At 65.9% G+C, this 114,907-nt stretch carries 98 protein-coding genes, 1 tRNA gene and 3 pseudogenes (2 of these 102 cut by a window edge); 52 read left to right on the top strand and 50 right to left on the bottom strand.

Annotation, left to right across the window (positions count from 1 at the left end):
- A protein-coding gene (locus ACVIJ6_RS13050; protein WP_456773054.1) for a nucleoside-diphosphate sugar epimerase crosses the window boundary here: on the bottom strand, nt 1-415 show its 5' portion. The gene continues 230 nt to the left of window position 1, outside the view; the window shows 415 of its 645 coding nt (coding positions 1-415); the start codon lies at nt 413-415; its stop codon lies beyond the left edge, outside the window.
- 142 nt (nt 416-557) lie between these two features.
- Nucleotides 558-2,873, bottom strand: a complete 2,316-nt coding sequence (locus tag ACVIJ6_RS13045) for a Tex family protein (RefSeq protein WP_456773053.1) — start codon at nt 2,871-2,873, stop codon at nt 558-560.
- 196 nt (nt 2,874-3,069) lie between these two features.
- Between ACVIJ6_RS13045 and ACVIJ6_RS13040 the strand changes: the two genes are divergently transcribed.
- Complete coding sequence (locus tag ACVIJ6_RS13040; RefSeq protein ID WP_456773052.1) at nt 3,070-5,130, top strand: ATP-dependent helicase; 2,061 nt, start codon at nt 3,070-3,072, stop codon at nt 5,128-5,130.
- Between the two features lie 168 nt (nt 5,131-5,298).
- Here the strand turns inward: ACVIJ6_RS13040 and ACVIJ6_RS13035 are convergent, their stop codons facing one another.
- Together ACVIJ6_RS13035 and ACVIJ6_RS13030 are read right to left on the bottom strand one after the other, a co-directional pair.
- A complete protein-coding gene (locus ACVIJ6_RS13035; protein WP_456773051.1) occupies nt 5,299-6,243 on the bottom strand; it encodes a fatty acid desaturase family protein in 945 nt (314 codons plus the stop codon).
- Between the two features lie 14 nt (nt 6,244-6,257).
- Entirely contained in the window at nt 6,258-7,283 is a 1,026-nt protein-coding gene (locus tag ACVIJ6_RS13030; protein ID WP_456773050.1) for an alpha/beta fold hydrolase, read from the bottom strand.
- A 545-nt stretch (nt 7,284-7,828) separates the two neighbouring features.
- Here ACVIJ6_RS13030 and ACVIJ6_RS13025 point away from each other — a divergent pair.
- From ACVIJ6_RS13025 to ACVIJ6_RS13015, 3 genes are all read left to right on the top strand, one after another.
- Complete coding sequence (locus tag ACVIJ6_RS13025; protein WP_456773049.1) at nt 7,829-8,206, top strand: hypothetical protein; 378 nt, start codon at nt 7,829-7,831, stop codon at nt 8,204-8,206.
- Nucleotides 8,203-9,243, top strand: a complete 1,041-nt coding sequence (locus ACVIJ6_RS13020; protein ID WP_456773048.1) for an LLM class flavin-dependent oxidoreductase — start codon at nt 8,203-8,205, stop codon at nt 9,241-9,243. The genes ACVIJ6_RS13025 and ACVIJ6_RS13020 overlap by 4 nt, the downstream gene beginning before the upstream one ends.
- Nucleotides 9,244-9,401: 158 nt before the next feature.
- Nucleotides 9,402-9,752, top strand: coding sequence for a DUF805 domain-containing protein (locus ACVIJ6_RS13015; protein WP_456773047.1), 351 nt, complete (start codon nt 9,402-9,404; stop codon nt 9,750-9,752).
- 90 nt (nt 9,753-9,842) lie between these two features.
- Here the strand turns inward: ACVIJ6_RS13015 and ACVIJ6_RS13010 are convergent, their stop codons facing one another.
- Nucleotides 9,843-11,957 (bottom strand): tetratricopeptide repeat protein, encoded by a 2,115-nt coding sequence (locus ACVIJ6_RS13010; RefSeq protein ID WP_456773046.1) that lies wholly within the window; start codon nt 11,955-11,957, stop codon nt 9,843-9,845.
- A gap of 407 nt (nt 11,958-12,364) precedes the next feature.
- Between ACVIJ6_RS13010 and ACVIJ6_RS13005 the strand changes: the two genes are divergently transcribed.
- Together ACVIJ6_RS13005 and ACVIJ6_RS13000 are read left to right on the top strand one after the other, a co-directional pair.
- Nucleotides 12,365-14,227 carry a phosphatase PAP2 family protein gene (locus ACVIJ6_RS13005; RefSeq protein WP_456773045.1) on the top strand — a complete coding sequence of 621 codons (1,863 nt, stop codon included), beginning with the start codon at nt 12,365-12,367 and terminating at the stop codon, nt 14,225-14,227.
- Complete coding sequence (locus ACVIJ6_RS13000) at nt 14,202-15,905, top strand: autotransporter outer membrane beta-barrel domain-containing protein (RefSeq protein ID WP_456776973.1); 1,704 nt, start codon at nt 14,202-14,204, stop codon at nt 15,903-15,905. Before ACVIJ6_RS13005 ends, ACVIJ6_RS13000 begins: the two co-directional genes overlap by 26 nt.
- A gap of 80 nt (nt 15,906-15,985) precedes the next feature.
- Here ACVIJ6_RS13000 and ACVIJ6_RS12995 read toward each other — a convergent pair whose 3' ends face one another.
- From ACVIJ6_RS12995 to ACVIJ6_RS12985, 3 genes are all read right to left on the bottom strand, one after another.
- Nucleotides 15,986-16,678 (bottom strand): flavin reductase family protein, encoded by a 693-nt coding sequence (locus ACVIJ6_RS12995; protein ID WP_456773044.1) that lies wholly within the window; start codon nt 16,676-16,678, stop codon nt 15,986-15,988.
- A gap of 189 nt (nt 16,679-16,867) precedes the next feature.
- Nucleotides 16,868-16,944 (bottom strand) — tRNA-Arg (locus ACVIJ6_RS12990).
- Between the two features lie 123 nt (nt 16,945-17,067).
- Nucleotides 17,068-18,093, bottom strand: a complete 1,026-nt coding sequence (locus ACVIJ6_RS12985; RefSeq protein WP_456776972.1) for an alpha/beta hydrolase — start codon at nt 18,091-18,093, stop codon at nt 17,068-17,070.
- 377 nt (nt 18,094-18,470) lie between these two features.
- Here ACVIJ6_RS12985 and ACVIJ6_RS12980 point away from each other — a divergent pair, with 377 nt between their 5' ends.
- From ACVIJ6_RS12980 to ACVIJ6_RS12970, 3 genes are read left to right on the top strand one after another with little or no spacing between them, the layout of a single operon-like run.
- On the top strand, nt 18,471-19,394 hold the full coding sequence (locus ACVIJ6_RS12980; RefSeq protein WP_456773043.1) for a spermidine synthase: 924 nt from the start codon (nt 18,471-18,473) through the stop codon (nt 19,392-19,394).
- Nucleotides 19,391-20,008, top strand: coding sequence for a fused MFS/spermidine synthase (locus tag ACVIJ6_RS12975; protein ID WP_456773042.1), 618 nt, complete (start codon nt 19,391-19,393; stop codon nt 20,006-20,008). The genes ACVIJ6_RS12980 and ACVIJ6_RS12975 overlap by 4 nt, the downstream gene beginning before the upstream one ends.
- Nucleotides 20,009-20,042: 34 nt before the next feature.
- Nucleotides 20,043-20,987, top strand: a complete 945-nt coding sequence (locus ACVIJ6_RS12970; protein WP_456773041.1) for a M28 family peptidase — start codon at nt 20,043-20,045, stop codon at nt 20,985-20,987.
- Here ACVIJ6_RS12970 and ACVIJ6_RS12965 read toward each other — a convergent pair.
- Both ACVIJ6_RS12965 and ACVIJ6_RS12960 read right to left on the bottom strand, forming a co-directional pair.
- Nucleotides 20,975-21,436 carry a hypothetical protein gene (locus ACVIJ6_RS12965; protein WP_456773040.1) on the bottom strand — a complete coding sequence of 154 codons (462 nt, stop codon included), beginning with the start codon at nt 21,434-21,436 and terminating at the stop codon, nt 20,975-20,977. The two genes, ACVIJ6_RS12970 and ACVIJ6_RS12965, sit on opposite strands and share 13 nt — an antisense overlap.
- 107 nt (nt 21,437-21,543) lie before the next feature.
- Nucleotides 21,544-23,670, bottom strand: coding sequence for a phytoene desaturase family protein (locus ACVIJ6_RS12960; protein WP_456773039.1), 2,127 nt, complete (start codon nt 23,668-23,670; stop codon nt 21,544-21,546).
- A 349-nt stretch (nt 23,671-24,019) separates the two neighbouring features.
- Between ACVIJ6_RS12960 and ACVIJ6_RS12955 the strand changes: the two genes are divergently transcribed.
- The gene (locus ACVIJ6_RS12955) at nt 24,020-24,700 is read left to right on the top strand and encodes a hypothetical protein (RefSeq protein ID WP_456773038.1); all 681 of its coding nucleotides are present in this window, start codon (nt 24,020-24,022) and stop codon (nt 24,698-24,700) included.
- A gap of 118 nt (nt 24,701-24,818) precedes the next feature.
- On the opposite strand, the gene ACVIJ6_RS12950 is transcribed toward ACVIJ6_RS12955, so the two are convergent.
- Complete coding sequence (locus ACVIJ6_RS12950; RefSeq protein WP_456773037.1) at nt 24,819-25,373, bottom strand: hypothetical protein; 555 nt, start codon at nt 25,371-25,373, stop codon at nt 24,819-24,821.
- 193 nt (nt 25,374-25,566) lie between these two features.
- Here ACVIJ6_RS12950 and ACVIJ6_RS12945 point away from each other — a divergent pair, with 193 nt between their 5' ends.
- The gene (locus ACVIJ6_RS12945; RefSeq protein WP_456773036.1) at nt 25,567-26,163 is read left to right on the top strand and encodes a YidB family protein; all 597 of its coding nucleotides are present in this window, start codon (nt 25,567-25,569) and stop codon (nt 26,161-26,163) included.
- 35 nt (nt 26,164-26,198) lie between these two features.
- On the top strand, nt 26,199-26,465 hold the full coding sequence (locus tag ACVIJ6_RS12940) for a GlsB/YeaQ/YmgE family stress response membrane protein (protein WP_456773035.1): 267 nt from the start codon (nt 26,199-26,201) through the stop codon (nt 26,463-26,465).
- 114 nt (nt 26,466-26,579) lie between these two features.
- Here the strand turns inward: ACVIJ6_RS12940 and ACVIJ6_RS12935 are convergent, their stop codons facing one another.
- Nucleotides 26,580-27,362, bottom strand: a complete 783-nt coding sequence (locus tag ACVIJ6_RS12935) for an SDR family NAD(P)-dependent oxidoreductase (RefSeq protein WP_456773034.1) — start codon at nt 27,360-27,362, stop codon at nt 26,580-26,582.
- 36 nt (nt 27,363-27,398) lie between these two features.
- Nucleotides 27,399-27,623: a hypothetical protein gene (locus tag ACVIJ6_RS12930; RefSeq protein ID WP_456773033.1), complete on the bottom strand. Its 225-nt coding sequence runs from the start codon at nt 27,621-27,623 to the stop codon at nt 27,399-27,401.
- Between ACVIJ6_RS12930 and ACVIJ6_RS12925 the strand changes: the two genes are divergently transcribed.
- The 3 genes from ACVIJ6_RS12925 (at nt 27,604) to ACVIJ6_RS12915 (ending at nt 30,817) form a co-directional block, all read left to right on the top strand.
- Nucleotides 27,604-28,668, top strand: a complete 1,065-nt coding sequence (locus ACVIJ6_RS12925; protein WP_456773032.1) for an acyl-CoA dehydrogenase family protein — start codon at nt 27,604-27,606, stop codon at nt 28,666-28,668. The two genes, ACVIJ6_RS12930 and ACVIJ6_RS12925, sit on opposite strands and share 20 nt — an antisense overlap.
- Before the next feature lie 27 nt (nt 28,669-28,695).
- Nucleotides 28,696-29,853, top strand: coding sequence for an acyl-CoA dehydrogenase family protein (locus ACVIJ6_RS12920; protein ID WP_456773031.1), 1,158 nt, complete (start codon nt 28,696-28,698; stop codon nt 29,851-29,853).
- Nucleotides 29,854-30,010: 157 nt separating this feature from the next.
- On the top strand, nt 30,011-30,817 hold the full coding sequence (locus tag ACVIJ6_RS12915; RefSeq protein WP_456773030.1) for an enoyl-CoA hydratase/isomerase family protein: 807 nt from the start codon (nt 30,011-30,013) through the stop codon (nt 30,815-30,817).
- 34 nt (nt 30,818-30,851) lie between these two features.
- On the opposite strand, the gene ACVIJ6_RS12910 is transcribed toward ACVIJ6_RS12915, so the two are convergent.
- From ACVIJ6_RS12910 to ACVIJ6_RS12900, 3 genes and pseudogenes are all read right to left on the bottom strand, one after another.
- On the bottom strand, nt 30,852-31,613 hold the full coding sequence (locus ACVIJ6_RS12910; RefSeq protein ID WP_456773029.1) for a hypothetical protein: 762 nt from the start codon (nt 31,611-31,613) through the stop codon (nt 30,852-30,854).
- 14 nt (nt 31,614-31,627) lie between these two features.
- Nucleotides 31,628-32,422, bottom strand: a complete 795-nt coding sequence (locus ACVIJ6_RS12905; RefSeq protein WP_456773028.1) for an enoyl-CoA hydratase — start codon at nt 32,420-32,422, stop codon at nt 31,628-31,630.
- A gap of 87 nt (nt 32,423-32,509) precedes the next feature.
- Nucleotides 32,510-33,695: pseudogene (locus ACVIJ6_RS12900) on the bottom strand (ABC transporter substrate-binding protein).
- A 308-nt stretch (nt 33,696-34,003) separates the two neighbouring features.
- Between ACVIJ6_RS12900 and ACVIJ6_RS12895 the strand changes: the two are divergent.
- Nucleotides 34,004-34,693 carry a thermonuclease family protein gene (locus tag ACVIJ6_RS12895; protein WP_456776971.1) on the top strand — a complete coding sequence of 230 codons (690 nt, stop codon included), beginning with the start codon at nt 34,004-34,006 and terminating at the stop codon, nt 34,691-34,693.
- A gap of 49 nt (nt 34,694-34,742) precedes the next feature.
- Entirely contained in the window at nt 34,743-36,209 is a 1,467-nt protein-coding gene (locus ACVIJ6_RS12890; protein ID WP_012047282.1) for a M48 family metalloprotease, read from the top strand.
- A 539-nt stretch (nt 36,210-36,748) separates the two neighbouring features.
- Here ACVIJ6_RS12890 and ACVIJ6_RS12885 read toward each other — a convergent pair.
- The 5 genes from ACVIJ6_RS12885 to ACVIJ6_RS12865 form a co-directional block, all read right to left on the bottom strand.
- On the bottom strand, nt 36,749-37,585 hold the full coding sequence (locus ACVIJ6_RS12885; protein ID WP_012047283.1) for a CarD family transcriptional regulator: 837 nt from the start codon (nt 37,583-37,585) through the stop codon (nt 36,749-36,751).
- A gap of 495 nt (nt 37,586-38,080) precedes the next feature.
- The gene (fdxA, locus tag ACVIJ6_RS12880) at nt 38,081-38,419 is read right to left on the bottom strand and encodes a ferredoxin FdxA (protein WP_012047284.1); all 339 of its coding nucleotides are present in this window, start codon (nt 38,417-38,419) and stop codon (nt 38,081-38,083) included.
- 114 nt (nt 38,420-38,533) lie between these two features.
- Nucleotides 38,534-38,830, bottom strand: coding sequence for an RNA-binding S4 domain-containing protein (locus ACVIJ6_RS12875; RefSeq protein ID WP_456773027.1), 297 nt, complete (start codon nt 38,828-38,830; stop codon nt 38,534-38,536).
- Between the two features lie 29 nt (nt 38,831-38,859).
- Nucleotides 38,860-42,384 carry a helicase-related protein gene (locus tag ACVIJ6_RS12870; protein WP_456773026.1) on the bottom strand — a complete coding sequence of 1,175 codons (3,525 nt, stop codon included), beginning with the start codon at nt 42,382-42,384 and terminating at the stop codon, nt 38,860-38,862.
- A gap of 440 nt (nt 42,385-42,824) precedes the next feature.
- Nucleotides 42,825-43,673: a DUF3108 domain-containing protein gene (locus ACVIJ6_RS12865; protein WP_456773025.1), complete on the bottom strand. Its 849-nt coding sequence runs from the start codon at nt 43,671-43,673 to the stop codon at nt 42,825-42,827.
- A 550-nt stretch (nt 43,674-44,223) separates the two neighbouring features.
- Here ACVIJ6_RS12865 and rpmB point away from each other — a divergent pair.
- On the top strand, nt 44,224-44,532 hold the full coding sequence (gene rpmB, locus ACVIJ6_RS12860) for a 50S ribosomal protein L28 (RefSeq protein WP_456773024.1): 309 nt from the start codon (nt 44,224-44,226) through the stop codon (nt 44,530-44,532).
- A gap of 345 nt (nt 44,533-44,877) precedes the next feature.
- Nucleotides 44,878-46,140 carry a T6SS phospholipase effector Tle1-like catalytic domain-containing protein gene (locus ACVIJ6_RS12855; RefSeq protein WP_456773023.1) on the top strand — a complete coding sequence of 421 codons (1,263 nt, stop codon included), beginning with the start codon at nt 44,878-44,880 and terminating at the stop codon, nt 46,138-46,140.
- A 122-nt stretch (nt 46,141-46,262) separates the two neighbouring features.
- Here the strand turns inward: ACVIJ6_RS12855 and ACVIJ6_RS12850 are convergent, their stop codons facing one another.
- From ACVIJ6_RS12850 to ACVIJ6_RS12840, 3 genes are all read right to left on the bottom strand, one after another.
- A complete protein-coding gene (locus ACVIJ6_RS12850; RefSeq protein ID WP_012047290.1) occupies nt 46,263-46,511 on the bottom strand; it encodes a hypothetical protein in 249 nt (82 codons plus the stop codon).
- 92 nt (nt 46,512-46,603) lie between these two features.
- Entirely contained in the window at nt 46,604-46,843 is a 240-nt protein-coding gene (locus ACVIJ6_RS12845) for a transcriptional regulator (RefSeq protein ID WP_456773022.1), read from the bottom strand.
- A gap of 117 nt (nt 46,844-46,960) precedes the next feature.
- Complete coding sequence (locus tag ACVIJ6_RS12840; RefSeq protein ID WP_012047292.1) at nt 46,961-47,170, bottom strand: cold-shock protein; 210 nt, start codon at nt 47,168-47,170, stop codon at nt 46,961-46,963.
- Between the two features lie 443 nt (nt 47,171-47,613).
- Here ACVIJ6_RS12840 and rpsU point away from each other — a divergent pair.
- Nucleotides 47,614-47,914: pseudogene (rpsU, locus tag ACVIJ6_RS12835) on the top strand (30S ribosomal protein S21).
- A gap of 54 nt (nt 47,915-47,968) precedes the next feature.
- On the opposite strand, the gene ACVIJ6_RS12830 reads toward rpsU, so the two are convergent.
- From ACVIJ6_RS12830 to cobS, 10 genes are all read right to left on the bottom strand, one after another.
- Entirely contained in the window at nt 47,969-49,588 is a 1,620-nt protein-coding gene (locus ACVIJ6_RS12830; RefSeq protein ID WP_456773021.1) for an ABC transporter ATP-binding protein, read from the bottom strand.
- Between the two features lie 3 nt (nt 49,589-49,591).
- Complete coding sequence (locus ACVIJ6_RS12825; RefSeq protein ID WP_456773020.1) at nt 49,592-50,431, bottom strand: ABC transporter permease; 840 nt, start codon at nt 50,429-50,431, stop codon at nt 49,592-49,594.
- Nucleotides 50,428-51,399 (bottom strand): ABC transporter permease, encoded by a 972-nt coding sequence (locus ACVIJ6_RS12820; RefSeq protein WP_456773019.1) that lies wholly within the window; start codon nt 51,397-51,399, stop codon nt 50,428-50,430. The genes ACVIJ6_RS12825 and ACVIJ6_RS12820 overlap by 4 nt, the downstream gene beginning before the upstream one ends.
- Nucleotides 51,400-51,480: 81 nt before the next feature.
- Nucleotides 51,481-53,028 carry an ABC transporter substrate-binding protein gene (locus ACVIJ6_RS12815; RefSeq protein ID WP_456773018.1) on the bottom strand — a complete coding sequence of 516 codons (1,548 nt, stop codon included), beginning with the start codon at nt 53,026-53,028 and terminating at the stop codon, nt 51,481-51,483.
- Nucleotides 53,029-53,394: 366 nt separating this feature from the next.
- On the bottom strand, nt 53,395-53,820 hold the full coding sequence (locus ACVIJ6_RS12810; protein WP_012047298.1) for a hypothetical protein: 426 nt from the start codon (nt 53,818-53,820) through the stop codon (nt 53,395-53,397).
- 78 nt (nt 53,821-53,898) lie between these two features.
- Nucleotides 53,899-54,999 carry an LLM class flavin-dependent oxidoreductase gene (locus ACVIJ6_RS12805; protein WP_456773017.1) on the bottom strand — a complete coding sequence of 367 codons (1,101 nt, stop codon included), beginning with the start codon at nt 54,997-54,999 and terminating at the stop codon, nt 53,899-53,901.
- A gap of 234 nt (nt 55,000-55,233) precedes the next feature.
- Nucleotides 55,234-56,346 carry an NADH:flavin oxidoreductase/NADH oxidase gene (locus ACVIJ6_RS12800; RefSeq protein WP_456773016.1) on the bottom strand — a complete coding sequence of 371 codons (1,113 nt, stop codon included), beginning with the start codon at nt 56,344-56,346 and terminating at the stop codon, nt 55,234-55,236.
- 109 nt (nt 56,347-56,455) lie between these two features.
- Nucleotides 56,456-57,532: an esterase-like activity of phytase family protein gene (locus tag ACVIJ6_RS12795; RefSeq protein ID WP_456773015.1), complete on the bottom strand. Its 1,077-nt coding sequence runs from the start codon at nt 57,530-57,532 to the stop codon at nt 56,456-56,458.
- A gap of 60 nt (nt 57,533-57,592) precedes the next feature.
- Nucleotides 57,593-59,494, bottom strand: a complete 1,902-nt coding sequence (gene cobT / locus ACVIJ6_RS12790) for a cobaltochelatase subunit CobT (protein WP_456773014.1) — start codon at nt 59,492-59,494, stop codon at nt 57,593-57,595.
- Between the two features lie 137 nt (nt 59,495-59,631).
- Nucleotides 59,632-60,630, bottom strand: a complete 999-nt coding sequence (gene cobS, locus ACVIJ6_RS12785) for a cobaltochelatase subunit CobS (protein ID WP_456773013.1) — start codon at nt 60,628-60,630, stop codon at nt 59,632-59,634.
- Between the two features lie 293 nt (nt 60,631-60,923).
- Between cobS and ACVIJ6_RS12780 the strand changes: the two genes are divergently transcribed.
- Nucleotides 60,924-61,580, top strand: coding sequence for a DedA family protein (locus ACVIJ6_RS12780; RefSeq protein ID WP_456773012.1), 657 nt, complete (start codon nt 60,924-60,926; stop codon nt 61,578-61,580).
- Between the two features lie 15 nt (nt 61,581-61,595).
- Here ACVIJ6_RS12780 and ACVIJ6_RS12775 read toward each other — a convergent pair whose 3' ends face one another.
- The gene (locus ACVIJ6_RS12775; RefSeq protein WP_456773011.1) at nt 61,596-62,819 is read right to left on the bottom strand and encodes a citrate/2-methylcitrate synthase; all 1,224 of its coding nucleotides are present in this window, start codon (nt 62,817-62,819) and stop codon (nt 61,596-61,598) included.
- 83 nt (nt 62,820-62,902) lie between these two features.
- Here ACVIJ6_RS12775 and ACVIJ6_RS12770 point away from each other — a divergent pair, with 83 nt between their 5' ends.
- On the top strand, nt 62,903-63,991 hold the full coding sequence (locus tag ACVIJ6_RS12770) for a citrate synthase/methylcitrate synthase (RefSeq protein WP_456773010.1): 1,089 nt from the start codon (nt 62,903-62,905) through the stop codon (nt 63,989-63,991).
- Nucleotides 63,992-64,035: 44 nt separating this feature from the next.
- Here ACVIJ6_RS12770 and ACVIJ6_RS12765 read toward each other — a convergent pair whose 3' ends face one another.
- Nucleotides 64,036-64,677 carry a J domain-containing protein gene (locus ACVIJ6_RS12765; RefSeq protein ID WP_456773009.1) on the bottom strand — a complete coding sequence of 214 codons (642 nt, stop codon included), beginning with the start codon at nt 64,675-64,677 and terminating at the stop codon, nt 64,036-64,038.
- Nucleotides 64,678-64,787: 110 nt separating this feature from the next.
- On the opposite strand from ACVIJ6_RS12765, the gene ACVIJ6_RS12760 reads away from it, so the two are divergent.
- Nucleotides 64,788-65,057 (top strand): BolA family protein, encoded by a 270-nt coding sequence (locus ACVIJ6_RS12760; protein WP_041751115.1) that lies wholly within the window; start codon nt 64,788-64,790, stop codon nt 65,055-65,057.
- A 63-nt stretch (nt 65,058-65,120) separates the two neighbouring features.
- Here ACVIJ6_RS12760 and ACVIJ6_RS12755 read toward each other — a convergent pair whose 3' ends face one another.
- From ACVIJ6_RS12755 to ACVIJ6_RS12745, 3 genes are all read right to left on the bottom strand, one after another.
- Nucleotides 65,121-66,425, bottom strand: coding sequence for an HlyC/CorC family transporter (locus ACVIJ6_RS12755; RefSeq protein ID WP_012047309.1), 1,305 nt, complete (start codon nt 66,423-66,425; stop codon nt 65,121-65,123).
- A 75-nt stretch (nt 66,426-66,500) separates the two neighbouring features.
- Nucleotides 66,501-67,649, bottom strand: coding sequence for a 3-dehydroquinate synthase (aroB, locus tag ACVIJ6_RS12750; protein ID WP_456773008.1), 1,149 nt, complete (start codon nt 67,647-67,649; stop codon nt 66,501-66,503).
- A complete protein-coding gene (locus ACVIJ6_RS12745) occupies nt 67,646-68,359 on the bottom strand; it encodes a shikimate kinase (RefSeq protein WP_456773007.1) in 714 nt (237 codons plus the stop codon). Before ACVIJ6_RS12745 ends, aroB begins: the two co-directional genes overlap by 4 nt.
- A gap of 231 nt (nt 68,360-68,590) precedes the next feature.
- On the opposite strand from ACVIJ6_RS12745, the gene ACVIJ6_RS12740 reads away from it, so the two are divergent.
- From ACVIJ6_RS12740 to ACVIJ6_RS12705, 8 genes are all read left to right on the top strand, one after another.
- The gene (locus tag ACVIJ6_RS12740; protein WP_012047312.1) at nt 68,591-68,737 is read left to right on the top strand and encodes a hypothetical protein; all 147 of its coding nucleotides are present in this window, start codon (nt 68,591-68,593) and stop codon (nt 68,735-68,737) included.
- 171 nt (nt 68,738-68,908) lie between these two features.
- Complete coding sequence (gene xerD, locus ACVIJ6_RS12735) at nt 68,909-69,865, top strand: site-specific tyrosine recombinase XerD (RefSeq protein WP_456773006.1); 957 nt, start codon at nt 68,909-68,911, stop codon at nt 69,863-69,865.
- Nucleotides 69,866-70,083: 218 nt separating this feature from the next.
- A complete protein-coding gene (locus ACVIJ6_RS12730) occupies nt 70,084-71,046 on the top strand; it encodes an acetyl-CoA carboxylase carboxyltransferase subunit alpha (protein ID WP_012047314.1) in 963 nt (320 codons plus the stop codon).
- A gap of 316 nt (nt 71,047-71,362) precedes the next feature.
- Entirely contained in the window at nt 71,363-72,829 is a 1,467-nt protein-coding gene (locus tag ACVIJ6_RS12725; protein ID WP_456773005.1) for a L,D-transpeptidase family protein, read from the top strand.
- A 1,037-nt stretch (nt 72,830-73,866) separates the two neighbouring features.
- Entirely contained in the window at nt 73,867-74,325 is a 459-nt protein-coding gene (locus ACVIJ6_RS12720; RefSeq protein ID WP_456773004.1) for a hypothetical protein, read from the top strand.
- Between the two features lie 94 nt (nt 74,326-74,419).
- The gene (locus tag ACVIJ6_RS12715; protein ID WP_456773003.1) at nt 74,420-74,884 is read left to right on the top strand and encodes an Rrf2 family transcriptional regulator; all 465 of its coding nucleotides are present in this window, start codon (nt 74,420-74,422) and stop codon (nt 74,882-74,884) included.
- Complete coding sequence (locus ACVIJ6_RS12710) at nt 74,874-75,581, top strand: class I SAM-dependent methyltransferase (protein WP_456773002.1); 708 nt, start codon at nt 74,874-74,876, stop codon at nt 75,579-75,581. Before ACVIJ6_RS12715 ends, ACVIJ6_RS12710 begins: the two co-directional genes overlap by 11 nt.
- Nucleotides 75,582-75,870: 289 nt before the next feature.
- Nucleotides 75,871-77,322, top strand: a complete 1,452-nt coding sequence (locus ACVIJ6_RS12705; protein ID WP_456773001.1) for a hypothetical protein — start codon at nt 75,871-75,873, stop codon at nt 77,320-77,322.
- Nucleotides 77,323-77,393: 71 nt separating this feature from the next.
- On the opposite strand, the gene ACVIJ6_RS12700 is transcribed toward ACVIJ6_RS12705, so the two are convergent.
- Complete coding sequence (locus tag ACVIJ6_RS12700) at nt 77,394-78,284, bottom strand: hypothetical protein (RefSeq protein WP_456773000.1); 891 nt, start codon at nt 78,282-78,284, stop codon at nt 77,394-77,396.
- A 420-nt stretch (nt 78,285-78,704) separates the two neighbouring features.
- Between ACVIJ6_RS12700 and ACVIJ6_RS12695 the strand changes: the two genes are divergently transcribed.
- Together ACVIJ6_RS12695 and ACVIJ6_RS12690 are read left to right on the top strand one after the other, a co-directional pair.
- The gene (locus tag ACVIJ6_RS12695; protein ID WP_456772999.1) at nt 78,705-81,104 is read left to right on the top strand and encodes a membrane-bound PQQ-dependent dehydrogenase, glucose/quinate/shikimate family; all 2,400 of its coding nucleotides are present in this window, start codon (nt 78,705-78,707) and stop codon (nt 81,102-81,104) included.
- A gap of 228 nt (nt 81,105-81,332) precedes the next feature.
- Nucleotides 81,333-83,402 carry a putative bifunctional diguanylate cyclase/phosphodiesterase gene (locus ACVIJ6_RS12690; protein WP_456776970.1) on the top strand — a complete coding sequence of 690 codons (2,070 nt, stop codon included), beginning with the start codon at nt 81,333-81,335 and terminating at the stop codon, nt 83,400-83,402.
- Nucleotides 83,403-83,524: 122 nt separating this feature from the next.
- Here the strand turns inward: ACVIJ6_RS12690 and ACVIJ6_RS12685 are convergent.
- Nucleotides 83,525-84,707 (bottom strand): annotated as a pseudogene (locus ACVIJ6_RS12685) (substrate-binding domain-containing protein).
- Nucleotides 84,708-84,894: 187 nt separating this feature from the next.
- On the opposite strand from ACVIJ6_RS12685, the gene ACVIJ6_RS12680 reads away from it, so the two are divergent.
- Complete coding sequence (locus tag ACVIJ6_RS12680) at nt 84,895-85,338, top strand: MarR family winged helix-turn-helix transcriptional regulator (RefSeq protein WP_012047322.1); 444 nt, start codon at nt 84,895-84,897, stop codon at nt 85,336-85,338.
- A 46-nt stretch (nt 85,339-85,384) separates the two neighbouring features.
- Here the strand turns inward: ACVIJ6_RS12680 and ACVIJ6_RS12675 are convergent, their stop codons facing one another.
- Nucleotides 85,385-85,696 carry a hypothetical protein gene (locus ACVIJ6_RS12675; protein ID WP_456772998.1) on the bottom strand — a complete coding sequence of 104 codons (312 nt, stop codon included), beginning with the start codon at nt 85,694-85,696 and terminating at the stop codon, nt 85,385-85,387.
- On the opposite strand from ACVIJ6_RS12675, the gene ACVIJ6_RS12670 reads away from it, so the two are divergent.
- Nucleotides 85,682-87,592, top strand: coding sequence for an acyl-CoA synthetase (locus ACVIJ6_RS12670; RefSeq protein WP_456772997.1), 1,911 nt, complete (start codon nt 85,682-85,684; stop codon nt 87,590-87,592). The two genes, ACVIJ6_RS12675 and ACVIJ6_RS12670, sit on opposite strands and share 15 nt — an antisense overlap.
- Nucleotides 87,593-87,714: 122 nt before the next feature.
- Here ACVIJ6_RS12670 and ACVIJ6_RS12665 read toward each other — a convergent pair whose 3' ends face one another.
- Entirely contained in the window at nt 87,715-88,722 is a 1,008-nt protein-coding gene (locus ACVIJ6_RS12665; protein WP_456772996.1) for a glycerophosphodiester phosphodiesterase, read from the bottom strand.
- A 213-nt stretch (nt 88,723-88,935) separates the two neighbouring features.
- On the opposite strand from ACVIJ6_RS12665, the gene ACVIJ6_RS12660 reads away from it, so the two are divergent.
- Entirely contained in the window at nt 88,936-90,234 is a 1,299-nt protein-coding gene (locus tag ACVIJ6_RS12660; protein ID WP_456772995.1) for a flavin-dependent oxidoreductase, read from the top strand.
- A 293-nt stretch (nt 90,235-90,527) separates the two neighbouring features.
- Here the strand turns inward: ACVIJ6_RS12660 and secA are convergent, their stop codons facing one another.
- Entirely contained in the window at nt 90,528-93,380 is a 2,853-nt protein-coding gene (secA, locus tag ACVIJ6_RS12655) for a preprotein translocase subunit SecA (RefSeq protein ID WP_456772994.1), read from the bottom strand.
- A gap of 394 nt (nt 93,381-93,774) precedes the next feature.
- On the opposite strand from secA, the gene ACVIJ6_RS12650 reads away from it, so the two are divergent.
- Complete coding sequence (locus ACVIJ6_RS12650; RefSeq protein ID WP_172235825.1) at nt 93,775-94,674, top strand: peptidylprolyl isomerase; 900 nt, start codon at nt 93,775-93,777, stop codon at nt 94,672-94,674.
- 284 nt (nt 94,675-94,958) lie between these two features.
- Nucleotides 94,959-96,200 (top strand): bifunctional glutamate N-acetyltransferase/amino-acid acetyltransferase ArgJ, encoded by a 1,242-nt coding sequence (gene argJ, locus ACVIJ6_RS12645; RefSeq protein WP_456772993.1) that lies wholly within the window; start codon nt 94,959-94,961, stop codon nt 96,198-96,200.
- A gap of 60 nt (nt 96,201-96,260) precedes the next feature.
- Here argJ and ACVIJ6_RS12640 read toward each other — a convergent pair whose 3' ends face one another.
- Entirely contained in the window at nt 96,261-97,610 is a 1,350-nt protein-coding gene (locus ACVIJ6_RS12640) for a TadE/TadG family type IV pilus assembly protein (protein ID WP_456772992.1), read from the bottom strand.
- A 189-nt stretch (nt 97,611-97,799) separates the two neighbouring features.
- Between ACVIJ6_RS12640 and ACVIJ6_RS12635 the strand changes: the two genes are divergently transcribed.
- On the top strand, nt 97,800-98,210 hold the full coding sequence (locus ACVIJ6_RS12635) for a (deoxy)nucleoside triphosphate pyrophosphohydrolase (protein ID WP_456772991.1): 411 nt from the start codon (nt 97,800-97,802) through the stop codon (nt 98,208-98,210).
- 64 nt (nt 98,211-98,274) lie between these two features.
- On the opposite strand, the gene ACVIJ6_RS12630 is transcribed toward ACVIJ6_RS12635, so the two are convergent.
- Nucleotides 98,275-99,132: a methyltransferase domain-containing protein gene (locus ACVIJ6_RS12630; RefSeq protein ID WP_456772990.1), complete on the bottom strand. Its 858-nt coding sequence runs from the start codon at nt 99,130-99,132 to the stop codon at nt 98,275-98,277.
- A 78-nt stretch (nt 99,133-99,210) separates the two neighbouring features.
- Between ACVIJ6_RS12630 and ACVIJ6_RS12625 the strand changes: the two genes are divergently transcribed.
- The 5 genes from ACVIJ6_RS12625 to ACVIJ6_RS12605 all read left to right on the top strand — a co-directional run bounded on the left by ACVIJ6_RS12625 (nt 99,211) and on the right by ACVIJ6_RS12605 (nt 102,300).
- The gene (locus ACVIJ6_RS12625; RefSeq protein ID WP_456772989.1) at nt 99,211-100,014 is read left to right on the top strand and encodes a ComF family protein; all 804 of its coding nucleotides are present in this window, start codon (nt 99,211-99,213) and stop codon (nt 100,012-100,014) included.
- Between the two features lie 29 nt (nt 100,015-100,043).
- Complete coding sequence (gene grxC / locus ACVIJ6_RS12620) at nt 100,044-100,316, top strand: glutaredoxin 3 (protein ID WP_012047333.1); 273 nt, start codon at nt 100,044-100,046, stop codon at nt 100,314-100,316.
- The gene (locus ACVIJ6_RS12615) at nt 100,313-101,191 is read left to right on the top strand and encodes a carbon-nitrogen hydrolase family protein (protein WP_456772988.1); all 879 of its coding nucleotides are present in this window, start codon (nt 100,313-100,315) and stop codon (nt 101,189-101,191) included. The genes grxC and ACVIJ6_RS12615 overlap by 4 nt, the downstream gene beginning before the upstream one ends.
- Nucleotides 101,188-101,670, top strand: a complete 483-nt coding sequence (locus ACVIJ6_RS12610; RefSeq protein ID WP_456772987.1) for a DUF1178 family protein — start codon at nt 101,188-101,190, stop codon at nt 101,668-101,670. Before ACVIJ6_RS12615 ends, ACVIJ6_RS12610 begins: the two co-directional genes overlap by 4 nt.
- A 192-nt stretch (nt 101,671-101,862) precedes the next feature.
- Nucleotides 101,863-102,300 (top strand): EamA family transporter, encoded by a 438-nt coding sequence (locus ACVIJ6_RS12605; RefSeq protein ID WP_456772986.1) that lies wholly within the window; start codon nt 101,863-101,865, stop codon nt 102,298-102,300.
- Here the strand turns inward: ACVIJ6_RS12605 and ACVIJ6_RS12600 are convergent, their stop codons facing one another.
- The gene (locus tag ACVIJ6_RS12600; RefSeq protein WP_456772985.1) at nt 102,301-103,200 is read right to left on the bottom strand and encodes an EamA family transporter; all 900 of its coding nucleotides are present in this window, start codon (nt 103,198-103,200) and stop codon (nt 102,301-102,303) included.
- Nucleotides 103,201-103,437: 237 nt separating this feature from the next.
- Between ACVIJ6_RS12600 and ACVIJ6_RS12595 the strand changes: the two genes are divergently transcribed.
- A complete protein-coding gene (locus ACVIJ6_RS12595; protein ID WP_456772984.1) occupies nt 103,438-103,719 on the top strand; it encodes a GIY-YIG nuclease family protein in 282 nt (93 codons plus the stop codon).
- A 541-nt stretch (nt 103,720-104,260) separates the two neighbouring features.
- Here the strand turns inward: ACVIJ6_RS12595 and ubiG are convergent.
- Both ubiG and ACVIJ6_RS12585 read right to left on the bottom strand, forming a co-directional pair.
- Nucleotides 104,261-105,025: a bifunctional 2-polyprenyl-6-hydroxyphenol methylase/3-demethylubiquinol 3-O-methyltransferase UbiG gene (gene ubiG, locus ACVIJ6_RS12590; RefSeq protein WP_456776969.1), complete on the bottom strand. Its 765-nt coding sequence runs from the start codon at nt 105,023-105,025 to the stop codon at nt 104,261-104,263.
- Nucleotides 105,026-105,072: 47 nt separating this feature from the next.
- Nucleotides 105,073-105,540 (bottom strand): PH domain-containing protein, encoded by a 468-nt coding sequence (locus ACVIJ6_RS12585; RefSeq protein ID WP_012047339.1) that lies wholly within the window; start codon nt 105,538-105,540, stop codon nt 105,073-105,075.
- A gap of 146 nt (nt 105,541-105,686) precedes the next feature.
- Between ACVIJ6_RS12585 and ACVIJ6_RS12580 the strand changes: the two genes are divergently transcribed.
- From ACVIJ6_RS12580 to ACVIJ6_RS12560, 5 genes are all read left to right on the top strand, one after another.
- Complete coding sequence (locus ACVIJ6_RS12580; RefSeq protein WP_456772983.1) at nt 105,687-106,943, top strand: aspartate kinase; 1,257 nt, start codon at nt 105,687-105,689, stop codon at nt 106,941-106,943.
- A gap of 302 nt (nt 106,944-107,245) precedes the next feature.
- Complete coding sequence (gene ptsP / locus ACVIJ6_RS12575; protein WP_456772982.1) at nt 107,246-109,513, top strand: phosphoenolpyruvate--protein phosphotransferase; 2,268 nt, start codon at nt 107,246-107,248, stop codon at nt 109,511-109,513.
- A gap of 66 nt (nt 109,514-109,579) precedes the next feature.
- Nucleotides 109,580-110,665, top strand: a complete 1,086-nt coding sequence (prfA, locus tag ACVIJ6_RS12570; RefSeq protein WP_456772981.1) for a peptide chain release factor 1 — start codon at nt 109,580-109,582, stop codon at nt 110,663-110,665.
- Nucleotides 110,666-110,744: 79 nt separating this feature from the next.
- A complete protein-coding gene (gene prmC / locus ACVIJ6_RS12565) occupies nt 110,745-111,632 on the top strand; it encodes a peptide chain release factor N(5)-glutamine methyltransferase (RefSeq protein WP_456772980.1) in 888 nt (295 codons plus the stop codon).
- A gap of 521 nt (nt 111,633-112,153) precedes the next feature.
- The gene (locus ACVIJ6_RS12560) at nt 112,154-112,972 is read left to right on the top strand and encodes a DUF4167 domain-containing protein (RefSeq protein WP_456772979.1); all 819 of its coding nucleotides are present in this window, start codon (nt 112,154-112,156) and stop codon (nt 112,970-112,972) included.
- A gap of 76 nt (nt 112,973-113,048) precedes the next feature.
- Here ACVIJ6_RS12560 and ACVIJ6_RS12555 read toward each other — a convergent pair whose 3' ends face one another.
- Nucleotides 113,049-113,816, bottom strand: coding sequence for a class I SAM-dependent methyltransferase (locus ACVIJ6_RS12555; RefSeq protein ID WP_456772978.1), 768 nt, complete (start codon nt 113,814-113,816; stop codon nt 113,049-113,051).
- A gap of 196 nt (nt 113,817-114,012) precedes the next feature.
- Here ACVIJ6_RS12555 and gloB point away from each other — a divergent pair, with 196 nt between their 5' ends.
- Both gloB and ACVIJ6_RS12545 read left to right on the top strand, forming a co-directional pair.
- Nucleotides 114,013-114,780 (top strand): hydroxyacylglutathione hydrolase, encoded by a 768-nt coding sequence (gene gloB, locus ACVIJ6_RS12550; RefSeq protein WP_456772977.1) that lies wholly within the window; start codon nt 114,013-114,015, stop codon nt 114,778-114,780.
- Between the two features lie 15 nt (nt 114,781-114,795).
- Nucleotides 114,796-114,907, top strand: partial view of a cupin domain-containing protein gene (locus ACVIJ6_RS12545; RefSeq protein WP_456772976.1) — the beginning only. Its footprint extends 323 nt past the window's final position; 112 of the gene's 435 nt are visible here — the first part of the coding sequence; it begins with the start codon at nt 114,796-114,798; the stop codon falls past the right edge of the window.

Genomic DNA, 114,907 nt, shown 5'->3' with positions numbered 1-114,907 from the left:
TGAAGGGCAGCGCGGTCAGATCGTTCTCGAGCTCACCTTTCACGCGGCTGTAGAAGATGCGCGACGTCGCATCGGCGCCCATCGCGCTGACGAGGCCGACGCGCCTGGTGCCGCTCGCGAGAGCAGCCTTGGCGACCGCAAGATTCGCGTCATGATCGATGGCGCGGAAGGCCGCCTGGCTGCCGGCGATTTTGATCGTGGTGCCAAGCGCCAGATAGAGCTCGTCAGCGGATGGCAGCGGCGGCAATGCGGCGAAGTCGACGACATGGGCCGTCAGCTTGGGCGACACGACCGGAGGCGCTCGGCGGCCGAGGACGTGCACATGGTCAATGACGGGATCGGCCAGCAAGCCGTCAAGAATCTCCCGGCCGACGAGGCCGGTTGCGCCGGCAATGATCACGGTGCGGTTTGCCATACCCGGTCCCCTGTCGACCTGGCGATGAAGGTAGGCATCGCGACGACGACAGGGAAGGCAGCGCCCCGTTCTTTTTAGGCAAGGCCGCGGAAGGAAGGTCAATTCCGCGGCCCGTGTTGACGGGAAAGATCAAGCGCAGCGCTTACGCGCCCTTGCGCCGCTCCACCGCCTTGGCCATCGCCGCGGCGAACGCGCCGCCGCCCGCCGGCTTCTCCTCGCGCGTGGTCATGCGCGCCGCCGCCGGCGGCCGCGCGCTGGTGCGCTTCTCACCCTTCGGCGGCAGCGGATCGGATAGCCGCAAGGTCAGCGAGATGCGGTTGCGCGGCACGTCGACGTCGAGCACCTTGACCTTCACGACCTGGCCCGGCTTCACCACCTCGCGCGGATCGTTGATGCGCTTCTCGGACATCGCCGAGATGTGGATGAGGCCGTCCTGATGCACGCCGATATCGGCGAAAGCGCCGAACGCCGCCACGTTGGTGACGGTCGCTTCCAGGATCATGCCGGGCTTGAGATCAGTGATCTTCTCGACGCCCTCCTGGAAGGTCGCGGTCTTGAACTCGGGACGCGGGTCGCGGCCGGGCTTCTCCAGCTCCTTGATGATATCGGTGACGGTCGGCACACCGAAGCGCTCGTCGGCGAACTTCGACGGATTGAGCGTCTTCAGGGTCTTGCTGTCACCGATTAGCACCTTGATGTCGCTCTTGGTGGTCTCGAGTATCTTCTTCACGACCGGATAGGATTCCGGATGCACGCCGGAGGCATCGAGCGGATTGTCGCCGTCGCGGATGCGCAGGAAGCCGGCGCATTGCTCGAACGCCTTCGGTCCGAGCCGCGGCACCTCCTTGAGCTTGTCGCGGGTCGGGAACGGCCCATTGGCATCGCGATGCGCCACGATGTTCTGCGCCAGGCTCTCGCCGATGCCCGACACGCGCGCCAGCAGCGGTGCGGACGCGGTGTTGAGATCGACGCCGACCGCGTTCACGCAGTCCTCGACGGTGGCATCGAGCGCCCGCGCCAGCTCATACTGGTTGAGGTCATGCTGATATTGCCCGACGCCGATCGAGGCCGGCGGCACCTTGACGAGCTCGCCGAGCGGATCCTGCAGGCGGCGGGCGATCGAGACCGCGCCGCGGATCGAGACGTCGAGATTCGGAAACTCCTTGGCCGCGAATTCGGAGGCCGAATAGACCGACGCGCCGGCTTCCGAGACGATCGCCTTGGTCAGCTTGAGATCCGGCTTCAGCTTCATCAGATCGTTGACCAGCTTCTCGGTCTCGCGCGATGCCGTGCCGTTGCCGATCGCGACCAGCTCGATGCGATGCTTGATGCAGAGCTGCGCGAGCGTCAGCATGCTCTCGTTCCACTGCCGCTGCGGCTCATGCGGATAGATCGTGGCGTGATCGACGAACTTGCCGGTGCGATCGATCACCGCGACCTTGACGCCGGTGCGGAACCCAGGATCGAGCCCGAGCGTGGCGCGGCCGCCGGCGGGCGCGGCGAGCAGGAGATCGCGCAGGTTCGCGGCGAACACGCGCACCGCCTCCTTCTCGGCCTCCTGCCACAGCCGCATGCGGATATCGAGCGCCAGCGAGGTCTTGATGCGGGTCCGCCAGGCCCAGCGCACGGAGTCCGACAGGAACTGATCGGCCGGGCGGCCCTGGCGCGAGATGCCGAAGGTCACCGCGATGCGGTTCTCATACAGCGAAGGGTCCTTCGAATCCTCCGGCTCACCATCACCGAAGTCGAGCTGCAGCACATCCTCCTTCTCGCCGCGCAGCATCGCCAGGATGCGGTGCGACGGCAGTTTGGTGAACGGCTCGGAGAAGTCGAAATAGTCGGCGAACTTGGCGCCCTCGGTCTTCTTGCCGTGGCGCACCGTCGATTTGACGGCGCCGCGGGTCCACATCTCCTCGCGCAGCGAGCCAACGAGGTCGGCGTGCTCGGCGAAGCGCTCGACCAGGATCGCGCGGGCGCCATCGAGCGCCGCCTTGACGTCCTTGACCGGATTGTCGCCGTCCTTCTTGATGAAGGCCTTCGCCTCGTCTTCCGGATTCTTCATCGGATCGCCGATGAGCATGTCGGCGAGCGGCTCGAGCCCGGCCTCCTTGGCGATCTGCGCCTTGGTGCGGCGCTTCTCCTTGAACGGCAGATAGATATCTTCGAGACGCGCCTTGGTGTCGGCGGTCGCCAGCGCCAGCTCGATCTCGGGCGTCATCTTGCCCTGCGATTTGATGCTCTCGATGATCGCGGTGCGCCGCGCATCCATCTCACGCAGATAACGCAGCCGCTCCTCGAGCGTGCGCAGCTGCGTGTCGTCCAGCATGCCCGTCGCTTCCTTGCGGTAGCGCGCGATGAACGGAACGGTCGCGCCGCCGTCGAGCAGGTCGATCGCGGCCTGGACCTGGGCATCCCTGACGGAGAGCTCAGCAGCGATGATGGAGGCAAAATTCGACACGGTGTTCTTCCGAGATTCGTGACGGGGCTGATTGGATAGGAGTCCGCGCGCGCCGGCGCAAGCGGGTGGCTGACGCTCTGTGGGCAACCGTGGCAAAAAAGACCGGTTGCGAATCATGTAAAACGCTGCAGCGACGGCGCCATGTCGTTGCGTCGGCGCGGCAAATCGCGGATTCTCGCAGATTGAGGGACGATTCGTGCAGGCCGTTGCGGCGACATATCTCGACGATCTCAATCCGGAGCAGCGCCGTGCCGTCGAGCATGGCGGCGCGGGTGCCGCACCGGGCCCGCCGCTGCTGATCATCGCCGGCGCGGGCTCCGGCAAGACCAACACGCTGGCGCATCGCGTCGCGCACCTGCTCGTCAACGGCGCCGATCCGCGCCGCATCCTGCTGATGACATTCTCGCGCCGCGCCGCCGCCGAGATGAGCCGCCGCGTCGAGCGCATCGCCCGCAAGGTGCTCGGCGGCCAGGCCGAGGCGATCACCGCGGGACTGACCTGGGCCGGCACGTTTCACGGGCTCGGCGCGCGGATGCTGCGCGACTACGCCGAGCGCATCGGCCTCGATCCGGTCTTCACCATCCATGATCGCGAAGATTCCGCCGACCTGATGAATTTGGTGCGGCATGAGCGCGGCCTGTCCAACACGCAGCGGCGCTTCCCGACCAAAGGCACCTGCCTCGCGATCTACTCGCGCTGCGTCAATGCCGACATGACGCTGGACGAGGCGCTGGTGCGGCATTTTCCGTGGTGCGCGGAATGGGCCAGCGAATTGAAGGGGCTGTTCGCGGCCTATGTCGAGGCCAAGCAGGCGAACGCCGTGCTCGATTATGACGACCTGCTGCTCTATTGGGCGCAGATGATGGCTGACGACAGCATCGCCCGCGAGATCGGCGAGCGCTTCGACCACGTGCTGGTCGACGAATACCAGGACACCAACCGGCTGCAGTCGCAGATCCTGCTCGGCTTGAAGCCTGACGGGGTGGGGCTCACGGTCGTCGGCGACGACGCGCAGTCGATCTACGCGTTCCGCGCCGCCACCGTGCGCAACATCCTGGAATTTCCCGATCAGTTCAGCCCGCGCGCCGACATCGTCACGCTCGACCGCAACTATCGCTCGACCCAGCCGATCCTGTCCGCCGCCAATGCCGTGATCGGGCTGGCGCGCGAGCGCTTCACCAAGAATTTGTGGACCGACCGCACCGCTTCCCGCAAGCCGCAACTGGTGACCGTGCGCGACGAGGCCGACCAGGCGCGCTACATCGTGGAACAGGTGCTGGCCAAGCGCGAAGAAGGCATCGTGCTGAAGCAGCAGGCGGTGCTGTTCCGGACGTCGTCGCATAGCGGACCGCTGGAGGTCGAGCTGACACGCCGCAACATCCCGTTCGTGAAGTTCGGCGGGCTGAAGTTCCTCGATGCGGCGCATGTCAAGGATATGCTGGCCTGCCTGCGCTTCATCGAGAACCCACGCGACCGCATCGCCGGTTTCCGCGTGCTGCATCTGATCCCCGGCATCGGCCCCGCCTCGGCACAGCGGCTGCTCGATGCCGCCGGCGACAGCGCCGATCCGATCGGTGCGCTGTGCGCACAGCCGGCGCCGGCGCGCGCCGGTGAGGATTGGACGGCGTTCGTGCGCACCCTGGAACAGTTGCGGGTCTCGGACTGGCCTGCCGATATCGCGCGCGTCAGGCAATGGTATCAGCCGCATCTCGAGCGCGTGCATGAGGATGCCGAGATGCGCAGCGCCGATCTGCTGCAGCTGGAGCAGATCGCGAGCGGCTACCCCTCGCGCGAGCGCTTCCTCACCGAGCTGACGCTCGACCCGCCCGACGCGACCTCCGACCAGGCCGGGGTGCCGCTGCTGGACGAGGACTATCTGATCCTGTCCACCATCCATTCCGCCAAGGGCATGGAGTGGAATTCGGTGCACGTGCTCAACGTCGTCGATGGCTGCATGCCGTCCGATCTCGGCGCCGGCTCCAGCGCCGAACTGGAGGAGGAGCGCCGGCTGCTCTACGTCGCGATGACCCGCGCCAAGGACGATCTGCATCTCCTGGTGCCGCAGCGCTTCTTCGTTCATGGCCAGCCGGTGCGCGGCGATCGTCATGTCTACGCCTCGCGCACACGGTTCATTCCGGAGGCCCTGGTGGCGCTGTTCGACCGCGCCAGCTGGCCACGCGTGCAGGCTGGCGTGGCAATGGCGAGCCAGGGTCCGCGGATCGATCTCGGCGCCCGCATGCGCGAGCGCTGGCGGTGAGCGGATCTTCTGCTGTCCTTGACCCAGGCTGTTGGTGCCTTACCCCCCATCTGACCATTTGACCCGATCTCTGGCTGCGACGGCGGTCCGCTCCCTCGCCCCGCTTGCGGGGAGAGGTGAGGTGAGCCTTAAGTTTCTCGCGAGAGCTGATCTCATCATGTCTCGGCTTCACCTCACCCACTGCGCGCAAAACCACGCCCAGGTCTGGCGCGTCACGGCGAGATAGCCCTGCCCGCGATATTTGATCTCGCCGTCGACGATCGCATGCAGCTTCGGCAGGGCGTGGAACGGCACGGCCGGATAGGCGTGGTGCTCGACGTGATAGGGCATGTTCCAGGTCAGCCAGTGCACGGCGCGCGTGGTGAAGGTGGTGCGGGTGTTTTGGAAGGCGCTCCTGGTGTGATCGCAGCCGGTGTGCTCGGCGTAGAGATAGGGCCGCAAGATCAGTTGTCCGAGCAGCAGCGGCAGCACCCAGACCCACAGCAGCAGCGCGCTGTGCAGCACGAGCGAGCCGACCAGCAGCAGCGCGTAGCCGGCGACGTAAGCGCGCGCCTCGCGCACGATGGCGGCACGGCGGCCGGCGGGCACCCAGGGCACCGTCACCTCGCCGGTCACGGCATGCGTCAGCACCAGCCTGAGCCGGCCGGCGACTTGAACCAGGCCGGAATAGGCGATCGCGAGCTGCGTCTCCGAGCGCGGCTTGGGGCCGACGATCAGCTCTGGATCGCGCTGGGGATCCTGGGTGTGGCGATGATGCTCCCAGTGGAACAGGCAGTAATAGTCGTAGGGCAGCCCGATCAGGAAGCCGGACAGGTTGCCGATCACGACATTCAGCCTGCGGCTGTCGAACGCCGTCTTGTGCGCCGTCTCGTGCACGGCCATGAACAGGAACGCGACCAGCACGCCCTGCACCGGCAGCAAGGGCAGCGCCCACAGCACGCCATACGCCGATGCGATCCACGCGACCAGGATGCCAACCAGGATGATTGCGCCGTAGTGACCGAGCGTGCGCAGCGCACCTTGCAGGTTGGAGCGCCTGCAGAGCTCCTGCAGCACCGGCGGGGTCAACAGCTTCGGGCGGGGCGCGAACTCGTCAGTGGGCACATCGGTCATGTCGGACTCAGCTGTCAGCTCTGCAGAAGGGTCGAGATAGTGGCTTTGATGAAGTCGCGATCGGCGGCGATGCGGATCGGATTGCCGGCGCGATGGCCGTGGATCGAGGGGATCGGCCGCAGCACGGCGGAGCGGGCGTTGACCAGCTTCGGCAGCTCGCGCTCATTGTCGCGCCAGTCGAAATAGCGATCGGTCTGTCCCGGCATCAGCAGCATATGCGCGGTGATGGCCGACAGCGCGCGATCGAGATCGCCGCCGAAGGCGGAGCAATGGCTGATATCGCCGTTCTGCCAGATCGCGATCTGCGCCAGCAGGTTGTTCGCGTCGCGATGCACGAAGGCGGTGTCCCAGGTCGCAGCGAGATAGTCCTCCTGCGCGGCGAAGCCCTGCTCGCGCCAGACCTCGTCGCGGTAGAACTCATAGGACATCGCCCAGCCGGCATAGATGCGGCCCATCGCGCGCAGGCCAGCCACGGGCTTGGCGACGAAGTAGCGATCCTTGTAGGCGGGATCGGCGATCAGCGCCGCCTTCACCGCATCGAGGAACAGATGATTGTAAGGCGAGCAGCGCGCGCTGCCGCACACGACGGCGGCGCGCTCGACCATGTCGGGATGACAGGCGGCCCAATGATAGGCCTGCATGCCGCCCATCGACCAGCCATAGACCAGCGCGATCCTGGTGATGCCGAACTGCTCCTCCAGCAGCCGTCGCTGCATCGCGACGGCGTCGTGATAGCTGATCGCAGGAAACGGCGCATCGCCGGGTGGAATGTTCGAGGGCGAGGTCGACAGGCCGTTACCGAACAGGTTCGGGATGATGACGAAGTATCTGTCGGGATCGAGAATGTTGCCGGGTCCGATCAGCCAATCGGTGTCGACATGCTGGGCGGCGAACGACGTCGGATAGAGGATGACGTTATCCTTGGCCGCGTTCAGCGTGCCATAGGTCTTGTAGGCGAGCCGCAGCGACGGAACCGTTGCGCCCGATTGCAGCACGACGTCGCCGGCTTCGAAGATCTGATAGTCCGCAACTGACGTCATGCGCGCCGTCCCATGGAGAAGCTGCAGCAAGCCTAGGTGATGCGCAGCCGGTTCACACGCCCATTTTTTGGCATGGCATGACCGCATGGTCAGCACAGCGGCCGTGGCCGGGCAGAATGGCTTCGCATCGGCATGCGCTCGCGTTCCCGCGGCCGGTTGCGCCCGAGTCTTGCAGGACGGAACACCCTCGACAATGTGAGGGTGCAGGGAATGCCGGGCGAAGGCCTCGCCCATGGCCCGCCTGCGGAAAAAAAAGCAGGCGGCAGGAACCACAGGTTCAGCCGATCAACCGGCATTCCCTGCGCGATGGGCTTACGGCTGCTCCGTGCTCTCCCCGGGGACCGGCTGTCTTGCCCCCGTTTGCGACAATGCGCGACGCGCATTGCGCAGGCCTCAGCATCGGGAGGCCAGGACCACACGGCTTGACCGTCCGCAGCGGATCGTTCGTCGGCGCGGCCAAGCCACGCTGCGACCCGCTCCGGCCACCGCATCCCCGCCTCGCGTCTCGTGACGACCGCGCGCACGCCCCTCATCGATGAGGCAGGATGGACGCAGCAAAGCATGTTTTCTGGAAAAACGAAAGTGAAATTTTGGTCCGCACTGGCTGCGGAGACGGCATGAGGGCTCATCCTCTCTACACCGTCATGGCCGGGCTTGTCCCGGCCATCCACGTCGACCTGCGGACGTGGATCGACGTGGATGCCCGGGCCTTCGCCGCGCCGAAGCGGCTTCGGCCGCGCAGGCGGGACAAGCCCGGGCATGACGTGCCACAAGACGCAGGCAGACAAGTCACGCGCATTTTGGCTGTCGCCGCAACAGCGAAACCCTGTGTTTCGCCACAGCCGGCTTGCAATCCGGCTCCGCCCCTTCCAGCTGACAGCGAGACGCCGTATGACGGCGCGACGCAATGGAATGGCACATGACCACAGCACTCGAATTCGGCCTGGACACCTTTGGCGACGTCACGCACGGCGCTGATGGCGCGCTGGCCACGCATGCCCAGGTGATCCGCGACGTGGTCGAGGAGGCGGTGCTGGCCGACCAGCTCGGGCTCGACTTCATCGGGCTCGGCGAGCATCATCGCGGCGACTTCGCGATCTCGGCACCTGAGGTGGCGCTGGCGGCGATCGCGGCGCGCACCACGAAGATCAAGCTCGGCTCGGCGGTGACGGTGCTGAGCTCCGACGATCCGATCCGCGTGTTCCAACGCTTCTCCACGCTCGACGCGGTGTCCAACGGACGCGCCGAGGTCATCCTCGGCCGCGGCTCCTTCACGGAGTCCTTTCCGCTGTTCGGCTTCGACCTGAAGGACTACGAAGCGCTGTTCGAGGAGAAGCTCGATCTGTTCGTCAGCCTGCTGCCGCAGCAGCCGCTCTCCTGGCAAGGCAATCTGCGCCCGCCGCTGCGCGAGCAGCTGGTCTATCCGCCGGTCGAGCATGGACGGCTGAAGGCCTGGATCGGCGTCGGCGGCAGCCCGGAGTCGGTGGTGCGCGCCGCGCATTACGAGCTGCCGCTGATGCTCGCGATCATCGGCGGCGACCCGAAGCGGTTCGCGCCCTATGTCGAGCTGTATCACCGCGCAATCAAGCAGTTCGGCCGCGACTTGAAGCCGATCGGCGTGCATTCGCCGGGCTATGTCGCCGACACCGACGAACAGGCGCGCGCGGAGCTGTGGCCTGATTACAAGACCATGCGCGACCGCATCGGCCGCGAGCGCGGCTGGCCGCCGATGGGCCGCGACGAGTTCGTTCAGGAGGCCGATCACGGCTCGCTATATGTCGGGTCGCCCGAAACGGTGGCGCAGAAGATCGCCGCGACGATCAAGGCGCTCGGCCTGTCGCGCTTTCAGCTGAAATATTCCGCCGGCCCGCTGCCGCATGCGAAGCTGATGCGGAGCATCGAGCTGTATGGACGGGAGGTGGTGCCGCGGGTGCGGGAGTTAGTGGCCGAGCAGCGTTAGGCTCGTGGGGGCCGCCTTCCGCGCGACGGCCTCTCCGACTTGAAAATCTCGGATTCACATGGCAACGGCTATGCGCGACGCGGCGCGTGCCCAAGCCGTCAGGCCATCATGGCGCTGGCGTCGACCGTGATCGGCATCCCAATAACCATGAGCGCATCGTGAACTATCTGCGTGGCGTCTTCAGTTTCTCCGGCCGGATCAACCGATTGCAATACACAATGGTGATGCTGGTTGGATATGCGGGATCAATCCTCGTATTCTGGCTGACCTGGCCTCATCTTCGCATGATGGGAGAGCTTGGAGTAGCCGTGGGTATGGCGAACCTGGCCCTCATCACCTGGGTCCTGTTTGCAGCCATGGCGAAGAGATTTCACGACTTCAATCGATCCGGCCTTTCCGGCCTGCGCATTTTCGTCCCTTTGATTGGCCTGTACACGCCGCTCTCGTTGTTCTTCATCCCGGGTGACGCGGCGAACAACGAGTTCGGTCGCCCGCCGATCTGGTTTTGAGTCGTCGTTCCTGCGCTCGCGCAGAGCATTGGCGCCTGGTCGGCGGCGGCGCACACTCGCATTGTCCGCTGCCCGCTTCGCGCGCCTCGCTTACGTCGCCTCGACATCTCGCGGCAGAAGCCGCTCGCGCTTCCCCGCGGCCACCCGCGCCAGCTCGGCCGCCGCCCGCGCCAGCACGCCGTCCCAGGCCATCGGCTGCTCCTGGCGGAACAGCCGCATGGTCGGATACCAGGGCGTATCGGCGCGGTCGCGCAGCCAGCGCCAGTCGAGCGCATAGGGCAGTAGCACCCACACCGGGCGGCCAAGCGCGCCGGCGAGATGCGCGACCGACGTATCGACGGAAATGACGAGGTCGAGCGCCGTGACGGCGGCAGCCGTCTCGGCGAAATCCTTCAGCAGCGGCGCGAGGTCGATGATTTCGCTGCCGAGATCCAGCAGCGCGGGCGCATCGTCGGGCCGCGGCTCCTTCTGCAGGGAATAGAGCTGGACGCCGGGCATCAGCAGCCGCGGCAGCACATCGCGCGCAGCGAGCGAACGCTGGCGATCGCCCTTGTGCCGGGGATTGCCGGCCCAGACCACGCCGACCTTCAAGGCCCGCGTGCGGCCGAGCACGTTGCGCCAAGCGGCGACCTTGATCGGATCTGCGGCGAGATAAGGCACATCGGCCGGGATGGTCTTCAGCGTCGTGCCGAAGATGCGCGGCAGGTCCATCAGCGGCAGCTGCAGGTCGAATGGCGGCAGCTTATCGCCGCGCGCCAGCACGGTGACGCCCTCCAGGCAGCGCAGCAGCGCCGCGATCGCCGGCTGCACCTGCAGCGCGACCGAACCGCCCATCCGCTTGACGCAATCGATGTAGCGGACGAACTGCAGCGCATCGCCAATGCCGTATTCGGCGAACAGCAGCAGCGTTCGCCCCTCAAGCGGCTCTCCCTGCCATTCCGGCGCATCGAAGCGCGGCATGCCCGCAGAGAGGTCCGGACAGTCGCGGCCCCAGCGATGCTCGGCAAAGCCGTTCGGGAGATCGCCGCACATCAGCAGGAAATGCGCGTGGTTGTAGCGGGCGAGCGCATTGTCGGGCGCCAGCGCGACGGCGCGATGCGAGGCGGCCAGCGCGGCGTCGATGTCGCCGGCATTGCGCAGCGCCACCGCCAGATTGGCATGGCCCTTGGCATAGGCCGGATCGGCGGCAACGGCGCGGCGATGCGCCGACACCGCCGCGTCGATCTCGCCGCGCATCTCATGGATGATGCCGAGATTGGTGTGCGCCGGAGCGTGGTCGGGCTGCAGCGCCAGCGCGTGCTCGCAGGCCACGGCGGCGGCCTCGAACTGGCCGACACCGCACAGGCAGGCGGCGAGATTGGAGAGCACGACCACATCGGTCGGGTCGAGGGCCTGCGCGCGGCGATAGGCATCGATCGCCTCGGTCGCGCGTCCGGCCTCGTGCAGTGCATGCCCGAGCAGCCGCGCGGCGTTGGCGTCGTTGGGGGCGAGCTCGGCGGCAACGCGATAATGGCGAGCGGCATCGGCGAAGGCCCGCTGCTTGTAGAGCACGTCGCCAAGACTGACATGAAGGGCGGCATCAGCGGGCTGCGCGGAAAGCGCCTGCCGATAGGCGGGTACGGCCTCATCGTAGCGGCGCTGGTCGGCCAGCACATGCGCCAGCGCCCGCCAGCCATCGGGATGGGCCGGATCGTGGTCGAGCAGCGCGCGATAGGCGGCTTCGGCTTCCGCGATCCGTCCCTGACGGGTCAAAGCGAGCGCGAGATTCCAGCGCGTATGCGACAGCGCGGGATCGAGCGCCAGCGCGCGGCGATAGGCAGCCTCGGCCTCGGCGAAGCGCGACAGCGCGAGCAGCGCGGTGCCGAGCTTGCTGTGGATGCTGGCATCGTGCGGCCGCAAGGCGACGGCGCGCGCAAACGCATCGGCCGCGCCGTCGCGCTCGCCCTTGACCGCGAGCGCATCGCCGAGCGTCACATAGGCCGGCGCGTGGCCCGGATCGCGCGCAAACAAACGGCCCAGCAGCGCCGCGCCCTCGGCCATGCGTCCATCGGCGAAAGCGAGGACCGCCGAGAGATGCAACGCCGGCAGATGATCCGACTGACGATCGAGAATGTCGCGGCAGAGCGCCTGCGCGGGCTCAGACCGCCCTGCATTGTAGTGATCAGCCGCCTCGATCAGCAGCCGGTCGACAGCCACGCTCGCCATGATGTCCCCACGTCTCGCACTCGGATGCAGGGTTCAACGGGCGGCGCGCCGATTTCAGGCGAGCCATCGGACTGCCGGCGCGCGGCGACGGGCGCCATTTCACGCGCGAACGGCGCCGCTCCGACCGTATGCAGCAGATACAACCGAGATGGCAGAACCGATCGGCGCCACACCAATTTGTTAGTAAGAATCGCGCGGCACGAAGCCGCAGGGCGCGCGATCACCTTGGATTGTGTATCTTTCCGACGACAGACACCAAGGAATGGACGTCGCTAACAATCCGTTAAGAATCTGAAACAAACGGTAAATAGTGACGGCGGCGGGACAAAACGTCGCAGAATTTACGGCTGGTCCCCGCCGGGCGCCGCGCGTCCGGCATCTATCTCGTTTGTCTGGGGACCGTTGCAATGTCGTCGTCTGCGTATCTGAAGTTCTGGAAATATGCCGCGCTGGGCTCGGCGCTGCTGCCCATCGCCGCGAAGGCCGGCGACATCCCGACCACGCCGCCGGTGAACTTCACCAATTCCAGCACCGCGACGGTCGGATCGACCATGGTCAACGTGGTCGATGCCTATACCAACCTGATGCTGAACGATCCGAAGCTGACCAACGGCACGGGCGTCATGGAGCAGAACCTTGCGACCGTGATCCGCATGACCAATGCACGCACGGCGGCGCAGACCCTGGAGGCGATCCATGACGACCGCACCAGCCAGCAATACAGCGTGCTGAACGGCCTCGGCGCTCTCACCAGGTATTTCATGACCGGCACCGGCGCATCGGCCAGCGGCACCACGCCGACCAGCCTGACACCGACCACCTACGCGCCGTACACGCTGCAGAACTTCCAGTCCAACATCAACTATCTGAACAGCGCGAGCTGGGGCGCCACCAGCTTCGGCAACGGCACCGCGACGCCGCTCGCCTCCGCCGTCAATTTCGTCAACAATGTCGTCCGCGCCAACTCGTCGACCGAGCCTTCCAAGCGCACCTTCGAGCGCTACATGGGCTCGACCGCGCCGGTGACCAACCCGTCCGCCTTCGGCGCATCGGTCACCCAGACCACGGTGAGCCCGCTCGCGGCGGCGTTCGGCAACTATAACGCCACCGCCAAGACCGGGCTCTCCACCGCCGACACCGCCAACATCGTCGTTCCGTCCTATTACGGCAATCTCACGGTGCCTGCGGTCTATGGCAACGTGACCAATTGGGTGCGCGGATTCACCGTGACCCAGGCAATGATCGACGCGCAGAACGCGGCGAACGGCACCAGCCTCGGCTATCTCACCGTGCCGAATGTCGGTACCATCGTGAACGGCGTGCTGCAGCCGACCCAGTTCAATGTCGGCGACTACGTGCCCGGCATCGGCGCGTCGGCGCGGCCCTACCGGCTGTCGACCGACGTCAACGTGCCCTCGCCGTTGATGCAGATCATCAACAGCACCAACCCCTATGCCGATGGCGGCTTCATCAGCGGCCACACCAATTCCGGCTACACGCAGGCGCTCGGGCTCGCCTTCCTGGTGCCGCAGGAATATCAGAGCCTGCTGGCCCGCGCGGCCGATCTCGGCAACAACCGCATTCTCGCCGGCATGCACTCGCCGCTCGACGTGATCGGCGGCCGCATGTTCGCGACCGCGATCGCCGCGACCAACATCTATAATTCGCTGTATGATTCCAGCGGCAACCCGGCTGGATTGGACCAATCCCGCCAATGCCAGCGCCTATGCCGTGTACCAGGCCTATACCCAGACGCAGTCGTATCTGTCGCAATCCTGCGGCACGGTCAGCGTGCAGGCCTGCATCCTTCAGAGTCAGGGCGGCGCGGCCGCGATCACGGCATCCTCGAAGGACGTGAATCTGAGCAACACCGATCCGTCGAGCTACACCTATCGCATGACCTATGGGATGCAGCTCGCTGGCGCCAGCACGACCCTGCCGGAGAGCGTGCCGGTGCAGGCGCAGGTGTTGCTGCTGACGCGCTTTCCCTATCTGAGCGACGCACAGCGCACCGAAATCCTGCGCACGACGGCGCTGCCGTCCGGCTACGCGCTGCTCGACGGCAACACCTGGGACGGCTGGGGCCGCATCAACCTCTACAAGGCGGCCTACGGCTATGGCGCGTTCGACAGCGCCGTCACCGTCAGCATGGACGCGGCGCAGGGTGGCTACAACGCCTTCGACATTTGGAGCAACGATATCTCGGGGGCGGGATCTCTGACCAAGAGCGGCTCCGGCACGCTCGTGCTCGCCGGCACCAACAGCTATAGCGGCCGCACCACCGTCACTGGCGGCGCGCTGGTCGTCGCGGCCGGCGCCACGGTGACGGGGCCGATCACGGTCAATGCGGGCGGCACGCTGAGCGGCCTCGGCACGCTCGGCGACGTCAGCGTCGCCGGCACCCTGGCGCCGGGCTACCAGGCGGTCACCGGCCTCACCGGCCAGGCCGGCAAGCTCGCCGTGCTCGGCAGCCTCGCCTTCACCAGCGGCGCGACCTACGCGCTGCAGTTCGCGCCAGGCAGCTTCAGTACCACCAGCGTCTCCGGCACGGCGACGTTGGCGGGCCAGGTCACGGCGACATTCGCCGGCGGCATGTACGCGGCCGGCAGCCGAATCGCGATCGTCTCGACCGGCGGCGGCGTGAGCGGCAGCTTCGCTGGCTTGAGCACCACGATGACCGGCACCACCAATGTCGCGCCGAGCCTGAGCTATGACGGCCAGAACGCCTATCTCACGCTGAACCAGGCGGCGCTGCCTTCGCTGCCGGCGACCGGCGTGAATGGCAATGGGCAGCAGATCTATGCTGTGCTGAATAATGCGGTCAACAAAGGCGGCACGCTGCCAGCGTCGCTGCAGTCGATCTACTTCCAGAACGCCGCGGGCGTCAGCGCCATCTTCAACCAGCTCGCAAGCCAGAGCGCGCCGGCCGCGACCCAGAGCCTCGGCCAGAGCATGACAAGTTTCATGACCACCGTGCTCGACTTCGGCAGCGGCGGCCGCGCCGGTGGTTTCGCATCGCCCGGCGGCAGCTCGGCGATGATGGCCTATGCGGACGCGAGCGGCGGCCCGAGCGCGAAAGCGGCGAAGATGTTCGCCAAGGCGATGCCGGCGGAGCCGGGCTGGGCGGTGTGGGGCTCGGCATTCGGCGGCGGCGGCCGCATCGGCGGCGATGCCGCCGTCGGCAGCCAGGACGTCTCGTCGCGGATCTACGGCCTCGCCACCGGCGCCGATTATCGGCTGGCGCCGGACATGACGGTCGGCTTCGCGCTCTCAGGCGGCCAGACCAGCTTCAACTCCGCGCAGGGCGGCGGCTATGGCAGCTCGGATTTCATCCAGGCGGCGGCCTATGCGACCAGGCGCTTCGGCCAGGCCTACCTCTCCGGCAGCCTCGCCGCCGGCGCGCATTGGATGTCGACGACCCGCAACCTTGCGACCGGCGCCGCCGAGACGCTGCGGGCGAGCTACACGGCTCCGACGCTCGCCGCACGGGCCGAGGCCGGATACCGCTTCGATCTCGGCCCGAGCAGCCTGACGCCCTACGCCGCGCTGCAGCTGCAGCAGGTCTGGAGCCCGTCCTATACCGAGACCAGCTCGCTCGGCACCAACGGAGCGGCGCTCAGCTTCGCCGCCCGGGACGCGACCTTGCCGCGCACCGAGCTCGGCGTCTGGGCCGATCGCCGGATTTCCGAGACCTTCCTGCTGCGTGGTCGGGCGGCCTGGGCCCACGACTACAATCGCGATGCGACGGTGACGGCGACATTCCAGACCTTGCCGGGCGCGAGCTTCGTGACCACCGGCGCGCGGATCGCAGCGGATTCGGCGCTGCTGTCCGGGGTCGCCGAGGTGTCGCTGACCTCGCACCTCACGCTGTCGGGCCAGATCGACGGTCAGTTCGCGCCGTCGGCCACGTCCTGGGCCGGCACGGGCCGGCTGCGCTATCAATGGTGAGCTGACGCCCCTTCCGTCATCCGGAGCCGCGCCCGCAAGGACGCGGCTCTTTTTTCATCTGCCTCAGACTGCACGTGTCGTCAGCTCGCCACCGCCTGATCCGCCGTCGGCACCTTGCGCGCGCGGTCGATATCGGGCGTGCGGTAGGCCGCTTCCGGAATGGTTCCCAGCCGCGAATCGTGAAGACGCGGGCCGAGGCCATAGAACTGCTGGAAGCTCATGATCAGCGGCCGCCATTTGTCGGGATCGATGCGGTCGCCCGCGCCGTCCATCAGGAGGGCCCCGTCGACATGAACGCGCTGGACGCGGACCTCGAAACACTGGATGTGCCCCTTCAGCAGCGCGTCGTCATCGGCGATGCCGTGCACCGCTTCGACACGCGCTTCGAGCTGCACCGGACATTCGGCGACGCGCGGCGCGGCGACGGTTTCGGACCTGACCGCAGAGAGACCAGCCGCAGCGAATTTGTCCGGCTCATGGCGGTAGCCCTTGCGCTGCTTCATCGCCGGCACCGGGTTCGAGCCCGTGGTCAGCGCGAGGCGATCGACCGCGGCGACGAGATCGACGGACGGCAGATTCAAGACACATTCGCCCGTGCGCCGCATGTTCTGCGGCGTCTTCGATCCCGCCGCGAGGCCGAGCATGCAGCGCCAGCCGAGCCAGAACGCCGACGACATCGGCGCAAGATTGAAACTGCCGTCCGCATTGACGGTACTGACGAGGACCACAGGCGTCCCGAAATAGAGGATGCCGGGCTCGATGGTCGCGTGCATGGGAAGATTCTCCAGGTGATGCATGTCGGCGGCGCCGTCGCGCACCGCGCGGACGGGGCCCGAGCCGCCGTCTCACCCTGGAAGGTTCATCGATCGGGACGCCATGCTCCACCCGATTCCCGAGCGCGGGCATGAGCAGAAGACGCTTCGATCTGGACGAGGTCTGCGCGCGCGTGACGCTGCGGCAGATGGCGATCCCGGCATGACTCGAACATGCGACCTACGGTTTAGGAAACCGCCGCTCTATCCAGCTGAGCTACGGGACCGGAGCCTGCACCGACGTGCACCTGCTTCGGCAGCCTGCATAGCAGACCCGGAAACCGACCGGAAGCCTTTAAGTCCAACCGGGATTGCTCCACTCGGCACAGCCCTGCCAAAGGGCGGCTGGATCATTGGCTCTCCGCACAGCCCGGCAGGTCGAACAGCGCCTGCAATCCGCAGGCCGACGTGAACATCCTGTCGCCGCTGTGGCCGACGCCGCTGACCTCCCACAGCCGATGATGCGGGGTCCCGCCGGGTCGCGCGGCCATCGTCGCGGCATAGGCATGGCCGCGCGCGTAGCGGGTCGGCCCCTGCGCCTCGGCCATGCAGCTCTTGTCGAGGGCGGGATGGTGCGGATCGATGTCGCGGGTCCCGAGCAGATAGATCAAGTTGCGGGCGACATAGGCCTGCTCAAGCTCGGCGGGGGTGGCGCCTGCCAGATAGGACGGACGGTCGACCATGCCAAACTTCCAGCTGTCATAGCCGGGGCAGGCCGCGGCGATCGCCGGCTCCGGCCGCTCCGCCGAGAAATAGGCGTAAGATGAGGGGTTGGCGACCACATAGCGCACCGCGATGTGCTGCTGCGCCAGCGCCGCCCCGCCGCGGGCGCCAATGGCGTAGCGCTGCACCACCTGCGCGCCGCCGGAATGGCCCGCGATCACGACATCGGTCAAGGCCGGGAACTGCGCGCGATTCGCCAGCTGCGCAAGGATCGCATCCAGCGCCTCGAACGAGCTCACCGGCTGCGGCCCGAGCGCGGCGTCGCCGCCCTGCCAGCCGGTCAGGGTCCAGCGCAGGGTGTCGGCGGGCAAATGATGAAACTCGACATCGGCCTCGGCCAGAAATTGCGGCACGATCAACAGCGTCGTCGCGCCCGCGGCGCCAGCCGCGGCCTGCGCCTTCTTGGCCGTTTCGAAATACACGTCGGCGTTGCGCAGCCGGCCATGCAGCACCACGACGGCGCGCGTGATGTCGGGCAGCTTCTCGGTCCATGGCCTGGACACATAGAGTGGCAGAACGCCGCGGTCGCCCACAGCGAAGCGCTGATCGGCGACGATCGCGACCGGCCGGCGGTTCGGTGCCGTCTCATCCTGCGCGACGGCCAGGCGGCCGAGCGCCACGGCGGCGAACAGCAGGACCCCCAAGAAGCCCATCAGCGCCCATTTCGACGACGTCATACGGCCTCCTTCGACCTGACGAGGGGGCAGAACGGTCTCCCCCGAGCGACCATACGCTCCCGACTGGAACCTGACATCAGTTGCGACCGGTCTTGGGCTGCGACCGTCTTGCGGATCGATCACAGCCCCGTTGGCAAGGGCGGTTTGACTATCCGGGAGACAGCCAATGGTCTAAGAGAGCGGCGCCAGCATGGAACCGGCCTCGGGATCGCCGTATTGGTCGTGCCTGAGCGCAGCCATGGCCTCAAGGGACGGCTGTCTCGCGACGCCATGTTGGCAGTCGTTATGTTGGCAGCCGTTCGTGCCCGTTCCATTGATGCCGTTCCATTCAGCTGAGGGAAACAGTCAAGTCGATGCTCATCCGGTCGGTCATCTCAGGCGCACTCGCAGGTCTCGTCTCCATCGCCGCCGCAAGCGCGCAGGACACCCGTAATCTCCTGGAGTCCAAGGAGTCGCTCTACAACAACATCTATGTCTACGAGCAGGCGCCTTACCGCAGCATGACCTTCGGTCACAACCGGCGCATCTATACCGAGAGCGTCTACAATACCCGCGACGAGCTCGATCTGCCGGTCGACTATACCCGCTTCATGACCGCGAGCGCGATGTACGCCAAGGACGTCCGCTCGATCCTGGAAATCGGCTTCGGCGGCGGCCGCACCGCCTGGTATCTCCACCGCTTCCTGCCCAAGGTGCAGGTGACGTCGGTGGAGCTCGACCCGACCGTGCTGGAGCTGGCCAAGAAATATTTCGGCATCAAGGAAGAGCCGAACTTCCATGTCGTCAACCGCGACGGCCGGCTCTACGTGCAGGAGTCCAAGGAGCGCTACGACATCATCCTGATCGACGCCTATCGCGGGCCGTTCGTGCCGTTCCACCTGCTGACCAAGGAATTCTATCAGCTGGTCAAGGACCATCTCGCCGAGGGCGGCGTGGTGGCGCAGAACGTCGAACCCTCGACCATGCTGTTCGACGCCGCGGTCAAGACCATTCACAGCGTGTTCCCGCAGGTCGACTTCTACGAAGCCGGCGGCAACATCGTCATGGTCGCCTATCCGGGTGACGAGCGGAAGCCCGAGGATCTGGCGGCCATCGCCCAGGAGCGCGACAAGGAGTTCGGCTTCCGCTACAAGCTCGCCGACATGCTGGCACAGCGCAAGCGCGTCGACATCGACAGCGGCCAGGTGATCGACGCCAAGGCCAAGGTGCTGACCGACGACTTCGCGCCCGTCGAAGCCCTCAAGAGCATCGAGCGCCACAACAGGAAGCTGCCGTGAGCGAACCGGTCTCCCGCGCGGGCGTGCTGGCGATCTATATCTGCTCGTTCCTGGTCGGCTGCGTGCTGATGGGCTTCGAGATGCTCGGCAGCCGCTATCTCAATCCCTATTTCGGCAGCGGCATCGGCGCCTGGGCCAGCCTGATCTCGACCGTGCTGTGCGCGCTGGCGATCGGCTATTTCGCCGGCAGCGCCATCGTCGACCGCCAGCCCACGACGCGCACCATCGGCACCATGATCCTGATCGCCGCGGCCTATATGGCACTGGTGCCGGCGACCGCCGACACCGTCATGGCCGACATTCTCGACACGATCGGCGATGGCCCTTCCGCGACCTTGATGGCCGCGACAGCGCTGCTGCTGGTGCCGCTGACGCTGCTCGGCACGTTTTCGCCGATCGCGGTCAGTCTGCTGACCCGCTCGGCCGGCGAAGCCGGCCGCGTCGCCGGCCTCGTCTACGGCGTCTCCACCATCGGCAATGTCGTCGGCACGCTGGTCACCACCTTCGCGCTGATCCCCACCATCGGCTCGCGCGCGATCACCTATTATTTCGCTGTCATGCTGGCAGGCTGCGCCGCCATCCTGTTCATTCCGTTCGGCAGAAAGTCGTCCTGACATACATCCTGAGAGCTTTGCGATGACTGAGTCGATGACTGAGTCCTGGCCTCGCCTCGCCGCCCTGGCGACCGCGGCGGTGGTGCTGCTGACCCCGCTTGCCGCGCGCGCGGCCGAGCCGCAGATCGAGCTGTGGGACGGCCAGCGTGCGATGGCGCATATTGCCGATCTGCTGCAATTCACGCCGCGTTCGATGGGCGAGCCGGGCCACCAGAAGACGATCGACTACATCAAGGCGGCGATGGCCAAGAGCGCGGCCGATGCAGTGCTGACGCAAAGCTTCACCGCCAAGGGCGATGACGGCAAGGCGATCCCGCTCACCAACATCATCGCCCGCTTCCAGATCCAGAATCCGCGCCGCGTGATCGTCGCGACCCATTACGACAGCATCATCAAGGCCTATCGCGATCCGAAATCGCCGGACGCGCCGATGCCCGGCGCCAACAACTCCGCTTCGGCGGTGGCGCTCCTTCTGGAGACGGCGCGCGTGCTGTCGCTGTCGCCCAAGCTGGATATCGGCGTCGACATGATCTTCTTCGACGGCGAGGAAGGTCCGAAATCGCTGGGTGCCGGCGATCCGGCCTGGCGTGCTTTGGGGTCGCCACATTTCGCCGCGCACCTGAAGGACTATTATCCGTTGCGCAAGCCGGAGAAGGCGGTCGATTTCGATATGGTCTGCGACAGGGACCTCAAGCTGCAGCCCGAGCCGTCCTCACTGGCCTCGGCCCTGCCCGAGGTCAAGAAGTTCTGGAGCATCGGCAGCCGCATCGCGCCATCGGCCTTCTCGCCCGAGCCGACGACCTTCCCGATCAGCGACGACCACACCGCCCTGCAGGCGGCCGGCATTCCGAGCTTCCTGGTCATCGACTTCGACTACGAGCCCTATTTCAACACCACGCAGGACACAATCGAGCAATGCTCGGCTCAGAGCCTGGAGAGTGTCGGCCGCACCTTGCTGCGCTATCTCTACGCCCCCTGAGCGGCGCGCCGCTGCGTCGACCGCGCGCCACGAATCGCCGCGGCGAGACCGTGCGGATCATCGGTGCCGATGCGACGCACATGGCCGTGCGCGAGACGTAGCTCGACCGCGTCGAGTCCGGACACGGTGTAGAAGCGGACTCCTGAGACGATGCCGACCCCGAGCCCATGCCACCATTTGTTGCGCACGACCGCGATCTCGGTGATGGCATCGAGCGGCACACGGTAGCGCCACAGCCCGGGGCCGAAGAACCAGCACAGCTCGCCGTCGCCGATCTCCACCGTCAGCGACGAGAACAACAGCGCGATCACCAGCTCGGTCGCGAGCAACCCGACGGCGACGATGCCATGGCCCGCATTCCACAGCAGCACCGCGCCAAGCGCGCCCGATCCGAGACATGTCGCGATGGCGACCAGGCCCCATTGTCTATGACGGTATCGCACGGCCATCCCCCCGCAAGCTGGCCGAGCTTAGTATAGCGTGCGATCGACGACAGTCTCGCTCATGGCGCGAGACAGCGGCGGAGATCTGTGCTCCACAGCCATCCCAAATACGTTCAGGCGATCGCCAGCACGGGCGTTGGCCTTTGAGCCGGCATGGCCTGCTTGCGCGCCAACAGGCCGGGCACGAGTGCCTCGGCCGCCTCGGCGCCGGAAATCGCCACCGCCTCGACACCCGCCCCCGCATTGCCGCCTCCGGCAATGACGAGATTGTGCACCGGCGCCTTGGCGCCCTTGAGCCTGCCCGCACGGGCCACACCGTAGATCGAGCCGGTTTTGGCGAGATCGTAGCGCGCATAGGTCACCGGACTGGCGTCCGTCCGGTAGACGATATGTTGCGAGAGGCCGGGAATGATGGTCTCGGCGGCCGCGACCATGGCATCACCGAGCTTCTGCTTGCGCGAATCATAGGACTGCGAGCGCCGCCAGTCCTTCCACTCGTCGCCGCCCTCGTCCGGAAACCACGTCTTGGCTTCCTCATGCGTCAGCAGGCTGATGATCGTCATCGTCGCATGCCCCTCCGGCGCCGCGGAGGGATCGAGCTTGGACATCACCGCCAGGCCCACGCCCAACGGCGCATCGAGATGCGTGGCTGGCGCGATATTCGGCACGACATCCAGGCCGAGATGCACCGAGAAGCACGAGTTCGCCGGCAGGATCGCGGCGGCCCGCTCGCGGAAGGCGGCCGGCAGATCATCCGGCTTCAGGAGCTCCGTGAAGGTGCACCCGAGATCGGCATTCGAGACCACGGCCTGCGCACGGATGGTGCGGCCATCACCGAGCGCCACGCCGACGGCACGGCCCTGTTCGATCAGGATGCGTGTCACCTTGGACTTCAGCAGCACCTCGCCGCCGCGCGCGGTGATCGCTTCAGTCAGCACGTCGGCCAACTGACCGGAGCCGCCGACCGGGTAGAAGCCGCCCTTGAAATAATAGCCGAAGATCGGGACCATCTGCGCGCAGCTCAGTCGCTCGCTGCCGTCGCCGAGATAGCCCGACAACGCGTTGAGATAGGCAATCAGCTCCGGATCGGAGACATGCGCGGCGACCAGGTCGTCGAACGGCCGGCTCATCCAGCGAAAGGCCTGCGGATGCTTGCGCGGAAAGGCCAGCAGCTCCTCCAGCGTTTCCGGCATTCCGGGAATGCCGCTGCGGCCGCGCCCGGTCGCGTACATGCTCTCGAAGATCGCATGGATCGTATCGAAGAGTTTGACGAGCCCGTCTGCGCTGGCCGGAAACATCTCGCACAGCAACCGGACATAAGCGCGCCAATCCGCGGGGACGTCGATGCGGCGACCGCGCAGGCGGTAGGAATGGGTGACGCGCTTCCATTGGATCCGGTCGGCAACACCAAGCCGGCGCAACACGCTGTCGACCGGCCCGCCGGGCCAGACCCCGGAGAAGTCATGCGGCCCGGCATCGAAGCGGTAGAGCACCGGCTTGTTGTCGTGATGAGCCTTGCGCAGATAGGTATGGCAGAAGCCGCCGGGCACGACGTGATGATCGAACACCTTCACCTTCAGCCCGGCATCGGCGAGCAGCGCTGCCGCGGTGAGCCCGCCGATGCCGGCCCCGATCACCGCGACATCGCAATCGATCGTCGAGGATGCGGAGAAGCTCGGAGCCGGCCAATGGCACTCCTCACGTGAGGCCCGCATCCGCATCAAGGCTTGGCGGATCGCAAAGTGCGGACCGAAAATCGAGATCAGCGCACCGACGACCACGATCGCGGTCGTGATCCAAGACGACACGCCGGCCCACCGGCACAGGCCGAGCACGAGGAACAGCATGCCCCAGAGTCCCGTCATCAGCATGTTGATGAGCTGGAACTGCGGCGTCGACGCGCTGTCCGCGTAGCTCGCCCGCGCGTAATCCGCGGTCCAGGGACGGCCAACCGTGAGCGAAGCGAAGCTGATCCCACCGAGACCCGCGAAGGACAGCCATAATGCATTGGCCGCCGTCCAGCTCGGCGCCACGTCGTTGGCGATTCCCAGCAGCACGAACAGCGCAAGGCCGCCGAGTTCCAGCAGGGCAAGCTCGGCGCGAGAGGCGCGCCAGAGATTGCCGGCCAGGGACAGGCCCAGGCCCGACCAGACCGCCCAGGCGGGCTGTTGCCAGGCGAGCACAGCCCAGAACACGACGAATGGCAGCAGCGCGAGCTTGATGGTGAGGAATACCTTCATACCAGCCTCTCCTCGGCGCGACGGCGCGACACATCTTTCCATCGTCAAGATAACCTAGAACGAGTTCCAGCTGCGGGTCAATGCAAATCTTTCCACCGTCAAGATTCGTCCATCAACCGAGACGTGATAAAAATGGTAGAAGGGTGCTCCCTATCGTACCGGCGCCACAGCAAGGAACGATTCAGGCGCTTCGTGCCGCTCCGCCGCCGCTCAACTGTGGCAACAAGATCACGGGAATCGAGTCCGCCACGAAGAAAGCCGGAAATTGCGCAACATCAGAGAGACACCCCGCCGCAAATTGGCGACAATCTCCCGTCATCTGAGGCGGGACACGCTGAGGAAGCCGTTCGTGTATCCACCCCGCCTGCCAGTTCTGGTCTTTGCTGCATTGAGTTGCCTGTCCGCGATTCAACCGGAACGCGCGCATGCGCAATGGTGGAGCCATGCTCCGTCGGACTTCGAGGAATGCGCCGACGCGGCCGAGAAGTCCGCGACCAAAGAAGAGAAGACGGCTGCGCTCGCACAATGCAACGCGAAATTTGCCGGGAGGCGGAAGCCCGGCGGCGGCTATGCGTATTATGATTTCATGCAGGACCGCAGCTTCGATATCGCCGGTCCCAATCCGACTCCTGAAGAGCAGAAATTCATCGATCAGCAGTACACGCAATATCTCGAGCGGCAGCGCCATGCCAATATGAGCTCGGCGATGATGACGCGACCGCAGCCGCAGGACCTGCAGGCGACATCCCTCAAGGACATGACGCCGCGCGCCGCCATCGAGCCGCCGAAGCCAGCGATGCCTGCAACGCCCGCACCGCGCCCGACCCGGCCGCCACAGGCCGGGACGGTTGAGGCACGAGCGCGCGTCAAAGCGGCGCAATGCGCCAAGGGCGTCATCAGGGATTCCTTCTCCTGCAACTTCCCGGTCCTGTCGGAGAAGCTCGGCGAGTTGAAGAAGATTTTCAGCGGGCCCGGCCAGGGACAAGTCGCGGCCGGTAAGGCCCCCAAGCGCGCCGACGCCAAGTACTGAAACCAAGTACTAAAGCTACCAAGTACTAGCCACCCGCCTCCGTCCGGAACAACTGCGGTGGCCCCGCGTCGAAGCCGCAGCGACGTGACGCGAGCGCCGCGCTGACCGCTCCCTTCACTCAATTGGTGATGTGAGCCGTCACCAGCGCGTGGTCGAACATCGCGTTCAGCGCCGCCGTGATATCCGCCGGCGAATTCGCGGTATGGAAATAGCCGGGCGACGCACAGGCCTGCAGGCTCGGCGGTATCTTGGGAATGTTGGCGTTGGCGTCAAAGTCCGCGGAATTGGCGCAACTCGTCGGATTCCGGATCGGCTGATACGGAATGGAGAGCACGGCAACGATGATGCCACGGCTCCTCAGCCGTGGTGCATTCCGACGTACCCATGGTCGTCGCTGAATGGCTAGCTGACTTGCGAGATTGGCGGCGGCGTCATTGATCGTATCCGACTGATCGTCCTCGGCGCCGCTGGCAAGCCGTTGATGTTCGCGGTCAGCGGCGTAGGCAAGGAGATCGCGAACGAACGGATAGAGGCCGATGCGGAACTGATCGGGCGTCTTCTGCGTCGCGTTCGCCATCATCTGGAGCTGCTGCAGATGACGGATGTTCGGCACGCCCGTCATCACCAAGGCGCGGGCGCCTGTCGTAAGCGACCGCCGAAGCTTTGCTGACATCGTTGGGTCGTCGAGGGCTGTTCGCGGGCACAGATGGCGCGGCATCTGCTCAGGACGTGAAGCTGATCACCAACATGGCGGGCCTTGCGCGGCCTTCCGGTATAATCGCGCCCATGCAATCGAGTTGCCGTAAGCGCCTTGTAACCGTCATCTCCAATCAGTATTTTTACGTGCGGGGCGCAGGAGGCGGATCATGGGTCTACTCGATATCCTGAACGGCATGCAGAACGGCCCGCATGGGCCGAGTCACCCCACCACGCAGCAGAACGGCGGCATGTCGCCGATGACGATGGCCATCCTCGCGCTGCTGGCGTGGAAGGCGGTGAAGCACTTCTCGCAGGGCAATCAGCAGCCGAATGCGGCGCCTGCGCCGGTTCCGCCGCCGCAGCCGACCGGCCATCAGGGCGGGCCGCTGGGTGGCGGGCTCAGCGGGGGACTTGGCGGCGGACTTGGCAACATTCTCGCCGGAGGACTTGGCGGCCTGCTGGCCGGTGGCGCAGCGGGCAGCGTGCTGTCCGGCGGCCTCGGCGATCTGCTGCGGCAATTCCAGGAGAACGGCCACGGCGACACCGCCAAGTCCTGGGTTTCGCCTGGTCAGAACAAGCCGATCTCGCCTGGCGACCTCGCCAACGCACTCGGCGCCGACCAGCTCGATCAGCTCACCGCACAGAGTGGTCTGTCGCGGGACGAATTGCTGAACGGGCTGAGCCAGTATCTGCCGAAGGTGATCGATCAGCTGACGCCGGACGGACGGCTGCCGACCGAGCATGAGCTGGCGGGCCGGATCTGACGATCCTGGATGACGTGACGGGAAGGACAGGACTCGTGTTGCACATTCTCATCGTCGGGCTGGTTGCAGGCTTCCTCGCGCGGCTTCTCTCGCCAGGGCCGAACAATCCCTCCGGCTTCATTCTGACCGTTGTGCTCGGCATCGTCGGCGCGTTCGTCGCCACCGCCATCGGGCAGACGATCGGCCATTACGGCCCAGACCAGGGCGCCGGCTACGTCACGGCGACCATCGGCGCCATCGTCGTCCTGTTCGTGTGGAACCGGCTGGTCGCCAGCGGCAAGATCCGCGATTTCAACCGGTAGCGCCGACGTCGCCCGTCATTGCGGACGAAAGCGACGTTTGCGCTGGCGCGCGAACGGCATCGGCCGAAGCAATCCAGCATCGAAAAGCCGGACCGCCTCGGCTGCTCGCAACGACTACCCGACCAGATGCATCCCGGCATCCATGCGCACGACCTCGCCGGTCATGTGCCCCGATGCCGGGGTGGCCAGGAACGCGACCAGCTGCGCGATGTCCTCTGCCGTCGACGCGACGCGCAGCGGCACGCGCGCGACCACGGCATCGCGCACCTGCTTGGCGCCGGCCTCGCCACGGCCCTTGGTGAACCAGGGCGTGTCGATATAGCCAGGACAGACGGTGTTGACGCGGATCGACGGCGCCAGCGCGCGCGCCAGCGACAAGGTCATGGTGTTGAGCGCACCCTTGCTGGCAGCATAGGCCACCGAGGAGCCGATGCCGCTGATGCCGGCGACCGAGGAGACGTTGACGACGGCGGAGGCGCGGACGGTCGCCTTGGCAGCGGCTTCGAGCAGCGGACGCGCCGCGCGGATCATCTGGAACGGACCGATCGTGTTCACCGCGTAGATGCGCTGAAAATCCTCGGCCGACAGGCCGTCCAGCTGATCGTGCGGGACATGCTTGGTGGTGCCGGCATTGTTGACGAGCGCATCGAGCCGTCCCCAGGGCGCGGCCGCCGCAACGATGGTCTTGCAGTCCTCGTCGCGCGACACGTCGCCCTGCACCACGATGACGTCGGCGCCCGCCGTGCGGCAGAGATCCGCCGTCTGCTCGGCTTCGGTCTTGCTGTTCGAATAATTGACGACGATGCGCATGCCGGCCTTCGCCAGCAAGAGCGCGGTCGCGGCTCCGAGACCCGATGCCGAACCCGTCACGATCGCGCAAAGACCCTTGGTCGGCATGCCGGCCTCTCCCTCTCATCTAACCCGGCTGCCTTCTTAGCCAAGTTCTGGTGCCGTGCAAATCGCTGCAATCTCCGCAACGCGGAAATCAAGGCAGCCCATGCGGCGCGCGGGCATGGCGTTGCGGCGCCAGCGCTTGTCATCATCGCCGCTTGCGCTCATCATGCCGCGCAAACGACCGACGCGGATCTCGTGCTGCAGCGAGGTCGAACAAGGTCGAATAATCAGGACGAGGAACGCCGTGGCGGAAGCTGAGAACATCGTGGTCGCGACCGCGGAGAAGATCTTCGCCGATCTCGCTGATCCGCAGACGATCAATCACGACAAGAGCGGCGGCTGGCGGCTACCGCTGTGGCAGGCGCTGAGCGAGGCCGGCCTGCCGCTCGCATGGGTCGCCGAGGAGCTCGGCGGGGCCGGCGCCGATCTCGCCGACGGCTTCGCGGTCATCAATACCGCCGGCCGTTTCGCCGTCGCGGTGCCGCTGGCGGAGACGCTGCTGGCCGGCTGGCTGCTGCAACAAGGCGGCATCGCTGCGCCTGAGGGCAGCATGACGATCGCGCCCGCGCGCCCGAACGACAGGATCGCGCTCGGCGCCGACGGCACGCTGTCCGGCCGCGCCCGCAGCGTCGCGTTCGCCAAAGCGGCACGCCATGTCGCGGTGGTCGCCCATGGCGATGACGGCGTCTCGATTGCGCTGGTCGCGGCGGACCAGCTACGCATCGAGCCCGGCCTGTCGCTCGCCAACGATCCCAGCGACACCGTCATCTTCGACAGGGTGGCTCCGGTGGCCATCCGTTCGGCGCCCGCCGGCTTCGATCAAGACAATATGATGCTGATGGGCGGCGTCGTGCGCGGCCTGCAGATCGCCGGCGCGCTCGACCGGCTGCTCGAAATCAGCGTCACCTATGCCGGCGAGCGTGTCGCGTTCGAAAAGCCGATCGGCAAATTCCAGGCGGTGCAACATAACCTTGCACGGCTGGCCGGCGAGGCTGCGGCCGCCAGCGCCGCCGCGACGTCGGCAGCCGATGCGATCGCCCGCGGCGGCGCCTTCGACGACGCCGTATTTCTCGAGGCGGCATCGGCGAAGATTCGCTGTGCCGAGGCAGCCGAGAAAGGCGCCGCGATTGCCCACCAGGTGCACGGCGCGATCGGCTTCACCACCGAACACATCCTGCACCGGTTCTCGCTGCGCGCGCTGGCCTGGCGCGACGATTTCGGCTCCGAGAGCCACTGGGCCGTCGCGCTCGGCCGGCGCATCGCTGCCCGCGGCGCCGACGAGCTGTGGCCGCTGGTCGCATCACGCTGAAGCGAAACGAAACGAGAAGGATAGCCGATGACCGCGCTCCGTTTCGATCCGATCCGTCTGCCGCCCGAATGCGAGGAGCTGCGCAAGGAGGTCCGCGCCTTTCTCGCCGAGGAGATCGCAGCCGGCACGTTCAACCCGTTCCAGCCATTGCGCGAGGATGCCGATGCCCGCGAGTTCTCGCGGCGGGTCGGCGAGCGTGGCTGGATCGGTATGACCTGGCCGAAAAAATACGGCGGTCACGAGCGCTCGTTCCTGGAGCGCTACGTGGTGACCGAGGAGATGCGGGTCGCCAACGCGCCGGTGCGCCGCTTCTTCGTCGCCGACCGCCAGAGCGGGCCGATCCTGCTGCGCTATGCGCCCGAACATATCAAGATGGACATTCTGCCGCGGATCTGCCGCGGCGAGTTGTGCTTCGCCATCGGCATGAGCGAGCCCAATTCCGGCTCGGACCTGTTCGCCGCCAAGACCCGCGCGACCAGGACCGAGGGCGGCTGGCTGATCAACGGTTCGAAGATCTGGACCACGTCGGCGCACATGGCCGACTATATGATCGCGATCTTCCGGACCTCCCCGGCGACCAAGGAAAACCGGCGTCACGGGCTGACGCAGTTCCTCGTCGACATGAAATCGCCGGGCATCAAGGTGAATCCGATTCCACAAATCACGGGCCAGAAGGAGTTCAACGAGGTCGTCTTCACCGACGCGTTCGTGCCCGATGATCATCAACTCGGCGAGATCGACAGCGCCTGGAAGCAGGCGACCTCGGAGCTCGCCTATGAACGGTCGGGACCCGAACGCTTCCTGGAAACCTATTATGTGCTGACCGAGCTGGTGCGCGCCGTGGGTCCTGATCCTGACACCCGTGGCGCCGAGGGCATCGGCCGCCTGGTGGCGCAGTTGCACACGATGCGGCGGATGTCGGTCTCGGTCGCCGGCATGCTGCAGGCCGGCAAGGAGCCGGTGGTGGAGGCCTCGATCGTCAAGGATGTCGGCACGATCTGGGAGCAGCAGCTGCCGCACCGGGTGCGCGACCTCGCGGCCTTTGTCGAGGAGGACGCCGGCAATCGCGAGACCTTGGAGAATCAGCTGAGCTTTGCGATCCGCACCGCGCCGAAGCTCACCATTCAGGGTGGCACCACCGAGGTGCTGCGAGGCATCATCGCGCGCGGGCTGGGTCTGCGGTGACGCCACTGGGCATCCGCGTCATCGCGGGCTGACGGCCGTCGTCATTTGCACACCGTCATTGCGAGCGAAGCGAAGCAATCCAGGACCGAGCAAAGACTCTGGATTGCTTCGCTTCGCTCGCAATGACGCCCGGACAATCAGAGTTGGAGACCACACCATGACCCACTTTCCGGACATCGGCGTCGAGATCCACGGCCATGTCGGCCTGATCGAGATCCGCCGGCCGCCGCTCAACTTCTTCGACATTTCGCTGATCAACCAGATCGCGGATGCGCTCGAGGGCTTCGACCGCGACATCGAGATCCGCGCGTCGGTACTGGCGGCGCAAGGCAAGGCATTCTGCGCCGGTGCCAACTTCACCGACCCGGCGCGGCAGGCGCAGGAGGCGGCCGAGGCGAAAGGCGATCTGGCCGACAGTCTCGGACCGATCAACCATCTCTATATGCAGGCGGTGCGCATCTTCCGCTGCAAGAAGCCGATCGTGGCCGCCGTCCATGGCGCGGCGATCGGCGGCGGACTGGGCCTCGCGGTATCGGCCGATTTCCGCGTCACCTGCCCGGAAGCACGCTTCTCGGCCAACTTCACCAAGCTCGGCTTCCATCCGGGCTTCGGACTGACGGTGACCTTGCCGGAGCTGATCGGCAAGAACAACGCCGAGCTGATGTTCTACACCAGCCGCCGCGTCACCGGCGAGGACGCCTATAAAATGGGGCTCGCCAATGAATGCGTGCCGCAGGACCAGGTGCGGACAGCCGCGATGAAGCTCGCCGCCGAGATCGCCGAATGTGCCCCGCTGGGCCTGCTCTCGACCCGGGCCACGATGCGCGCCGGCCTCGCCGACCGCGTGATGGCCGCCACCGAGCACGAGCTTGCCGAGCAGACACGGCTACGTGCGACGGAGGATTTCAAGGAAGGCGTCAAGGCCACCGAGGAGCGGCGCTTCGCGAATTTCAAGGGGCGGTGACAGAGGCACTGGTGCGACGACTGAGCCGACGCGCTCACGCGGTGAGCAGAAAGGTCACACCAGCAATCTCGAAACCATCACCTGACATCCGATAGCCGCGCGCCCGCGCGGCGTCGGTGACACGCGCTGCATCCGCGACGCGGAACGTCAGGCCGCTCATGAGCTCGCGCTCACCCGGCTCGACGCGGATGCGGGCATTCGGCAGCGTCAGCTGCAGGACGCCGTCGGCACGCATTGCAGGGGCCAGGTCCAGAATGCGGCCCCAATGCGCCGCCAGCGACCCCGGTTCGGGGCTCTGCAGCGCGATCTCCGTCAGCGCGCGCGTCACGTCGCTGCGGATGGCCCGCGTCCAATCCGGCCCCGCGGGTGGATACGGGCCTAACAGGTCGTCGCTTCCCGCGGTGTGATTGAGCTCGATGAAGGCGGCGCGGCAGTCGCGTGGATGCAACTGCACGCCATGGTACGGCGGATGATCGATGACGTTGGCGGTCCGCACGCCCATGGCATTGGCGCGAGCGGCTCGGCCGTCCGTATCCTTGCAGGTCAAGATCGCCATATAGCCGCCGCGTCCCCCGCTCTTCTCCAGGAAGCGGCCCGCCGCGGTGCCGTCGCGGATCGGCGCCACCACTTCGAGCAGGATCGGCCCGACGGGCAGCAGCGCATTTTCCAGCCCGTATTTCCCGACATGCGGATCGCGATAGCAGACGTCGAGGCCCATGATCGCCGCGATGTCCGACACCACGGGCTCGAGCCGCGGAGCGACGAGACAGACCTGGCGAAGATGCAGATCGGTCATGGCGCGGGCCCGGTCTATCGGCCGCGATAAACGGGCGCCCGTTTCTCGACGAAGGCTTTTGCGGCTTCCTTGTGATCCTCCGTGTCGCTGCAGCGCGAGTGATGCACCGCCTCGGCATCGAAGCAGGCCTCCAAGGGCATCGTCTCGGCATTGTTGATGTTGCGCTTGATGTAGCCGAGGGTCACGCTCGGCCCCTCCGCCAGCGACAGCGCAAGCGCGTGCGCGGCGGCGGCGACCTCGGCGTCTGGCACCACCTTCGTCACCATGCCCAGGGCCAGCGCCTCCTGCGCGGAGAGGATCGGGGAGGTCAGATAGAGCTCGCGGGCCTTGGCGCTGCCAAGCAACTGCGTGAGGAAATAAGTGCCGCCAAAATCACCCGACAGGCCGACCTTGGCAAAGGCGGTCGTGATCTTGGCGGAGGCGCCGGCGACGCGGAGATCGCAGGCGAGCGCTATCGACAGGCCGGCGCCCGCAGCGGCACCATCGATCTGCGCGACGACCGGCTTCTGCATCTGGTGCAGCAGGCGCGACACCTCCATGCGCTCGCGCAACGTCGACACCTTGGTCTCGAACGACGGCGTCCCCTTCGCCTCGGCCATCGCCTTGACGTCACCACCGACGCAGAACGTGCCGCCGGCGCCTTTCAGAAGCACCGCGCGCACCTCCGGGTCATCAGCCGCGCGATGCGCCGCCTCCACGAGCCCCTTGGTCAGGTCGCTGTTGAGCGCGTTGCGCCGCTCAGGACGGTTCATCGTGATCGTGAGCAGGCCGGCGTCCAGATGCTGCAGCACGGTAGTGTTGGTGGTCATGACGGAACCTCTCCGGATCTGGCCTCGATGCGCGGCGCCGCGGGTCCCGCCTGTGGCGAGCCCGACGGCTCTGCGCAATGTTGATAGCTACTTCTTCACCAGCGGACAGCGCGACAATTCCAAAGACTGGAACGCCTCGTTGCCGGGCACCGTCGCAAGCAGCTTGTAGTCGTCGGACTTCGCCCTCGACTCCGAGGGCTTCTTGACCTCGAACAGATACATATCATGCACCATGCGGCCGTCCTCGCGAATCCGACCGCCCTTGGCGAACATGTCATTGATCGGGGTTGCCCGCATGACCTTCATCACGGCGTCGGGATCCGTGGTGCCTGCCGCCTTCACCGCTTTCAAATAGTGCGTCACCGACGAATAGACGCCGGCCTGGGCCGAGGTCGGAACCCGCTTGGTGCGCTCCATGAAGCGCTTCGTGAAGGCGCGGGTCTCGTCGTTGAGGTCCCAGTAGAACGCCTCCGCGACCAGCAGGCCCTGCGCGGTCTCCAGCCCGACGCTGTCGATGTCCGAGACGAAAGCGAGCAGCGGCGACAGCTTCTGGCCACCCTTGGTGAGGCCGAATTCCGCGGCCTGCTTGATCGCGTTGATGGTATCGCCGCCCGCATTGGCGAGCCCGATCACCTTGGCCTTGGAGGCCTGGGCCTGCAGCAGGAAGGACGAGAAGTCGGACGTGTTGAGCGGATGCCGCACGCTGCCCAGCACCTTGCCGCCGCGACTTCACCACGACGGCCGTCGTGTCCTTCTCCAGATCCTGGCCGAAGGCGTAGTCGGCGGTGAGGAAGAACCAGCTGTCGAGGCCGGACTTCACCGCTGCAAGGCCGGTGACGTTGGCCTGCGCGAAAGTATCGAACACGTAGTGCACGGTGTAGGGGCCGCAGGCTTCGTTGGAAAGCCGGACCGAACCGGGGCCATTGAAGATGATGATCTTGTTGCGCGCCTTGGCGATCTCGCCCGCGGCGAGCGCGGTGGCGGAGGCCGCGACGTCATAGATCATCTCGACGCCCTGATTGTCGAGCATGTCGCGGGCAATGTTGGCGGCGAGATCGGCCTTGTTGAGATGATCGGCAGCGAGCACCTCGATCTTGCGTCCCAGCACCTCGCCGCCGAAATCCTCGACTGCCATCTTCGCCGCGGTCTCGCTGCCGGGACCGGTGATGTCGGCGTAGAGACTCGACATGTCGAGAATGCCGCCGATCTTCAGCGGCGGCTTGCTCTGCGCGTGCGCCGCGCCGGCCGACAGCGTCAGCGCTGACGCCAGCATGAACAACGACGCAGCTGCGCCGCCAATGGACCTGTTCATCGATTCCTCCCTGCCGGGCACGCCGCTACATGGCGGCAGCCTCGTTGATAGTTCGCATCATGACGCAGGCGCATCTCAGCGGCAAGCATTCACAATGCCATCGCGCGACGCCGTTTTCCGCTCAATGGAATGGACCAAACGTGCCATCATGCAGCATGGAAAAGGCGTCGATGATCCGCTGCGGGATTCGCAACAGAGACTGGCTCGGGGCCGTCCTGATATTCGCTGCGCAGTCCGCGGCCGTCACGACGAGCGGCGCGGCGCCATGCATGTTCGCGGCCTTGGGCGAGGGGCGCGTCACCGAGATCGTCGATGCGCGCAGCTTCCGATTAGCTGATGGCCGCGAGGTCAGGCTCGCCGGCATCGAGCCGCCGCCGGACAATGTCGCGGTCGCCGTCGCGACCCTCGGTACGCTGCTGCGCGACCGTGACGTCGTGCTCCGCGGCGAGGACGACGCGCCGGACCGCTATGGCCGCCAGCGGGCCTTCGCGTTCCTGACGGGGGAGGAGCGCACGGTCCAGGGCGAGCTGCTGGCGCGCGGCAGCGTCCTGCGCGGCACCGATGTTCAGGACCGGGATTGCACTCTCACCCTGGTTGCAGCGGAGGCTGACGCGCGCATGGCTTCGCGCGGGCTCTGGACGTCCCCGACCGTCATAAAAAACGCGGAAAGTCCAGACGATATTTTGGCTCGCGTCGGGCTATTTACGGTTGTCGAAGGGAAGGTGTTGTCCGTACGACAGACAGGGACAACAACTTATCTGAACTTCGCGCGTAACTGGACACGGGGCTTCGCGGTGATTATTCCAAAGCGTATGATGCCGGTAATGGAAGGTGCCGGCATCGACACAAAATCACTTGCGAATCGGCGGGTTCGGGTGCGCGGTTGGATCGAGGCGCATCAAGGCCCGAGACTGGAACTGACGCAGATCGCACAGATCGAGATGTTGAGCGGCAACTGATCCGCGAAGGTACGTGAGTAGCGACGTGAACCTGTCTGTTCGTGCACGCATGACGATGGTGAACTGCGGTTCGCGGATCGCACCGGCTTTGCTGTGCGTCGGCTTGATGCTGGCCGGCTGCAGCGACATGGGCAAACTGCAGCAGGCGACTGCGCCGATGCCGACGCCGCGGCCGAAGCCGGCGATGGTTCAGAGCACGCCCGCCAGCGATCGCGAGCACGAGCGCATTTTGGCAACCTATGGCGGTGCCTATGAGGATCCCCAGCTCGAGGGCCTGATCAGCCGCATCGTCGACCGGCTGGTTGCCGCGTCGGACCGGCCCGACCAGGGCTACAAGGTCACGATCCTGAACTCGGGTGCGGTCAACGCCTTCGCGTTGCCGACCGGACAGCTTTACGTCACCCGCGGCTTGATCGCGCTTGCCAACGACACCTCGGAACTGTCCTCGGTGCTGAGCCACGAAATGGCGCATGTGCTGGCGCGTCACGCCGCGATCCGCGAGGATCAGGCGCGTCAGGCGGCGGTCGTCACCCGCGTCGTATCCGACATGAGCAATGATCCGGATCTGACGGCGCTGGCGCTCGCCAAGACCAAGCTGACGATGGCGAGCTTCTCGCGCACCCAGGAATTCGAGGCCGACGGCATCGGTGTCGGCATCTCGGCCAAGGCCAAGTTTGATCCTTATGGCGCGGCCCGGTTCCTGACCTCGATGGAGCGCAATGCCGAGCTCAAGGCCGGCAAGGTTGCAATCGATCCCCGCGCGCAGGATTTCCTCTCCTCGCATCCGGCGACGCCGGAGCGGGTGCAGAACGCAGCGGCGATTGCGAAACAATACGTCTCGCCGGAGGCCAGGGAGCACGACCGCGAGACCTATCTGGCCGCGGTGGACAATATCGTCTTCGGCGAGGACCCCAGCGAAGGCTTCGTGCGCGGACGGCGGTTCCTGCATCCCAAGCTCGGCTTCACCTTCCAGGCCCCCGAAAACTTCACCCTCGACAACACCGCGCAGGCTGTGATCGGCGTGCGCGAAGGTGGCGCCCAGGCGATGCGGTTCGACGTGGTGCGGGTGCCCGCGCAGCAGACGCTCGGCGACTATCTCAACTCCGGCTGGATGGAGAATGTCGACAAATCCGCCACCGAGGAACTGACCATCAACGGCTTCCCGGCGGCGTCGACCACAGCCAGCGGCGACCCCTGGCAGTTCAAGGTCTATGCGCTCCGTGTCGGCAGCGACGTCTACCGTTTCATCTTCGCGTCCCGCCAGAAGAGCACCGAGAGCGAGCGCAACGCGCGCGAGACGGTGAATTCCTTCCGCCGCCTCAGCCTCGAGGAATCGCAGTCGGCGCGTCCGCTGCGCATCAAGGTCATCACGGTCCAGCCGGGCGACACCGTCGAGTCGCTGGCGCACCGCATGTCTGGCGTCGACCGCCCGATCGAGCGCTTCCGCGTCCTCAACGGCCTCGACGCCCGCGCCCAGGTCAAGGTCCGCGACCGCGTCAAGATCGTGGTGGAGTGACGCGCCCCCCGGGTGGGCGCGTTTCTGACGGCTTGCGCATGCTGCTGGATCGGGCGGCGGCCTTTCGTCGCCTCAGCCTGCCCGCGGACGTCGGCGAGGCTGTGAATGAACAAGTGCCGTGACTGACCAAATGCCGGCTCGCATCGGCGGATGTCGCCGATCATTCACCTGAGGCGAGCCAGAGCGCGGCTGGCGTCACATTACCAGGCGCGACGCATGACCAATTCCTCAAATCGCCGCACAACCGCAGGCTCCTCGGCCCGCCCGCGGCCTCGGGACAGGCATCCGTAAGAACGTCCGTCCGCATCCACCCCGACGCAGAGGAGCCCGCAACAAGGGCGCCTGCCGCCCCATCTGAGTAAGCCTGGCTTTCGACATGACTGGCCACGATGTTCAGAAGCGAGAGGCGACACACGGTGCCGCGCCCGATGCTGAAGGGGCAGCGATGGGCCGCCGTCGCGCTCGCGCCCCAAACAAAAAGCCCGACCTTGCGGCCGGGCCTTCGTAAGCAACAAATTCGAAAACGCGCTAACGATTGATCAGGCGGCCTCGTCGGCCACGGCATTGTCGTCGCCGTCGATATCATCGATATCGCCCTCGGCGTCGGCATCACCCTCGGCCACCGCATCGGCTTCAGTCTTGGCGCCGCGGCGCGGGCTCTTGGCGAGCTGCGTCTCGATCTCCTTGACGGCCTCGGTTTCGGTCGAGTGCTGCACGACCGCGATCTCGCGGGAGAGACGGTCGAGCGCGGCTTCGTACAGCTGGCGCTCGCTGTAGGACTGCTCCGGCTGCGACTCCGAACGATACAGATCGCGCACAACTTCGGCGATCGCGACAATGTCGCCCGAATTGATCTTCGCTTCGTATTCCTGGGCACGGCGCGACCACATCGTGCGCTTGACGCGGGCACGGCCCTTCAGCGTCTCCAGCGCCTTCTTGACCAGCGCCGGATCGGACAGCTTGCGCATGCCGACATTGGCGACCTTGGCGGTCGGCACGCGCAGCGTCATCTTGTCCTTGATGAAGTTGATGACGAACAGCTCGAGCTTCGCGCCTGCGATTTCCTGCTCCTCGATGGCCAGGATCTGGCCGACGCCGTGAGCAGGATAGACGACGAACTCGTTGGTCTTGAAGCCCTGACGCTGGGTCGGCAACTTCTTCTCCTCGACCCGGGGGGCAGCAGCGGCAGCCGCGGGCGCCGGAGCCGGCTTGGCGGCGGCAGGAGCCTTGGCAGCGGCGGCAGCCGCAGGAATAGCCGTCTTGGTAGCCTTGGGCGCAGCTGCCGGCTTCGCTGCGGTCTTCGCAACAGAGTCCTTTGCAAGAGTGGTCTTCGCGGCGGATGCTTTCGCGGCAGTCTTGGCAGTCTTTTCAGGCATTGCGCTTCTTTTGTTCTTGGTGGACTTGGCAGCCGAGGCCTTTGCGGCAGCCCGAATCTCCTTTACAGGAGCTCGTGCACGGCCCTTGGAAACGCTGCGGCTGGCCGCGGCGGCTTTTTTGGTACTCTTGGAAGCACTCTTTTTACGCGTTTTCTGTGACACAGCCTGCGCGCGGAACTGCCACGCCCCTGTTTGATGTTGCGGGAACCTAAAAGGGCGGCCAAAAAATTATACGCATGGCCGGGTTCGGCTCTGAGAATGTGCCATATATAGCACATTTCCCGCAAAAATCAATGATTTAGAGGGCGCAGGGGCGGTATTGTGACGGATCCGCAAAGTTAGGGTTAAACGAGGCGCGCTTGTTTCGAAGAATTTTGCGGCCGTCCCGCCGGCTGCAAAATCGTCCTACCCCTTTGTTTGCGCGCCGGGATTCCTCTCGGCTGTGATGTCTCGGCGAGGCCTCGATGACGGCTTGGCCGCGCCGCCTCGGGTTGCTCAGTCGCCGGCGCCAGGCTTGGGCGAAAAATATTTCTCGAACTTGCCGGCCTCACCGTCATGCTCCTTGGCATCGCCCGGCGGATCCTTCTTCTGGGTGATGTTCGGCCAGGCCTTGGCGTATTCGGCGTTCACCCCGAGCCATTTCTCGAGCCCCGGCTCGGTATCCGGCTTGATGGCGTCGGCCGGGCACTCCGGCTCGCAGACGCCGCAATCAATGCATTCGTCCGGATGGATCACGAGCATGTTGTCGCCTTCGTAGAAGCAGTCTACCGGGCAGACCTCAACGCAATCGGTGTATTTGCATTTGATGCAGTTTTCGGTGACGACGTAAGTCATCCAGGGCTCCGGAACGGATCGACAAATCACGCCTGCACTAGCGCAGGACGTGATGTGCCGCAAGTGAAGCAGAACGAAGAACTGAACCGCTGTCGGATTGAACACAGCAGATCGTCACCGTACGCCGCCATCGAGCTCATCATAGAGCGCACGAGCCGATATCGCATCGCCGCGGCGCTCGGCGAAGGCGGTCACCCTGAGCACGCGCACATTGCGGTCGAGCGCGATCGTCAGCACGTCTCCCGCCTTCACGCCATGGCCCGGCGAGGTCTCGCGGACGCCGTTGATGCGGACATGGCCGGAGGTCACCAGAGCCGCGGCGCTGGTGCGGGCCTTCACCACCCTCGCGTGCCACAGCCATTTATCGAGGCGCTGGCGCTCTGAGGGGACGTCGGACGTCGGCGTTGTCATCTCGACTCGGCGCGCTCAAGCGACGCGGATCAGTCCTTGCGGTTGTTCGCCGCGAGTTGCTCCTTGAGCGCGGCGAGCTTGGCAAACGGAGAGTTCGGATCGACCGGCCGGTCGCGATCCCGTCCGCCGCCGCCGCTGGAGGCGTAGGGCCGGAGCGCCGGGCCGCCGTCGCGCTTGTCGCGACCGCCTTTGCCGAACTCCCGGCCACCACGGTCGCCGCCGAACTTGCCGCCTTTGTTGCGATCGCGGTTCTGGTCGCGCCCCTTGGCGTCCTGGTCGCGACGGGGACCACGGTCCTCACGCGCCGGCGCGCCCTCGGCCGGCGCCGCAGCCGCCTCGCGGGGGCCCTTGCGGAAGTCCTTGCCGAACTCCTTCATCCGGTCGCGACGACCATGGCCGCGATGGCGGTCGCGCGCCTCGCCCTCGGCGGGCGCCGCGCCAGCGGCCTGCTCGCCACCGGCCTGCTGTCCGCCAGCGGCGGGCTGTCCGCGGTCGTGCTGCGGGCGCTGGTGCCGGTTGCGCTGATGGTGCTCGTGGCGCGGCCGACGCTCCTCCGAACGCCCGCCAGGCCGCCAGACCTCGATGAGAACCGGCTCGGCCGCGGCCGCCGGCTCCGCCTCGGCGGGCACAGCCTCGGCAGATGCTGCCTCGGCCGGCGTCGCCTCGCCGGTTGCCGGCTGCGCGGCCTCAGCGGCGTCGGACGCAGCGTCCACCGCGACCGCATCTGGAGCCGCCGCATCGGGCGCGGCGGTTTCAGGCTCACCGGCCGGAGCCGGGGCAACGAAATCGACAAGCGGCAACGACGTCAGCGCGGAGACCGGCGCGGGCGCCTCATCGGCCGGCGCGGTCTGCACGGGAGCCTCCGCGAGCGCTTCGGGCGCGGCCATCAGCTGCTCGGTCACCGGCGCAACGGCGGCTTCCGCCAGGGTCGGAGCCTGCTCGGGGGAACTCGCCTCGATGGCATCGGCCGATGGCGTCTCGGCCACCACGGCCTCGCCGGTCGCCACCTCCGCAGCCGGAGAAACCTCTGCCGCCAGCGACTCTGAGGGTTGCTCGACCACCTTCGGCGGCAGCGGCGGGCGCTTTTCCATGCGGTAGCCGAGCGCACGCAGAATCGAGGCGAAATCCTCGCCGGCCGATCCGGTGAGCGAGGTCATCGCCTGGGTCACGACGAAGCTGCGGCCGTCGAAGGCCCCCGCCGGCTTCTCGCCCGGCGCATTCTCACGCCAAGCCAGCGCGGGACGAATCAGATCGGCGAGGCGCTCGAGAATGTCGACACGGACGGCACGCTCGCCGGCCTGCTTGTAGCCGAGCACCCGATAGGCATCGCGCGGCAACGCCTTGTCGACCGGGAACGACGTGCGGCCCGAGCTCGCCAGATGCTGCGCGCCGGTCAGCGCCGACATGTCGACATTGCCCTGCTTCTCGGCCCACAACAATGCGGCCAGCGCCCGCGCGGCGGGCTTGAGCAGAGCTGGGACGTAGATGTGATAGGCCCCGAAGCGAACGCCATATTTGCGCAAGGTCGCCCGCGAGGGCTGGTCGAGATCCTTCATCTCGTTGGCGATCTTTGCGCGTTCGATGACACCCAGCGCTTCCACCAGCTGGAAGGCGATGCCGCGCGCGATCCCCGTGATGTCCTCGGCCTTGGACAGCTCGAACAGCGGCCCGAGCAGCTTCTCGATATGGGTCTTGAGCCACAGATCGAGCCGCGCCTGCACCTTGTCGCGCGCCGCGCCCGTCAGGCGCTCATCGGCGATGATCCGCAGCCGCGGATGCAGCGCGTCGTCCGCGGCGACGAGCTTGGCGACCGCGTCGCCGGTCCAGCGGATGGTGCCGTCGGCGGTCAGCACGAGATGCTCGTCCGGCGCATTGGACAGCTTCTCGGCCCGGGCCTCGATCTCGCCAGCCAACGCCTTCTGGGCGGCAGCCTGCAGGGCCTTGGCTTCAGAGCCAGCCTCAGCGGCGTCGGGCGCGAAGGTGAATCCATCGAGGCGGCCGATCGTGTGCCCTTCAACGATCACTTCGCCGGTCTTGCCGATTTCCGTATTCAAAACACTGTTCTCCCGCAGGCGCCGCATCAATACACTGGTACGACGATCAACGAAACGCTCCGTGAGCCGTTCATGAAGGGCGTCTGACAATTTATTTTCAAGTTCGCGGGTAATCCCCTGCCAATAGTCGGGATCACGCAGCCAATCCGGTCGGTTCGCGACGAAGGTCCAGGTGCGAATTTGTGCAATCCGGCCCGACAAGGTGTCGATGTCGCCGTCGACACGGTCGGCCTGATCAACCTGCGCGGCATACCAAGCATCGGGAATCCGCCCTTTCTGCATCAGAAACCCGTAAAGCGTGGTCACGAGCTCGGCATGAGCCGCCGGCGACAGCCGGCGATAATCCGGGATCTGGCAGGCCTCCCACAGACGCTCGACGGCCGCCGCGCCATGGGCCATATCGCGCACCTCGGCGTCGCGCGCGGCGTGATCGAGCACGCGCAGATCCTCCGCGATCGGCGCCCGTGTCAGCGCCTCATGCGCAGGCGCCAGTGCCAGCGACACCTGCAGCGCGCTCAGGGACGCGAAATCGAGCCTCGAATTGCGCCATTGCAGGACCTTCACGGAATCGAAAGTATGGTTCTGCAGCGCGTTGACCAGCTCCGGCTCAAACGGCGCACAACGCCCAGTGGTGCCGAAGGTGCCGTTACGCGTTGCGCGGCCCGCACGCCCCGCGATCTGAGCAAACTCCGACGGGTTGAGCCGACGGAACTGATAGCCGTCATATTTGCGGTCGGAGGCAAAAGCGACGTGGTCGACATCGAGATTGAGACCCATGCCGATGGCGTCGGTGGCGACGAGATAGTCGACGTCGCCGTTCTGGAACATCTCCACCTGCGCGTTGCGCGTTCGCGGCGATAGCGAGCCCAGCACAACCGCGGCGCCGCCATGCTGGCGCCGGATCAGTTCGGCGATCGCGTAGACCTCGTCGGCGGAAAAGGCCACGATCGCGGTCCGGCGCGGCTGCCGCGTGATCTTGCGGTCGCCGGCGAATTCGAGCTGCGACAAGCGCGGCCGCGTCACCATCGAGGCCCCGGGCAGCAGCCGCTCGATGATCGGACGCATCGTCGCAGCGCCGAGCAGCAGTGTTTCGTCGCGACCCCGGCGGTTGAGAATGCGATCGGTGAAGACGTGGCCGCGCTCGAGATCGGCGGCGATCTGGATCTCGTCGACCGCGAGAAACGAGACATCGAGATCGCGCGGCATCGCCTCGACCGTCGAGACCCAATAGCGCGGAGTCTTCGGCTTGATCTTCTCCTCGCCGGTGATCAGCGCCACCGCCTCACTGCCGACCCGGGCGGCAACCTTGTTGTAGACCTCGCGCGCAAGCAGCCGCAGCGGAAGGCCGATGATCCCTGAGGAATGCGCGAGCATGCGCTCGATCGCCAGATGCGTCTTGCCGGTGTTGGTCGGGCCGAGCACGGCGGTGACGCCGTTGCCGGCAACGCGATCGGGCGTGCGCTCGAAAGGCGAGGCAGCCGAAGAAGACGAAAAAGCCATTCGTTAAATTTGGGTCTCGGGCCGGCGTTGCAGGCGCGCGGGTCAGGCGCGATGGGTGCTGAATTTGTCGGGGTTCTGAAGCGGCTGCGATCCTCGCCCTTGTCTCACATTGTGACGCATATAGTGACGCCGCTTAAGCTTCGGAACGCCTTGAGAACGAATCACGAAGGAATCGCTGACTCCATCGTCTTTCCGGCTTCGTTCACCGCAACATCTCGCGCTCTGCGTTGACCACTCCACTAGATCAAGCTTTTGGCCGGTCCACAAGCAACGCTTTCGCCATGGAACCGCCACGCATGGCCACGGAGTCTGAGTCGAATCAGGATCAGGGAAGAGTCAAACGGATTCGCGCAAGAAGACGATGACGCGACACTGTACGCCAAGCGCTTGGCCGCGCATGGCAGCTCACAGCACCGCCGTCGGCGCGGAGGCTTCTGCTGCTACTGCGTCTTGGCGACGTGCGGTGTGGCCTGGGTGATGAAGGACGTGGCCTCCAGCATCGCGGTTCCCAGCGGCGTCGGGATCACCATCTTGAACGGCACCAGGACGCGGGTGCCCGCGATCGGCACGAAGAAGATCTCCATGTTGCGGGCCTGGGCCAGATATTTGATCACGGGACGATCAGGGATGTAGCCTGCCACCGGCGTGAAATAGATCGCGCAGACCAGCGCCGGACCGCGATAGCCCTTGTCGGCCTTCACGTTCTCCATGCGCTTGTAATCGAGCTTGAGCTCGTAGCGCATGCGTCCATCGAACACCGGCGCCGCCCCGCGGCAGGAATCCGGCGACAGCAGCTCGCCATTGCCGGGCACGCGCACCAGCGAGGCCGTCATGGGATCGAGCACGCCGCGCTTATGCGCATCCGTCACCGGAATACGGTCGGGATCGACCGGCGGCGTCGGCTCGATGGCGAAATCCTTTACATTCCCGTTCTGCAGATTGATGTGGATCTGCTCGGACTTCTTCCCCGTGGTGGTCGAGGCCTGGTAGCTCTGGCCGACCAGCGCACCATTGACCACACGTCCCTGGACCGCGCCGGTGCCGGCGCCTTGCGAGAAGCTTTTGAGCAGCCCGGCGGTGCCGCCCTGGGCCGAAGCTCCATATTGCTCGTCGCCGATCTCGACCGCCCAGGTGCCCTTGCCGACAGGGATACCGGCGAGCGAAGCCTCATATTGCGCATCGAGCCGGGCCTGCGCCTGGGCGTTCTGCGCCAGCAGCAGCAGGCCGAGGGCGGAACCGGCCGCGACCAGCCGACAGGAGAGGAATGAGGAAGCCGAAATGATGCTCACGTGAGGGATGATCCTGCCGATCCACCTGCCTGTGCGCCGGATCACCCCGGCACGTCGTCCTTGCTACTTAAGCCAAAAACGCCTTCAAACAACGCGAACCATTCGACAATTGCGGCTTGTCCAGCGCTTTGCGCTCCAACCGCTCGCCACAACCGCGCCCATACACCTGCCAGAGGCTGGGCTTGCGCCTTGCCCGCCGGCGCCTGCCTTGCCGCGTCGCCCTGCTCGCACCGGGATCCGATCCATCGCCCGCGAATACGCCCTTTATATGGTCTAAACTGCCCCCTATACCATTGATTGTACGCCCGCTTTTCGATCCGCTGGCGTTCGCGCCCGGCCGCGGCTTCATCCCGTGCGGCGTGCGGCGAGGATCCCTCGATCGGCGGGCCGCAGCCATCGTGTTTCGCTGCGGCCTTCAAAACCTTGACGAAAAGCCGCATCCCCCCTATAGGACCGCATCTCCCAGAGAAGAGCTGGACGAGTTTTGGACCCCCGCGGCCCGCCGAGACTGGCGGACGAAGGGTGCGGGGATGAGAGAGGATTTATTGCCATGTCGCGGCGCTGTGAACTGACGGCCAAGGGCCCCCAGGTTGGCCACAAGGTCAGCCACTCGAACATCAAGACCAAGCGGCGCTTCCTGCCGAACCTGTGCAACGTGACCTTCATCTCGGATGCACTCGGCCGCAACGTGCGCCTGCGGGTCTCGACCAACGCGATCAAGAGCGTCGACCACAATGGCGGCCTCGACGCCTATCTGCTCAAGGCCAACGCCGCGACGCTGTCGCCGCGCGCGCTGGATCTGAAGCGCGCGATCGAAAAGAAGGCTGCCGAGGCAGCGCCGGTCGCGAAGGCCAGCTGAATTCATCAATGACGCGAAAGCCGGTGCATCAAAGCCCAGCTTGAGCACGTCGAACAAAAGAACGGCCGGATCGCAGGATCCGGCCGTTTCTGTTTGACGACGCTTGACAACGCCTTGACGATACTTGGCTGCAGGCACGAACACCTCGCGCAACAGGCGACGTTCGACCAAGACTGGCGACCGAATGTTCGCAACGCGGCCTCATCATCGAGCAACATCGCCGTCCGGAGCACGCCCGCCACCTGTCGACGACGCGAGCCGATCGCCCCTGCCAGCCAATCTCCCCAAGCTTCGTCGGATGCTCTACACTCGTTGCGGTAGAATTATTGTGGGCATTACGCTGCCATGAAGAACATTGTCATCTGCTGCGACGGCACCGGCAACGAGATCAGCGAGAACATCTCGAATGTCCTCAAGCTCTATCGCTGCCTGCGCAAGACCGACAAAACGTCGCCGCATCAGGCGGTGCTCTACGATCCCGGTGTCGGCACGCTGACGCAGCCCGACAGCTGGCATCGCTTCAAGGCCAACTTCAACATGGTGCTCGGGCTTGCGACCGGCTACGGGCTCGACGACAACGTCATCAATGCCTATTGCTTCCTCGCGACCCATTACGAAGATGGCGACCGCATCTTCCTGTTCGGCTTTTCACGCGGCGCCTATACTGTACGCGTGCTGGCCGGACTCATTCACAAGGTGGGACTGATCTCTCCTGATCAGATCAATCTGGCCGGCTCGGGCGTGATCGCCTACAAGAAATACTCGTCCGACAATCCGAAGGCCGGGCGCGGCGTCACCACCGAGCTCGAGAGCACCGAGGAAGACGGGCCGATTCCGGAAAGCCGCGAGGACCAGGCCGCGCAATTCGCTCGGATCACGTCGTCACGCTGGCCGACAATCCACTTCGTGGGCGTATGGGATACGGTCGCGAGCGTCATCGTGCCGCGCACCGATCGCCTGCTTGCATGGCCCAGCCTGGAAGAGCTCGCTTTCACCATCCAGAATCCGAGCGTGAAGATCTTCCGTCAGGCGGCGGCGATGGACGAGCGGCGCTGCATGTTCCGCCTCAAGGCATGGAACATCCCGCAGACCTTCACGCCGAACCGCTTCAACAAGGCGCAGGCGCGGCCGCAGGATGCCAAGCAGGTGTGGTTCGCCGGCGTGCATTGCGACGTCGGCGGCGGCTATCCGGAGGCGCAGTCGGCGGCGTCGAAATATCCGCTGCTATGGATGATCGATGAGGCGGTCGAGGCCGGGCTCGCGGTCAATCCGCGCACCGTCAACCAGCTGGCCTGGGGTGTTCAGCGCAAGAACAGCCCGTTCCATTATGTCGCCCCGAGCGTCCAGGGTCAGCTCCATAACTCGATGACGCCAGCCTGGCGTCTGCTCGAATATCTTCCCAAGAAGGCGAAATACAAGGAATGGCCGGAACGCAAGGTGCATTTCGGCTTCTACATTCCGAATTGCGAGCCGCGCTTCATCCCCGACGGCGCCTTCATCCACGAAAGCGTTCTGATGCGCATTGCGGAATCGAAGGACTATCGGCCGGTGAACCTGCCGGCGACCTATGAACGCGTACCGCTGCCGATCAAACAGAAGGCGGACTAAGATCGTGATCGTTGTAGGAGCATGATCTTTTCAGGGGAACCGGTTTCCATCTGTCCAGATCATGCTCGAGCCTCAGTTGGCGCGGCGGCGGCGACCATGCGCCGCAACGAGGCGGCGGGATGTCAGATCATCTTCAGATGAATGACGCCATCCGTGACTTCGCCACGGGCAAACAATTCGCGGGCCCGCTGCTCGAACACCGTGCGATTTCGCTGCAAATAGGCAAAGGCCTGATTGCGCGTGCAGAAGCTGGTCTCGAGGTGGCAGACCTGCCGCGCAGAACCGATCGCCAGCGCAAACGCGATCGTCTTCCCTTCGCCGTCCGCATCATCCTTGGCGATACGCAAGTTCAATGCGATGGATCTAGCCACGTCAGCCTCCTCGGCAGGACATTAGAGCTGGACGCGAAACACTCGCCTGGACACGCGCTGACGCCATTGCAGCAGGCGCACAAGCGAGCGCACTAACGGAGCGCCTTCTTCCGTCGCTTGGGACTTGGCGCAGAGGCCGCAGCATTGCCGGCCATTGCGTCCTCGGCTTCCTTGGCGAGCCTGAGCGCACGCAACCGCGCCATGTTCTGGCGTACTGCGGCGGCACGCTGGTCGGTATCGGCCATCGCCTTGGCGCCCTCTTCGGCAGCGATCTGCCGCCGCTGCGCCCTGGCGACGCTCTCAGGCGATGGCTCCGAGGCACGCTTCGCCATGGACAGCTCCTTCCGCAAGGCTGCAGTTGTCGCGCGAACGCAAATGGCCCGCTCAATCGCAGGATCGAGCGGGCAAACCAACCATTTCAGTACATCCGTGAAATGGCTTGGCAGTGATCAAGCCAGCGAGAGATTCTCTGCGCTGACCTTGCCACGCATCTTGTCGGTCTTCAGGTCGAAGTTGACCTTCTGGCCTTCGGCCAGTCCGCCCAGACCAGCGCGCTCAACAGCACTGATATGAACGAAAACATCAGTTCCGCCGTCCTGCGGCTGAATGAAACCAAAACCCTTCTGACCATTAAACCACTTAACGGTACCCTGCGGCATGTTCTTTCTCCAAGAAATCAATCATCGCACGACGACCGTGCGATCTCATTCAACTGAGCGATGACTTCGGGAAATAGCCCACGGGCACATTCAGAAAGGCACAGCGGCTAATCGAACTCCTGTCAAACTAAACCTTTCCGGCGAGAATACAAGGCCGCGAGCAAAAATGTTTCGGCGTCGCGGCGCGGCCGATCAGCGAGCTGGCATTGGCTGCCCACAACGCCTATCTTCGTCACACCATCGATAACGGCCCGGCCATCGATGGCTGAGAGACACATTGTGCTCCCGCCTTCCCCCGAAGCGGATCACTGTGTCGAATGGCAGCGCGCACAACTCATTAGATCGAAAGATCGCAGCCGTCCGGCTCACGCGATGCCGGACCAGCACCGCTGCCGTCGCTTTTGCCTACAGACATGTCGACAAATGAAGCAAGGAGGACGCTTTTGCAGGTTCTGGTTCGTGACAATGACGTCGACACAGGCGTTGCGCATCCTGAAACGGAAGATGCAGCGCGAAGGTGTCTTCCGCGAGATGAAGCGCCGCAGAGCCTATGAGAAGCCCTCGGAGCGCAAGACGCGCGAAAAGTCGGATGCGATCCGGCGCCAGCGCAAGGTGGCCCGCAAGCAGGCGATTCGCGAGGGGCTGCTGCCCGCTCCCGTGAAGAAGATATTGCAGCCACGACCACCGCGCGGGCTGCCGCCGAGCTCTGCACCCACGACTGGCAGCGGTCCTGCGAGGGCCTAGTCTCCGGAACCATCGCTGATCCAGCCAGCATTGCTGGCGCGTCCCGGACGGATCCTACGAGATCACCGCCATCTCGGGGCGGCGTCCGGGCACGGCCGCGAGCAGCTCGCGCGTGTAGGCGTGCTCAGGATTGGCGAACAGCGCCGCCGTCGGCTTCAGCTCGACAATCTCGCCCTTCTGCATCACGGCGATGCGATCGCAGATCTGCGCGGCGACGCGCAGATCATGCGTGATGAACAGCATTGACAGGCCGAGCCGTGCCTTCAAATCCTCCAGCAGGCGCAACACCTGCGCCTGCACGGACACGTCGAGCGCGGAGACGGCCTCATCGGCGACGATGATCTCCGGATCGAGCGCGAGCGCGCGTGCGATGCCGATGCGCTGGCGCTGACCGCCCGAGAATTCATGCGAATAGCGGCCAATGGCGCCGGCATCGAGCCCGACCATCGCCAGCAGCTCCTGCGCACGCTTCAGCGCAGCATCGATCGGCGTGCCACGCGCCACCATGCCGTCGGCGATGATGCGACCAACCTTGCGACGCGGGTTCAGTGACGCGAATGGATCCTGGAAGATCATCTGGATGCGATGCCGCTGGGCGCGCAGCGCGCGGCCTTCCAGCGCGGTGAGATCGACGTCGCCGATGCGCACCGTGCCGCGGTCCGCTTCGATCAGCCGCATGACGAGCCGCGCGACCGACGACTTCCCCGAACCGGACTCTCCAACCAATCCAAGCGTCTCACCCTGGTGGATGGCGAAATTCACCGCATGGGCGGCGCGCGTCTCGCGCTTGGGGCGGAACCAGCCTGTCGACGTCACATAGGTCTTGTCGAGGCCGATCACCTCCACGGCCCGGGGCGCCGCCTCGCGCGATTGCCGCGGCGGCGGATCGAAGGACGGAACCGCCGCAAGCAGCGCCTTGGTGTAGCCGTGCTGCGGGCTGCCGAGCACCGCGGCGGCCGTGCCCTCCTCGACGACCTTGCCATGGCGCAGCACCACGACCTGATCGGCGATATCGGCGACGACGCCGAAATCATGGGTGATGAACATGACAGCCATGTTGTGGCTGGCCTGCAGATTGCGGATCAGCTTGAGGATCTGCGCCTGCGTCGTGACGTCGAGCGCGGTGGTCGGCTCATCGGCGACGAGCACGGCCGGCTCGAGCGCGAGCGCCATCGCGATCATTGCACGCTGGCGCTGGCCACCGGAGAGCTGGTGCGGATAGGCCCGGATGATGCTTTCCGGATCGGGCAGACCGACCTCGCGCACCAGCGCCAGCGCCTTGGCGCGGCGCTCGCGCGGCGTCAGCAGATCGTGCGCCTCGAACACTTCCATCAGCTGGTCGCCGATCCGCATCAACGGATTGAGCGCGGTCATTGGCTCCTGGAACACCATCGCGATGCGGCGGCCACGCAGGTCGCGCCAGCCGTCTTCGTCGACGGTCAGCAGATCGCGTCCGTCAAAGCGGATCTCGCCGCTGTCCACCCTCACTGTGTCGGGCAGCAGGCCGAGCAGCGCATGGGCGCACATCGACTTGCCCGAGCCGGATTCGCCGACGACGCAGACGATCTTCCCCGCTGTGAGATCGAACGAGACGCCATCGACGGCATGCGTGCGCTCGGCGCCCTTCGGCAAAGCGATTCGCAGGTTCTTGATGGCAACGACGGGATCAGACATGGCTCACCGGCCCTCGCGCGACAGGCGCGGGTTGAGCGCGTCGTTGAGGCCCTCGCCGATCAGATTGAGGCCGAGCACGGACAGCAGGATCGCGACGCCGGGAAACACCGTGATCCACCACGCCTGACGAATCACGGTGCGGCCGGCGCCGACCATGTAGCCCCAGGAGATCAGATTGGGATCACCGAGCCCGAGGAACGATAGCGAGGATTCCAGCAGGATCGCCGTCGCGACCATCAGCGAAGCCAGCACGATGACCGGCGACAATGCGTTGGGCAGGATCTCGCGCCAGATGATCCAGGCATTGCTCTGTCCGGTGACGATGGCAGCCTGAACATATTCCCGCGTCCGCAGACTCAGTACCTCGCCGCGCACGAGACGCGCGACCGGCGGCCAGCCGACGAGGCCGATCGCCGCGACGATCGAATAGATCGAGGGCTGCAGGATCGCGACCAGCACAATGGCGAGCGCGAAGCTCGGGATGGTCTGGAAGAACTCGGTGAAGCGCATCAGGGCATCATCGACCCGGCCGCCGAAATAGCCGGCGATGGCGCCGAGCGGCACGCCGACGACCAGCGCGACCAAGGTCGAGACCAGGCCGACCAGCAGCGAAACGCGCGCGCCGAAGATCAAGCCGGCCAGCACGTCACGCCCGAGCGCATCGGTGCCGAGCGGGACCTTGGCCACCGAGAACGGCGGCACGAACGGCCGCTGCACCATGCGCCAGGGCGAGTTGGGGAAATAGAACGGCCCGGCCACCGCGATCACGATCGCCAGGATGAGAATGATGAGCCCGATGATCCCGCTCGGACTGCGCAACATCGTCCGCCAGAACTGCTTCATGAGGCGTACTCGATGCGCGGATCGACCAGGCGGTAGACGAGATCGGTGATGAGATTGAAGATCAGCACCATGGCGGAGGAGACGACGAACACGCCGAGCAGGAGGTTGTAATCGCGCTGGATCAGCGCGTCGTACATCAGCCGGCCGATGCCGGGCCAGGCGAACACCGTCTCGGTCAGCACCGCGCCGCCGACGAGGGTGCCGGCGTGGACGCCGGCCAAGGTCACCACCGGCAGCAGTGCGTTACGCAGCACGTGGCGACGGAGGATGACACCGTCACGCAGACCCTTGGCCCTGGCGGTCTTGACGAAATCGAGCCGCCTGACCTCGAGCATCGAGGCGCGGGTCATGCGGGTGTAGGTCGCCATGAAGAACAGCCCGAGCGTCGCCGCCGGCATCACCAGATGCGCGGCAACATCGAACGCATGGCGAAGTCCGGTGTAGCCGGCGCCCACCGTCTCATAGCCGAAGCTCGGCAGCCAGTCGGCCCAAACGGAAAACAGCAGGATCGCGATCAGCGCAATCCAGAACAGCGGCGTGGCATAGAAGATCAGCGCCAGCACCGTGATCGCGGTATCCAGGAAGGTGCCGGCGAAGCGTGCGGCCAGCGTACCAAAGAGGACGCCGAGCACAAGCGAGATCGCGAACGCCGACAAGGTCAGCAGCAGCGTCGCGGGCAACCGCTCCATGATCAGCTTCGCGACCGGCGCCTGCTGGCGAAACGAGAAGCCGAGGTCGAAACTGGCAACGCCCTTGACGTAGATCAGCAGCTGCTCCGGCAACGGACGGTCGAGCCCGAACTTTTCGCGCAGCTGTGCGACGAAGAGCTGATCGGAAGCGCCGGCCTCACCGGCCATGACGACGGCTGGGTCACCGGGCGCGAGCCGGATCAGGACAAAGTTCAGCACGATAATGGCGAGAAGGACGATGACGCCCTTCACGACGCGCTGGGCAACAAAGGACAGCATGAAAGGCCCGTGAGAGTCGGCACAGCAGGAGCGTGAAGCAGCGGAGCGCGGCGACGATGGGCCGCGCTCCAAACCGCTCCGTTACTTGTCGAGCCAGGCGTCGCGGAAGCCATCATTGACGCCAACCCCGGTCGTGATCAGGTTCTTCACCTTGCACTTGGTGATCGTCGGGAACTGCAGCTCCAGAAGCCAGGCGACGGGCACGTCCTCGACGAGGATCTTCTGCACCTTCTCATAGGCCTCCTTGCGCTTGGCGTCGGTCGGCGCGGTCGCCCCCTCGGCGAACAGTCTGTCGACCTCCGGATTCGAGTAGCCCTCGACATTGTTGAACAGCTGCCCCTTGGCGATCGCCGAGGTGATGTAGTTGCGGGACACGCCGAGCGCGGGATCGCCGTACTGATACAGATAGGTGAAGGCGAGATCGTAGTCCCACTCCATAATCTTCTGGTTACCGCCGGGAACATCGGTCGCGATCGTCTCGATCGTCATGCCGACGTCCTGCAGGTTCTGCTTCACCGCCTCGCCCCAGCGCTGCCAGGTCTCGCCATAGGCCAGCGGCAGCATGCGGATCTTCTCGCCCTTGTAGCCGGCTTCCTTCAACAGCGCCTTGGCCTTGGCGGGATCGTACGGGTATTTCGGCACATCATCGGTATAAAACTTGATGGTCGAAGCCGACGGGCCGGTCGCGACCTTGCCGAGCCCGTTCCAGATCACGTCCTTGGCGAAGTCGCGATCGATGGCATACATGATCGCCTGCCGCACCTTCTTGTTGGCCAGAATCGGATTGCGGTGGTTCAGCCACATCCACGACAGCGGCGAGAAGAACTCCCAGCCGGCGCCGGTCACGCAGGCCCCCGGAAGCTTGGAGACACGCGGCACGTCGAAATTCTCGATCGAGCCGCCCGGCAGCACGTCAACCTTGCCGGTCTCGAACGCCACGGCGCGCGCCGCCGCATCCGGAATGATCTGCCAATAGACCTCGTCCAAATAGGGCTTGCCCTTCTCGTGGTAGTTCGGATTTTTCACCATGCGGATGAAAGATCCCTTCTGCCACTCCTTGAACATGAAGGGCCCGGTGCCGATGGGCGCGTTGTTGTTCGGATTGGTCTTGAAGTCGGTCCCTTCATAAAGATGCTTCGGGACCATCGGCATCGAACCGACCTCGAAGATGCCGATGAAAGGACCGAACGGCTCCTTCAAGGTGAACACCACGGTGAGATCATCCGGCGCCTCAATCTTCTCGACCATCACGAGGTTGTTGCGGGCGCGCGCATGGGTCTGCTTCAACATCTCGATCGAGAACAGCACGTCGGCCGAGGTGAACGGCTTGCCGTCATGCCAGGTCACGCCGGGCTTGAGCTTGAAGGTGTAGACCTTGGCGTCCGGGCTGATCGTCCAGCTCACTGCGAGGCCGGGCAGCGGTTCGAGCTTGGGACTGTAGCGCAGCAGGCCCTCGAAAATGTTGCCGGACACCATCTGGGTCGGGCCGTTCTGGACCATGGCCAGCATCAGGCCGGGCGGCTCGGGCTGGATGACAGCATTGACGACACCGCCGGCCTTCGGCTCCTCGGCATGAGCCGCGGACAGAACGAAGCCGATGGCAATACCCAGCAAGACCCGTTTCAACATGATGAACTTCCCAACTGTTTCGATCCGCTGCAATGCATCAAGCGCGCCAACGCGCGATGGATCGCCATGCGGCATTCCGACGTGACGCCTGCTCTGGGCGCATGGACAGGAGGGATGACGCGCGCTGTTGGATGATTTGGCCGCGGTCGTCGCACCTGCGATGCTCTGGATGCGCCCCGCGAGCGGGTTCGCAGGGCGCTGCCAGCAAGGCGTCGCCAACTTCGCGGCTGTCATGAACCGCCGCACATGGTCGTCGTCATCGTCGCGAGATGAAAGTCGCGACAGGATCAGCTCAAAAATTGGACAGCCTGGTCGCTCTCGAAAGAGCCGTCGTACGGCCGGCACGGCCGAGATCGCGGAACGCCATCAGCGCCTGAGGCGGGCGATGGTACCAGCGACGATTTGCATCACCACGCCGATCACCCAGCCCGCCATGATCAACGAGGTCCAGACGATGTGCGGGTCCTCGCGCAGAATGATGATGCCGACGGCGAAGAAGGCCGTCAGCGTCGCGAGGAAGGTTCCGACCGCACTGAGAAACTCCGCAGCGTCGATCTTTCGTTCCGCCGGCGTCCCCTCCTCATGCGGATGGAAAGGTATCTGGGGCGTGTCGATCCCGAGATAGAAGCCGAACGCGCCGGACACCATCATCAGCAGCAGAAAGCCCTGGGTGGTCAGGGCCGGTACGCTGGAGCCGACATGGGCACCGACAAACAGGCCGCAGGCGGCGCCCGCCAAAGCAAGACCGGAGCGCTCGAGGACATGGGCGAATTGTCGCACACGAAGGCGCATGGGCAGTCCTCGGAAATGTTGGATCGGCGGGGTCCGCCGATCCGTCCGTCATCAACGCAAGAATTGATTAATACAAGGCTACGCCGCCTTGGTCATATCGGCATTGAGATGGCGCAACCTCGGCAGCACCTCCTGCTTGAGCAGGCGGAGCGAGTTGTGCCAGGCTTCCGGCCTGTGCTTGTAGTCGAAGCCGAACACGCACAGGGTTCCGAAGCCGCCGACTTCATGCCAGATCTTCTCGATCTTTTCGGTCACCGTCGCCGGCGAGCCGATGATCCAGTTGCGCTTGGCACAATAATCCACCGTCACGTCGGAATCGGGCACATCGGGCGCGTGCTTCAGATAGTCCTTGAAGCCGAAATGCCCGAGCAGCGGCAGGAAATATTCGCCCATCATCCGGCCCATCATGTCGCCGCTCGACAGGCGCCAGGCCTCCTCGTCCGTGTCGGCGACGAATACTTCACGCACCAGCCGCCAATCGCTGCGGTTGGCCTTGCGTCCGGACTTGGCGGCGCCGGCCTCGACCGAGTCCCAATGCGACGAGACATAGGCCGGGTTGAGGTTCAGGCTCATCGGAATGAAGCCGCGTTCGCCGGCGAGTTTCAGCGTATCCGAGTTCTTCGACAGGCCGGCGACGCCGATCGGCGGATGCGGCGCCTGCACCGGCTTGAGGTGCGGCTTGAGGAAGTCGAACATCACGTCCGGCTTGGTCACCGTCCAGTATTTGCCCTTGTGCGTGAACGGCGCCGGCTCGCTCCAGAGCCGCAGGATGATCTCCAGCGCCTCGCGCGTCATCTCACGGTTCTGGCCGCTCATGCCGTCGACGTTGAACATCGCCCAGTCGCTCGGCAGACCTGATGCGGCGATGCCGAAATTGAGCCGGCCTTCGGACAGGTGATCCAGCATCGCGACGCGATTGGCGAGCTCGGCCGGATGATGATAGGGCAGCAGGAAACCGCCAGGCCCAAGCCGGATGTTCTTGGTCTCGCGGAAGGCCTGCGCGAGCAGCAGATCGGGCGCCGGGTGCGGCTCCCACGGCGCGGTGTGATGCTCGCCGATCCAGGCTTCCTGATAGCCGAGCTCATCGAGCCAGCGCAGGACCTTCAGGTCCCAATCGTGGCCCTCCTTCAATCCGCACTCCGGCGGATGCGAGGGCATCGTGAAATATCCGATTTCCATGGCGCTTTCCTCTCGCGTTTATATTGCGGCGCAGCTTTGCGATGCGCTCTTCGTCACGCGAGACGAAACACGACCAACCGAGTCGGCAACGCCGCACGTGGTCTGCGAAGTCTAGCACTTCGTCCGACAGCGACAATCGTCCGCTGTGTCGCTGGCGGAATGATGACGCGAATTCTGTGCCGAGACTCGGCAACATCCCGCCCAGGACACCGGGAACCTGCCGCTAACTTCACGTCAACGTGCGCCAAACGTGGTTCTGCCGAACAGCTCCTTCTGCGTCGACGGTTGCGAACGCCAATATTGCGGAGGTGCGGCCACCTGCCCGCCGAGCTCGGCCGCGGCATGCCAGCCCCAGCGCGGATCGTAGAGCATGCCGCGGGCGAGCGCGACCATGTCGGCCTTGCCCGATGCCACGATCTCCTCGGCTTGCTGCGCCTGCGTGATGAGGCCGACCGCCATGGTTGGAAGTCCCGTCGCCTGCTTCACGGCGTCCGCGAACGGCACCTGATAACCGGGGCCGAGCGTGATCTTCTGTTGCGGCGAGACACCGCCCGAGGAGACATCGATCCAGTCAGCGCCGCGGCGCTTGAGCTCCTGCGCAAAGGCGATGGTCTGGTCGAGATCCCAGCCGCCATCGACCCAGTCGGTCGCCGACACGCGCACGCCGACCGGCCTGTCGGCCGGAAAGGCGCCGCGGACGGCATCGAACACTTCGAGCGGAAAGCGCATGCGGTTCTCCAGCGAGCCGCCATAGGCATCGCTGCGCTGGTTGGCGATCGGCGAGAGGAATTGATGCAGCAGGTAGCCGTGCGCGCCGTGGACCTCGATCGCATCGATGCCGAGGCGCGCAGCGCGCTGCGCCGCAGAAACGAACGCGTCGCGGATGCGCGCCAGCCCTGCGGCATCGAGCGCCTCCGGCGCGAGTTCGCCCTCTTTGTGGGGCAAGGCCGATGGTGCGACCGTCTGCCACCCGCCGCTCGCGGGTGCCATCTGCTGGCCGCCATCCCAGGGCTTATGGCTGGAGCCTTTGCGGCCGGCATGGGCGAGTTGCATCGCAATCGCGGTCTTCGAATGCTTGCGCACCGATGTCAGGATCGGCACCAGCGCCGCTTCGGTCGCATCGTCCCACAGGCCAAGGCAGCCCGGCGTGATGCGTCCGATCGGTTCGACATGCGTCGCCTCGATGCAGACCATCGCCGCGCCCGACAGCGCGAGCGTGCTGATATGGGTGAAGTGCCAGTCATTGGCGACGCCATTCTCGGCCGAATACTGACACATCGGCGAGACCACGATGCGGTTGGCGAGTTCGAGGCCGCGCAGCTTGATCGGGGTAAACAGGGCGCTCATGCGGATGTTCCGGAAAAGGGGACGACGGAAGGCGCGTTAGCCTGATGTGTCGCGAGTGTCGGCCATCGGCGGGCCGCGGTCAACGCACCGGCCGATGCGATGTCGTAGCTCATTCCACCAACGTGAACTGCAACAACAATGTGCGCTGGATCATGGAGAAATTGTCGTCGGACACCAATGTCAGCACGGTGTCGCCCTCGGGCGTGACATGCGCATCGATGCCTTCGAGATTGTCGATCTCCTGGCCGAGATCGGCTGCGAAGATCGCTGGACCGTCGAGCAGCGCGCCTGGCGTGATCTGCGCCAGTGACAGCCGACGAATCCGGATGCCGACCCCGCTGAACAGCGAGAATTTGCGTTCCAGAATCAGGAGCTCTCCCGACGGCAGCAGCACGGCATCGCTGATGTCGAAGTCGTTGCTTCTGATGATGCTGAACTGTCCCGCAGCAGGGCCGCCGATCAGGAACGCCAGCAGATTGCCGTTCGCGTCCAGGCCGCGTTCGGAGATCGCGATCAAGCTGCCCGCGAGCGGCAGGCCCTTCGGCACCACCACCAGGGCCTCCAGACCCTTGTTGTTGGGCAGCCGTCGGGCGGCCGGCGGCAGCGGCACGATCTCGCTGCGCGCGCCGGTGCCGCCCTTGGCGAAATCGTAGCGCAGCAGCTGATTGACGCGCTCGAGGCCGACATAGACGACGTCGCCATCGCGAGCGAGCGACTCGGAATCATACCAGCCGCGATCGGTGATCGGCCGTCCGTCGGGCCCGAGCAGCGGCGCCGCCTCGACCTCCGCAAGCCCCGTGATCTCGTGGCCGGAATAGACGATGCGGCCGGTGAACCAGCCGCCTTTGTCGCTGATGGCAAGGAAACGCTCGCCCTTGGCATCGAGCCGCAGGCCGGACAGGCCGCCGAAGCCGGGATAGGACGAGGTCAGCGCCACGCCGGTGCGATAGTGCAATTTCCCGAACTGCAGACGCGTGCGATCGCGCAGGTCGAAAGCGGGCAGCGGCCGCGCCTTGACCTCGATCTTGACGGCCGATGTGACCGAATGCTCGTCGGTGGCCGCCCGCCTGCGGGCCGGCGCCGGCGTCGATTGCGCGCGAGCTGTCCCCCCGCCCGCGAGCGTCGCCACCCCGGCCAAGGTCAGCGCAAGAAAGCGCCTGCGGTCGGAGATCGCGTGCAGCGACATCGCTCGAGGGGCCCCCTCCCCACAGCTTCCCACATCCGGGAGGAACGCATCCGCTCCCGGTCAGGAATGCAGCTTGCGCTTCGGCCCACGCACAGGCTGCGGCGCCGCGTGAGTCTCGGTGAACAATTCGGCGAGCTTCTCGGTGATGGCGCCGCCGAGCTCCTCGGCATCAACGATCGTGACCGCGCGACGGTAGTAGCGCGTGACGTCGTGACCGATGCCGATCGCGATCAGTTCGACCGGCGAGCGGGTCTCGATCTCCTCGATGATGTGGCGCAGGTGGCGCTCGAGATAGTTGCCGGGGTTGACCGACAGCGTGGAGTCGTCGACCGGTGCACCATCGGAGATCATCATCAGGATCTTGCGCTGCTCGGGCCGGCCGAGCAGGCGCTTGTGGGCCCAGTCCAGCGCTTCGCCGTCGATATTCTCCTTCAGGAGCCCCTCGCGCATCATCAGGCCGAGATTCTTGCGCGCACGACGCCATGGCGCGTCCGCGGCCTTGTAGATGATGTGGCGCAGATCGTTGAGGCGGCCGGGATTGGCTGGCTTGCCGGCCGCGAGCCACGCCTCGCGCGACTGCCCGCCCTTCCAGGCCCGCGTCGTGAAGCCGAGGATCTCGACCTTGACGCCGCAACGCTCCAGCGTGCGGGCGAGAATGTCGGCGCAGGTGGCGGCGACCGTGATCGGCCGTCCGCGCATCGAGCCGGAATTGTCGAGCAGCAAGGTGACCACCGTGTCGCGGAAGGTCGCCTCCTTCTCGCGCATGAAGGACAGCGGCTGGTAGGGATCTATGACGACGCGCGACAGCCGCGCCGGATCAAGGATGCCCTCTTCCAGGTCGAACTCCCAGGCGCGGTTCTGCTGCGCCATCAGCCGGCGCTGCAGCCGGTTGGCGAGCCGCGCGACGATGCCCTGGAGGTGCGCGAGCTGCTTGTCGAGATAGGAGCGCAGCCGCTCCAGCTCGTCATGGTCGCACAGGTCCTCGGCCGCGATGATCTCGTCGAATTTCGGCGCGAAGGCATGATATTCGGGCCCGCGCGGCTCGTTGGCGCCGCCACGGTTCGGCCTTGTCGCCTCGCCCGGCGTCTCGTCGTCGCCGAGCTCGCCGTCATCCAGCGTATCGGACGCGGAGGCCTGCGCCGCTTCCATCGCGCTCTCGGACATCTCGTCCGATGTCGTCTGCGCCTGATCGGCACTCATCTCCTGCGCGGCGTCGGACTCGGGCGAGCCCTCGGCGCCGGACTGGTCGTTGTCGCCGTCGCGGTTGTCGTCGTTGTCCTCGTCCTCTTCCGAATCGGCATTGCGCTCATCGCCGAGATCGAGCGCCGACAACAAATCATGGACGAGGTCGCCGAACTTGGCTTGGTCCTCGGTGAAGCGGCCGAGTTCGTCGAGCTGCGAGCCGATCCGCTCCTCCAAAAACGGCCGCCAGAGATCGACCACCTTGCGCGCCGCGTTCGGCGGCGCCAGACCGGTCAGCCGCTCGCGCACCATCATCGCGAGCGCATCCGACAGCGGCGCATCGGCGCGGTCGGTGATCTCGTCATATTTGCCGCGATGGAAGTGATCGTCGAGCATCGCGGTGAGATTCTTGGCCACGCCAGCCATGCGCCGCGCGCCAATCGCCTCGACACGCGCCTGCTCGACCGCCTCGAACACGCCGCGCGCCTGCGGATTGCCGGGGATCAGCTTGCGGTGAATCTTCGGATCATGGCAGGCGAGCTTCAGCGCGATGGAATCGGCGTGGCCGCGCACGACCGCGGCATCGCGCTTGGTCATCTTGCGCGCGGGCTCCGGCAACCGCGCTTTGCCGGGCGCAAGGCCGGGCCGCTCGGCGGCGAAGGAGACTTCGAGCTCGGGCGCTCTCGCGATCGCGCGCAGGCAACCGGTCACCGAGCGCTTGAACGGCTCGGTCGGCGCCTCCTTGGTTCCGGGACGGAGTTTGCTGTTGGATGTCGTCATCTTGTCCCTGCCGCTGTCGTCCCGGCGAACGCCGGGAGCCGTAGCCACCGGCGGTCATTCATTCGTGTCGACGCCAGTTTCAGCGTCGCCGAATGTCACGACGTATGGTCCCGGCTTGCCGCCGGGACGACGCCTTGTCAGCTCAGCGCCACGTTGACGGCGGATTCCGGCAGCTCGGCGTTGAAGCAGCGCTGATAGAATTCCGCAACCAGCGGACGCTCGAGCTCGTCGCATTTGTTGAGGAACGTCACGCGGAAGGCAAAGCCGATATCGCCGAAGATCTCGGAGTTCTCGGCCCAGGTGATCACCGTGCGCGGGCTCATCACCGTCGACAGGTCGCCATTGGCGAACGCGTTGCGGGTGAGGTCGGCAAGCCGGACCATCTTGTTCACCGTGTCGCGGCCCTGCTGGTTCTGATAGTGCTTGGCCTTGGCCAGCACGATCTCGACCTCCTCGTCATGCGCCAAATAGTTCAGCGTCGTCACGATCGACCAGCGGTCCATCTGGCCCTGGTTGATCTGCTGCGTGCCGTGATAGAGGCCCGACGTATCGCCGAGGCCGATGGTGTTGGCGGTCGCGAACAGGCGGAAGGCCGGGTGCGGCTTGATCACCTTGTTCTGGTCGAGCAGGGTCAGCCGGCCCGAGACTTCGAGCACGCGCTGGATCACGAACATCACGTCCGGGCGGCCGGCGTCATATTCGTCGAACACCAGCGCCACATTGTGCTGGAGCGCCCAGGGCAGGATGCCGTCACGGAATTCCGTGACCTGCTTGCCGTCCTTGACCACGATCGCATCCTTGCCGACCAGGTCGATGCGGCTGATATGGCTGTCGAGGTTGACGCGCACGCAGGGCCAGTTCAGGCGGGCGGCGACCTGCTCGATATGGGTTGATTTTCCGGTGCCATGATACCCGGTCACCATCACGCGGCGGTTCTTGGCGAAGCCGGCCAGGATCGCAAGCGTGGTGGCGCGGTCGAAACGGTAGTCGGCGTCGACTTCAGGAACGTGCGGATCGCTTTCGGAAAAGGCCGGCACCTCAAGGTCGCTGTCGATCCCGAACACCTGCCGCACCGACACTTTCATGTCGGGCACACCGGTCATCTCCTGCGCAATGGTCGTAGCGGCGGTCGTCATTCATCCTCCGAGGTCCCGGGCATTCCCGAAACCAGATTTCATGTTTGGCTGCGGTTGAAGGGCTTCGAGCGCCAGCCTATCAGAGAGCACGCGCGGGCAGAAGCCTAAGCCTTGATCAAAGTTCCGTCGTTATATCATCGAGATAGGCATGGGACGACGTTTTTGGAAGGCTGCCCTGCGGAAAGCGCCACCGTTTCGCCGCGAGTGTCGCGTCCAGCCTTCCGACGTGGCAGTCGGGGCCGAGGTTCCTACTTATCGATAAGCCTCCAACCCTTCCCACCAGCAGGAACCGCGTGGCCCATCTGCTCGATCCCCTGATTGCCTTCGTCTCCGCGCATGCGGGACTGGCCTATCTCACCCTGTTTCTGGCGGCGTTGCTCGAGGCGGTCCCGATCGTCGGCTCGGTGGTCCCCGGCACGACCATCATCCTGGCGCTGAGCGCGCTGATTCCGGGCGGCGAGCTGACGCTGCAATGGGTGCTGGCCGCGGCTATTCTGGGCGCGGTGCTCGGCGATGGCGGGGCCTTCTGGATCGGGCATCGTCAGCAGCGCGAGATCCTCACGACCTGGCCGTTCTCGAACTATCCGCGCCTCGTGGCGCAGAGCGAGGCCTTCTTCCACCGCTTCGGCACGCTCGCGATCTTCTTCGCCCGGTTCGTGGCCCCGATCCGCGCCGTGGTGCCGATCACGGCGGGCGCGCTCGATATCCCGCCCCTCCGCTTCTATGCCGTGAACATTCCCGCGATCGCGCTGTGGGCCTGCGCCCACGTTCTGCCGGGCGTATTCGCGGTGCAGCTGCTGCATCGCTACGGCGGCATCCCGCATCACAGCCACATTGCCAAGTCGACCTGGATCATCGCGGCGGTCGCCGGAACGATCGTGGCCTGGCTCGTGCTGCGGCTGGTGCGGAAGCGGCGCGAGACCCAGTTGGCGGCTGGGACGGCCGAATAGGCGCAGCTGCATCCGCTAAAGCGGATCCAGAATGGCGCCGCGTCCTGGGACGGGCCCGGTATAGCGGGCGCGCGGCCGGATCAGGCGGCCGAATTGCAGCTGCTCGCAGGCATGGGCGATCCAGCCGACGCAGCGGGCCATCGCAAACAACGCCAGCTCACTGCCCGCAGGCAGTCGCAGGCTGTGCACCAGCACGGCCAGCGCATAGTCGATATTGACGAACTCACCGGTCGCCTCCGCGATCCGTTCCGGCACCTCGCGGGTGAATTTGCGCGGCGCACCGGCCCGCGTCAGCGCTTCCAGCAGCGAGATCGCGCGCGGATCGCCGCGCTTGTAGACGCCATGGCCGAAGCCCGCGAAGCGCTCGCCGAGCGCCACCCGCTCGCGGATCAGCGGTGCCACGTCGCGATCGATCAGGGTCTTCACCAGCTGCGAGGCCAGCACGCCGGCGCCGCCATGCTGCGGGCCTTTGAGGGCAGCGAGACCCGCGATCACCGCATCATAGAGGCTAAGCCCCGTCGAGGCCGCACAGCGCACCGTGAAGGTCGACGCGTTCAGCTCGTGATCGGCAAGCAGCACCAAAGTGCGGCGGATCAGGTCGGGTGCATGCTTGTGCTCGGGTGCCCAGGCCCTGGCGACCTGGATGTGAAGCGGCTCGGCGGACGGCGCCGCGTCCAGCATGGCCGCAACGACAAGGCGCAGGATGCGCGCGCCGACCAGGGCACGACCGTCGGGCGCGCGGTTGAACGCGGCAGGATCCGCTTGGGTCGCCAGCGCCAGGACGGCGATGGCCCGATCGATCGGCGCCGCGCGGCGCGCCGCCTCAGCGATCAGACGCATCTCGTCAGAGATGTGGGGCATGTTGTCAAGTGCGAACGGGTCGATCGCGGTCACGTCCCACAACAGGGTCGCAGCGTGTTCAAGCGAATCGCGCTCGGCCAGATCGACGCAATTGACACCGCGGTAGATCGGACCGGCCTCGGTGATCGTCGAGACCGCGGAATCGAACACCGGCAGGTCTGCGTCGAAGCTGCGGAACACCCGCGGCTCTGGAGCCGGCGCCCGCCGCTCCTTCAAGGCCCGGATGTCCTCGGCGCGATAGCGGTGGCTGCGCGAATCCGGCGACGGCTCCGAGCGCACGAGGCCGCGGCTGACATAGGCATAGAGGGTCGCAGGCGAGATCGCGAGTTCGGCCGACGCTTCGCGGGCCGATAGGTAAAGGCCATTGTCTTTTTTCATATTGATCAGCTTAATCAAGATTGATCAAGTTGTCGACCGAGCGGATCTTACCGGCGTGATCATTCACACAAGGAGATCCCGCCATGACGATTCAGCTCGCAAAGTCCCCCATCGGCCTTGATGGCATTCCCGCCGCCGAGACCGTGCTCAGCCATGTCGACGGTCAGCAGGGCGAGCTCATCATTGCCGGTAGCCGGGTGGCCGATCTTGCAGCCAGCGCAGGCTTCGAAGGTGTCACCGCCCGGCTGTGGAGCGCAGCGACCAAGCGCAGCATCAGCGACGCGGAGGTCCGCGCCAGCCTCGGGCTTGCCCGCCAGCGCGCCTTTGCGCGACTTCCCGAGTTGCTGGCGGCCACCGCCGAACTGCCGATCATCGACGGCTTCCGCGCGGCCGTCGCCGCGTTGCGGCCGGAAGCTGGACTCTCCGACGAGGCGACGATCGTCGGCGCCTGCCCCGTCATCGCCGGCGCGCTCGTCCAGCGCGCACTGGGATCACAGCCGATCGCTCCCGACCCCACCGCGACCCACGCCGCGGACACCCTGCGCATGGTGCGCGGCGGCACCCCAGAGGCTGGCGAGGTCACCGCGCTCGATACCTATCTGGTTACGGTCAGCGATCACGGCATGAACGCATCGACCTTTGCCGCACGCGTGGTCGCCTCGACCCAGGCCGACCTGTTCGCCTCGGTCACCGCCGGCTATTGCGCGCTCACCGGCCCGCTGCATGGCGGGGCGCCGGAGCCGGTGCTGGAGATGCTGAATGCGATCGGCACCCGCGACAACATCAAGCCGTGGGTCGATGCGGCACTCGGGCGTGGAGAGCGGCTGATGGGGTTTGGCCACCGCATCTATCGGGTGCGCGACCCGCGTGCTGACGTCTTGAAGGCGGCGATCGCGCGGCTGGCCGGCAGTGGCGCCGATCTGCCGTTCGCGAGCGAAGTCGAGGCCTACATTCGCACGGCGCTGCGGCAGAAAAATCCGGAGCGCGTGCTCGATACCAATGTCGAGTTCTTCACCGCCATCCTGCTCGATGCGCTGAAGATTCCACGCCAAGCCTTCACCCCGATCTTCGCCGTGGCACGCGCCGCCGGCTGGACCGCACATGCCCGCGAGCAGCAGCGGACGGGACGACTGATCCGGCCGAGCTCGGCCTATATCGGGCCGAAGCCCTGACTGCCTTCGAACAATCGGACGCGGCAGCGTGGCGGGCTGCCGCGTCAGCCCTTCACCACGGTCTTGAGGTAATTATAGGCCTTGATGATCTCGATCAGGCGATCCTCGGTCGAGCGGTCGCCGCCATTGGCGTCGGGGTGGTGCTGCTTCACCAGCGCCTTGTACTTGACCTTGACGTCCTCAAGGGTCGCATCGGGGCCGAGGCCCATCACCTGCAGCGCCTTGCGCTCGGCATTGAAGACCTTGCGCGTCTCCGCCTTGGGCGCCGACTGCGGGTTGGGCCGCCAACTGCCGCGGCCGTTGATTTCGGCGAACACGCTGAACGGATCCGACGCATCGCCGAGATCGGCCTCAGGGCTGCCGGTGCCGCGCTTGGCCGAGGTATTCGCGCCCATCTTCCAGGTCGGGCGATGTCCGGTCAGCGCATCCTTCTGATAACGTGCGACCGCCTCGGCGTTCATGCCGGAGAAGAAATTATAGGACTGGTTGTACTCGCGCACGTGGTCGAGACAGAAGTGCCAATATTCGCGCTGGTTCTCGCGCCCCTTGGGCGCGCGATGCGAACCCCGGTTCGTGCAGTCCGGCCATTGGCACGGCTGAGCCTCCTCGCGCACCGGCTGCCGCGCAGCCTGCTTTTTGGGCTTGATGCGGATGGAGTCGAAGAATTTGTTTGAATCGATCGGCATGGCGGACTTTGACTACGCAACGCGAAAAGCTTCAAGTCTTGACATTGCGAATACCTCAGGCGGGGACCGCCGATTGACGAAAAATAATTTGATGCGTATTTCCAGAGACCATGCGGACCCAAGATGCTATCATTGAAAAGTTGCGCGAAGCTTTCTCGCCGGAAAGCCTCGATGTGCAGGACGAATCACATCTGCATGCAGGCCACATGGGACACCGGCCGAGCGGTGAAACCCATTTCCGCGTGTATATTGTGTCGCAGGCCTTTGCCGGCAAGAGCCGCGTCGATCGTCACCGCCTGATCAACGCCGCATTGGCGGCGGAACTTGCCGGCTCGGTGCATGCGCTGGCGCTGCATGCGAAGGCGCCCGGCGAAGCCTGACATCAGATCCCTGACATCAGATCCGTGGCAACAAAGCCCTGATACCGACGTGCGCGACAATGATTAGAACGCCGTGCCGGCACGGCGCGGCCGCGTCTCCTCTGTCTCGCCGCGCGGCACCGGAACGATGCGCAGCGCGGTGATACGATTGCGCTCCCGGCGCAGCACGCGAAAGCGGAATCCATGGAAGGTGAAGCTCTGGCCGCGCTCGGGGATCGAGCGCGCCTCATGAATCACGAGACCGGCAACCGTCGTTGCTTCTTCGTCCGGCAGCGTCCAATCCATCGCGCGATTGAGATCGCGGATCGGCACGGATCCATCGACGACGACCGATCCATCCGGCTGCACGCGCACGCCGGCGACCTGCACGTCCTGCTCGTCGGAGATATCGCCGACGATCTCTTCGAGAATATCCTCGAGCGTGACGATGCCTTCGACCTCGCCATACTCATCGACGACCAGCGCGAAATGCGTCTTGCGCCGGCGAAACGCTTTCAGCTGTTCCGACACCGAACGCATCTCCGGAACGAACCAGGGCGGCAGCGCCAGCGACGCGACATCGATATGCGACACATCGCCCTCGGCTGAGCGGATCGCGCGCAACAGATCCTTCGCATGCAGCACGCCGATGATGTTTTCCGGCGTGCCGCGCCACAGCGGGATGCGCGTATATTCGGACGCCAGCACCTCGCGCACCAGTTCCTCCTGCGGCAGGTCCGCATTCACCATCACCATCTCGGTGCGGTGAACCATCACATCGGATACCTGCAATTCGCGCAGGTCGAGCAGACCGCCGAGCATGTCGCGATCCTGCTTCTCGACCTTGCCTTCGTGATGCAACAGGTCGACGGCACCGCGTAGGCGCTCGGTCGGCGACAGGATCGGCTGATTGGCACCGACCTTGAAGCCGATCAGCCGCATCAGGACGCGCACGATCGCCTCGATGACGGCGAGCACCGGACCGAGCACGATCACGGTCGCGCGCATCGGCCGGGCCACCGCGAGCGAGACGCGATCCGGCGCGTTGATCGCGATCGTCTTCGGCAAGACTTCGGCAAAGATCACGACCAGTGCCGTCATCACGCCGGTGGCGTAGAGCACGCCGACCTCGCCGAACCAGGCGGTGAAGATGCCGGTCGCCAGCGCCGAGGCGGCGATATTGGCGATGTTGTTGCCGAGCAGCAGCGCGCCGATCAACCGCTCGCGCATGTCGAACAGGCTCGATACCACGTCAGCGTCGCGATTGCCCTGCTTCGACAGCCGCAGCATCGAGGCGCGGGAGGCGCCGGTCAGGGCGGTCTCGCTCAGCGCGAAAAAGGCGGAGGCGCCGAGACAGACGAGAACGATGGTGAGTGTGATCCAGTCCATGACGCCGATGTCACCCTCGATGAAAGCCGCCGATGATGCGCCGCCACTGCTCAACGCGGCGTAAAGCGCGCAAGATCAGCAGCGACGGTGCAATTTGGCCTGCAGGAAGTCGCGGACGCGCGCTGGATCGACGTCCTTGGCAATGACGGCGCGGCCGATCGCCTCCATCAGGATGAAGGTGAGCTTGCCGCGCTTGACCTTCTTGTCCTGCGCCATCAAGGCCAAAAGCTGGTCGGCGTCGCCGATTCCCTCCTGGGCGAAGCCGGCGATGTCCTGCAGGTGGGTCGGCAGGCCGGCCGCCCCAAGGTGACGCTCGATCCTGATGACATCGTCGGGCGGCAGCATGCCGAGCTCGGCGGAAAACTGCGCCGCCAGCACCATGCCGACGGCGACGCCCTCGCCGTGGAACAAGCGATCGGAGAAGCCGGTGATCGCCTCCAGGGCATGCCCGAAGGTGTGGCCGAGATTGAGCAGCGCGCGGTCGCCGGTCTCGCGCTCGTCGCGGGCGACGATCGCCGCCTTGGCGCGACAGGAGGTGGCGACGGCATGTTCGCGTGCCGCACCGCCCGTGACGATGTCAGCGTGGTTGGCCTCCAGCCAGGTGAAGAATCCGGCGTCGCCGAGCAGGCCGTATTTGGCGACCTCGGAATAGCCGGCGCGGAACTGGCGCGGCGACAGCGTGTCGAGCACGGCGGTGTCGGCGATCACCAGCACCGGCTGGTGGAAGGCGCCGAGCAGGTTCTTGCCCTGCGGCGAGTTGATACCGGTCTTGCCGCCGACCGAGGAATCGACCTGCGCCAGCAGCGAGGTCGGCACCTGCACGAAATCGACGCCGCGGCGCAGGATGGCCGCCGCGAAGCCGGCGAGATCGCCGACCACGCCGCCGCCGAGCGCGATGACGAGATCGTTGCGCTCGATCTTCGCCGCGATCAGCGCCTCGCTGACCTTTTCCAGGCCGGCATAGGTCTTGGAGCCCTCGCCCTCCTCGACGACGATGGTCGACGACGGAATGCCCGCCTCCGCCAGGATCGCCTCGGTCGGCTTCAGCCAGTGCGCGGCCACGGTGCGGTCGGTGACGATCGCTGTCCGCACGCCCGGACGCAGCGCCGCGATGCGCTGACCGAGCGAGGCCAGCACGCCGCGGCCGATGACGATGTCATAGGCACGCTCACCCAGCGCGACGTCGACGATGATCGGATCGGAAGTCTTCAGGGGTGCGGTCATCGGAGCGCGCTCATCGCCTGCATGGAGTCGGTCTGCATGGAATCCGCCTGAACCGGACCCGGCTGGACGGGATCGGCCTGGCCCGGATCGGGTTGCGGCGTGGCAGGCTGGACCTCGGCCTGCGGCGCGGGCAACAGCAACGCCTGCAGCGCCTCGATGCAATCCTCGACCACCCGGTCGTGCGGCACGTCGCGCGAGCAGATCGTGAGGTCGGCGAGCTGGTAGACCGGCTCGCGCTCGCTCAAGAGCCGCGCGACCGTGCCTTCAGGATCGGCGGTCTGCAGCAGCGGCCGATCGGCCCGCCGGCGAACCCGGCGCATGATCACGTCGGCATCGGCTTTCAACCAGATCGAGACCGCCTTCTCGTGGATGCGGTGGCGCGTCTCCTCGCGCATGAAGGCCCCCCCGCCGGTCGCCAGCACCGCCGGACCATTTTCCAGCAGGCGGGCGATCACGCGGGCCTCGCCATTCCGGAAATAGTCCTCGCCACGGGATTCGAAGATCTCCGGGATTGTCATGTCGGCCGCCGTCTCGATCTCGGTATCCGCATCGACGAAGGGCAACCGCAGCCGCGCCGCGAGCCGCCGGCCAACCGTGGACTTGCCGACGCCCATCATGCCCACCAGCACGATCAGCCGCTTACCGAGAGCCGCGGTAATCGCGGCCTCCGGAGCGGCTGGGCTGGGTACGGATTGTGTCGGTTCGGTCATCAATAGGCTTCTAGCCCAGCCCTTGCCGCTTTCAAAGGCATCCTGTTCCGCTCTTGCGCCCTCAGGGCGCTCGCATTCGATCTCGTTCCGGGGCTCGCGCTGCGCGCGCCCCGGAATAACGGAGGGGGGAGAACCGGTCTTCGGATGAAGGTCGGGCAGCGGCGGACTTGCAAGCCCGGTGCGAACATGTTGGATGAAACCGTTCCCTTTCTGGTGGCCCGCGCGACCCCGATGCCCAGCCTGTTCCGCTTCCTGACCGTGATCGCCGTGATCGTCGGCGTGGTCTATGGCGCGATCTATGCGCTTGCCAATTTCGTCACCCCGAAGCCGCGCGAGATGACGGTGACGATCCCCCCGGACAAGTTCCAGAAGAAATGATCCGGATGGCTGCAGCGAACCGAAAAGCCACAGGGCATTGATTAAGACTTTTACGATTGTCTGAGGTGGCCCGGCGCCGTGATATCGGCCAGATTTGAGGCCACCGCTCGACGTGCCGGCGCGAACTCCTGGTCCTGATTCGATCGCCTCCGACGCAGCGGATTTCACGACATGAAGGTCAAGGCCTCGGACGCCCGACTGATGAGCCTGTTCCTCGACATGATGGCCGCCGAACAGGGTGCCGGCCAGAATACGCTGGACGCCTATCGCCGCGACCTCACCGATCTGTCCGAGTTTCTCGCTGGCAAGGCGAACAGCTTCACCACCGCCGACACCCAGGCGCTGCGCGACTATCTCGCCGATCTCGACACCAGAGGCTTCAAATCGTCCAGCGTGGCGCGGCGGCTGTCGGCGATGCGGCATCTGTTCCGCTTCCTGCTCAGCGAGCACATCCGCAGCGACGACCCCGCCGCCATCCTGTCCGGCCCCAAACGCGGCCGTCCTTTGCCCAAGGTGCTCTCGATCGGCGACGTCGACCGGATGCTGACCCGCGCCAAGGAGCTGACCGAGACCGCCGATGCGTCGCCGGCGCAACGGCTGCGGGCGCTGCGCCTGTACTGCCTGCTCGAAGTGCTCTACGCGACCGGCCTGCGTGTCTCCGAACTGGTGGCGCTGCCGCGCACGGCGGCGCGCCATGACGCCCGCATGATCGTGGTGCGCGGCAAAGGCAACAAGGAACGGCTGGTGCCGCTGAACCAGGCCTCGCGCCAGGCCATGGCGGATTATCTGGCGGCGCTGGATGCGCTGAAGCCAGAGAAGAAGGCCAGCGCCACCTTCGGCAAATGGCTGTTTCCCTCGTTCGGTGAGAGCGGCCATCTGACCCGGCAGCACTTCGCGCGCGACCTCAAGGAGCTTGCGGTGGTAAGCGGCCTGCCGGCCCGGCTCGTATCGCCACACGTGCTGCGCCACGCCTTTGCCAGCCATTTGCTGCACAATGGCGCCGACTTGCGCATCGTCCAGACCCTGCTCGGCCATACCGACATCTCGACCACCCAGATCTACACCCATGTGGTCGAGGAGCGGCTCAAGAGCCTGGTGCGCGACCTGCACCCGCTCGCCGAGACCTGACCCGCCCCACACAATCCCGAAACCAAATCCTTGGGCGCGGCGCGCGGCCCGCTTGACTTCGCGCCCGTCTGCCCCGAAAGAGCGCCATCCTGCCCGCGATCCTGGCATGAGGCCTGGCCGCGGCGCACCGATCGCACCCTAAGCTCCTGAGGACATTGATCTTCAGGTCCGAAGGCCGAACCGATTTCGTCTCCCAGCGCTCTTCCTTCAGCTCTTCCATGCCGGATCCCATGCGCAGCTACCTCGATTTCGAAAAGCCCGTCGCCGAGCTCGATTCCAAGGTCGATGAACTCCGGGCGATGGCCGCCGCCGGCACCGATATCGGCGAGGAGGTCAGCCGGATCGAGGAGAAGGCTGGCCAGGCGCTGGCCGATCTCTATGCCAACCTGACGCCATGGCAGAAGACCATGGTCGCGCGCCACCCGCAGCGGCCGCACTTCACCGACTTCGTCAACGGCCTGATCACCGAGTTCACGCCGCTGGCCGGTGACCGCAAATTCGGCGAGGACGCCGCGCTGCTGGGCGGCTTCGGCCGCTTCCGCGGCGAGCCGATCTGCGTGATGGGCCAGGAAAAGGGCGCCACCACCGAATCCCGCCTCAAACACAATTTCGGCATGGCCCGCCCGGAGGGCTACCGCAAGGCCGTCCGGCTGATGGAGATGGCCGAGCGCTTCGGCATCCCCGTGCTGTCGCTGGTCGATTCCGCCGGCGCCTATCCGGGGATCGGCGCCGAGGAGCGCGGCCAGGCCGAGGCCATCGCCCGCTCCACCGACGCCTGCCTGTCGCTTGGCGTCCCCAACGTGGCGATCATCACCGGCGAGGGCATGTCGGGCGGCGCCATCGCGCTGACCACCGCCAACCGGGTGCTGATGCTGGAGCACGCGATCTACAGTGTGATCTCGCCGGAAGCCGCCTCCTCGATCCTCTGGCGCGACGGCACCAAGGCCCAGGAAGCGGCCAACAGCATGAAGATCACCGCCCAGGACATGCTGCGCTTCGGCGTGGTCGACACCATTCTGAAGGAGCCGGTCGGCGGTGCCCATCGCGACCCCGCCGCGATGATCGCGGCGACCGGAGAGGCCATCGCCCAGGCCTTCGACGAGCTGAAGGGCCTCGACGCCGATGCCATCCGCAAGCAGCGCCGGCAGAAGTTCATCGACATCGGGCGCAAGCTGAGCTGAGCCCGGAGCGGCCCTGCCGAGGGCCCATTCAGGGCAGATCCCGCTCGCGGTTTTGTGAGTCTTTCCAGCCGTTTGGCCGTATTTCGGCCCCGCCGTCGGCGTCTGATGTTTAGAACTTGTTGACCACAAGGGCCAGGGCGCGTCGGCACCGCTGCACCGCGGGTTGCGGCGCTTCGGAGCAACGGATACAATTTTAATCATTGGTTTGACGGTGGCATGACGCATGGTCGATCCGGGATCCATCCAGCTTCCCGGCCGATCGATCGAGACGAAACTGGGGGTATTGCGGCATGCTGGGTTTGCGGGGAGCTTCGCTTTGATCAACCGCGCTTTCGTCCGGGTTCTGATGACCTCGGCGGCGTTGGCCGCCGGTGCGCTGCTGACCGGTTGCAACAGCGATCAGGTCGCACTCGCCACCAGTGCCAAGGCCAATCAGCCGGTGCCGCCCAAGCTGGTGGCAGCCATCGCCGAGAAGGACATGGATACGCAGTCGCCGATCCTGGTGCGCGTGTTCAAGCAGGAGGCCGAACTCGAGGTCTGGAAGCAGGACCGCTCCGGCAAGTTCGCGCTGCTCAAGACCTATCCGATCTGCCGCTGGTCGGGCGATCTCGGCCCGAAGGTGCGCGAGGGTGACCGCCAGGCGCCGGAGGGCTTCTACTCGATCAATCCGAGCCAGATGAACCCGCAATCGGCCTATTATCTCTCGTTCAACACCGGCTATCCGAACGCGTTCGACAAGGCGCTGGGCCGCACGGGCTCGCAGCTGATGGTGCATGGCGACTGCTCCTCGCGCGGCTGCTTCGCGATGACCGACGAGCAGATCGCCGAGATCTATGCGCTGGGACGTGAGTCCTTCTTCGGCGGCCAGCGCGCCTTCCAGTTCCAGGCCTATCCGTTCCGGATGACGCCGGTGAACATGGCCCGGCATCGCAACAACCCGAACATGCCGTTCTGGCGCATGATCAAGGAAGGCTACGACGCCTTCGAGGTCACCCGCCAGGAGCCGAAGGTCGACTTCTGCGAGAAGAAATACGTGTTTAATGCCCAGAAGCCGCCCGGCGCCACGCATGATCCGGTGTTCGACGCCGCCGCGAAGTGCCCGGCCTATGTCGTGCCCGACGAGATCACGACGGCCGTGCGCGAGAAGCAGCAGGCCGACGAGGCCGAGTATGCCAAACTCGTCGCGAAGGGCACGCCGGTGGCCAAGCTCAACACCGGCATCGACGGCGGCATGAATCCGATCTTCGCCGCGCGCGTGCCGGGCGCATCGACGGGCCTGTCGGTTCCCGGCGAGGCACCAGGGCTGTCGCTCGCGAACTTCACGCCGGCGCCGGGCACCATCCCGGGTCATGTCAATCCGCCGCGTGCGCCCACCGAGGACGAGGTCGCCGCTGCCCCAGCCGACTCCGCACCGACCGCGGCGACACCCCCCTCGACCCGGGTAGCCACCGTCAGCGCGCCCGACAAGCCAAGCTTCATGTCGAACCTCGCCCGCAAGGTCGGCATTGGCGGGAACGCGGCGGCCGACACGACCGCGACGGCGAAGCCGGCCGAGAGCAAGACCGCCGAGGTCAAGCCCGCCGAGAGCAAGCCGGCGCCGAAGCCGGTCGCCGCCAAGCCGGCCGAGACCAAGCAGGCCGCCGCACGGCCGCCGTACAAGCCCGCCGCCGGCGACGCGCCGGCGACGACCGCCTCGGCGTCCACCCAGACCGCGCTGGTCTCCGGCGCCACGCCGGTGCTGCCGTCGAACTCGTTCGACAGCCGCTTCGCCGGATTCAAGTAGGCCGGAGCTCGCCGGCCGCCTGCTCGCTGCCACCATATCCGGCGGCGGGCGCCGTGCCCCGCCCTTGTCCGACAATGACGGCTGATGGCCGACCTCCACCCTCCCCTGGAGGGGGAGGGTCGCCTCGCGGAGAGCGAAGCGAAACGTGAGGCGGGGCGGGGTGATCCCCCCACGCGCACCGGCGTCCGCGGAGGGGTCACCCCACCCCGCTCGCCCGCTTCGCGTGCGATCGACCCTCCCCCTCCAACGGAGGGCGGGCAGCGCAGTCCTGGCGCCATTGTCGCAAATCGTCTCGAGCTGCATGCGGGAGATGTGCGCCTGCGTTCTCGCAGCGCGTTTCGCGTCCGAGGGATTCGATTCATTGATCTGACCCTCGCCGAAGCGAGGGCGCAGGGAAGGCCGGGCCTCGACTGAGGCCCGTGGCCCGCCTGCGGAAGAAAATGCAGGCGGCAGTTACCACAGGTCCAGCCGGAACGACCCGGCCCTCCCTGCGCGATGGTTTGAACGGCTGCTTCGCGATCTCCCCGGTGCGCCGGGCTTGTTGGCCACCGTCATCTGCAGGACGCGCGTCCAGCGCATCACCGCACACTTGACCTCAGCTTCGGGAGGCCAGGACCACGCGACTTGACCGGTCGGGCCGGTGTTGTTCGTCGGCGCGATCAAGTCACGCTGCAAACCGGCCCGCCCACCACATCCCGCACTCCACGCTTCGTGACGACCGCGCAGCGCCCCTCGTCGATGAGGCGGGACAACCGAGAGAAGACCACAGGATTCCGAAAAAGCGAAGCACAATATTTTTACCGATGCGACTGGACAGCCCAAATCAGCCAGATCGCGCAGGCAAAATCAGTTTTTGTTGGCGCAGGGCGTTTCATCGCGGCGAGGCACGGACACCTCTGCCGCGTGCGGGACGCAGGACCGAGTCGCCCGACGGGCACGCCCTTGATACGCGGACCTATCGGCGAGACGATGCCGGCATGACATCCTCGAGCGACAGTTCGAAACGCTGCGGCGATTGCACGCTATGCTGCAAGGTCATGGAGATCGAGCAGCTCGCGAAACCCGCACAGGCCTGGTGCCCGTACTGCCGACCGCGGCAAGGCTGCACGATCTATCAGGATCGGCCCACCGAATGTCGCGATTTCAGTTGTCTGTGGCTGGTGAATGATCTGCTCGACAAGGCCTGGCAGCCGAACAAGGCCAGATTCGTGCTGACGACGTCGGAGGACGGCATCGAGGTCCGCTGTGACCCCGGTGTTCCTGACGCTTGGCGACGTGCCCCTTACCACGCCGAGATCCGTCAATGGGCCGTCTCCGGCGAACAGCACGACGTCACCGTGGTCGTCATCATCGGCCGCCGCGTGATGCTGATCACGCCCGAGCGGGACTTCGATCTCGGCGAGGTCGCTCCCGACGAGCGCATCGTGCGCGAACTCGAAGGCACGCGCGTCGTCGATGCACGCGTTGTGAAAATCGACACGCCCGCCAAAGCGTAACACGCGATGAGTTGCTGCTGATCCTGGGATGCCGCGTTCCCACTCGGGCTCACCAGGTTGACGGCAGACGCCATCATGCAATATATGAAGTTACATGAGGCCCAACAGCCAGTTGTCCGGCATCCTGCACGTCCTGCTCCACATGGCGGAGCATGACGGCCCAGTCACGTCCGAGGCCCTCGCAGCGATGATGCAGACCAATCCGGTCGTGATCCGGAGGATCATGGCCGGCCTCCGGGACAGCGGCTATGTGCGCTCCGAGAAAGGCCATGGCGGCGGCTGGACGCTCGCCTGCGATCTGGCGGCCGTCACCCTGCGCGACGTCTACGATTCACTCGGCCGTCCATTGCTGTTCGCCATCGGACATCGGAGCGAGAAGCCCGACTGCCTGGTCGAGCAGGCCGTCAATGCCGCGCTCGACACCTCCATCCAGGCGGCTGAGGCCCTGCTGCTGGCCCGTCTCGGCGCCATCACGCTGGCAGCGCTGAGCGCCGATTTCCACAACCGCTTCGAACGACGAAAGCGGCCTCGCAAGGGAGACGTTTGTCATGCCGGCTGACATTGCCGACGGCGCCCAGCAGTTCATCCGCGCATTTTCCGATCCCGAATTCGTCGCGCGCTACACGGATGGACCGCGCCGCTTCGTGCCCGGCCTCGACGGGCTGCACCGGATGACGGCGGTCCTGCTGGCCGAGCGTGCGCCCGAACGTGCAAGGGTGCTCGTGCTGGGCGCGGGCGGCGGCCTCGAGCTCAACGCATTGGCCGAAGCGCACCCATCCTGGACCTTCGTCGGTGTCGATCCGGCGCCGCAGATGCTGCGACTCGCCGAACGCACGCTCGGCGCGCGGATGAGCCGGGTCGAACTGATCGAGGGCACCATCGACGATGCGCCGACCGGCCCGTTCGACGGGGCGACATGCCTGCTGACGCTGCATTTTCTGGCAGCGCCGGACCGTTTGCGGACCGTCCGCGCCGTGCATGACCGGCTCCATGCCGGAGCACCGTTCGTGGTCGCCCATGGCTGCCTGCCCAGGGAGCCGGTCGAGAGGTCGCTGTGGCTGGATCGTTACGCAGCCTATGCCGTGGCATCCGGCACAGAGCCCGAGCGGGCCAGGACGATGCGCACGACCGTCGATGCCAGCGTCAACATGCTCAGCCCGGAGGAGGATGGCGCCATCCTGCGTGACGGCGGCTTTCGCGATGCCCGTATATTCTTCGCCGCGCTGAATTGGCACGGCTGGATCGCCCACGCCTGAACCGCAGCAGCTGCGTCATCGCACTGATGACCACTGAACGATCGCGCGATGCAGCCTGCTCATGAGTTGCCTGTCATGCCCGGCGTGCCGCCATCGTCCACATAGCCTCCCTTGGCCTCGCCTTGGCGGCTCCCGAAGGCGTGGATGGCACGCGTGCGGGAGATTTCGGAGGACCGAGCCCTGCCGCCTCAGAGCCTGCGTGACGCTCCTCACGGAGCGCAAGCGCAAGCTCTGCGACAACTCGGCCGTCACCCGCGGTGAGGTGACGTCAAACCGAGGGAGAACAACAATGAGCCTATTCGGCGATATCGGACACGCTCTGGGGTCGGCGGTTAAGGGTGTGGCGCATGTGGCGTCGGACGTCGGTCATGCGGTTGGTCACGCCGCCTCCGGGGTGGTGCATACCGTGGAGCATGCGGCGAGCGGCGTCGCGCATGAGGTCGGCCATCTCGGCGGGTCGGTGATCCACACCATCGGCAAGGTCACGCATGCGGTGGGCGACGCGGCGTCGAGCGCGGTCCATACCGTCGGGCATGTCGCCGGCGACGTCGGGCATGCCGTGAGCGATGTGGCGCACGGCATCGGCCATCTCGGCAGCGAAGCCATCCATACCGTCGGCGGCGTGGTCCACGCGGTCGAGCATGCCGGCGCCGCGGTCGGCGGCGGCATCATTCACACGGTTCAGGACGTCGTCTCGACCGCCGGGCATGTGGCCGGCGATATCGTCAACACCGGCGCCCATGTGATCGGCGACGTCGGCTCCGGCCTCAACCATCTTGCCCATGGCGATATCGGCGGAGTTCTCCACGACGTCGCGCATATCGGCAGCGATATCGTCAATGGCGGCGTCAAGGTCGGTGGCGATCTCGCGCATGGTGTGATCGCCACGGCGGGTGATGCCATCCACGGCGCCGTCGGTCTCGGACACGCCGGGCTCGAAGCGGCCGGCGCGATCAGTCACGGCGCGCTCGACATGGCCGGCACCATCGTCGACACCGCCGGCCATGTCGGCGCCGACGCGCTGCATCTGGCCGGCGACGTGGTCAAGGGCGGCCTCGACGTCGGAACGTCGCTGGGTCACGGTGCGCTCGGCGCGGTCTCAGGCGCGGGTCACCTCGTCGGCGGACCGCTCGGTCACATCATCTCGGACGTCGCACACACCGCCGATACGCTCGGCTCAGGCCTCACGAACGGCATCAGCCACGCGGTCGGCGCGGGCGTGTCGGGCGTGCTGAATGCCGCCGGTGACCTGTCGCAATCGATCGGACACCAGGCGGCCGCCATCAGCCACGATCTCGGCGCGCTGGCCAGCGACCTCAGCCACGGCAATGCGCATGCGGCGCTCAACGACCTGTTCAAGCTCGCCGGTGACGTGCTCGCCAGCCATGATGGCGGCCACAGCGGCGGCCATGAGAGCGGTCATGGCGGGTTCTGGGACCAGATCGCGCAGGCGATCCACCATGCCAGCGACAACGCCCACGGCGGCAACGCGAATTCCGGCGTGTTCCACCTGCCGCTGCACGGCGACGGCTCGTCGCACCACCCGATCATCGCCGACGGCTTCGGCGACCATGGGATTGGCGATCACGGTCATGGCGATCATGGCCACGCGGGCAACACCGGCGTCGTTCCGCCGCACTTCGACATCGGCCACGCCGGTGGCGCACACGACGCCCCGCACCACGACTTCAGCCACGTCGCTCACATGGACGACTCGCATCACTTCACGCTGCATGGCTGAGATGGGCGAGAAACGCAAAACCCGCGGTGACCATCACCGCGGGTTCTCTGTTGCCTCAGGGATGCGTGATGCTAGCGCACGGTGGCCGGCTGGGCGATCGCCGGTGGCGCCACGGAGGCCTGCGCGCGATCATGCGGCAGATGATCGTTCATCGCCGACAATGCACAGAGCGCCAGGGAGCCCCACACCGCGGCACTGAAATACAGCGACATCCAGGCGATCTCTTCCCTCCAGTGCTCGATGTCGTGGGTGACGGTCCAGCGCGTCGCGGAATCGCGCAGGCCGACCAGCGGGTGCAGCAGCGGCGTGCCGGCGGCGCGCTCGATCCGCCAGCGCTTCACATACATCGGCACATCGACAACGACGAGGAAGGCGAGATAGCAGGCGATGCCGACGAGGCCGGCGATCAAGAGCCAGCGTACCAGGCCGTCGAACTCCGGCAACAGCCGGCCGAGCCCGATGCCGACGAACAGGAAGGCGACGGCCCACAGCGAGTTCTCGATCGCATTGTAGAGGAAGTTCTTGGTGACGACCGCGTACCAGGAGCAGATCTCGGCGACGACGATGATCGGCACGATGACACCAGCCATGTTGACCGCGGTCTCGGCATCGGCGATCGCGCCGAGCTGCGCCAGAATGATGGCCCATTGCGCCGCGAAGGCGATCTCGGCGATGGTCGCGACGCTGCGGCCGACGAACACGCTCGACAGCCAGCTGTCGACAAGACAGATCCGCTGCACGTCGGCGCGCGGCAGCACCGAGCGGAAGGCGCAGCCGAACACATAGGCAGCCGACAGCGCCAGCATCGAGCCCGTCTCGGACGTCTGGCCGACGGCAACGCTGCCGCCATGGAGCTGGCGGTAGAGGATGAACCAGAACACGATGTTGGCGATGCTGACCATGGTCAGCATCGCCCACCACAGGGCGACCGGGTTCGACAGGGCTCGCGACTGCGCACGCATCCGGCACTCCAATTTTCATGTGAACGACATTCGACCGTAGTAATTCTGTCATGCAACGGCAACCCGTCCCGGTCCCGGGGGTGCGCAAAAGGCCGTGTGCGGGGAAGGGCTCCGGCGGAGCGAGAAGCATCGTCGCACCCGTTCCGGGGCTCATGGCTCGAGACGCGCCGCGTGCTTGTACATTCCATCGCGGCCCGCTGGCGGGCGCGGCGCTCCTCACCATGAGGGTCCGCAGCCGCCTCAACCTCCTCGCCGCGCATTCACCCCTCATCCTGAGGAGACTGCCGGAGGCGGTCGTCTCGAAGGATGGCCGCAATAGCGGTCCCCGAGCGCAACAAGGAACTTCCGCCTTGCCGCGCCGTTCATGACGCGACTGCGGCGTTGCGCCGCGCTTTCGTCATCCTCAGCCTGGAGAAGCGCATGGCCGCGGCCCGCGACCTGCAGCGCGCACCGCTGCTGACCTTCACTGCCGCCGTCGTCGGCCTGATGGGCCTTGCTCTGCTTGCCGGCGGCGCCTGGCTCGCGGCGATCGGCGGCTCACTTTATTACGTCATCGCAGGCGCCGCCCTGCTCGGCACCGCGTGGCTGCTGTGGCAGCGGCGCGCCGCGGCGTTGTGGCTGTATGCGGCGCTGCTGCTGGGCACGATGATCTGGGCGATCTCTGAGGTCGGGCTGGATTTCTGGTCGCTGGCCCCGCGCGGCGACGTGCTGGCGCCGCTCGGCGTCTGGCTGCTGCTGCCGTTCATCACCGCGCATCTGGTCGGCGACATGCGCTCCGCGCGCTGGGGTTTGGTCACGGTGCTCGCGGTCGCCGTGGTCGTGCTCGGCGCCGCGCTCCGCGGCGATCGTTTTGGGGTCAATGGCGCTTTGCCGCAGGCTGCAGAGGCCACGGCCGGCACCGACACCGCGCCGGCCGAGGCGAAAGCCGACTGGACCGCCTATGGCGCCAGCAATTTCGGCACCCGGTTCTCGAGCCTGAAGCAGATCACCGCGGACAACGTGAAGAACCTCCAGCTCGCCTGGGAATTCCAGACCGGCGACCACAAGGGCCCCGACGATCCTGACGAGTTCACCAACGAGGTCACGCCGCTGAAGGTCGGCGATCTGCTCTATACCTGCTCGCCGCACCAGATCGTGTTCGCGCTGGACGCCGCCACCGGCAGACTGCGCTGGAGATTCGATCCCAAGATCGAGCACCACAAGAACTTCCAGCACATCACCTGCCGCGGCGTCGCCTATCACGAGACCAGGCCGGGCGCGGTCGATATCGCGGGCGCCGCGGCGCCGGCCGAATGCGCCAGACGCATCTTCCTGCCGACCAATGACGGACGGCTGTTCGCGCTCGATGCCGACAGCGGCAAGCCGTGCGAGGGTTTCGGCGACCACGGCCAGATCGACCTCAAGGCCGGCAACGAGATCACCACACTCGGCTTCTATGAGGGCACCTCGCCGCCGGTGGTCACCGACAAGGTGGTGATCATGGCGGGCGCGGTGATCGACAACTACTCCAACAAGGTGCCGTCGGGCGCGATCCGCGGCTTCGACGTCTACACGGGCAAACTGCTGTGGGCGTTCGATCCCGGCAATCCCGATCCGAACGAGATGCCGTCGGCGACGCATCATTTCACGCCGGGTTCGCCGAATGGCTGGAGCGTCGGCGCCGCCGACGAGGCGCTCGGCCTGGTCTACATCCCGCTCGGCTCGAGCTCGCCGGACATCTGGGCCGGCAACCGCAGCACCGAGAATGAGCGCTATGATTCCGCGCTCGTCGCGCTCGACATCGCCACTGGTAAATTGCGCTGGTCGTTCCAGAACGTGCATCACGATCTCTGGGACATGGACATGCCGTCGCAGCCGAGCCTGGTCGACATGCCCGGCAAGGACGGCGTGGTGCCTGCGATCTACGTACCCGCCAAGACCGGCAACATCTTCGTGCTCGATCGCCGCGACGGCCATCTGTTGGTGCCCGCGCCGGAGAAGCCGGTGCCGCAAGGTGCCGCGCCCGGCGACCGGCTGTCACCGACGCAGCCGTTCTCCGAGCTGAGCTTCCGGCCGCGCCAGCAGCTGACCGGCGCGCAGATGTGGGGCGCGACGATGTTCGATCAGTTGGCCTGCCGCATCAAGTTCAAGCGGCTGCGCTACGAGGGACCGTTCACGCCGCCCTCCGAGCAGGGCACGCTGGTCTATCCCGGCGATTTCGGCATGTTCGAATGGGGCGGCATCGCCATCGATCCCGTCCGCAAGATCGCGGTCGCCAATCCGCAATCGATCCCGTTCGTGTCGCGGCTGGTGCCGCGCGGCAAGGATAATCCGGCGGCGCCTGACGCAGCGCATCCGCCGGGCACCGAACTCGGCGTGCAGCCGATGTACGGCACGCCCTACGGCGTCGAGCTCGGCATCTTCCTGTCGCCGCTCGGCATCCCCTGCATGGCGCCGCCCTGGGGCAGCCTCGCCGCGATCGACCTGAAGACCAACCAGATCGTCTGGCAGCACCGCGTCGGCACCATTCGCGACCAGGCGCCGCTGCCGCTGCCATTCAAGCTCGGCGTGCCGATGCTCGGCGGCCCGATTTTGACTGCGGGCGGCGTGGCCTTCCTGACCGGCACGATGGACGACTACATCCGCGCCTTCGACATCAAGGACGGCCGCCTGCTATGGCAGGACCGGCTGCCCGCGGGCGGACAGTCCACGCCCATGACCTATGAGGCCGGCGGCAGGCAGTACATCGTGACCGTGGATGGCGGCCACGGATCGTTCGGCACCAAGCTCGGCGATTATGTCCGCGCCTACGCGCTTTCGGGCAACGTCGCCAGCCGCTGAAGCGGGTTCCAGCTGCGTTCAGAATGACGTGCCAAATTGTTGGTTTCGTCATGATGTCCCGGGTTCCCGCGCGTAACCCGGACGGCCTTAAGCATCTGCTTTCGAAGCTCATGCATCAATCGAGGCTGTCGCAGCCGGTCGGGTTGACGCTTCGGTAACCGCGATGTCCATCGCACAAAACCCGTCCTGCCGCGATGCGTAGCTCGCCTGCATGAGGGTTCATTGCCGATGCTGACGATCCTGTCCTGCCTGCCTGCCGATCACGATCTGCGTTGTGTCGCCGCCGCGCTGCTGGTCTGCGGGCTCGGCTCCATTCTGTCGATGCGGCTGCTCGCCCGCGTACGCCGCAACACCGGCCTTCGCCGCTTTCACCTGTTGTTCCTGGCCGGCCTCGTCGCCGGCGGCACGGTGTGGACCACGCATTTCGCCGCCATCCTCGGTTACGAGGCGCCGGGGCATCGCTCTTTCGAGGCAGGGCTCACCTTCGCCTCGCTCGGCCTCGCCGTCGTGTTTTCCCTGCTGGGCTTCTTCATCACCACGCGCACGCAGCGCGGGCTGCTGATCGAGGCCGGTGGCGCGGTGTTCGGCTTCGGCATTGCCGCGATGCACTACACCGGCATGAGCGCGCTCAATCTCGATGGCATCAGAACCTGGCACGCGCCGGCGATCTGGCTCTCGCTCGTGCTGGCGATGGGCTTCGGCGCCGTCGCCGCCAACCGCATCGCGCGCCCTGTGACGCGCTTCTGCAAATATGGCGGCTCGCTGGCGATGGCGCTCGCGATCCTCAGTCTGCATTTCACCGGCATGGCCGCGCTGAGCGTGGCGCCAACGGCCGGCCTCGACACCCCCGCGCAAGCGCTGCCGGACAGCATGCTGCTGATCAGCATCGTGACCGGCATCGGCCTGATCATGGCGATGGCGGCCTCGGCCTACATGATCGACATGCAGGCGGCGCAGGAGGCGGTGGAGGGCTATCGGCAGCTGGCGCTGCAGGATCCGCTGACCGGACTGCCCAACCGCAACGGTCTCGGCCACCGGCTGGCGCCGCTGCTGGCCACAGGCGACGAAACCGCCCAACTCGTCGTGCTCGCGATCGACCTCGACCGCTTCAAGGACATCAACGACGCGCATGGCCACGCCGCCGGCGACGCGGTGCTGAAGACCGTCGCCGAGCGCATCGCGGCGACCTTGCAGCGGGGTGAGTTTCTGGCACGCATCGGGGGCGATGAGTTCGTTGCGGTCAAGAGCGAGATCTTCGCGCGCACGGAAGCCGCGAAGTTCGCCGATCGGATTCGCAGCCTGGTGCTCGCGCCGGTCGATTGGGAGGAGCGCAGCCTCTCGGTCGGCTGCAGCATCGGCATCGCGCTGCATCCCGAGCACGGCCTCACATCGGACGAGCTGCTCACCCGCGCGGACCTGGCGATGTACCGCGCCAAGAGACTCGGCCAGGGCAAGATCTGCACCTATGAGCCGTCGATGGACGAAGCGAGCCGTCGTCGCGCCGAGCTCGCCATCGATCTGAAGCGCGCGCTGGTGCGCAACGAGTTCGAGCTGCACTACCAGGTGCAGAACGATACGCAGAGCGGCGAGATCATCGGTTTCGAGGCGCTGCTGCGCTGGAATCATCCGGTGAAAGGCCGCGTGCCGCCGAATGATTTCATCCCGATGGCCGAGCAGACCGGGCTGATCGTCGACATCGGCGACTGGGTGCTGCGCACCGCCTGCGCCACCGCGGCCAGCTGGAGCCAGCCGTTCAAGGTGGCCGTCAACGTCGCGCCGATGCAGCTCAATCACGACCTGCCGAAGCGTGTCGCCGAGGTGCTGCGCGAGACCGGCCTGGCGCCGGAGCGGCTCGAGATCGAGCTGACCGAGACCGGCATCATCGCCGACCGCCAGCACGCGCTGCAGGTGATGCAGGCGCTGAAGGCGATCGGCGTCACCGTGGCGATGGATGATTTCGGCACCGGCTATTCGTCGCTATCCACCCTCCAGGTGTTTCCGTTCGACAAGATCAAGGTCGACAAGAGCTTCATCCAGTCGGTCGAGACCAGCGTGCATGCCGCGGCGATCGTCAAGGCGACGTTGCTGCTCGGGCGCAGCCTCAACATCCCCGTGCTGGCCGAGGGCGTCGAGACCGAGCAGCATCTCGCCTTCCTGCGCGAGGAAGGCTGCAGCAGCGTTCAGGGCTTCCTGTTCGGCAAGCCGATGCCGCAGGAGGCGATCAGTCGGATGATCCGCGAGGTGCCGGTGCCACACGACACCGCGCAGCGAAGACCGGCCGCGAGCGCCGCAGCGTAGGCGCAGGCCAGAATCCCACCTTCCTCTTAGGCCGAACAAGCTGCCGCGATCTCCGTTCACCTCTCCCTTCGGGAGAGGTGAAGAGGGTGCCGCACGATTCGTGATCCACCGCGCGAGGTTGTTCAGAACGTGCGGATGATCCTGAAATCCAGCCCGTCGGCGGCGGCGAGGTGCATCGCCATGCCAGCGCGGCCCTGGCGGATGGCGACCTCGCCACGGGCACCGGAATAGACGATGTTGCGGCCGGCGGCGGCAAGCGGACGCAGCGACAACGAGCCGGCCCGCTCCGCAGCGGCCTTCAGGAAGCGCAGGCCTTCATAGTTCGACTGGCCGACCGAGCCGACCGGCGGCGCATCGACGCCGAACATCGCGGTGTACAGGCTCATAAACTCGTCATTGGCGCGCGAGCCGATGCAGTTGAAATAGCCCGAGGCGGAATACAGGTTCTCGGTGTTGTCGGCGCCGATGCCGAGCAGCACGGTCTCATCGACGGCGCCGGCCAGGCGCAGGGTGGACGCGGCGAGGCCGGACTCGCCGAAAGCGCGGTTGAAGGTGATGCTGTCGGTGCCGATCAACGAGATCAACACGACGTCGGGCCTGGCGGCGCGAATGCGCGCCAGATGTGCCTCGTGATCATCATGGCCGACCGGGACGAACTCCTCGCCGACGACATGGCCGCCGGCCTCGCTGATATAGGTCTTGGTCTGGAGGTGCGATTGCCACGGCCAGACATAGTCGCTCCCCGATCAGATACCAGCGCCTGGCGCCCTTGTTCTCCGCGAGCCAGTGAATGGCGGGGCGGGTCTGGCTGTGCGGCGTCTCGCCGATCGCCATCACCCCCGGCGTGCGTTCGCCGCCTTCATAGACCGGCGTGTAGACGTAGGGAATGCGGCCGCGGGTCAGCCGACGCAGCGCCAGCCTGACGGCGCTGATATGCGAGCCCATCACGACGTGAATATCGTCGAAGTCGAGCGCGTCCCTGGCACGCGCAGCCACGTCCTCGACCGGCCCGCCGGAGTCGTAGAACGATAATTCGATCTCGCGGCCGAGAATGCCGCCGCGGCGGTTGATCTCGGACACAGCAAGCAGCGCACTGTTGGTCGCCGCCGGCCCCCAGATGCCGGGCGAGCCGGAGAAGGTGAGAAAATTGCCGATGCGCAGCCGGCTACGCGCGCCGCGCCGCTCGGCGCGGTCGGGATCGAAGGGAGCGAGGAATGGAACGGCGCCCCGCCGGGGCGGGCTCCTGAACAGCAGGGATGGCGGCAGGCCGTGGCGCCCGGCCGTGACAGATCCTGTCGAGAGCACACCCACTCCTTGGCCCGCAACCGTGATTGGCCCGCTGTGGGCCGGCGGTCATACGCCGTCAAAATCAGCACAGGTTCGGCAAATATCCTATTCGAAAATGTTGAATGTTCAAGAATTGGGATGCATATAGATCGGGCAGCAACTGCCGGACAATCATTCAATTCGGGACCCGCAAGCGAAGTTCACCGTGGCCAAATCGCCCCATCCCAACACCCCCCTCACCGAACATCTCGCCTACCTGCTCGCGCAAGCCAACCGGGAGATCAACCGGCAGTTGGAGACGCGCCTGAGCACGGAGGGCGTGCCCGTCGAGCAGTGGCGCATCCTCAAGGTGCTCTCCGACGGCGAAGGGCATTCGATGGGCGATCTCGCCGAGGCGGTGCTGCTGAACCACCCGACCCTGACCAAGATGATCGACCGCATGGTGTCGGACTCGCTGGTCTACCGCCGCCAGGACGCCCATGACCGCCGCAAGGTGCTGATGTTTATCAGCGACCGCGGCAAGGCGCTGTGCAAGCGGCTGAACTCGCTCGCCGCCAGCCAGGAGGCGCATATCCTGGAGAATTACGGCGACAAGGCCACCGGCGAGCTGAAGCGGCTGCTGGAGAACTTGATCGACGCGGCGAGCTGACGACACGCTGCGTCGTCCCCCCTAGAAGGTCGACTCCAACCGTCCGTCATTGCGAGCGAAGCGAAGCAATCCAGGGCTCGGGCGGGATTCTGGATTGCTTCGCTTCGCTCGCAATGACGGCTGAATTTGCCGTGACGCTTTGCGCCGCACCACGGCCTTCACCCGCGGATCCCGCCTGCGGCAAATGTGTCGGCACGCCCGGCAACGCCGGGGATAGACGCAAGACGAATCCTCCCTCATCCTGCTCCATGACGATCGCGACGAATGGGCCACAGAGCCCGCGCGCGATCACCGGCTGGGCCATGTCTGGCCGGACGAGGACACGACACAGGGAGGACAGGCCATGACGGGCATTCATCTGCTCGATCGCGCCATCGGCAGCGATTATCCGACATTCGCCAGCACGGCTGACATTCGCGCCTTCGAGCAGACGCCGTACAGCGAACGCATCGCCGCACAAAGCACCTACGAGGCCCTCAAATGCGGGGCTTCCGCCAATCCTGACGCGCCGGCGATCCAGTTCCTGCAAAATGCCGATCCGGCCGACACGCCGGTGGTGATCACCTATCGCGACTTCATCGCGAAGGTGACGCAGGCGGCCAACATGTTTCATGCGCTCGGCGTCGGCCCCGATGACGTCGTCAGCTTCATGCTGCCCTTGGTGCCGGAGGCGTTCATCACGCTGTTCGGCGCCGAGGTCGCCGGCATCGCCAACCCGGTCAACCCGCTGCTGGAGCCGCACCAGATCGCCGAGATCCTGGATGCCGCCAAGACCAAGGTGCTGGTGGCGCTCGGCCCCCTGCCCGGCACCGACATCTGGCAGAAGGTCGAGAAGATCAGCGGCAGCCTCAAGCACCTCAAGGCGATCGTGCAGGTGTATGGCGGCGGCGGTGATCCGGCGAACGGCATCCACGCCTTCAACGACCTGATCAAGCCGCAGCCCGGGGATCGCCTGGTCAGCGGCAGGCAGATCAAGGCCAGCGACACCGCGGCCTATTTCCACACCGGCGGCACCACGGGCACGCCGAAGCTGGTGCGGCACAGCCATGGCAACCAGGTCTACCAGGCCTGGGGCATCAACCTGATCCTGAAGGCCAGGCCGGGCGGCACGCTGCTGTTCGGCATGCCGCTGTTTCACGTCGGCGGCTCGCTGACGCAAGCGCTGCAGACGCTCTCGGCCGGTGGCAGCCTCATCGTGCTCTCGGGCGCCGGCTGGCGCAATCCGAACGCGGTGCGCAACATCTGGGGCCTGGTCGCGCGCTACAGGCCGGAGACGCTGTCGAGCGTGCCGACGGTACTGGCGGCAACGCTCGCAGTGCCGCAGGGGACCGCCGACATTTCCAGCCTGCGCTATGCCGCGGGCGGCGGCTCGGCGATTCCGGTCGCCGTCGGACAGGCGATCATGGACAAGCTCAAGCTGCCGGTGGTCGAGGTCTACGGCATGACCGAGACCGCGAGCGTGCACACCATGGCCTATCCGGACCAGCCGATCCGGCTCGGCTCGGTCGGCCTGCCCTTGCCCTACGCGCAAGTGCGCATCGTCAAGCTCGATGCCGACGGGCGTTATGAGCGCGACTGCGCCGTGGACGAGATCGGCGTCGTCATCATGGCCGGCCCCGGCGTGTTCTCCGGCTATCTCGACGCCGCGCACAACAGGGGCGCTTTCGTCGACGGCCATTGGGTCAATTCCGGCGATCTCGGCCGGCTCGATGCCGACGGCTTCCTCTGGATCACCGGCCGTGCCAAGGACCTCGTCATCCGCGGCGGCCACAACATCGATCCCGCGCCGGTCGAGGAGATCCTGTTCCAGCATCCGGCCGTCGGCTTCGCCGCCGTGGTCGGCCAGCCCGACGCCTATGCCGGCGAACTGCCGATCGGCTACGTCCAGCTCAAGCCGGGCGCAAGCGTGCAGCCGGGCGAGCTGGAGGATTGGGTGCGCGCCCGCACGCCCGAACGCGCCGCGGTGCCGGTGCAGATCATCCCGATCGATCCAATGCCGGTGACCGGCGTCGGCAAGGTGTTCAAGCCGCAGCTGCGCTGGGACGCGGCGACGCGCGTATTCACAGGCGTATTGAAGCAGCTCACCGATCGCGGCATCGACTGCAGCGTGAAGGTCGGCGCCCATGGCAGCCATGGCAGCATCGCCACGGTGACGTTACGCAACGTGCCGGCGGAGAGCCGCGAGGCGATCGCGAACGAGGTGCACACCCTGCTCGCGCCGTTCGTGATCCGGCACGAGGTGGTGCAGGAGTGAACGACCTGGGTGACGATCATCGCAGCCATTCGACGGGCGGCTGGTCAGCCGCCCTCTGCTCGATGACGTTCCTGTTGGAGCCTGATATCTTCCGAAGATCAGGCTCCTGTCCGGATCGTGCTCTATTTCGGAGCAGATAGCTTCGGAGGCAGCCCGAGTGGCTGGGCGGCGCCCCTGCCGAGGGCCACCTGACGCAGCAGCTCCGGCCGGTCGGAGATGATTCCGTCGACGCCGATGTCCATCAGCCGCCCCATGTCCTGCGGACGATTGACGGTCCAGACCACGACGCTCAACCCCAGCGCATGCGCCTCGGCGATCAGCTCCGGCGTCACGTCGGTGAAATAGGGCGACCACACCTTGCCGCCGGCCGCCTTGACGGTCCGCGGCAACGAGCCGCCATGATCGGCCGGGTTGAACCCCGCGGTCCAGCGGGTCGCCGCGGTCAACGACACCGTCTGCGTCTCGCCGCTCTGCCGTGACAGATACACGGTCGGGATGTCCGGCGCACGCTGCTGCACCAGCTGCAGGGTCCGCCAGTCGAACGACTGGATCATGACACGGCCGGCGAAATGCTCCGCCTGGATCAGGCCGAGCAGCAGCGTCACGAAGCGCTCCGGGGTCGGCGACTCGGCGGGAAACGCGGGATCGAGCTTGGTCTCGATGTTGAGACGGACATGATCGTCTCCCGAGCTCCGCACGAGCTCGATCACCTCTTTCAACGTCGGAATGCGCGGCGGCGCGACGCCCGGGCCGTGCAGCGCACGCTGCTCGGAGAATTGCTTGGCGTACTCGCTGCCGGGTCGGATCTGGCTGATATCGTAGGACTGCACCTCGGCGAGCGGCAGCGCGTTCAACAGCGGCCCGGGCGACGCGATGTAGTCGCCGGCCGCATCGCGGGCGAGATCGGGGTTCAGCCGCCGCTCGTGCGAGACGACGAGCACGCCGTCGCGGGTAACGCCGACATCGAGCTCGAGCGTGTCGACATGAAGATCCAGTGCCGTGCTGAACGCCTGCAGCGTGTTCTCCGGATGCAAGCCGCGACCGCCGCGATGCGCCTGGATATCGAACGCCATTGCGGGGCTGGCGAGACCCAGGAACAGCAGACCGAGAACAAAAGAGGTTTGCGACATCGGGGCAGACTATCATACCCTGCCAGACCCCGCGGGCCATTTCGCTTGTCTCGGCAATTCTTCTGAATTAGGCCTTCCGGCAGCGGCCGGGTGGGACACCGGCCGGCGAGGCCATGGGAGGACAGGTTTGGGCAGCCAGAACCGGCTCACCGCGGCGGCTGCCGGCCCGCTTCGTCCCCACCGCTCCCTTTCAGCGTCCAACGGATCACGCGTATGACCGACCTTCCCGTAATCATCGCCGGCGGCGGCATCGGCGGCCTCGCAACCGCGCTGACCCTGCAGCAGATCGGCGTGCCCTGCGTCGTCTATGAGAGCGTGCGCGAGATGCGGCCGCTCGGGGTCGGCATCAACCTGCAGCCCAACGCAGTGCGCGAGCTGTACGATCTCGGCATCGGGGCCGGTGATCTCGACCAGGTCGGCGTCCCCGCCAAGGAATGGGCGCTGGTCGGGCTGAACGGCAACGACATCTATTCCGAGCCGCGCGGCCTGCTCGCTGGCTACGACTGGCCGCAATATGCCGTGCATCGCGGCAAGCTGCACATGCTGCTGTACAGCCGGCTGGTGGAGCGCGCAGGGGCTCAGACCGTCCGGCTCGGCAGCCGCGTCACAGGCTATCAGAAGAATGCGGACGGCTCGGTCACGGCCTATGTCGAGCATGCCGATGGATCGACGTCGGAGGCCCGCGGGCGGCTGCTGATCGGCGCCGACGGCATCCATTCGGCGATCCGCGCCCAGATGCATCCGACGCAGCCGCCGATCCATTGGGGCGGCGCTGTCATGTGGCGCGGCGTCACCTGGGCGAAGCCGATGCGCACCGGCGCGTCCTTCGTCGGGCTCGGCACGCATCGCCACCGCGTCGTGGTCTATCCGATCTCGCCTCCCGATCCGAACACGGGGCTGGCGCTGATCAACTGGATCGCCGAAGTGACGATGGACAACAGTGAGGGCTGGAAGCAGACCGGCTGGTTCCGACAGGTGCCGGTGAGCGAGTTCGCGCATCATTTCGCTGGCTGGACCTATAACTGGCTGGACGTGCCCGCGCTGATCGCCGGCGCCGACGGCGCCTATGAGAACCCGATGATCGACCGCGATCCGGTGCCGACCTGGATCGACGGCCCGGTGGCGCTGATGGGCGACGCCGCGCATGCGATGTATCCGACCGGCTCCAACGGGGCCAGCCAGGCCATCGTCGATGCGCGCGTGCTCGGCGCATCCCTGCTGGCACATGGCGTCACGCCGGCGGCGCTGTCAGCCTATGACGAGAGACTCTGCGGCCCGATCTCGCAGGTCATCCTGCGCAACCGCGGCGCCGGCCCGTTCGGCCTGCTCAATCTGGTCGACGAGCGCTGCGGCGGCACGTTCAGCAATATCGACGACGTGATCCCGCCGGCCGAGCGCGAGGCCTTCATGGCCGGCTACAAGAAGGCCGCAGGCTTCGCCATCGAGCAGCTGAACACGGCACCGCGGACGATTGCGGACGGCGCACGGGTCGACGCGGCCAAGGCGGCCTGATCCACCCCAGCTGTCGTCCCGGGCAAGCCCTGCGACGCGCAGCGTCGCTGGGCGCCGACCCGGGCCCCCTACTCCGCGGTGGATGTGAGGCGGCATGCTGGAGCTACCAGCCGCGCCTCAGCACATCGTCCTGTGGTTATGGTCCTGCGTTCGCAGGGACGACACTGTTAGTTTGACAAACAGCCCGGCCAACAACGTCGTTGCGAGCGAAGCGAAGCAATCCAGAATCGTGGGCGGAACTCTGGATTGCTTCGCTTCGCTCGCAATGACGATGGAGAGTGCTGTGGCCGCGCTTACGCGTAGCGGCCGTGGCAGTGCTTGTACTTCTTGCCGGAGCCGCAGGGGCAGTCCTCGTTGCGGCCGACCTTGCCCCAGGTCGAGGGGTCGTTCGGATTGCGCGCTTCGGCGGGGACCGGGGCGGCGCCGGAGGACGGCACGAGGGAGACGTTGGCAAAAGCCATCTCGTCCTCGCCGGTGGTCGGGTTGGCGTGATGCGCCTGCATCGGCGGCAGCACCGGCTGCTGCTCCTCCGGCGGCACGATCTCGACCCGCATGAGCTGCGCGGTGACCGCCTCGCGCAGATGCGCGATCATCGCCTCGAACAGCGTGAAGGCTTCCGACTTGTACTCCTGCAGCGGATCGCGCTGGCCATAGCCGCGCAGACCGATCACCTGGCGCAGATGGTCGAGCATGACCAGATGCTCGCGCCACAGATGGTCGAGCGTCTGCAGCAGGATCGTCTTTTCGACGTAGCGCATCACATCCGGGCCCCACTGCCCGACCTTGGCGGCCATGCGCTCGTCGGCATGGGTCTCGATGCGCTTGAGCAGTTCCTCGTCGGCGATGCCTTCTTCCTTGGCCCATTCGTCGACCGGCAGCTCGATGTCGAGCACGCGCTTCAGCTCCTCCTTGAGGCCGGCGACATCCCACTGCTCGGCATAGGCATGCTCGGGCACGTGCTTGCTGACGAGGTCGTCGATGAAGGCGTGGCGCATGTCGGCGATGGTCTCGGCGACGCTCTCGTCCTGCATCAGCTCGACGCGCTGGTCGAAGATCACCTTGCGCTGGTCGTTCTGGACGTTGTCGAACTTCAAGAGGTTCTTGCGGATGTCGAAGTTGCGCGCCTCGACCTTCTGCTGCGCCTTCTCCAGCGCCTTGTTGATCCACGGATGGATGATGGCCTCGCCTTCCTTCAGGCCGAGCCGGGTCAGCATGCTGTCGAGCCGGTCGGAGCCGAAGATCCGCATCAGATCGTCTTCCAGGGACAGGAAGAATTTCGAGCGGCCGGGATCGCCCTGGCGACCGGAGCGGCCGCGCAGCTGGTTGTCGATCCGGCGGGATTCGTGGCGCTCGGAGCCGATGATGTAGAGACCGCCCGGCTTGACCACCGTCTTGGCCGGCTTGGAGCCCTTGGCCGGCTCGATCTCGACCGTCTCCTCGGCCTTCAGCACGATCTCGCGGAAGCGCGCGATGTCGGCCTTGATCTGCTCGATCTTGGCGGCCTTCTCCGCCTCGTCGGTGATCCCGGCCGTCTCCTGCTGGATGCGCATCTCCAAGGAGCCGCCGAGCTTGATGTCGGTGCCGCGTCCCGCCATGTTGGTCGCGATCGTGATCGCGCCGGGCACGCCGGCCTCAGCCACGATATAGGCTTCCTGCTCGTGGAAGCGCGCGTTCAGCACCGCGAACAGCTTCGCCGGCTTGCCGGCGCGGGCCGCCGCATAGAGCTTGTCGAGCGCACGTTCGCTGCCGAAATCGATCTGCTTGTAGCCGTGCTGCTTGAGATAGGCGGCGAGCACCTCGGACTTCTCGATCGATGCGGTGCCGACCAGCACCGGCTGCAGGCGGGAATTGGCCCGCTCGATCTCGGCCAGGATCGCGGCGTATTTCTCCTGCTGGGAGCGGTAGACCTCGTCGTCCTCGTCAAGGCGCGCGACCGGCAGGTTGGTCGGAATCTCCACGACCTCGAGTTTGTAGATGTCGAACAGCTCGTCCGCCTCGGTGGCGGCGGTGCCGGTCATGCCGGCGAGCTTCTCGTACATGCGGAAATAGTTCTGGAAGGTGATCGAGGCCAGCGTCTGGTTCTCGGGCTGGACCTGGACGTGCTCCTTGGCCTCGAGCGCCTGGTGGAGGCCCTCCGAATAGCGCCGGCCCGGCATCATGCGGCCGGTAAACTCATCGATGATCACGACCTCGCCGTCACGGACGATGTAGTCCTTGTCGCGGGTGAACAGCGTGTGGGCACGCAGCGCCTGGTTGATGTGGTGCACGACGGAGACGTTCTCGACGTCGTAGAGCGACTCGCCCTTGAGCTGACCGGCGTCGCGCAGCAGGGTCTCGATCTTCTCCATGCCGGCTTCGGTCAGCGTCACCGTGCGCTGCTTCTCATCGACATCGTAGTCGGTCTTGTCGAGCTTCGGAACGAAGGTGTCGATGGTGTTGTAGAAGTCGGAGCGGTCGTCGAGCGGGCCGGAGATGATCAGCGGCGTGCGCGCCTCGTCGATCAGGATGGAGTCGACCTCGTCGACGATCGCGAAATAGTGCCCGCGCTGGACCATGTCCTCCAGCCGGTACTTCATGTTGTCGCGCAGATAGTCGAAGCCGTATTCGTTGTTGGTGCCATAGGTGATGTCGCAGGCATAGGCCAACTTGCGCTCGGCATCGTCGAGGCCGTGGACGATCACGCCGGTGGTCAGGCCGAGGAAACCGTAGATCTGGCTCATCCAGCCGGCGTCGCGGCGGGCAAGGTAATCATTCACCGTCACGACGTGGACGCCCTTGCCGGCCAGCGCGTTGAGGTAGACCGCGAGGGTGGCCACCAGCGTCTTGCCTTCGCCGGTCTTCATCTCGGCGATGTCGCCCTCATGCAGCACCATGCCGCCGATCAGCTGGACGTCGAAATGGCGCTGGCCGAGGGTGCGCTTGGAGGCCTCGCGGACGGTGGCGAAGGCCGGGACCAGGATGTCGTCAAGCGTCTTGCCCTCGGCGAGCTGCGCCTTGAACTCCGCGGTGCGCGCCTTCAGCTGCTCGTCGGTCAGCTTGGCGAGCTCCGGCTCCAGCGCATTGATGGCGTTGACACGGGCCTGGTAACCCTTGACGCGACGGTCATTGGCGGAGCCGAAAAGCTTACGGGCGAGCGCGCCGATCATTGCTGAAATCCTGCCTCTATGGGTCTGCGTTGCAGCCGTAACTCATGCTTTGGGTTTGCTGTTCCCGACGTGATGCACCGCAGCACCCGCGCCAGGCTCGAACGTCGGCGCCATCAGGCGGCCGTCAGATGAGTGGGAGACGAGCAAACCAGGGTTCAACGGCCAAAAACGCAGCAAAATAAGCGCTATCGCCCTTGCAGCGATCGGGGAGAGATATGGCTGGGGGGGAACGTTGTCAACGGCGCCCGACACCGGGACATCAGCCCCAAACCTGTCGCCGATTTCACGAAATTGACAGACTTTTCGCGTTGCCAAGGCATCGCGATTGGGCGAGTGTCCCCGCCGCCCTGAGGCCACGCCCCTGGAGCCCCCTCTTCCAAGACAAGGATTTTCCATGACCACGTCGTTCCCGGTTACGAAAACCGGCCTGCGCTTCGGCCTTGCCACCGCTCTCGCCGGCAGTCTCGCATTGTCCCTGCTGGTCGCCCCGGCACGCGCGGCTGACGATGCCAACCCGGTGCTGGCTAAGGTGAACGGCGCCGAAATCCGCAAGAGCGACGTGACGCTCGCCGAGGAGGAGCTCGGGCCGAGCCTCGCGCAGATGGATCCGGCGACCAAGGACGACAACGTGCTGTCGTTCCTGATCGACATGAAGCTCGTCGCCAAGGCGGCAGAGGACAAGAAGGTCGCCGACAGCGAGGAGTTCAAGAAGCGCCTCGCCTTCACCCGCAACCGCCTGCTGATGGACAGCCTGCTCGCCAGCGAGGGCAAGGCCGCGACCACGCCGGACGCGATGAAGAAGGTCTATGAGGAGGCCTCCAAGCAGATCGGCGGCGAGCAGGAAGTGCATGCCCGCCACATCCTGGTCGAGACCGAGGACGAGGCCAAGGCCGTCAAGGCCGAGCTCGCCAAGGGCGGCGACTTCGCCGAACTCGCCAAGAAGAAGTCCAAGGACCCCGGCGCGTCCGATGGCGGCGATCTCGGCTTCTTCACCAAGGAGCAGATGGTGCCGGAATTCGCCAACGTGGCGTTCGCGCTGGAGCCGGGCAAGATCTCGGACCCGGTGAAGACCCAGTTCGGCTGGCACATCATCAAGGTCGAGGAAAAGCGCAACCGCAAGCCGCCGGAGTTCGACCAGGTCAAGAGCCAGATCGAGACCTATGTCACCCGCAAGGCCCAGGCGGACTATGTCAGCAAGCTGCGCGAGGCCGCCAAGATCGAGCGCCTGGACAAGCCGGCCGCCGACGCCGCCAAGCCGGCGGACGCGAAGCCGGCCGAGCCGGCGAAGAAGTAAGCGGCGAGCTTCGCTCAGGACGTGGCGGAGTCGTCTCGTAAGACAATCGTCAGAGAGCCGTCACCGCCACGTCACAAAAGGTGTCATCCCGGCGAACGCCGGGACCCATACCGCGTGATGCGGGGAATGGGCACTGGGCTAGTACCGAGCGCGACGACTAATTCCTGTGGTTATGGATCCCCGCCTTCGCGGAGATGACACCGTGGGAGTTGCCCCCCTCTCCCGTATCATTGACTGAGATGATACAGAGCGCTTCCCGCCATCATTCTGCCGGAAGCCTCTCGATGTCCTCAGCCGTCTCCCCGCTCGCCCCTACCGACGTCCCCGACATGCCGGCGCTTGCCGGCGTCAGGCTCGCCACCGCCGCGGCCGGCATCCGCTACAAGAACCGCACCGACGTGCTGCTGGCGCTGCTCGATCCCGGCACCACCGTCGCGGGCGTGTTCACCAAATCCAAATGCCCGTCGGCGCCGGTCGAATGGTGCCGCGCCAAGTTGAAGGGCGGCAAGGCGCGCGCGCTGGTCGTCAATTCCGGCAACGCCAATGCCTTCACCGGCAAGACCGGCAAGCAGTCGACGGCGCTGACCGCGGCCATCGCCGCCAAGGCGGTCGGCTGCAAGCAGGACGAGATCTTCCTCGCCTCGACCGGCGTGATCGGCGAGCCGCTGGACGCCACCAAATTCGACGGTGTGCTCGAAGGCCTCGCCGGCACCGCCAGCCCGGAAGACTGGATGGGCGCCGCGCGCGCCATCATGACCACCGACACCTTCCCGAAGGTCGCGACCGCCACCGTCAAGCTCGGCAAGGCCAAGGTGACGATCAACGGCATGGCCAAGGGCGCCGGCATGATCGCGCCCGACATGGCGACGATGCTGTCTTTCATCTTCACGGACGCGCCGATCACGGCGCCCGCGCTGCAGGCGCTGCTCAAGGCCGGCGTCGAGGACACCTTCAACGCCGTGACGATCGACGGCGACACCTCGACCTCCGACACACTGCTCGCCTTCGCCACCGGCGCCGCCGCCGCCAAGGGCGCGCCGAAGATCAGCCGCATCAGCGATCCCAACGCCAAGGCCTTCGTCAAGGCGTTCAACGCCGTGCTGGCCGATCTCGCCGAGCAGGTGGCGCGTGACGGCGAGGGCGCGCGCAAGCTGGTCGAGATCATCGTCGAAGGCGCCAAGACCAAGCAGTCGGCGCGCAGAATCGCGATGTCGATCGCCAACTCGCCGCTGGTGAAGACCGCGATCGCCGGCGAGGACGCCAATTGGGGCCGCGTCGTCATGGCGGTCGGCAAGGCCGGCGAGCCGGCCGATCGCGACAAGCTGTCGATCTCGTTCAACGGCATCCGCGTCGCCTCGAAGGGCGCGCGCGATCCGTCCTATGACGAGGCGGAGGTCTCGGCGGCGATGAAGGCGCAGACCGTCCAGATCAAGGTCGCCCTCGGTCTCGGCAAGGGCCGCGATCGCGTGCTGACCTGCGACCTGACCAAGGAGTATGTCGCGATCAACGGCGACTACCGGTCGTAGCTTCCCACGCTTTACGACAGATCCCGGGCTGGCGTCGGCCGTCCCGGGATGATCGCTGGGTCAGCTCGAAATGCGGGCGTCCGCCACCGCCTTCTTGAACAGCGCATTCATCGCGTCGGCGATGCCCTGTGTCGGCGACACCTCGAAATAGAAGCCGGGCGAAGCGCAAGCCTGCATGTTCTGCGCGATCTCGCTGTTCGGCGACGGACCGAACGGCCCCTTGTTGAAGGGATCGATCCAGCTCATGTACCAGCTGTTGGTCGGCAGCTGCAGATAGGTCGTATAGAGCACCGCGATCTTGATGCCGCGGTTCTTCAGCGTGGTGCAGAGCGCCGGGTTGATCGGCGACTGGCAGCGATTGCCGCTCGCCTTGGGCTTCAGGCACGCCGCATTGCTTTCGTCGGCAACGCCGTCGGAGACAAAGAACAGATATTTCAGCGGTGATCCCGTGGTGCCATCGCCGGGCGTCGAGATCTCGTTGTTGACGGCCGGAAAGACCGTCGTGAACGGCGTGTCCTTGTCGGCAGTATAGGCATCGTTGTTGCCGTAGACGCCCATCAGGTCGATATTTCCTGCGGCGCTCTTGGCGCTCGACAGATTGGCCGACAGCGCGAACAGAGCACCCAGGCCGATCGTCTTCGACGCCGCGCCGAAATCGTAGATCGCCATGCGGAACTGATTGGGATAGGTCTGGGTCTGCGTGGCCGTATCCATCAGCTGCTGGGTGGCGCTGCGCAGAACGTCGATCCGCGTCGTGACGCCGATGCTCTTCGCGAGATTATAGAAGTTGTTCGAATCATTGTAGTCGTGGCAGGCGAAGGCACAATAGCGGTTGCTGCCATACTTCGCATCCGAGGTCGCGTTTACCATCTTGGTGACGTCGGCGGGCGTCGCCGCCACGCCCATCGAGGGCGAGTTGTCGAGCAGCAGATAGAAGTCGATATATTTCGGCATCGAGGCGGTCGCCTTCGACATGCCCTGCAACGTCATCGTCTTGATCCCGACGATGGTCATGAACATCATCGGCACGCTCGCTGAGAACGACACGGTTGCCGTCAGTACCGAGCCGGTCTTCTTCACCTCGGGCGTGACGCTGTTCAGCGTGTAACCGGTGGTGCCGTTCATGTTGCCGTTGAAGATATTGCGGGCGTCATCATTGCCGGCAGTAATGATGCCGTCCGAGGTCATCGCGCCCGCGGCGATGAAGGCCGGCGACGTCCGCGACACCGCTCCGACCGAGGCGGCGTCCACCGCTGATTGCAACTTGGCGCGCAGCTGGTTCGCACGGCTGTAATCGACGCCGCAGCCGACCGCCGTGATCAGCGGCACGCAGACGATGGCGAACGTCACCGCGACGTTGCCCTGAACGTCGCTGCGGAAGCGGGCGAGCAGACTCGATAAAATGCGCATGAAGGATGCCTAACGAACCATGACGGGGTCACGGCGTTCTCCCGTGAAAATACCCATGGGCCGATTAAGGTTGGCTTATCTCAATCGTGGAAACACGGCCCGAAACCGCCTAGGTTAAGATTCCCTCAACCGACGCAGCTCACGCATGCGGTCATGCCGTGATGCGTTGCCACCTCGCCCGACCGGATCATGCCCGATTTGAAACTCACCCTCGTGGTCGCCTGCGCGTTGGTCGATGCCGACAATCGCGTCCTTCTGGCCCAGCGCCCCGCCGGCAAGGCCCTGGCCGGCCTGTGGGAGTTTCCCGGCGGCAAGCTCGAGCCCGGCGAACGGCCGGAGGCGAGCCTGATCCGCGAGCTCGACGAGGAACTCGGCATCACCGTGCGCGAAGCCTGTCTGGCGCCACTGACCTTCGCCAGCCACGCTTACGAGTCATTCCATCTGCTGATGCCGCTCTACATCTGCCGGCGCTGGGAAGGCCAGGCGACCGCGCGCGAGGGCCAGCAACTGGCCTGGGTGCGGCCCAACAAGCTGCGCGACTATCCGATGCCACCGGCGGACATTCCGCTGCTGCCGCATCTGATCGACTTGCTGATGTAGCCGAGGCGACTTCGATCGCCATGCGCCGAATCGCCGGGGTCAAGCCCGCCGATCACGATCGTGGTTATTCGTCCGTTGCAGGGCGCGGTGTGCGCTTCACCGCCGCCTCCAGGCTCGCCGTCGCCGAGCCCGGCTTCAGCGGCTTCTGCTGGCTGTCATGCGGCGCCCAGCCGGAGATCCAGATGATGTCGAAGGTGGCGCGGATGCGGCCGTCGGCATCGGCGAAGCGTTCGGAATAGATCTCGGCCATGCGCAGCAGGGTGGCGCGGCGCAGCGGCGTGCGGCGGCGCTCGACCAGGCTGTTGGCGGCGCCCATGCGGCGCAGATCCTGCATCAGCCCGAACGCGCTGGCATAGCGGACGACGACCCGATCGACGTCAGTGACCGGCAGCGCGAAGCCCGCCCGCTGCAGCAGGCCGCCGACATCTCGCAGGTCGGCGAACGGCGCGACGCGCGGCGAGACCCCGCCCTCGCATTCAGCCTCGGCGGCGGCGAAGGATTGTCGGAGCTCGGTCAGCGTATCGCCGCCGATCATCGCCGCGAGCAACAGCCCATCGGGGCGCAGGGCGCGGCGGATCTGCGCGAGCACGCCGGGGAGATCATTGACGAACTGGAACGCCAGCGCCGACAGCGCCAGATCGAGCGATTGCGGCGCCAGCGGCAGAGTCTCATCGGCCGTATCGGGTGCCGCGAGATGCACCAGCTGCGCCATGCGGTCCGCCAGAAGCGGCTTCAGGCCGACGCCGGGCGTCCACACATCGGCGGCGGCCGTGAAGGACCGGTTCACCGCGGCCAGCCGATCTCCGAGATCCTCGGAAACGCGCTCCAGCAGGAAAGTCTCCGGCGCGCCCGTCGCCCGGCGCTGCCTCAGTGCAAGCAAGGCACGATCAAACAGTACGGGAGCGGTCGCGGGCTGGGTCATGGCGGCTGGTTACGACGATCCTGCTGACCGGGCAATGCGCCGCTTGAGCCAAACGGGGCGCCCGGCTAGCCTCAATGCATGGGCCTCAACTTTGCTCCGATCAGCATCAGACGACTCGGTCCTGCCGTCAGCGCGGCCCGGGGCGCCTTCGGCCATATCGCCAAGCTCGCGCTCGATATTGCCCTGCCGACGCTGTGCATCTCCTGTCGCGAGCCGGTGGATGGCGAGGGCGTGTGCGCGGCGTGCTGGGGCAGGCTGTCGTTCATCGAGCGCCCCTATTGCCCCAAGCTCGGAATTCCCTTCGTTTACGACCCCGGGCCCGAATTGCTGTCGATGGAAGCGATCGCGGCGCCGCCGGCCTATGCCAAAGCGCGCGCGGCGGTGCGCTACGACGAGATCGCGCGGACGCTGGTGCATGCGCTGAAATATCAGGACCGCACCGACCTGGCGCCGATCATGGGACGCTGGATGGCGCGGGCAGGCCGCGAGCTGCTGGCGGATGCCGACCTGCTGGTCCCCGTCCCCTTGCATTGGCGGCGCGGCTTTTCCCGCCGCTACAACCAGTCCGGCGCGCTGGCGCAGGTCATCGCCCGTTGCAGCGGGGTCAGAATGCAGGGCGACGCGCTGCGCCGCGTCCGGGCCACCGGGCAGCAGGTCGGGCTGTCGCGGTCCCAGCGCAGCAGCAATGTGCAGGGTGCATTCCAGGTATCCGCAGACCGCCTGCATGACGTGCAGGGGCGCCGCCTCGTGATCGTCGACGATGTCCTGACCACCGGCGCGACGGTCGATGCCTGCGCCCGCGCGCTGCTACGCGCCAAGGCGGCCGAGGTCAGCGTGCTGGTCTTCGCCCGGGTTGTCGATACGCCCCGCGCTCCCATATAATCCAACGTTCCGTAACAGCTGAGCGCGACATGACCGCTGCGATTGAAATCTATACCCGTCCGGGGTGCGGCTACTGCACCGCTGCCAAATCGCTCCTGACCCGCAAGAACGTCCCTTTCACCGAGCACGACGCGGGCAAGGATCCGACGATCCGGCAGAAGATGTATGATCGGGTCGGCCCCGGCTCGACCTTTCCGCAGATTTTCATCGGGACGACCCATGTCGGCGGTTGCGACGATCTCTATGCGCTCGATCGCGAGGGCAAACTCGACGCCATGCTGGCCGGAGAGACGACATCATGAGCAATGACCGCAGCTTTACCGCCGCCATGGTGCAGATGCGCACTACGCTGCTGCCCGAGCCGAGCCTCGAGCAGGGCATCAGGCTGATCCGGGAAGCGGTCGCGCAGGGCGCCGAATATGTTCAGACGCCGGAAGTGAGCAACATGATGCAGCTCAACCGGACGGCGCTGTTCGAGCAGCTCAAGAGCGAGGAGGACGATCCCTCGCTGAAGGCCTATCGCGCGCTGGCCAAGGAGCTGGGCATCCATCTGCATATCGGATCGCTGGCGCTGCGCTTCTCGGCCGAGAAGGCGGTGAACCGCTCGTTCCTGATCGGGCCCGACGGCACTGTGCTGGCGAGCTACGACAAGATCCACATGTTCGACATCGACCTGCCGGGCGGTGAGAGCTATCGCGAATCCGCCAATTACCAGCCCGGCGAGACCGCCGTGATCTCGGATCTGCCGTGGGGTCGGCTGGGACTGACTATCTGCTACGATGTCCGCTTTCCGGCGCTGTATCGCGCGCTGGCCGAGAGCGGCGCCTCCTTCATCAGCGTGCCCTCGGCCTTCACCCGCAAGACCGGCGAGGCGCATTGGCACACGCTCTTGCGCGCGCGCGCGATCGAGACCGGGTGCTTCGTGTTCGCCGCCGCGCAATGCGGCCTGCACGAGAACAAGCGCGAGACCTTCGGCCACTCGCTGATCATCGATCCCTGGGGCGAGATCCTCGCCGAGGGCGGCGTCGAACCCGGCGTCATCGTGGCGCGCATCGATCCGGCGCGCGTCGAGAGCGTGCGCCAGACCATTCCCTCCCTGCAGCACGGCCGCCGGTTCGGCATCGCCGATCCCAAGGGCGGTCCGGACTATCTGCACCTCGTGCGGGGCTCGGCATGATCCGCTACGCGCTCCGCTGCGAGCGTGACCATACGTTCGAAAGCTGGTTTCAGAGCTCCTCGGCTTACGAGTCCCAGGTCAAGCGCAAGCTGGTGGAATGCCCGGCCTGCGGCTCGACCAAGGTCGAGAAGGCGATCATGGCGCCGCGCATCGTCAGCAAGAAGGGGCGAGACGCTGTCCCCGTGCCGGCGGCTCCTCCGGCGGCCCCGGCACAGGAGGTGATTCCGCCCGGCCCGACGTCGCTGTTGATGGCGCAGGAGCGCGAGCTGCGCACCAAGCTCAAGGAACTGCGCGACCACATTGTCAAGAATGCCGACGATGTCGGCGAGCGCTTCCCGACCGAGGCGCGCAAGATGCATTACGGCGAGACCGAGCACCGGCCGATCTATGGCGAGGCGTCCATTGAGGAAGCGCGCGAACTGATCGAAGAGGGCATCGAAGTCGCACCGATCCCGGTGCTGCCGGATGATCGGAACTGACGCGGGCGCGCCGGTTCAGGATGAATCAGCGGCGCATTTAGAATTTTGCGCTCCGTCAGTTTTGCCCTTCGTCATTGCGAGCGCAGTGAAACAATCCAGAGTCCCGCACGCAGCCCTGGATTGCTTCGCTGCGCTCGCAATGACGGGGGAGATATATCGGCCTGAACTACGACCTCCCCCTGAGAGATAAAAATGTCTCCCCTCTCCTCGTCCTGGCAGCTCTGGGCGCTCCTCTCAGCATTCTTTGCCGCATTGACCGCCATCTTCGCCAAGGTCGGGGTCGAAGGCATCAACTCCGATCTCGCCACGCTGATCCGCACCGCGATCGTGCTGGTGACGTTGGCGCTGATCCTGTTCACGACCGGCCAGCTCACGAGTCCCGGCCCGATCTCGACGAAGAGCTGGATCTTCCTGACCCTGTCCGCGCTCGGCACCGGCGCGTCCTGGCTGTGCTACTTCCGCGCCCTGAAGCTGGGGCCCGCGACCCTGGTGGCGCCGATCGACAAGCTCAGCGTCGTGCTGGTCGCCCTGTTCGGCGTCGTCTTCCTCGGCGAGCGCCCCAGCCTGCAGGGCTGGATCGGCATCGCCCTGATCGCCTGCGGCGCCATGCTGATCGCCATCAAGGGCTGACTACACTGCGATCAGCAGCGCCACGCCGCCGACGATCAGCACGATGCCGCAGACCTCGCGCAGCGAGACCGGCTGCTTGAACGAGTAGTACGAGACGCCCTGCGCGAACAGCACCTCGACCAGCGCCAAGGTGCGGACGTTGGCGGCCGCGGTCAGCGCGAACGCCAGGAACCAGAATTGCGAGGCGAAGGCGCCGATGAAGCCGGCCATCATCGACGGCCGCCACAGCGACAGGATGCCGCGCAGGATGTCCGGCGCGCGCGCAAGCAGATAGATGGTGAGGATCGCCGTCTGCACGAACAATCCCCAGACCAGCGTGTAGGACGCGGCGGTGACGAAGGAAACGCCGTCGACGGTGATGATGGCGCCGCGAAAGCCGACCGCCGAGAGCGCAAACGCCGCCGCAGCCACCAACCCGGTGACGGTCGGCTTCAACTCTGCAAAGCTCTTGTCGCCGCCGGGCCGCAGCGCGGTGATCACGACACCGATGGTGGCGATCAGGATCGCGATCACCTTCGGCAGCGAGAGCGGATCGCCGAGAAAGATGAAGCCGAAGATCGCGGTCTGGATCGCCTCGGTCTTCAGATAGGCTGTCGTGACTACGAAGGAGCGATCGGTCATCGCCAGCAGCATCAGCCCGGTGGCGACGATCTGGCTGAGCGCGCCGAGCAGCAGCCACGGCCAGAACACAGCCGGAGGCCAGGGCAGATGGTCACCCGTCGCCAGCAGCACCGCGCTCAGGAACACCAGCGAGAACGGGAAACCGAACAGGAAGCGGATATTGGTCGCGCCCCAGGTGCCGAGCCTGGCCGTCAACGAGCGCTGCATCGCATTGCGCGCGACCTGGCCGGCGGCAGCGACCAGCGTGAAGGGGATCCAGAGCGAGGCGACGGACAACATACGGGGCGACTACGCGACGGTGAGGGCGGGCCACCGTGACGAGGGCGGCGGCCGCGGTCAACAGCGCATGCGGCGGTTCAGCCGCATGTCAGGATTGCAGTGGATGTCAGGCAGGATACGACAGCTTTTGCATTCGTGGTAAGCTGGCGCCACAAAGACGCTCGTCCCTGCGAACGCAGGGACTCATACCCCCGGCTCCAGTTATGTCAGACGATCCATCCACGTGATGGTCCGGCCATGTACTACGTTTACATTTTGGCGAGTGGCCGTCACGGCACGCTGTATATCGGCGTAACCAACTCGATCCAGAAACGCCTTCAGCAGGATGGCGACGGCCACGGCTCGGCCTTCGTCAAGAAGTACGGTGTCTTCCGCCTCGTCTACGTCGAAACATACGCCGTCGCGGAAGAGGCAATCACCCGCGAAAAGCAGCTCAAACGTTGGAAGCGCGACTGGAAGATCGAACTGATCGAGCGCGACAATCTCGAATGGCGGGATCTCAGCGGATTGATCTCATAGCGTGCCTCAAACCACGCCCTGGGGTTATGGGTCCCTGCGTTCGCAGGGACGACAGCGGTGGTGGAGCAGCATCCGGGCTCGACCGATGACGCCACAGTTGACGCGCTCGCGAGGATCACCGCTGTCGTCCCGGGCAAGCCCGATGACGCGGAGCGGCAGCGGGCGCAGACCCGGGACCCATACCGCGTGATCTGTCTTGAGGCAGGCTGATCGTGGAACCTGTCGTGCCCCAAACCACGCCCTGGGGTTATGGGTCCCTGCGTTCGCAGGGACGACAGCGGTGGTGGGGCGGCATCCGGGCTCGACCGATGACACCACAGTTGACGCGCTCGCGAGGACCACCGCTGTCGTCCCGGGCAAGCCCGATGACGCGGAGCGGCAGCGGGCGCAGACCCGGGACCCATACCGCGTGATCTGTCTTGAGGCAGGCTGATCATTGAACCTGTCGTGCCCCAAACCACGCCCTGGGGTTATGGGTCCCTGCGTTCGCAGGGACGACACCGGTGGTGGGGCGGCATCCGGGCCGAAGCGAACGGCCGGGCTACACCATCTGCTCGGCGACGACCATGTAGTTGACGTCCATGTCGGTCGACAGGCTCCAGCGGTCGGCGAAGGGGCTGTAGACGACGCCGCTCTGCTCGGTGATGACAAGGCGATTGTCGAGCAGGTATTTCGTCAGCTCATCCGGGGTGACGAACTTGCTCCATTCATGCGTTCCGCGCGGCAGCCAGCGCAGCACATATTCGGCGCCGACGATGGCGAGGGCAAAACTCTTCCAGTTGCGGTTCAGGGTCGAGACCACCATCATGCCGCCCGGCTTCAGCACCGCAGCACAGCGGTTGAGGAAGGCGCTGACGTCGGTGACGTGCTCGACCACCTCCATGGCCAGCACGATGTCGAAGCGCTCGCGCGGATCCATGTCCTCGATCGTGGTGCAGCGATAGTCGATCGACAGATGGCCCTTTTCCGCGTGCAGCCTGGCGGCGGCAATGTTGCTGGGCGACGGATCGACGCCGACGACCTGGGCGCCCAGCCGTGTGAACGGCTCGCACAACAGGCCCGCGCCGCAGCCGATGTCGAGCATGCGCAAGCCCGACAGGCAGTTCAGGCTCTTGGCATTGCGCTCGAATTTCCGGCAGGCGGCATCGCGGATATAGGTCAGGCGCAACGGATTGATCTTGTGCAGGGGCGCCATCTTGCCCTTGGGGTCCCACCAGGTCTCAGACAGTTTCGAGAACTTCGCGATCTCGGCCGGATCGACGGTCGAGCCCGGAGGAACGGAGGTGCTGTGGGAATCCTGAGGCATTGTCATCGCTGAATACTCAATGATCTGACCTGACGCGCCGTCACGGCCTAACGCGCGGTGATGGCGTTGCGGAACGCCAGCGGCTCGGCAATGGTCGAGATGGTCTCCCTGCCCTCACCGACACCCAAGATGGTGACGTCGCCGTAGTTCAGAAGCCGACCCATGATGGTCTGGTTGACGTCGACACTCTCGACCTTGTCGAGGGCCATTTCGAAGGTCCGGCGGCGGATGAAGCCGGTTTTGTGAACGACCCGTCGGTTGGTGACGTCGGTCTCGGTGGTCAACCGGTGGAACCAGGCGCGGACCGTCCAATACAGCGCGACCACGGCGATGACGGCGGCCGAAGCCAGGCAGAGCATCGTCAGATTATCGTTGACGGTCGTGCGGGACAGGATGACCAGCGCGAAGGCCACGATCCAGGCGCCGATGGCGGGCAGGTAAAACATCCAGTGTGCATTGGTGGAATAAAGCACCTTCTCGCCGGGTTGCAGGATTTCGTCGATGTAACGCGCCATACTCCGCCTCTAGCCCACTCCAACACCACCAGGAACCGTCTTGCCCCGGGCCGCGCCGCTATGTATACGCGCGTTTCGGCTGGCGCGCCTCCGGTTTCGCGCTGGGCCGGTCAACTTATCCTCCTGATGGGAATGGGCGCGTCGTCATGGGTCGCCTCGTGCTGAAATTCGGCGGCACCTCCGTCGCCAACATCGACCGCATCCGCAATGTCGCCCGCCACGTGAAACGCGAGGTCGACGCCGGCCACGAGGTCGCGGTCGTGGTCTCGGCGATGTCCGGCAAGACCAACGAGCTGGTCGCCTGGTGCACCGAGGCGTCGCCGATGCACGATGCGCGGGAATATGACGCCGTGGTAGCCTCGGGCGAGCAGGTCACGTCCGGCCTGCTGGCGATCGTGCTGCAGAGCATGGGCATCCAGGCCCGCTCCTGGCAGGGCTGGCAGATCCCGATCAAGACCAGCGACGCGCATGCTTCGGCGCGCATCGTCGGCATCGACGGCTCCGAGCTGATTCAGCGCTTCCAGGAGCGCAAGGAGGTCGCGGTCATCGCCGGCTTCCAGGGCATCAATCCCGCCACCAATCGAATCACCACGCTGGGCCGCGGCGGCTCCGACACCTCGGCGGTCGCGATCGCCGCCGCCATCAAGGCCGACCGCTGCGACATCTATACCGACGTTGACGGCGTCTACACCACCGATCCCAGGGTCGTGCCGAAGGCCAAGCGGCTCGACAAGATCGCCTTCGAGGACATGCTGGAACTGGCCTCCCAGGGCGCCAAGGTCCTGCAGGTCCGTTCGGTGGAACTGGGCATGGTCCACAACATGCCGATCTTCGTCCGCTCCTCATTCGACAAGCCCGAGGATATCGACCCGCACGCCAAGCAGCCGCCGGGGACGCTGATCTGCAGCGAGGAACAAATCATGGAAAATCACGTCGTGACCGGCATCGCCTTCTCCAAGGACGAGGCCCAGATCTCGGTGCGCCAGATCGAGGACAAGCCCGGGATCGCCGCCTCGATCTTCGGGCCGCTGGCGGATGCCAACATCAATGTCGACATGATCGTTCAGAACGTGTCGGAAGACGGCAAGACCACCGATCTGACCTTCACGGTGCCGGCCACCGATTATAACCGGGCCCGTGAGACGATCGCGGCGGCCAAGGACAAGATCGGCTACCAGCGCCTCGATACCGCGACCGAAGTCGCCAAGGTCTCGGTGATCGGCTCAGGCATGCGCAGCCACGCCGGCGTCGCCGCCAAGGGCTTTGCAGCCCTGGCCGCCCGCAACATCAATATTCGCGCGATCACGACCTCCGAGATCAAGTTCTCGGTGCTGATCGACGCCGCCTATACCGAGCTGGCCGTCCGCACGCTGCATACGCTCTACGGATTGGACCAAGCCTAGAATAATCTCCCCCGTCGCGCCCGATGTCCCGTTTCGCAACAGCGGGACATCGCGCAGACGTGCGCGAAAGCGGTTGACGCCGCCCTCCTTGGCAGGCGTTTTGCTTGGCAAAACAAGCCCTAATTCGCTATACGCCTCGCAGGATGGCTGCCGCGAAGTGTGCTCAGTGATGGTTGTCCTGATTCGAACCGGCACTCTTGGCGTGCTATGGCTGTGAATCAAGAAAGCTGTTCGATTTCGCGAGGTTAGCGCCAGATCCCGGCTCCGCGCCGGGCTGGCCCCAGGAAGGGGGATTGTGCCACATGCGAAGCACGTCGGGAGGCCCCCGCGTCTTGCTCAGACGGCTTCGCGAGACCATGGCGGAGCAGGTCTCGGCACAGGAGCGGCTCGACAAGATCGTGGTGCTGATCGCGGCCAATATGGTCGCAGAGGTCTGCTCGGTCTATGTGCTGCGCGTCGACAATACGCTCGAACTTTATGCCACCGAAGGTCTGAACCGCGACGCCGTCCACATGACGGTGCTGAGCGCGCATGAAGGCCTTGTCGGCCTGGTCGCCAGCGAGGCGACCCCGCTCAATCTGAGCGACGCACAGAATCACCCGGCCTTCTCCTATCGCCCGGAGACCGGCGAAGAGATCTACCACTCCTTCCTCGGCGTCCCGATCCTGCGCGCCGGCAATACGCTCGGCGTGCTGGTGGTGCAGAACCGCGCCAAGCGCACTTATGTCGAGGAAGAGGTCGAGGCGCTTCAGACCACCGCGATGGTGCTCGCCGAGATGATCGCCTCCGGCGAGCTCGCGGCACTGGCGCAGCCCGGTGCCGAGCCGGCGGTCCGGCATTCGATTCACAAGACCGGCGCGGTGCTGTCCGACGGCATCGCGCTCGGCCATGTCGTGCTCCACGAGCCGCGCGTCGTCGTCAACAATTACATTGCCGAGGACCTGCCGAAGGAGATCAAGCGGCTCGATGCCGCGCTGGTCAAGCTGCGCGCCGATCTCGACCGCATGCTGGAGCGCGGCGACGTCGCCGATGGCGGCGAGCATCGCGAGGTGCTCGAAGCCTATCGCATGTTCGCCAACGACCAGGGCTGGTCGCACAAGCTGCACGAGGCGGTCGCGACTGGCCTCACGGCCGAGGCGGCCGTCGAGCGCGTGCAGTCCGACACCCGCGCCCGCATGCTGCGTTCGACCGATCCCTATTTGCGCGAGCGCCTGCACGATCTGGAAGACCTCGGCTATCGGCTGCTGCGCCAGTTGGTCGGCCAGGACCACGCGCCGAGCCGGGAGCACCTGCCGGACAATGCGATCCTGATCGCCCGCGCGATGGGCCCCGCGGCGCTGCTCGACTACGACCGCAAGCGGTTGCGCGGCCTGGTGCTGGAGGAAGGCACCGCCAACTCGCATGTCGCGATCGTGGCGCGCGCGCTCGGCATCCCCGCGGTCGGCGAGGTGCCGAACGCGCCGGGCATCGCCGATCCCGGCGACGCCATCATCGTCGACGGCACCTCCGGCTCGATCTACGTGCGGCCCTCGGCCGAGATCGAATCGGCCTATGCCGAGCGGGTGCGTTTCCGCGCCCGTCGCCAGGCGCAGTATAGCGAGCTGCGCAACAAGCCCTGCGTCACCAAGGACGGCCAGCCGGTCGAGCTGATGATCAATGCCGGCCTCGTCATCGACCTGCCGCATATCGAGGACACCGGCAGCGCCGGTATCGGCCTGTTCCGCACCGAGCTGCAGTTCATGGTGTCGGCCAGCCTGCCCCGCTCGAGCGACCAGCTGGCGCTGTATCGCAGTGTGCTGGACGCCGCCGGCACCAAGCCGGTCACGTTCAGGACGCTCGACATCGGCGGCGACAAGGCGCTGCCTTACATGGAGACCGTGATCGAGGAGAACCCGGCGCTCGGCTGGCGCGCGATCCGGCTCGGGCTCGATCGTCCGGGCCTGCTGCGTGGCCAGATCCGGGCGCTGCTGCGCGCCGGCGGCGGCCGCTCGCTGCGCATCATGTTCCCGATGATCTCGGAGGTCGCCGAGTTCGACACCGCCAAGGCGATCGTCGAGCGCGAGCTGACCTATCTGCGTCAGCACGGCCATACGCTGCCGGAGCGCGTCGACATCGGCACCATGCTTGAAGTGCCGGCCCTGCTTTATCAGCTCGACGAGCTGCTCTCGAGGGTCGACTTCATCTCGGTGGGCTCGAACGACCTGTTCCAGTTCCTGTTCGCGGTCGACCGCGGCAATGCCAAAGTGTCCGAGCGTTTCGACACGCTGTCGACGCCAATCCTGCGGGCCTTGCAGCAGATCGTGCGGAAGGCCAAGGCCGCCAAGCGGTCGGTGTCGCTGTGCGGCGAGATGGCCTCCAAGCCGATCGGCGCGCTGGCGCTGATCGCGCTCGGCTACCGCTCGCTGTCGCTGTCGGCCACCGCGCATGGGCCCGTCAAGGCGATGATCCTCGAGCTCGACGCCGCCAAGGCGGAAGCGAAGATGGCGGAATGGCTGGCCGCGCCGGCGGGCAGCCTCTCGATGCGGCAGAAACTGACTGAGTTCGCCGAGAGCGAAGGCCTGGCGTTGTAGCGGGCTTGCCTCGCGCCCGCTCCGCCTGAGCCCCATATTCCCCTATTGCCGTCCTGAGATCGCACGATGTCGTCGCTCCCCGAAGCCAAACTGGATGTCCTGCTCGCGCACCACGCCTCGCTGGAGGCGGAGCTGCTCGGCCAGGTCAATTCCGACCGTTACGTGCAGATCACCCGCGAGCTCGCCGAGCTCAATCCGCTGATCGAGGCCGTGAAGGCCTATCGCGCCGGCGTGAAGGAGCTCGCCGACACCGAAGCGCTGATGGCGGACCCGGCCACCGATGCCGAGATGCGCGCGATGGCCGAGGCCGAGCGCGACGAGCTGATCGCGCGCCGCGGCGAGCTGGAGCAGAAGATCCGCGTCGCGCTGCTGCCGAAGGACGCGATGGACGACCGCAACGTCGTGCTCGAAATCCGCGCCGGCACCGGCGGCGACGAGGCCTCGTTGTTCGCCGGCGACCTGTTCCGCATGTATGAGCGGTTCGCCGCCCTGCAGGGCTGGAAGGTCGAGGTGATCTCGGCCTCCGAGGGCACCGTCGGCGGCTACAAGGAAATCATCGCCGAGGTGCAGGGCCGCGGCGCCTTCGCCAAGCTGAAATTCGAATCCGGCGTGCACCGCGTGCAGCGCGTGCCCGATACCGAGACGCAAGGGCGCATCCATACCTCGGCCGCGACGGTTGCCGTGCTGCCCGAGGTCGAGGAGGTCGACGTCGACATCAAGCAGGACGATTTGCGTATCGAGACCATGCGCGCGCAAGGCGCCGGCGGCCAGCACGTCAACAAGACGGAATCGGCGATCCGCATCACCCACATCCCGACCGGGATCGTGGTGATGATGCAGGACAGCCGCTCGCAGCACAAGAACCGAGCCTCGGCGATGAACATCCTGCGCTCGCGCATCTACGACGCCGAGCGCCAGAAGGTCGATGCGGCGCGCTCCGCCGAGCGCAAGGAGAAGGTCGGATCGGGCGACCGCTCGGAGCGCATCCGCACCTATAATTTTCCGCAAGGACGCGTCACCGACCACCGCATCAATCTGACGCTCTACAAGCTGCCGCAGGTGATCGCCGGCGAAGCGCTGGGCGAACTGATCGACGCGCTCACCACCGAGCACCAGGCGGCGCAGCTCGCGGCGCAAGGCGCCGCGGCGTGACGAGCGTCCGAACGCTGTTGGACGCCTCGCGGCCTTGTCGCGACAACCACGGTATCGTCCCGGCGAGAGAGCCTTGGCGATGACCGAGATCGTCTCCGGTGCGACCATCGACTCGGCCCGGCGTGTGCTGGCGTCGCGCTTGTCTGCTGCGGGTCTCGAGTCGCCGGAGCTCGATGCGCGGCTGCTGGTAGGCCATGCGCTCCAGCTCGACCTCACCGGCCTCGTCATGCATGGCCAACGCGCGCTCTCTGCCCCCGACATTGCGCGGCTTGAGGCGCTGACGCAGCGCCGGCTTGCCGGCGAGCCGGTGGCGCGCATCCTTGGCACCAAGGAGTTCTGGGGCCTGGAGCTGCAATTGTCGGCCGATACGCTGGTACCGCGACCGGACACCGAGACCGTGGTCGAGCTGGCGCTGGAGCATCTTGCCGCCGGCGGCGACCTGAAGCGGCCGCTGCGCATCGCCGATCTCGGCACCGGCTCCGGCGCCATCCTGCTGGCGCTGTTGTCCGAACTGCCGGCAGCTTATGGCGTCGGCACCGATATCAGCCGCGCGGCGCTTCAGACCGCACGGGACAATGCGCGGACCCTCGGGCTCGGCGACCGCGCCGGCTTCATCGCCGGCTCCTACGCCTCGGCGCTGTCGCCGCCCTTTGATCTGATCGTATCGAACCCGCCCTACATTCCATCGCGAGAGATCGATGGTCTCGCCATCGACGTCCGCGCCCATGACCCGCTGCGCGCGCTCGATGGCGGCGAGGACGGGCTCGACGCCTATCGGGCGCTGATCCCGCAGGCTGCGCAGCTGTTGCAGCCGGGCGGCGCGCTCGTGGTGGAGGTCGGTCAAGGCCAGAGCGATGACGTCGCCGCGCTGATGGGGGCAGCCGGGCTGGCGATCGACTCGTCGGCCATCAAGGCCGATCTTGCCGGTATTCCACGCGCCGTCAGGGGTCTAAAAAAGGTCCGCTGAAGGCCCGCAATTGCAGAAAAAGCTCTTGGAATATCCCCCGGGAGCGACTACGTTCCGCTCATAGCATCGGCGCAGGCCCCGCTGAGCGGTATTCACGGAACACCGCCGCGGAGAGATGCCAGAGAGCCGCGCCGGGCGATTGGTTCCAGAACGCAGATCTGTTGAGCGCGAGAGCCGGATGGCTGCGCAGCCCGCGACTGCAAAGCGAACGAAAGCCTGACTTTGCACTTGACGTCTTACGCTAAGCAAACTGGGTCTGTCGTGGCGCATGTCGCGCACGCGGGCTGAATGACGTGGTTCGCCGGCCGAACGGGCTGGTGGGTGGGGAACGCGTTTTGAACGCGCTTTTGTCGAGAGAATCGGCTGTCGATCAGATCGGCACGGGTCGGAACCGGTATGAGCCGGTGCAGCCCCTTTGGACCGCGCGCGATGCGGCCAAATCCGTTGCGGTATTTCAATACGGTATCGGTATTCCGATGACAATCAGTGGTCCTAACGCAGGGTTGGAATAAAGGCAGGACATGAGAAACGGTCAGAACAACAAGCGGATGCGCAACCGGAATAGCGGTAACAATAATAATAACCGGCGCGGCCAAAACCCGCTGACCCGCGTGTTCGAATCCAACGGGCCCGACATCAAGATTCGCGGCACCGCCTCCCATGTGGCCGAGAAATATGTCCAGCTCGCCCGCGACGCCCGCTCCTCGGGCGATCCGGTGGCTGCCGAGAACTACTACCAGCATGCCGAGCATTATTTCCGCCTCATTGCCGCCGCCCAGGAGCAGTTCCGCCAGAACCAGCCGCAGCAGCCGCGCAACACCGATGACCTGACCGTTGATGATCTTGACGACGAGGGCGAGAGCTTCTCGCATTTCGGCCAGGAGCCCGGTTTCGTTCCCACCCAGCCGCAGCCTCAACCGTTCATGCGCGAAGGCGGCCAGCGCGAGCGCGGCGACAACCAGCCCCCCTATCAGCGCGATCAGCAACCGCGGGAGCACAGGGAAGCGCGTGAGCCGCGCGAACCTCGTGAGCATCGCGAACCCCGGGAGCATCGCGAGCCGCGCGAGCATCGCGAACGGGAGCCGCGCGAGCACCGCGAGCGTCCGCAGCCCGCCCAGTACCAGCCGCAGCCGCAGCCGCAGCCGGTCATCGCCGATAGCGGGGTCGACCGGCTGCCGTCCTTCATCACCGGCCCGCAGCCGCAGATCGCCAATGCACCGGCGGCGTTCGAAGGTGCCGCTGAGCGCTATCCGCGTCGCCGCCGCCGTCCGCATGGTCCGCGTCCGGACGCAGCCGCTGCCGCGCCGGCCCCGAGCGAAGACCTCAATCCGGGCGAGTAATCAATCAGGACCACTGTTGAAGGAGCGGGTGGGCGACGAGCCCGCCCGCTTTTTTTGCGCCGGCAACAAACAGCTTCTACCGGTCGCGCGGGGACGGAGCAGTCCCTCCCCGGCTCGACCCGTGGGTTGACGGCGACGGCGCCAGCACCGGCTCGAGCCGCGGGATCAGCCTGATACGCTCGCGCCGGGCCGGGATCACCCGATAGACCTGCTTGGTCGCCTCGACGATATGGACCCCGGCAAACGGCAGCGACAACGCGGCGCCGACCCGCTCCCACGCCATTGCTGATTTCAGGAACCAGCCGCCGATCGGCGGCATGAACAGCGCTTCTCCCCAGGCGCTGGGCGTGAACCAGGTCTGCCGCAGCAATTGCGTGATCTGGGAGCGCGAATAGGGCCGACCATGGCCGAACGGCGTGTTGTCGGTCCGCGTCCAAACGCCGCGCCGGTTCGGGATGACGATGATCAATCGTCCGGCGGGCGCCAGCACGCGCCAGACTTCGCGCAGCAAGCCGGCCGGATCGTCCGACATTTCGAGCGCATGCACGATGAGAATGCGGTCGATCGCGGAATCCGGCAGCGGCAGCGAGAACTCGTCCACCAAAGAGGCAAGCGTCGGCCGCGCCGTCGGCCATTTCAACACGCCCTGCGCCGCCGGCATGAAGGCGATGCAGCGCTCGGAATCTTCCCGAAACAGTCCGAGATAGGGCGTGGGATAGCCGATGCCGAGCACGCGCTGCCCGGCCGCGCTCGGCCAGCGTGCGCGGATGCCGCGGTTGATCAACAGCCGCGCGACGATGCCAAGGCGACCCGAATAAAAATTCCGCAGATCGATCACGTCCATCGCGTCAATGTACCATGCTGGAGCACGTTGCCGCCCGCCCAATATTGCGTTGCGCCTGCAACGTTAACGCCATATCTCTGCCAACAGGAGACCAGGAGACCGCCCGCAACGTCGTGCCCGGACTCCGGCCTCCCCCGACCTCTGACAGCAAGCGCCAGCATTGCGCCCCCGCCCAGGTACCGCCGACGGAGATATCATGGCCGCCGACATCCGCGTCTTCACCTGCCTGTCCGACAACTTCGGCTATTTGATCCATGACCCGGCCACCGGCGCCACCGCGTCGGTCGACGCGCCCGAAGCCGGTCCGATCATCCGCCAGCTCGAGGCTGCCGGCTGGACCCTGACCGACATTCTGATCACGCATCATCATCACGATCATGTCGGCGCGGTCGCCGACCTCAAACAGAAGTATGGCTGCCGGGTGGTCGCGCCGCACGACAAGACGACGGCGATTGCCGATGTCGACCTGCGCGTCGGCCATGGCGATGTCGTCAAGGTCGGCGAGCTGCTTGCCCGCGTGCTGGAGACGCCCGGCCATACGCTTGATCACGTCTCCTACGTGTTCGATGCCGACAAGGCGGTGTTCGCGGCCGACACGCTGTTCTCTGCCGGATGTGGCCGGGTGTTCGAGGGCACCTATCCGATGATGTGGGACTCGCTTCTGAAACTGCGGGCGCTGCCGGATGATTTCAGGCTGTATTGCGGCCACGAATACACCGCCTCGAATGTGAAGTTCGCGCTCACCGTCGACGGCGACAACGAGGCCCTCAAGGCCCGCGCCGCCGAGGTGACGCGTTTGCGCGCCGCGAACGAGTCGACAATTCCGTCTCTGCTCGGTGACGAGAAGCAGACCAACGTGTTCCTGCGCGCCGACGACCCAGCCGTCGCCGTCAAGCTGCGGATGAAGGGCGCGCCGGCCGAGCAGGTGTTCGGTGAATTGCGCGAGCGCAAGAACAAGTCCTGAGCCGGAACGCCCCCGATGACCGCCTTGTCGGCCGCCGACATCATCGCACGCCTTGGTCTGCATCCGCATCCTGAAGGCGGACATTTTCGTGAGACCTTCCGTGATCCGGCTTTGAATGCCGCCGGGC

Source organism: Bradyrhizobium sp. USDA 4369, assembly GCF_054056435.1.
Note: the sequence above shows the minus strand (reverse complement) of the source record. Positions and strands in the feature narration are given on the sequence as shown.

Coding starts and splice junctions, on each gene's coding strand:
- ACVIJ6_RS13035 (WP_456773051.1), bottom strand. CDS start 6,243: ATGACCGATGTGCCCACTGACGAGTTCGCGCCCCGCCCGAAGCTGTTG.
- ACVIJ6_RS13030 (WP_456773050.1), bottom strand. CDS start 7,283: ATGACGTCAGTTGCGGACTATCAGATCTTCGAAGCCGGCGACGTCGTG.
- ACVIJ6_RS13025 (WP_456773049.1), top strand. CDS start 7,829: ATGGACGCAGCAAAGCATGTTTTCTGGAAAAACGAAAGTGAAATTTTG.
- ACVIJ6_RS13020 (WP_456773048.1), top strand. CDS start 8,203: ATGACCACAGCACTCGAATTCGGCCTGGACACCTTTGGCGACGTCACG.
- ACVIJ6_RS13010 (WP_456773046.1), bottom strand. CDS start 11,957: ATGGCGAGCGTGGCTGTCGACCGGCTGCTGATCGAGGCGGCTGATCAC.
- ACVIJ6_RS13005 (WP_456773045.1), top strand. CDS start 12,365: ATGTCGTCGTCTGCGTATCTGAAGTTCTGGAAATATGCCGCGCTGGGC.
- ACVIJ6_RS12995 (WP_456773044.1), bottom strand. CDS start 16,678: ATGCACGCGACCATCGAGCCCGGCATCCTCTATTTCGGGACGCCTGTG.
- ACVIJ6_RS12985 (WP_456776972.1), bottom strand. CDS start 18,093: ATGGGCTTCTTGGGGGTCCTGCTGTTCGCCGCCGTGGCGCTCGGCCGC.
- ACVIJ6_RS12980 (WP_456773043.1), top strand. CDS start 18,471: ATGCTCATCCGGTCGGTCATCTCAGGCGCACTCGCAGGTCTCGTCTCC.
- ACVIJ6_RS12970 (WP_456773041.1), top strand. CDS start 20,043: ATGACTGAGTCCTGGCCTCGCCTCGCCGCCCTGGCGACCGCGGCGGTG.
- ACVIJ6_RS12965 (WP_456773040.1), bottom strand. CDS start 21,436: ATGGCCGTGCGATACCGTCATAGACAATGGGGCCTGGTCGCCATCGCG.
- ACVIJ6_RS12960 (WP_456773039.1), bottom strand. CDS start 23,670: ATGAAGGTATTCCTCACCATCAAGCTCGCGCTGCTGCCATTCGTCGTG.
- ACVIJ6_RS12950 (WP_456773037.1), bottom strand. CDS start 25,373: ATGTCAGCAAAGCTTCGGCGGTCGCTTACGACAGGCGCCCGCGCCTTG.
- ACVIJ6_RS12945 (WP_456773036.1), top strand. CDS start 25,567: ATGGGTCTACTCGATATCCTGAACGGCATGCAGAACGGCCCGCATGGG.
- ACVIJ6_RS12935 (WP_456773034.1), bottom strand. CDS start 27,362: ATGCCGACCAAGGGTCTTTGCGCGATCGTGACGGGTTCGGCATCGGGT.
- ACVIJ6_RS12930 (WP_456773033.1), bottom strand. CDS start 27,623: ATGTTCTCAGCTTCCGCCACGGCGTTCCTCGTCCTGATTATTCGACCT.
- ACVIJ6_RS12920 (WP_456773031.1), top strand. CDS start 28,696: ATGACCGCGCTCCGTTTCGATCCGATCCGTCTGCCGCCCGAATGCGAG.
- ACVIJ6_RS12915 (WP_456773030.1), top strand. CDS start 30,011: ATGACCCACTTTCCGGACATCGGCGTCGAGATCCACGGCCATGTCGGC.
- ACVIJ6_RS12910 (WP_456773029.1), bottom strand. CDS start 31,613: ATGACCGATCTGCATCTTCGCCAGGTCTGTCTCGTCGCTCCGCGGCTC.
- ACVIJ6_RS12905 (WP_456773028.1), bottom strand. CDS start 32,422: ATGACCACCAACACTACCGTGCTGCAGCATCTGGACGCCGGCCTGCTC.
- ACVIJ6_RS12895 (WP_456776971.1), top strand. CDS start 34,004: ATGTTCGCGGCCTTGGGCGAGGGGCGCGTCACCGAGATCGTCGATGCG.
- ACVIJ6_RS12890 (WP_012047282.1), top strand. CDS start 34,743: ATGACGATGGTGAACTGCGGTTCGCGGATCGCACCGGCTTTGCTGTGC.
- ACVIJ6_RS12885 (WP_012047283.1), bottom strand. CDS start 37,585: ATGCCTGAAAAGACTGCCAAGACTGCCGCGAAAGCATCCGCCGCGAAG.
- fdxA (WP_012047284.1), bottom strand. CDS start 38,419: ATGACTTACGTCGTCACCGAAAACTGCATCAAATGCAAATACACCGAT.
- ACVIJ6_RS12875 (WP_456773027.1), bottom strand. CDS start 38,830: ATGACAACGCCGACGTCCGACGTCCCCTCAGAGCGCCAGCGCCTCGAT.
- ACVIJ6_RS12870 (WP_456773026.1), bottom strand. CDS start 42,384: ATGGCTTTTTCGTCTTCTTCGGCTGCCTCGCCTTTCGAGCGCACGCCC.
- rpmB (WP_456773024.1), top strand. CDS start 44,224: ATGTCGCGGCGCTGTGAACTGACGGCCAAGGGCCCCCAGGTTGGCCAC.
- ACVIJ6_RS12855 (WP_456773023.1), top strand. CDS start 44,878: ATGAAGAACATTGTCATCTGCTGCGACGGCACCGGCAACGAGATCAGC.
- ACVIJ6_RS12845 (WP_456773022.1), bottom strand. CDS start 46,843: ATGGCGAAGCGTGCCTCGGAGCCATCGCCTGAGAGCGTCGCCAGGGCG.
- ACVIJ6_RS12840 (WP_012047292.1), bottom strand. CDS start 47,170: ATGCCGCAGGGTACCGTTAAGTGGTTTAATGGTCAGAAGGGTTTTGGT.
- ACVIJ6_RS12830 (WP_456773021.1), bottom strand. CDS start 49,588: ATGTCTGATCCCGTCGTTGCCATCAAGAACCTGCGAATCGCTTTGCCG.
- ACVIJ6_RS12825 (WP_456773020.1), bottom strand. CDS start 50,431: ATGAAGCAGTTCTGGCGGACGATGTTGCGCAGTCCGAGCGGGATCATC.
- ACVIJ6_RS12820 (WP_456773019.1), bottom strand. CDS start 51,399: ATGCTGTCCTTTGTTGCCCAGCGCGTCGTGAAGGGCGTCATCGTCCTT.
- ACVIJ6_RS12815 (WP_456773018.1), bottom strand. CDS start 53,028: ATGTTGAAACGGGTCTTGCTGGGTATTGCCATCGGCTTCGTTCTGTCC.
- ACVIJ6_RS12810 (WP_012047298.1), bottom strand. CDS start 53,820: ATGCGCCTTCGTGTGCGACAATTCGCCCATGTCCTCGAGCGCTCCGGT.
- ACVIJ6_RS12805 (WP_456773017.1), bottom strand. CDS start 54,999: ATGGAAATCGGATATTTCACGATGCCCTCGCATCCGCCGGAGTGCGGA.
- ACVIJ6_RS12800 (WP_456773016.1), bottom strand. CDS start 56,346: ATGAGCGCCCTGTTTACCCCGATCAAGCTGCGCGGCCTCGAACTCGCC.
- ACVIJ6_RS12795 (WP_456773015.1), bottom strand. CDS start 57,532: ATGTCGCTGCACGCGATCTCCGACCGCAGGCGCTTTCTTGCGCTGACC.
- cobT (WP_456773014.1), bottom strand. CDS start 59,494: ATGACGACATCCAACAGCAAACTCCGTCCCGGAACCAAGGAGGCGCCG.
- cobS (WP_456773013.1), bottom strand. CDS start 60,630: ATGACGACCGCCGCTACGACCATTGCGCAGGAGATGACCGGTGTGCCC.
- ACVIJ6_RS12775 (WP_456773011.1), bottom strand. CDS start 62,819: ATGAAAAAAGACAATGGCCTTTACCTATCGGCCCGCGAAGCGTCGGCC.
- ACVIJ6_RS12770 (WP_456773010.1), top strand. CDS start 62,903: ATGACGATTCAGCTCGCAAAGTCCCCCATCGGCCTTGATGGCATTCCC.
- ACVIJ6_RS12765 (WP_456773009.1), bottom strand. CDS start 64,677: ATGCCGATCGATTCAAACAAATTCTTCGACTCCATCCGCATCAAGCCC.
- ACVIJ6_RS12760 (WP_041751115.1), top strand. CDS start 64,788: ATGCGGACCCAAGATGCTATCATTGAAAAGTTGCGCGAAGCTTTCTCG.
- ACVIJ6_RS12755 (WP_012047309.1), bottom strand. CDS start 66,425: ATGGACTGGATCACACTCACCATCGTTCTCGTCTGTCTCGGCGCCTCC.
- aroB (WP_456773008.1), bottom strand. CDS start 67,649: ATGACCGCACCCCTGAAGACTTCCGATCCGATCATCGTCGACGTCGCG.
- ACVIJ6_RS12745 (WP_456773007.1), bottom strand. CDS start 68,359: ATGACCGAACCGACACAATCCGTACCCAGCCCAGCCGCTCCGGAGGCC.
- ACVIJ6_RS12740 (WP_012047312.1), top strand. CDS start 68,591: ATGCCCAGCCTGTTCCGCTTCCTGACCGTGATCGCCGTGATCGTCGGC.
- xerD (WP_456773006.1), top strand. CDS start 68,909: ATGAAGGTCAAGGCCTCGGACGCCCGACTGATGAGCCTGTTCCTCGAC.
- ACVIJ6_RS12730 (WP_012047314.1), top strand. CDS start 70,084: ATGCCGGATCCCATGCGCAGCTACCTCGATTTCGAAAAGCCCGTCGCC.
- ACVIJ6_RS12720 (WP_456773004.1), top strand. CDS start 73,867: ATGGAGATCGAGCAGCTCGCGAAACCCGCACAGGCCTGGTGCCCGTAC.
- ACVIJ6_RS12715 (WP_456773003.1), top strand. CDS start 74,420: ATGAGGCCCAACAGCCAGTTGTCCGGCATCCTGCACGTCCTGCTCCAC.
- ACVIJ6_RS12710 (WP_456773002.1), top strand. CDS start 74,874: ATGCCGGCTGACATTGCCGACGGCGCCCAGCAGTTCATCCGCGCATTT.
- ACVIJ6_RS12705 (WP_456773001.1), top strand. CDS start 75,871: ATGAGCCTATTCGGCGATATCGGACACGCTCTGGGGTCGGCGGTTAAG.
- ACVIJ6_RS12700 (WP_456773000.1), bottom strand. CDS start 78,284: ATGCGTGCGCAGTCGCGAGCCCTGTCGAACCCGGTCGCCCTGTGGTGG.
- ACVIJ6_RS12695 (WP_456772999.1), top strand. CDS start 78,705: ATGGCCGCGGCCCGCGACCTGCAGCGCGCACCGCTGCTGACCTTCACT.
- ACVIJ6_RS12690 (WP_456776970.1), top strand. CDS start 81,333: ATGCTGACGATCCTGTCCTGCCTGCCTGCCGATCACGATCTGCGTTGT.
- ACVIJ6_RS12670 (WP_456772997.1), top strand. CDS start 85,682: ATGACGGGCATTCATCTGCTCGATCGCGCCATCGGCAGCGATTATCCG.
- ACVIJ6_RS12675 (WP_456772998.1), bottom strand. CDS start 85,696: ATGAATGCCCGTCATGGCCTGTCCTCCCTGTGTCGTGTCCTCGTCCGG.
- ACVIJ6_RS12665 (WP_456772996.1), bottom strand. CDS start 88,722: ATGTCGCAAACCTCTTTTGTTCTCGGTCTGCTGTTCCTGGGTCTCGCC.
- ACVIJ6_RS12660 (WP_456772995.1), top strand. CDS start 88,936: ATGACCGACCTTCCCGTAATCATCGCCGGCGGCGGCATCGGCGGCCTC.
- secA (WP_456772994.1), bottom strand. CDS start 93,380: ATGATCGGCGCGCTCGCCCGTAAGCTTTTCGGCTCCGCCAATGACCGT.
- ACVIJ6_RS12650 (WP_172235825.1), top strand. CDS start 93,775: ATGACCACGTCGTTCCCGGTTACGAAAACCGGCCTGCGCTTCGGCCTT.
- argJ (WP_456772993.1), top strand. CDS start 94,959: ATGTCCTCAGCCGTCTCCCCGCTCGCCCCTACCGACGTCCCCGACATG.
- ACVIJ6_RS12640 (WP_456772992.1), bottom strand. CDS start 97,610: ATGCGCATTTTATCGAGTCTGCTCGCCCGCTTCCGCAGCGACGTTCAG.
- ACVIJ6_RS12635 (WP_456772991.1), top strand. CDS start 97,800: ATGCCCGATTTGAAACTCACCCTCGTGGTCGCCTGCGCGTTGGTCGAT.
- ACVIJ6_RS12630 (WP_456772990.1), bottom strand. CDS start 99,132: ATGACCCAGCCCGCGACCGCTCCCGTACTGTTTGATCGTGCCTTGCTT.
- ACVIJ6_RS12625 (WP_456772989.1), top strand. CDS start 99,211: ATGGGCCTCAACTTTGCTCCGATCAGCATCAGACGACTCGGTCCTGCC.
- grxC (WP_012047333.1), top strand. CDS start 100,044: ATGACCGCTGCGATTGAAATCTATACCCGTCCGGGGTGCGGCTACTGC.
- ACVIJ6_RS12615 (WP_456772988.1), top strand. CDS start 100,313: ATGAGCAATGACCGCAGCTTTACCGCCGCCATGGTGCAGATGCGCACT.
- ACVIJ6_RS12610 (WP_456772987.1), top strand. CDS start 101,188: ATGATCCGCTACGCGCTCCGCTGCGAGCGTGACCATACGTTCGAAAGC.
- ACVIJ6_RS12605 (WP_456772986.1), top strand. CDS start 101,863: ATGTCTCCCCTCTCCTCGTCCTGGCAGCTCTGGGCGCTCCTCTCAGCA.
- ACVIJ6_RS12600 (WP_456772985.1), bottom strand. CDS start 103,200: ATGTTGTCCGTCGCCTCGCTCTGGATCCCCTTCACGCTGGTCGCTGCC.
- ACVIJ6_RS12595 (WP_456772984.1), top strand. CDS start 103,438: ATGTACTACGTTTACATTTTGGCGAGTGGCCGTCACGGCACGCTGTAT.
- ubiG (WP_456776969.1), bottom strand. CDS start 105,025: ATGCCTCAGGATTCCCACAGCACCTCCGTTCCTCCGGGCTCGACCGTC.
- ACVIJ6_RS12585 (WP_012047339.1), bottom strand. CDS start 105,540: ATGGCGCGTTACATCGACGAAATCCTGCAACCCGGCGAGAAGGTGCTT.
- ACVIJ6_RS12580 (WP_456772983.1), top strand. CDS start 105,687: ATGGGTCGCCTCGTGCTGAAATTCGGCGGCACCTCCGTCGCCAACATC.
- ptsP (WP_456772982.1), top strand. CDS start 107,246: ATGCGAAGCACGTCGGGAGGCCCCCGCGTCTTGCTCAGACGGCTTCGC.
- prfA (WP_456772981.1), top strand. CDS start 109,580: ATGTCGTCGCTCCCCGAAGCCAAACTGGATGTCCTGCTCGCGCACCAC.
- prmC (WP_456772980.1), top strand. CDS start 110,745: ATGACCGAGATCGTCTCCGGTGCGACCATCGACTCGGCCCGGCGTGTG.
- ACVIJ6_RS12560 (WP_456772979.1), top strand. CDS start 112,154: ATGAGAAACGGTCAGAACAACAAGCGGATGCGCAACCGGAATAGCGGT.
- ACVIJ6_RS12555 (WP_456772978.1), bottom strand. CDS start 113,816: ATGGACGTGATCGATCTGCGGAATTTTTATTCGGGTCGCCTTGGCATC.
- gloB (WP_456772977.1), top strand. CDS start 114,013: ATGGCCGCCGACATCCGCGTCTTCACCTGCCTGTCCGACAACTTCGGC.